The following is a 112193-nucleotide window of genomic DNA, read 5'->3' on the forward strand; positions in this document are numbered from 1 at the left end:
GCGAGGAGATCCGCGCCAGCCTGTTGGAGCTTCTTCTTGATAACGGCCAGCTGTGGGAGATGCTTCGGCGCAGCGGTGGGTCTGCCGGGGAAGATGTACGCACCGGCTGAGCGAACGCTCGAGAGGTTGGGTGCCACCATTGCACAACTCTGCGTCGCCCTTGGCGGAGTGGACCTCTTGCGTCCTGCTCTCGCGGTGGCGTCGAACCAGCAATGAGGACCCATCACCATGTATCACACCACAGCGTCGTTATTCGTGGGTCGTCCTGTCTCGTCGACCTCGTTGAGGGGGCAGTTTCCTGTAGAGACCCCTATAGGTTTTCACCCCCCGAACCATAACTGCCTTGCTACTGTGGCCATGCGATCACTTCAGCAGGAGTTGGAGGACCATGGTTGCCCCTCCTCCTCGACGACTTGGAGGGGACTACACGCTGTTGCGGAAGCACTCGAGCAGATGGCCGAGGGTGAGTCGCTGCCTCGGTTTCACCTCTCGAGCTTGGATCCAGGGACTGGCAAGACCCTCCTGGTCAAGCACTTCATCAAGACCCTGCTTAGTTCTTCCAATCATGAAGAGGTCGCCGTCCTAGTCTGTGTCTCTCGCCTGGAGGAGGTCGACAGGATGTGGGTTGCCCTCGAGGCGTGCCAGGACGAGGTCGCGATCTGGACTGGGGATGAGGAGGTCAACGCCAAGTCTAGCACTCCTGTCAGCGAAGCTCGGGTCTTGCTCACCACACAGCAGAAGTTGGAGGCGGTGTGCCAGGGCAACAGTTTCAAGGCGACCACTGCCTTCCACTACCTGGGACGACCACGCGAAGTTCGCATCTGGGATGAAAGCTTCCTGCCGGGCACTGAGGGCTTGCTTTCGTCAGATGATCTTGGGGGCCTGTTAGGATACTTCCGCCGCTCTGCGCCCGAGCTGTGTTCCGCGTTGGAGAACCTTCAGGACGAACTGAAGCTTGCAGCCCATGGGGACATTCTCGACGTGCCCAGCCTTGAGGAGATGGGCGGTCAGGTCGGGATCGCGGAAGTCCAGAGGGTCGGTAACGCCGAGACCACGTCCCTGGTCGACAAGAAACGGCTTGAGCGTCTTTGTCATGCTGTTGGCGACAGCCTTCCCGTCCACCGGAACAACCTCGGTGAGATCAAGCTGCTCGACTACCGAGACACGCTGCCCGACGACCTCGCCCCTATGATGATCCTCGACGCGTCGGGGCGCTGTCGGGAGACCTATGCCCTGATGGAAAGTGAGCGCCAAAGCCTAGTGCGGCTGCCGTCAGCCGTGAAGGACTACAGCAACCTCAAGATCAGCCTATGGGCCAAGGGAAGCAGCAAGGCATCGCATTGGCGGGACAAGGAGGAGGTCCTCATCCAAGGGATCGCCGAAGCGGTCATGACCCGACCTGACGAGGAGTGGCTGATCTTCCATCACAAGGAGCTGACGTACCTCAGGGATCGGCTCGAGGCATATCTTCCAGATGGCCTCTCCGACCAACTCAACTTCCTCACCTGGGGCCACCACCATGGGACGAACGCCTTCGCACATGTTCCGAACGTGATCCTCGCGAGCCTGCTGTTCCTGCCGCCTGAGGTCTACGAGACCCGTGCCCGGCTCTGCGCAGGAACATCCACCACCGAAACGGTCTGCGAGAAGACCTGCTTGTCTATGGAGAGCGGGGAGCTGCAGAACGACGTCTTGCAGGCCCTGTGCCGTGCTTCTGTGCGCGGAATGCAGGCAGAGGGGACATGCCCACCTTGTCGAGCCTGGATCATCGCAGCCAAAGCAACAGGCCTCGAGGATCGCCTCCCTGAGTTGTTCCCTGGGTGCCGGGTCGAGCCGTGGCGCCCTACAAAGGCGACCAAACTGTCGGGGTCCATCCGCAAGGCTTTGGACGTGATCGACCGGTGGACTCACGAGGGGGGCGGTGACGAGATCGTCTTCGCGGAGGTAGCAGAGGCGATCGGGATGTCTCTGAAGGACTTCAACAAACGCGTCGCCAAGGACCCACGTTTCAAGCGGGAGTTGGCCAAACGCGACTTCGACGAGGTCATGGTCTCCAGGCAAACCATCAAGGGGCGCCGCCAGGCCAAGGGCATCACCCAGGCATCACCGGCTTCCCCCTTCATCCCTGACCCCGAGGCGACGTTCATCGTCTGAGACCCTCTGGAGGTTTTGGGGGTCACATGTCCGAGCGCCTTTTCAATAGTGCGTCCGCTCGACTTCCCCCCATCGCTTTGACGGCCCCACCCCATGCGAAGGCATTAGGGGACACCATTGCATGAGCCAGCAGACCGCCACTGCGGCACAATCCGACAACTGGAAAGAAACCATCATGACCGCCAACGTCACACTGAACATCAACACCTTCTGCCCGCTGCCCATCTGGATCCCGACCGTCAAGGATGATCGCGATGGGGCTTGGTTCATACTCACCGATCAGCTTCGAAAGCTATTGGAGTTGCCGAAGGACTTTGATCACGAGGAGATGCTCGACCTCGATGAATGGTCCCGGCGCCCACTCGAACTTGGGCAGGGCGAGAACCGGGAGTTCCAGCTCATCTCAGAGAGCGGCCTCTACAAGCTCATTCTCTTGAGCGATGCGCGGCCTGTCCAGGCCTTCAAGTCCTGGGTCTTGCACACTGTCGCACCGAGCCTTGCTGAGGACGGCCTGTTCAAGATGGGCGAGGAGGCCTTCTTCCATGCACCCGAAGGCTATGACCTCACCCAGGATGACATCTGGGACGAGTTCGCCTCTGATAGCGGCAGCGCAAGTGACCTAGCCAGGCGCTACCTGCCCGAGCTGCGCAAATGGGGAACTGCCGAAGAAGGCATGGTCTGTTTGCTGGACCGGCAACCTACGCTACTGGAGCAAAACGTTGCCGACGCCTTCGCGCGGAAAGCCGAAAGGCAGCGCGTGCCAAGAGAGGCGGCCTGAACCGGCGACCGTAGACCAAACCGTAGACCATCCGGTGCCTGTTGACGCCGGGTGGTCGATCCTCTTAACCCTTGTCTTGCTGAAAGAAACACCCGAGAGGGTGCCTGTAACGGGAATAGAACCGGGGACAACAACAGCCCCCGGGCACCACTACTTTCCAAGTAAGTATCTGGTTTCTCTCGGCTTTGACATGAGCCGACGGCGCGCGCCCGTGCGCCGGCAGCAGGACGCTGCCGGCGGGGGCTGCGCTCTTTCTCTCGTTTCGGTGATGCATCGCCAGCGGGTCGCCATGCTTCCCGCTACGGCTGGCTGCCCTCGAAATGCGGGGGGGAGCCGGGGGTGACGTCGATGCGGTGGAACTGGCGGTAGCGGGTCGCGATGCGGTCGAGTTCGACAGCGCGGCGCTGGTCGTCCCAGTCCAAGAGGGCGGCCATCGTCTCGGCCAGTTCCGATACGGCGGCATGGGACAACGGGCGTTCGAGGAACAGGGTGCTGCGGCCGAACAGGAAGTCCTCGGCGTGGGCAACGAGCTCGGTGCGGATCACCGCCGAAATCTCCTGGCGCGACAGGTCGGGGAGGTGGACCATGAACGCCTCCTCGGGGCCAAGCTCGGCGGCGATGGCGCCGGCCCGGCAGCCATAGCGCCGCACAAGGACATGCGCCCGATCGCGGGACAGCGCGTGGGCCTTGGCGATGTCGCGGGCGAGGGTCTCGTGGCCCGCCGCCCGCCGGTCGAGCCCGGCGCCGCCGCCGATGGCGCGGTCTTCGGTCCGGGCGCGGCGGGTGCGGCCGAGACGGGACAGCACGGCGTCGGTCACTTCGGCCGAGAAGGCGCGGAAGGTCGTCCACTTGCCGCCGACCAGCGACAGGATCGGGAAAGCCCGCGCGCCCTGTGGCGGCAGTTCCGGCATCGAGTGGTCGCGGCTGACGGCGCCCGGATCGTCGGCGTCGCTCGCGGGCAGGGGGCGCACCCCGGAATAGCTGAAGAAGATGTCCTCGCGTCCGACGGGGACGCCGGGAAAGATGCGCCGGAAGGCGTCGAAGAGGTACTCGACCTCGGTATCGTCGCAGATCGCCGTGTCGGGGTCCTCGATCGGGATGTCCGTCGAGCCGAGCAGGACGTGCCCCATGAAATTCGAGACCAGGCAGATGCGACCGCCCTCGACCTCGAAATACAGCATCCGGCCCGTCAGCGTCCGCGCCAGCGCCGGCATGTCCAGCAGCAGGTGGCTGCCCTTCGTGCCTCCCATCATTCGCTGGTTGGTGCCGGCACCCTCGTTCACGCGGTCGATCCATGCCCCGGCCGCATTGACCATCACGTCGCAGCCGATGTGAAATACCTCGCCGCTCAGTCGGTCGACCAGCCGCGCGCGCCCGTCCTCGATGCCGTCGAACGCGATGTGGTTCAGGGCCAGGCTGCCGTCATTCTCGGCCATCCCGTCGAGCAGGAGTTCGACGGTCAGGCGCTCGGGCGAGGTGATCCAGGCGTCGTAGTACGAAGCGGCGACCCTGATGTCGGGGTCGAGGTCGGGAATCTCGCTCAGCACGTCACCGCGGCGGATCATCCGATGACGCGGCATCACCCGGTTCAGCGCCCCGTAGATGTCGTAGATCGTCAGCCCCAGCTTCACCAGCAGCGCCCCCCGCTGCGACACCCTCGCGGGTCGGCGGAACAGCTTGGCGATTGCGGCGCGCATACCGCCGAACCAGGTGTGGATCGGGATCACCATCTCGAGCGGGTGCACGTAGTGCGGCGCGTTGGCGAGCAGGCGGTTGCGCTCCTGCGCGGATTCGCGGACCAGCCGGAACTCGGCGGTCTCGAGGTATTTCAGCCCGCCGTGGATCATGCGCGAGGGCGCGCGGCTGGCGCCCGAGCAGAAGTCGTCCCGCTCGACCAGCAGGCAGTCGACGCCCTGGAGCGACAGGTCGCGGAACGTGCCCGCGCCGTTGATTCCGCCACCCACGATCAGGACGGGCATGTGGTCGGTCTCGCGCAGGCGGGCGAGGAGGGCATCTCTCTGGGTGGTCATTGGCTCACTCGATCAAGGGCAACTGCGCAACGGCGCGGGCGGTCCGGCGGTAGCGCTCGAATGCGGCGGCGACACGGTCCCGGTCGGCACCGGGCCGATAGGTTCGCAGCGCGGTCTGGGTGTGGGCGGCGGCGTCGGTCCAGTCGGCGTAGACGCCCGCCGCCAGGCCAGCGCAGATCGCCGTGCCGAGCGCGCCGGCCTCTTGCGTAGCGGGTACCTCGATCGTGCGGTCGAGGGCGTCGGCGAAAAGCTGGCAGAACCAGGGGTTGCGGCTGGTTCCGCCGGTGAGGCGCACGCGGTCGATCCGCCGCTCGGGGTCCAGCAGATCGACGTGATGGCGATGGTTGAACACGATCCCCTCGGCCACCGCCCGCATCATGTGACCGCGCCCGTGCCAGCCGCGCAGGCCCAGGAACGCCCCGCCCGGATCCTCGGGATGGGGCGAGCCGTAGTGATAGGGCAGGCAGACGATCTCTGACGGGTCGTCGGCGATCGCGTCAAGCTCGGCCTGAAGCGCACCGAACGGATCGTCGGTCTGCAACAGGTCGCGGGCGATCTGCTGCATCGCCCAGTCCAGCGTGGCGCTGGAGCCGGGGGAAATCGACATGGTGTTCCACTGGCCCGGAAACAGGCCGTTGCGCGCGAACCAGCCGGGCCCGATCCGCGCCTCCTCGGTCAGCGTCTCGTTGATCGAGAACGTGCCGGCGATGACCATCAGCGTGCCCGGCGCGATCACGCCCGAGCCCACGGCGCAGGCGGTGACGTCGTGCAGGCCTGCCGCAACGGGCAGGCCGCGGGGCAGACCGGTCTCTGCGGCCGTGTCCTCGGTCACGTGGCCGGCGACGCCGCCGGGCAGGTGGATGGGCGGCAATGCGTCGCGCAGCGGTTCCAGCCCGTAAAGCGCGAGTGCCGCGTCGCTGTATCCTTGGGTCGTGACATCGGTGAAGGATACGCTGGCTTCGGTGAAATCGGTGCCCACCTCGCCGGTCAGACAGAAGCGCAGCCAATCCTTGCACGAGAGCACGGCGCCGATGCGGGCGAAGCGGTCCGGCTCGGTGTCGCGGACATGGGCCAGAAGCGCGGCGGGAGAGGCCGCGAACGGCCTCTGGCCGGTCAGCGCCTCGGCCCGGTCGAACAGGCCCTCTGTGCTCCATCGGTCGATCGTGGGCTGCGCCCGGCTGTCCAGCGAAGTGGCCGCAAGCCCCAGCGGCGCATGGTCGTGGTCGAGCAGGTAGACGCCGTCGCCATGCCCCGCGACCGAGATGGCGAGAGGCTTCACACCTTCGGGCACGGCCTTTCCCGCCTGCGCGAGCGCGTCGCGGATGGCGTCGGCGGAGGCACGCCAGTGGCCGCTCATGTCGCGCTCGACATGACGGGGGCGTTCCTTGATCTGCGGGACGCGCCGGGCGGCCTCGGCGACCACGCCGCCGTCCAGGTCGAAGACCACGGCCTTTGTCATCGTCAGGCCGCTATCGAGACCGATCAGAACCTGCATCCTGCCTCCCTCAGCCGCCCCCCAGCGTGCGATGCATCGGGGCGAGCGACACCCCCTCGCATTCCAGGCGGTTGCGCAATGTTCGTGCCAGCGACACCGCGCCCGGAGTGTCGCCGTGGACGCAGAGCGTCGCGGGCTCGACGGGCAGGCGCTTGCCGCCGGTCGTAGGTATCGTGCCCTCCATCACCATGCAAAGCACTTGCTCCTCGGATTGCACCGGGTCGTGGATGACCGCGCCCTCGACCGAGCGGGGGGTGAGCTCGCCCGCGTCGGTATAGGTGCGGTCGGCAAAGACCTCGCAGGCGATGGTCAGCCCGGCCGCCTCGGCCGCGGCGTAGGTTTCCGAATAGGGCAGGGTCACGAAGATCAGGCCGGGGTCCACCGCCATGACCGCGCGCACGCAGGTCTCGGCAAGGTCCCGGTCCACAGCGGCCATGTTGCCGAGGGCGCCGTGCGTCTTAACGTGGGTCATCGGCGGGCCATAGACCTCGGCCATGCCGCGCATCGCCGTGATCTGGTAGATCAGCTGCGCCTCGAGATCCTCGGGCCGCTCGCCGGTGATGCGGCGGCGCCCGAAGCCGTAGAGGTCGGCGAAGGAGGGGTGCGCGCCCACGCCGACGCCCTTCTCGCGCGCGGTTCGCAGGGTGTCGCGCATGACCACCGGGTCGCCGGCGTGGAAGCCGCAGGCGATGTTGGCCGAGGTCACGATGTCCAGCATCGCGGCGTCGTCACCCATCCGGTAGGCGCCGAATCCCTCGCCCATGTCGCAATTCAGATCGAGTAGGCGGCTCATGGCTCGTGATCCTCCTGTTCAGCGTTCCGGCAAGCGCCGGCAATTCCGATGATTTCTTGCGCAATCGACGGCTGGGCAAGTGCCCGGGTGACGTTGGGTTCGGCGCGGGGATACTGGTGGTATACTGAAATCGCAAGCTTCCCCGGAGGCTGCAAAGAATCAAACGACAGGGATCAAGTCATGTACAAGACGACGTTCGCAATTGCCGGGCTCGCCGGCGCCACGATGTCCTTCGCCGCCCAGGCACAGACGACCTGGAACATGTCCGTCGTCTGGCCGGAAGGGAACTTTCACACCCAGAACGCGCTGCAATTCGCCGATGCCGTCGAAGAGGTGACAGGCGGCGACGTGGTCATCAACGTGCAGTCGGGCGGCGCGCTCGGGATCAAGGGCCCCGAGGGCATGGCCGCCGTCCGTGACGGGCTGGTGCCGATCGCCGATATCCTGATGAACCAGCAGGTTGGTGAGGCCCCCATCCTCGGCGTCGAAACGCTGCCCTATCTCGCGCCCACCATGTCGGACCTCGCGCTGTTGCACAAATTCTATCGCCCCAAGGTGGAAGAGGTGGCCGAGAGCATGAACCAGAAGCTTCTCTACATGGTGCCGTGGCCGGGGCAGGCGGTGTATTCCGAGAACGAGATCCAGAGCATCGACGACCTTTCGGGCCTGCAAATCCGCGTCGTCGACGCCAACGGTCACGACTATTTCGAGGCGCTCGGCGCCGCGCCGCTCCAGATGCCGTGGGGCGAGGTCGTGCCGTCGCTCGCCGCCGGGACGATCTCGGGCGTCACGACGTCCTCTTCTTCGGGCGTCGATGGCGCGTTCTGGGAGTTCCTGGACCACATGAGCACCTTCAACTGGCAGGCCTCGTCGAACATCGTCACCGTCAATCTCGACGCCTGGAACGGTCTCGACGCCGAGGACAGGGCGGCGATCGAAGAGACCGCCGCCGCGCTCGAGGGCGAGTTCTGGCTCAACTCGGCGCGAGAGGACGCCGAGAAGATCGCGACGCTGGAAGAGAACGGCATGACCGTCACCAGCCCGTCACCGGAGCTGCAGGACGAGCTTCTGGCCCGCGCAACGCCGCTCTGGGAGGCATTCATGGAGCGTGTGCCGGACTCGCGCGAGTACATCGACCAGTACCTTGAGGCCAAGGACTGAAGCCGCGTCCGTTCCGAAAGGCGGCCGTGGGGGGGCAAGCTCCCCACAGTCGCGACCATTCCCGCCCCGGAGGTTCCCTGACTTGACCGAATACCGTCTCGCCGGCGTGGTGCGCCCGATCGACGTGCTGACCCAGGCGGCCCTGTATCTCTCGGCGCTGTGTCTGTTCGCGCTCTTCGGCTTCATCCTGTCCGAGGTGATCGCCCGTAACATCTTCGGGCGGTCGATCTCGTTCAGCTGGGACTATGCCGCCTACATGATGGGCGCCGTGTTCTTCCTCGCCTCGGGTGCCGCGCTGAGAAACGGGGTGCATGTCCGCGTCACCGCGCTGCGCGAGGTGCTGGCGCCGGGGATGCGCCGCGCGCTCGACATCCTGGCCTGCCTCGTCGGGATCGCGACGGTGGCGATGATCCTGTGGGCGCTGGCCGAGATGGCCTGGCTCAGCTACGGTCGCGGATCGCGGGCGGCGACCGTGTCGAAGACGCCGCTCTGGCTGCCGCAGGCGGCGATGGCGGCGGGGGCGCTGGTGCTATGGCTGCAGATGATCGCGCAGACGCTCCGTGTGCTGGCCGGCGGCACCCTGCACGGCGACGCGGCGGAATAGCGCGATGGGCCAGATCGTCGCCGCCCTCGTGCTCTTCCTCGTCGTGCTGCTCGGCGCGGGCGTCTGGATCGGTCTGGGCCTGATCGGGGCCGGGATCGGGACGCTTTCAGTGTTCATGCCGCAGATGCCGGCAACCAAGCTTCTGGCGCAACAGCTGTGGAACAGCGCGACATCGCTGGAACTGCTGGCGCTGCCGCTCTTCATCCTGATGGCCGAGATCCTGTTCCGCACCCGGCTGGCGGAATCGCTGTTCAACGGGCTGGCGCCGTGGACCCGGCGCCTGCCGGGCCGGATGAGCCATATCACCGTGCTCGCCTCGACCCTGTTCGCCGCGGTGTCTGGATCGTCGGCGGCGACCACGGCCACGGTCGGGCGCATCACCGCCGGAGAGCTGCTCCAGCGGGGTTACGACCGGCAGATGGTCATCGGCTCGCTCGCGGGGGCGGGGACGCTGGGGTTCCTGATCCCGCCGTCGGTCATCATGATCATCTACGGCGTGCTGGCCGAGGAATCGATCCTCAAGCTGTTCATTGCAGGCGTCATTCCCGGCGGACTGCTGGCCGGGGCCTACATGGTCTATCTCGGCGCGCGGTCGGTGATGAACCCCGCGCTGGTCGGCGAGGCGCTGCCGCCGACGAGCTGGTCCGAGAAGGTGCACGCGGCGCTCGGCCTTCTGCCGGTGCTGTGCCTGATCTTCGCCGTCATCGGATCGATGTACGGCGGCATCGCCTCGCCGACCGAGGCGGCGGCCGTGGGCGTCGCGGGGGCGATCGCGATCGGCGCGCTGCAACGCTCGCTGACGCCGCGCGGACTGATCGAGGCGACGCTGCTGGCCGCGCAGACCTGCGCGATGATAGGGCTGATCATCATGGGCGCGATGTTCCTGTCCGTCGGCCTCGGCTATCTCGGCGTGCCCCGCTTCGTGGCCGGCCAGATCGAGGCGCTGAACCTGTCGCCCTTTGCCCTGATCGTCGTGCTGCTGATCTTCTACGTGCTGCTCGGCTGCCTTATGGAGGGGATGTCCTGCATCGTGATGACCCTGCCGATCACCTTGCCGCTGATCCTTGCCGCGGGCTACGACAAGGTGTGGTTCGGCGTGTTTCTCGTACTGGTGGTGGAAATGGCCCAGATCACGCCGCCCGTCGGCTTCAACCTGATCGTGATCCAGCGCCTGACGGGCGACCGGATGGGGGCCGTCGCGCGCGCCGCGCTGCCGTTCTTCGCGATCATGGTGGCGATGGCCCTTCTGCTTGCGGTCGTGCCGCAGATTGCGACATGGCTGCCCGAGACGATGTCCAACAGGAACTGAGATGACGACGCCGGCCTTCCTTCCCTGCGGTGAGCAGGCGCTGAGCGTCGAGCTGGGCGACAGCATCGACCCCGAGACGAACGCCACCGTCATCGCTCTTTCGCGGAACCTCGCCGACGCGCCGGTCGAAGGTGTGGTCGAGACCGTGCCGACCTATCGCTCGCTGCTCGTGCGCTACGATCCCGGAACGATCCGGGGCGACGCGCTGGAAAAGGTGCTGACCGAACGCGTGTCGTCCCTCAACCGGCAGCAGGGCGCGGCGCGGCTGTGGCGGATACCGGTCGCCTATGGCGGCGAGGCGGGCTGCGATCTCGACGATCTGGCCGCGCAGAAGGAGATCGACACCGAAGAGCTGATCCGGCTGCACTCCGAGGCGGCGTATCGCGTCTACATGATCGGCTTCGCGCCCGGCTTCGCCTATCTGGGCGGTCTGCCGGAAATCCTGCACACGCCGCGCCTTGCGCAGCCGCGCCAGAACATCGCGGCCGGCGCCATCGGCATCGGCGGCCAGCAGGCCAGCATCAACTCGGTCGCGGGACCGTCCGGCTGGCGCTTCATCGGCCAGACGCCGGTGCGTACATTCGATCCCGCGCGGGAGGTGCCGTTTCTGCTGGCCGCCGGCGACGAGGTGCGGTTCGAGCGTATCGCGGCGGACGAGGCCGAGAGGATGTCAGCCGAGGGCTACACCCCCGAGCCGGAGGCGGCGACATGAGCCTGACCGTCCTTCAGCCCGGCCCCATGGTCACCGTGCAGGATGCCGGACGCTTCGGCCTGCGCGACTCGGGCGTCTCGGCGGCGGGCCCGATGGACGCGCCCGCGCACCGGCTGGCCAACGCTCTGGTCGGCAATCCGACGGGCGCCGCGGCGCTGGAGTTCGCCGGGATGGGCGGACGGTTCCGGGTCGAGACGGGCTGCCGGGTCGCGCTCACCGGCGTCACCGCGCCGCTGGAGATCGACGGGCAAGCCTGCGCCGCCAACGCCGCCCACCGCGCCGATGCCGGGGCGGAGATCCGGATCGGGGCCGCCAGCGACGGTGTCTGGGGCTATCTCGCGCTGTCCGGCGGGATCGAGACCGCGCCGCTGATGGGCGCCCGTGCCACCCACCTGCGCGCCGGTCTCGGTCGCGCGCTCGAGGCCGGCGACAGCCTGCCGTTGGGCGCCACCGATCCCCAGGCGCCGTGCCTTGCCCTCGGCGGGCCGTTGCCCGACGAAAGCGGCCCGATCCGCGTGGTGCTCGGCCCGCAGGATGACCGCTTTTCCGATGAGATCCGCGCCCGCCTGTCCGACGCGGAGTTCACAGTCTCGTCCAAGCGCGACCGCATGGCGATGGTGCTGGACGATGTGACCCTTCCGGCCGAGCACGGTCACGACATCGTCTCGGACGGCACCGTGCCCGGCTCGATCCAGGTGCCGGCGTCGGGGCAGCCCATCGTGTTGATGGCCGAAAGCCAGACCACCGGCGGCTACGCCAAGATCGCCACCGTCATCGGGCCCGACCTGCCGCGCCTGGCGCAGATGGCGACGGGGACGCAGTTCCGCTTCGCCGTCCTTACCCGCGACGAGGCGGAAGAGGCACTGATTGCCGCCCGCAGCGCCGAGGCCGAGCGTCTTGCCGCACTGCGCCCGCAGGCCGCCACGCGGCTGACATCGGAATTCCTGCTCAGCTGCGACCTGGTGGGTGGCGTCTGGCCCGGCGACGAGGTCGTGCCATGATCCCCGGCAAACGGGCGCAGACGGCGCACCGCCAGATCATCAACATGATCCTCGCCGGCCATCTGCGGCCGGGCGACGCGCTGCAGGAGACCAAGCTGGCCGAACGCCTGGGCATGTCGCGCACGCCCGTCCGCGAGGCGGTGCGCCGGATCGAAAGCGAGGGGCTGGCCGAACAGAAGGGGCGGTTCCTCAAGGTGCGGCGGCCTACGCTGGACGAGATCGCCGAGGTGTTCGAACTGCGCCTCGCGCTGGAGCCGTGCGGTGCGGCGGCCGCCGCGACGACCTTGCCGCGCCAGCGCGTGATCGACATGGAGGCGCGGATCGACGGCCTGATCGCCCGCGGTCCCGTCACGGACGAGACCGGCTCGGCGCACGAGGATGTCGAGCATTGGGACGCCGACGACGCCTTCCACGGGACGCTGGCCCAGGCGAGCGGCAACCGCGCCATCGTGCAGGTCGTCCGGACGCTGCGGCGCCGGACCTGCATGTTCGACCACGCGCAGCTGCCCGAGCGTTTCGCCCTTGGCGTGCGCGAACACCTGGCCGTCATCGACGCCATCCACCGGGCCGATACCGACGGCGCCGCCGCGGCGATGCGCCGCCATATCGAGAATGCCCGCGACGCGATCCTCTCGCGCCTGCACGACACCGGGAGCGCACCATGAAGTGTCTGATCGTCCAGCACATCCACGAGGCGGCACTGGAACATCTGGCCGACAACGGGATCGAACCCGTGCTGGCCCCGCGGCCGGACATGGAGACGGTCGCACGGCTGATCCCGGACGTCGACGCGGTCATCACCCGCGATGCCGGCCTGACCGCGCCGGCCATCGCCGCCGCGTCGCGCCTGCGGGCGGTGGTGGTGCATGGCAGCGGTCACAACGCCGTCGACACGCAGGCGGCGACGGCGCACGGGGTGCTCGTGGCCAATACGCCGGGCCTGAACGCGACCTCGGTCGCCGAGCTGGCGCTGGGGCTGGCGATCTCGGCAGCGCGGGGCATAGCGGGCGGTGACCGGGCCGAGCGGGCGGGCGCCGCGGGGTTCCGCGAAAGCGCGACGTTCTCGGAGCTGACGGGCAAGACCGCCCTGATCGTCGGCTGGGGCGCCATCGGTTCGAAACTGGGGCGGATGCTGCGGGCGGCGCTGGGAATGACGGTGCTGATCCATTCGCCCCGCGCGCGCGACACCGGCGACTTCCCGCATGTCGATCTGGCCGACGGGCTGGCGCAGGCGGACGTCGTGTCGCTGCACACGCCTCTGCGGCCCGAGACGCACCACCTGATCGACGCCGCGGCGCTGACCCGCATGAAGCCCGGCGCGGTCCTGGTGAACACCGCGCGGGCCGGCCTGATGGACGAGGCCGCGCTGGCCGCCGCGCTGTCCGAGGGGCGGCTGGCGGGGGCGGCGCTCGACGTCTACACGACGGGCGCACCGCAGGGGCCGCTGGGCGACTGCGGCAACGTGATCTTCACCCCGCATCTCGGCGCGACGACCGAGGATGCCCTGCGTGCGGTCGGGATTGGCGCGGCGACCACCGTGATCGAGGCGTTGCGGGGCAACGTGCCCGCCACGGCGCTCAACGCCGAGGCGCTGCGACGGGCGCCCGCATGAGCGTCATCGCGACCACGATTGACAGGGTGCTGGAGCGGGTGAACGCGATAGGGACGTTAAAGGCCGGATTCAGTCGCCCGTCCTATTCGCCCGAGGAGGGTGCGGCGCACGAGGTCATCGCGGACGAGGCGCGGCATCTGGGCCTGACGCCCTGCCGCGACGCCGCAGGCAACCTGGCCGCTACGCTGCGCGGCGCCGACCCGGAGCGTACGCCGCTGGTGATCGGGTCGCATCTGGATACCGTCCACGCTGGCGGCGCCTATGACGGGACGGCCGGCGTCGCAGCCGGGGTGGCGCTGCTGGCCGCCCTGCGCGAGGGGGGCGGGATACCGCCCGCGGACATCATGCTGATGGTCACGCGGGCGGAGGAAAGCGTCTGGTTTCCTGTCTCGTATATCGGCTCGCGCGCGGCGCTGGGGCGGCTGACGCGGGCGGATCTCGACGTCGTGCGGGCCGATACCGGGCGCCCGCTGGCCGATCACATGCGCGACGCTGGGCTCGACCCGGAGGCGGCGGTGCAGGCGCCCGCACCCCGTCCGGCGCGGTTCCTCGAGATGCATATCGAGCAGGGGCCGGTCCTGCACAGCGCGGACGAGCCGTTCGCTCTGGTGACGGGCGTGCGCGGGGGCTTGCGCTATCGGACCGCGCGGATCGACGGCGTGTGGGCCCATTCCGGCGGCGCCCCGCGCGAGGGTCGGGCCGATGCCGTCGTCGCCTTCGCCGAACTGGTGCGCGGGATGAACGCGGCCTGGGACGCGGTGCTTGCCCAGGGTCACGATCTGGCCGTCACCTTCGGCCGCGTCGACGCGGCCGGGCCGCTGCACGCGATGGCCAAGGTCGCGGGCACGCTGGGCTTCTGTCTCGACATGCGGTCCGACGATCCGGCGGTGCTGGAGCGCGCCGACGCCATGCTGGCCGAGGTCGTCGCACGGATCGAGTGCGAGACGCCGGGCATCAAGGTCGATCTCGGTTCCCGGTCCCGCTCGACGCCGGTGCCGCTGCCTGCCGGGATGGCCGACGGGCTGGACCGTGCGGCGCGGCGGCTGGGCCATGCGCCCCGCCGGATGCTGTCGGGCGGCGGGCACGACGCTGCGGCCTTCGCCGCCGCCGGGTGGGACAGCGCGATGATGTTCATCCGCAACTGGAACGGCAGCCATTGCCCCGAAGAGGGGATGGATCAGGCCGACCTTGCCCGCGCGGTCGAGGTCGTTCACGCCGCGGTGACGGAGGGGGATCTGTGACCGAAGCGCGGGAACAGACGGCTTACCAGGATATCAAGGCCGCGATCCTTGATGGCCGGATCGAGGCGGACACGATCCTGAGCGAGCGTTCACTCGCGGTGGAGTTCGGCGTCTCGCGCACGCCCCTGCGGGGGGCGCTGTCCCGGCTCGAACGTGAATCGGTGATCGCCCGGCTCGAGAACGGGGCGCTGCTGGTGCGCTCGGTCTCGATCGAGCACCTGCTCGAGATCGTGCAGCTGCGCGCCATCCTCGAAGGCACGGCGGCCCGCCGGGCGGCGGAGCGCGGCTCTCATGCGGCGCTCGACGCCTCGGCCGAGGAGATGCGGCGGTTCGCGGACGGCGCGACGGTCGGGTTCGACACGTTCTGGGCCGCCGACGACAGGTTCCACGACGCGGTGGCCGAGGCGGCGGGCTATGCGCTGTTGCCCGGCATCCTGGCCGAACAGCGCGCGACGGCGCGGCGCTGCACGATCACGCGCGTGCACGACCGCTTCGACGAGCAGGCGCGCGAACATCTCGCGGTGGTCGAGGCCATTCTCGCGGGCGACGGCGATGCCGCCGAGGCGGCGATGGAACGGCATTTCGACAACGTGCGCCGACGCTTCCTCGACTGGCTGGGGCGGCAGTGAAGGCCGGCGGGGCCGTTCGGGGACAGGCCGGGGACCGGAGCGCAAGACGACGGGTCTTGCGCCCCCGCGGCGCGGTTCAGACGCGCAGGAAGTGGACGATCAGACCGAATGCGAACGCCCCGATGATCACCGACATGAGCTTGACCAGGTAGTACGGGCTGGGCTCCTTCGGGTTCAGGTCGTCCCACATTCGAGCGATCGTGTTGCGCATGTTCGGCATGTGATCGGGCCCTTTCTGCCTTCTGGCTAATGAATGACGTAATGGATTTGCAGGCAAAGACAAACGCGGGCCCTCCTGCGGGCTCAGCCCGCGAGAGCCGATGTCATGCCCGATTCCGGAAAGCAGGTTGCGGCGCGGCCCGTGTTTTCCTGCCAGCGGCCGATGGAGCGCCGGGTCTTGAATCCGGGCAGGCCGTCCGCCCCGCCGACGTCGTGGCCGCGCGCCTGAAGTCCGCGCTGCATCTTCGCGATGTCCGAGCGGTACATCGTGCCCACCGGGTCCCAAGAGGTCTCGAAGTCGCCCATGCCATAGGCGATGCGGTCGCCCACATGGCCCACGAAGAGCGCGTAGAGGTCGCTCATGTTGTAATCCTTCAGGACGTAGAAGTTTGGCGTCACGATGAAGGCCGGTCCGTTCCGGCCGGCGGGCATCATCAGGAAGCCCTCGCCGTTCAGTTCGTGCTCGGGGAAGGCCCGGCCCGACACCCGGTCGATTCCCATCGCCGCCCAATCCCGGATCGGTCGGCCCTGGTCCGGCCCTTCGAGCGTGCACGAGACCGAGCGCGGCACCGTCACCTCGAACCCCCAGTCGCGTCCCGGTCTCCAGCCGTGGCGGTTCAGGTAGGTGCCTATCGAGGCGATGGTGTCCGCCTCGGACCGCCAGATGTCGGCGCGTCCGTCGCCGTCGCCGTCGGCCGCGTAGTCGAGGAAGCTCGACGGCATGAATTGCGGCTGGCCGAGCGCACCGGCCCAGCTGCTCTTCATCGCGCGTTCCGGGGCGTGGCCGGCCTCGGCGATCTCAAGGGCGGCGACCAGTTCGTCGGTGAAGTAGTCGGCGCGGGTGCTCATGAAGCCCTTGGTGCCGAGGACCTCGAACGCGTCGTGCGGGATGTCGACCCGGCCATAGCCGCTTTCCCGGCCCCAGATCGCCAGGATGATATGCCCCGGCACCCCGGTCGACCGCTCGACCGCGGCGAGGGTCGAGGCGTGGCGGCCGGCCATCCGCCGCCCGACGGACGTCGCACCGGTGACGGAGCCACGGTTGAAGTATTTCGACGGCGCCCCGAACTCGGCCTGCCGCTGGGTCCGCGGCGTCTGCCGCGTCGTGCCCGGCGGCACGAGGTCCGGCAGCTCCCAGTTCAGCGACACGCCCGAGAACGCGGAGTCGAAAGTTCCGCGCGACACGCCCTCGGCGCGGGCGCGGGGCCAGATCGTCTGCTCCAGCCAGCCGCGGAACTGCTGCTCGACAGCGGCCCTGTCCTGGGCAAGGGCGGGCGCCGAGACGGCGAGCGCGGCGAGAAGGGCGAGGACGCGGAGGGGCACGGCGGGTCTCCTTGATGGGCGGTCGCTGCGGACATGACCAATTGTCAGACCCTGCCGTCATCGCGGGGGTGGCATCAACCGGTCTCTTGCAATGCGAAAGCGTGGTGTCAAAAGCGCGCATGACGTGTACGGAGCCTCAGCGTCCGCCGATCCGGACCCGAACAGCGGACACGGCCGCAGGGGCCGTCCCGAACTAAATTGGAGACCCCATGTGGACTGATTGGCTTCTGCCCGGATCGTCGAGCGCGATCCTGCTCGTGGTGCTCAGCACCTTCGGCATGTACCTGACGATCCTTCTGCTCGCGCGATGGTCGGGGGTGCGCAGCTTTGCCGAGATGTCGACCTTCGACATCGCCGTCACAATCGCCATCGGCTCGGTCTTTGCCACGACCATCGCCAGCAAGGAGCCCGCGCTGCTTCAGGGCATGGCCGCGGTCGCGACGATGTTCACGATCCAGCTGGCCGTGTCGCGTATGCGGCGCCACTTCGGCGGCTTCAAGGGTGCGACCGACAACACGCCGATCCTGCTGATGGGACCGGGCGGGGTGATGAAGCCCAAGAACATGCGGGTCGCCCGCGTGACCGAGGACGACCTGCGCACCCATCTGCGCCAGGCCAACGTGCTGGACCGGGCGGTGGTGAATGCCGTGGTCATGGAGGGCACGGGCAAGATCCACGTCCTCGCCGGACACGAACGCGGCAAGGCAGCCGAGAGCTGGATCCTGGACGGTGTGCGCGACTACGACGGCGAAAGTGCCTGAGCGACCGTCAGACCCAGTCCCACAGATCGACAGGGTCGGGCGACGAAGACCTCTCTGCCGCTTCCGGTGATCGTGACGCCGCCGCCGCCTCGAAGCTGGGGCGCCATCGTCGAGGGCGAGGCTGTTCCAGTTGTCCTGGCAGCCTCTCACGAGGTCGCGCCCTGGGCTGGGAATTGTGCCGGGCGCCGCGTTTCAGGCGGTCCGGATCAGTCCAGCGTGGCGCCGGCACTGCGCGCGGTGTTGCCAACATGGGCGCCCATCGCGCCCGCAGCGGCGGCGCCGTCCCGGCGCTGCAGAGCTGCCACGATGTCCCGGTGCTCCTGGATGGATTGGGCCATCCGGTCGACCGCCGTGTTGGGAATCGGCTGCCGCTGGCTTTCGGTCAGCAGCTCCTGCACCGACTCGTAGAGCCGCCGGAGCATCCGGTTGGGGCAGGCTTCGGCGATCAGCCGGTGAAAGCGCAGGTCGGCCTCGACATGGGTCAGCAGGTCGCCACTCTGCCAGGCGCTTTCGAACTCCGCGTTCGCGGCGGACATCGCGTCCAGCGCGGCGGGCGTGATCACCGCCGCGGCGAGACGGCAGAGCTCGGTCTCGATCAGCAGGCGCGATTGGAACACCTCGTCGATGCTGTAGGCGTCGTCGTAGCGCCAGACAGCGGCCGCCTGTTGCCGGCCGTCGGGATCGACGACGAAGGTTCCGCGGGCGGGTAGGGTACGCACGAGTCCGAGCGTCTCGAGCGTCAGCAGCGCCTCGCGCAGCGACGGGCGCGAGACGCGCAGCCGTTCGGACAGCACGCGCTGAGAGGGGATCTTCTCGCCCTTCTTCAACTCGCCCGAACGGATCATCTCCTGCAGCCGTCGCGCTGCGGTCTGCGCCACGGGCGCCTTTTCGTCGTGCTCGTTCATCCGGTCCCCGGTCTCGTTGCCGTGCGCGATGCTACCCGTGTCGCGCCGGGGGTGCCAACGTAAGCTGTTGCATCGTTTTCGCGCCCGTGTTCGGATACTGGTCAGACCGGTTTGGCCGGTCAATCCAGAAGAAAACAGATCAACAGGGAAAACACCATGATTGGAAAGCATCTGACTTCGGCGGCGCTCGGGCTCGTGCTGGCCGGCGTGACCGCGCTTTCGGCGACGGCGCAGGATTCGCTCACCGTGGGGGCGAACATCGGCAACGTCCCGTGGGAGTTCCAGAACGACGCGGGCGAGTATGTCGGTTTCGAGATCGATCTCGTCAGCGAGGTCGCCGGCCGTCTGGGGATCCCGCAGGTCGAGGTCGTGAACATCCCCTTCAACGGCCTGTTCTCGGCCGTGCAGTCGGGGCGAATCGATGTCGCCACCTCGTCGATCACCATCACCGACGAGCGGCTTGAGTCGGTGTCCTTCGCCCAGCCGTACTACGACAGCGACCAGTCGCTGACCGTGGCCACCGGCGGGCCGGCGTCGCTGGACGAGATGGACGGCAAGGTCGTGGGCGTCGATACCGGTTCGACCGGCGACATGTGGGCGACCGAGCAGGCCGATGCGTACGGCTTTGCCGAGATTCGCCGCTACGAGGGTCTGAACCCTGCGATGCTCGACCTCGCGGCGGGCCGGATCGACGGCTACATCTCGGACATCCCCGCGCTGCTCTACTACAGCAAGGACAAGCCGAACATCACCGTGGCCCAGCGGATCGAGACCGGCGAGCAGTATTCGATGATGTTCGCCAAGGACGCCGAGCTTGCCGTGCAGGTGAACGAGGTGCTGACCGCCATGAAGGAGGACGGCTCGCTCGCCGCGCTGCACGAGAAGTGGTTCGGCAGCGCGCCGGACGAGGGCACCTCGACGGCCACCGTCCTGCCGATGCCCACTCTGGACTGATCCGGAAGCGCGCGGGCCGGCCCGGGCCGGTCCGCGTCTCCGCCCATGAGGGCATCTGATGAATCTTGTCGAGACATTCTTCAATGTCGATGTGTTCCTGCGCACCTGGCCGCTGCTGATCGAGGGGCTGTGGGTGACGCTGCAACTCGGCGCGGCGAGCATCGTGGCCGGGCTGATCGTCGGGCTGTTCCTGTCGCTCTTCCGGCTCTACGGCGTGGCGCCCGTGCGCGTGATCGCGCGGCTCTACATCGACATCTTCCGGTCGATCCCGGTGCTCGTCCTGCTGATCGTGGTGTATTACGCGCTGCCCTTCGTGGGGGTGCGCATGTCGCCCTTCGCCTCGGCGATGACGGCGCTGACGATCGTCTCGGGGGCCTACACCGCCGAGATCTTCCGCGCCGGGATCGAGGCCATCCCGAAGGGCCAGTTCGAGGCCGCCGCGGCGCTGGGTCTGACCGGCCCGCAGCGGATGCGCGACGTGATCCTGCCGCAGGCGGTCAAGATCGTGATCCCGCCGCTGACCAACAACTCGATCAACGTGGTCAAGGACACCGCGCTCGCCTCGGTCGTGGCGATGCCCGACCTGCTGAAACAGGCGACGCAGGCGCAGGCTCTGGCGGCCAATCCGACGCCTCTGATCGTGGCGGCGGTGATCTATCTGGCCTTCCTGTGGCCCGCGGTCCTGTTCGTCACGCGGCTGGAGCGTCGCTTCGGCGCCAGGAGCAGCTGATGGCCGGCTTCGTGAGCATCCGCAACCTGCGCAAGTCCTACGGCACGTTCGAGGCGCTGAAGGGCATCGACCTGGAGATCGAGAAGGGCGAGGTCGTCTGCGTCGTCGGCCCCTCGGGGTCGGGCAAATCCACCCTGATCCGGTGCATCAACCGGCTGGAGAGCTTTTCGGACGACAGCACGATCCTCGTCGACGGCACCCCGGTCATGCCGGGGCGGGCGCTGGCCAAGGTCCGCGCCGAGGTCGGCATGGTGTTCCAGGGCTTCAACCTCTTTCCGCACCTGACCGTGCGCGAGAACGTCATGCTGGCCCCCCGCCGCGTGCGCGGCGCTAACCGGGCGACTGCGGGCGAACAGGCCGATCGCCTGCTGCAACGGGTCGGCATCTCCGAACAGGCGGACAAGTATCCCGACTACCTCTCGGGCGGCCAGCAGCAGCGCGTCGCCATCGCCCGCGCCCTGGCGATGGAGCCGCAGGTGATGCTGTTCGACGAACCGACCTCGGCCCTCGACCCCGAGATGGTGGGCGAGGTGCTGGACGTGATGCGCGACCTTGCCGGGACCGGCGTGACGATGGTGATCGTGACGCACGAGATGGGCTTTGCGAGCCAGGTCGCCGACCGCGTGATCTTCATGGACGGGGGCGAGATCGTCGAGGCCGGACCGCCGAACGAGCTTCTGGGCGCGCCGAAGCACCCCCGCACCCGCAATTTCCTCAGCGCCGTGCTGAACCACTGAAGGACCGATGATGACCGACACTCCGCAACCGCTCGACCTGGACTTCGTGCGCAGCCGCTTTCCCGGCCTGCGCGACGATTGGGTGTTCTTCGACAATGCCGGCGGCTCTCAGACGGTGCGTGACGCGGTCGACCGCATCACCGAGTTCCTGTTCGAGCGAAACGTGCAGATCGGCGGCAGCTACGCGGTGTCGCAATCCGCGGCCGAGGCGCTGACGAAGGGGCGGGAAGCGGCGCAGTGCCTCGTCAACGCCGCGCGGCCCGAGGAGATGGTGTTCGGCCCCTCGACCACGATCCTGCTGCAGCATCTCGCCGCCGCGATGCGCGGACAGCTGCAACCGGGCGACGAGATCATCGTCTCGCGCGCCGACCACGAAAGCAATATCGGCCCGTGGGAGCGGCTGCGCGAATTCGGTGTCGAGATCAAGTTCTGGCCGCTGAACGCCGATACCGCGCGCCTCAGCCTCGACGACCTGGCGCCGCTGATGACCGACCGCACGAAGCTGGTCTGTGTCACCCATGTCTCGAACATCCTGGGCCGCGTGAACCCGGTAGGCGAGATCGCCGAGTTCGTGCACCGCCACGGCGCGCGGATTTGCATCGACGCGGTCGCCTATGCGCCACACCGGCTGATCGACGTGCGGGCCTGGGACGTCGATTATTACGTCTTCAGCCTCTATAAGTGCTACGGTCCGCACACCGCGATCATGTACGGCAAATACGACCTGCTGCGCGAGCTGGACGGGCTGTATCACTATTTCTACGGCAAGGAGAAAGTCCCCGGAAAACTCGAGCCCGGCAATCCCAACTACGAGCTGGCCTACAGCACCGACGGCGTCGTGGATTACCTCGCCGAACTCGGCGCGCGACAGGGCGCCAGCGGATCGCGGCGCGAGCGGGTCGCGGTGGCCTTCGGGGCCATCGAGGCGCACGAGAACCGGCTGACCGAGCGCCTGCTGGCGTGGCTCAGGGCCCGCAACGACTGCCGTGTGATCGGTGAGGCGACGAATGACGACGGCGGCCGGGTGCCGACCATCTCGTTCAAGTTCGATGGCGTGGATTCCGGTGCCGTCGCCCGAGCGATGGACGCCTATGGCATCGCGATCCGGTTCGGGGATTTCCACTCGCGCCGGCTGGTCGAGGATTTGGGCGAGACGGGCGGCAACGGTGTGCTGAGGGTGTCGATGGTGCACTACAACACGGTCGAGCAGGTCGACCGCCTGACCGAAGCACTGTCCGAGATCGTCTCGCGCGTGGCTGCCTGAACCTAGCCGCGCCGTCCGATGTCCTCGGGCGCGACCGACACGGTCTTGATGACGGCGTGGCACGCCGTGCCGCGCGCAAGACCCATCCGTTCCGCCGAACGCTGGGTGATCCGGGCCAGCAGGGTGTCGGCGCCCGAACGCAGCCGTACCAGCACGCCCGGCCCCTCGCCGCGGCGAATGTCGGTGATCTCGCAGGGAAGGATGTTGAGCGCCGAGATCCCCTCGGGCCGGGTCAGCGACAGGGTGACGTCCTGCGCCTCGATCCGCACGCGGATTTCGGCGCCCACGGCGGCCGCGACGCGAGGTAGGAAGATCTGTGCCGACGAGGTCGACAATTCGGTCAGCCCGTCGGAATGGTGCGTGTCGATGCGCCCGGTGATCACGGCCCCCACGCCCCGGATCCCAGCGGACGCCGCAGAGAAGGGGTCGGACAGTACGTCTTCGGCGGCACCGGCGCGCAGGACGCGGCCCTCGTCCAGCACGATGACGGTGGTGGCAAGGCGCGCGACCTCGGACACCGAGTGGCTGACATAGAGGATCGGGATGCCCGCCTCGTCGCGGACCCGCTCCAGATAGGGCAGGATCTCGGCCCGGCGGGCCTCGTCCAGTGCGGCGAGGGGTTCGTCCATCAGCAGAAGACGGGGCCGCGAGAGGATCGCCCGCCCGATCGACACCCGCTGCCGTTCGCCACCCGACAGGGTAGCCGGACGCCGTGACAGCAATGGTGCCAGCCCCAGCAGGTCGACCACGTGGTCAAACTCGGGCCCGTCGCCGCCGTGCCGGGCGAACCAGCGCCCGTACAGCAGGTTCTGCCGGACGGACAGGTGCGGGAACAGCCGCGCCTCCTGGAACACGTAGCCGATCCGCCGGCGATGGGGCGCGCGCCAGAGCCGGGCGCCGGTGTCCACCAGCGCCTCGCCCCTCGCCACGACGCGGCCCGCGTCCGGCCGCAGCAGTCCGGCGACGGCGTTGACGACGCTGGTCTTGCCTGATCCCGACCGCCCGAACAGCGCCGTGACGCCGTCCGGCGCCGTGAACGCCACGTCGAGCGCAAAGCCCGGAAAGCGGTGCCGGACAGCGACCTCGAGGCTCATGTGCCGCTCAGCCTGCGGGCCATGCGCGCGGCCAGCACCTCGGAGGCCAGCAGCGCGGCCATCGCCACCGCCACCGACACCAGGACCAGCTTGATCGCGGTGCCTTCGCCACCCGGTACCTGCAGGAAGGCGTAGATCGCCGAGGGCAGGGTCTGCGTCTCGCCCGGGATGTTCGACACGAAGGTGATCGTCGCGCCGAACTCTCCCATCGCCTTGGCGAAGGCCAGGATCGCGCCGGTGAGGATGCCCGGCAGGATCATCGGCAGCGTGACCGTGGCGAACACCCACAGCCGCGAGGCGCCGAGCGTCGCGGCCGCCTGCTCGAGACCGGGGTCCACCGCCTCGATCGACAGGCGGATCGCGCGGACCATAAGCGGAAACGCCATCACCGCCGCTGCCAGCGCGGCCCCGGTCCAGCGGAAGGCGAAGACGATCCCGCAGCACTGGTCGAGGAAGCCGCCGACCGGCCCCTGCCGCCCGAAGGTGAGCAGCAGGAGATAGCCCGTCACCACCGGCGGCAGGATCAGGGGCAGGTGGACGAGCCCGTTCAGCACCTGTTTTCCCGGAAAGGACCAGCGGGCGAGGGCATGGGCGACGAAGACGCCCAGCGGCAGGCTGACGAGCGTGGCGGTCAGGGAGACGCGCAGCGACAGGACCACCGCGCTCCAGGCCTCTGGGGTCAGCCAGTCCACCGGCTCAGCCGCCGGTCACGTCGAAGCCCTGCCGCTCGAACGCCGACCGGGCCTCGGGGCCCTGCAGGAAGTCGACGAAGCGGTCCGCCAGGGCGTTCGTGCTGTCCGCGAGCGGGGCCGCAGGGTAGACGATCGGCGGATGGCTGTCCTCGGGGAAGGTCGCCAGCACGGAAACGCTATCGTCCGCCGCGGCATCGGTGCCGTAGACGATCCCCAGCGGCGCCTCCCCCGTCGAGACCAGCGCCAGCGCCGCGCGGACGTTGTCGGCCTGCGCGACCCGCGGTTCGAGCGTCCGCCACAGGCCCAGGCTCTGCAGCGCGGCCTTGCCGTAGATGCCCGCCGGCACCGCCTCGACCAGCGCCATCGCGAGCCGTCCGTCGCCCAGCCGCGCGGGCAGGGCGGCCGGGTCGGACAGGTCGACCGCGTCGTCCCCGTGGCCATGCCCGACCAGCACCAGCGTGTTGCGCAAGAGGTCCACGCGCCGCTCCGCCACGATCAGCCCGTCGGCTTCCAATCGGTCCATCCAGGCCGTGTTGGCCGAGATGAACACGTCCACCGGGGCGCCATGCTGGATCTGCCGGGCGAGCGTCGAGGAGCCGGCGAGCGCCACCTTCGCCGTGTGATCGGTCGTCTCGGCCCAGAGATCGGCCACGTCGTCCATCGCATCCTTCAGGCTGGCGGCCGCAAAGACCGTCACGCCGCCGGCGCGGGCCGGGGCGGACACGGCGAGAAGGGCCGCGACGGCGGCTGCGATGCAGACGCCGGCGACCCGACCGGTGCGGGAACGGGACATGGACTCCCCTTCGCAAGCGATAGGTTTCGCCGGAAATATCGTTCGGGGCGACGGGTGGCCGCAAGCGTTATTTTTCGCCGGACATATCCCCGAGCATCCCGCGCAGCGCGGCGATGTCCTCGGCGCCGGCCTTGGCCGCCCGCCGTTCCAGGCTGCGATACCGGTGCAGCACGTCGCGGCCCGTATCGCTGAGACGCGCGCCGCCGCCGCGTGTGCCGCCGCGGCTGCTGTCGACCAGCGGATGCCGGAACGCGTCGTTCATCTGCTCCACCAGCGTCCAGGCGCGCTTGTAGCTCATGCTCATGGCGCGTCCCGCGGCGGCGATCGAGCCCAGCTCGTCGATCAGTTCCAGGAGGTCGGCCTTGCCGGGGCCCAGCATCGCATCCGGCCCGAACACCACGCGCAGGCGCAGCCGCGTCTCGTCGCCGTCGTCGGCCATCGCGTTCCGGTCCTCCCGCCTCTCCAGCTATGACGCCCGTTATGGCCACGATACCATATCGGCGCGGCCTGCCGCCCGCCAGTGGCGTCAGTTGATCCCGGCGCGCAGGAGCGTCGCGACGGCGCCGTCGAAATGCTCGGACATGGCGGCTTCGGCGGCGTCGGCGTCATGCGCCGCGATGGCTCGGGCGATGCGGTCGTGCAGGTGGATGTTGTCGCGCCGATTATGGTAGCTGCCCCGCGCCCTCCAGCCGATGTGCCAGGTCTGCCGCGTGATGACCCGGAAGCTCTCGATCAGGATCGAGTAGAGCGCGTTGCCCGAGGCGCGGGCGATCACCTCGTGAAATCGGATGTCGAGCTCCATGATCTCTTCGTGGTTGCCGTCGAGCGCCACCTGCATCGCGGCGACGATGCGCTGCAATTCCGCCGCCTCGGCGTCGCTGCGGCGCAGGGCGGCGAGGTTGACGGTCCGGGTTTCCAGCGTCCGCCGCACGTCCAGCACCTGCTGGATCGACAATTGGCGGGTATGGACCGTGTGGTCGAGGATTAGGCTCAGCGCGTCGGCGTTGGACGAGGCCACGCGCGCCCGCCGGCCGTTGCCGACCTCGACGATCTGCAACGCGGCGAGCCCCCGCAGCGCCTCGCGCGCAATGGTGCGCGACACGCCAAGCTCCGCAGCCAGCGCGTTTTCCGCCGGAAGGCTGTCGCCCGGCATCAACTGACGCTCACCGATCAGCCGGCGGATGTCGGTCATGGTCCGCTCGACGAGACCACCGCGGCCGGGGGCGTCATCGGCCACCTGTATTATAGGTTTTGTCATTTGATGGTACCAATAGGCTTTTTTATTGAACATTAGAATAGCTTTCGTCCTAATGCCTGCCAAGCACGAACGGGGAATCGGCGGGGCCGCCGGCAGAAAGGGGCAATTTTGAAGATCACCGCGATCAGGACCTACCGCGTGGAAGAGTTCGCGAATGTCCTGTGGGTGCATGTCGAGACCGATGCCGGGATCACCGGACTGGGCGAGACCTTCTACGGCGCTGCCGCCGTCGAAGCGCATATCCACGACATCCTGGCAAGCCGCCTGGTGGGGCGGAACCCGCTGCATGTCGAGGCGCTCCACAAGGAGATGCTGACCCTGCCCAACGCGCAGAGCTCGACCGGCGTGGAATATCGCGCCGCTTCGGCAATCGACATCGCGCTGTGGGACGTGTTCGGCAAGGTCTGCGACCAGCCGGTGCATCAGATGCTCGGCGGGCTCTGCTTCGACCGGATGCGGGTCTACAACACCTGTGCCGGCACACGCTATGTCCGCACCAACGCGATCAAGCCGGTCGACACCTGGAACACCGACGACGCCAGCGGTCCCTACGAGGATCTCGACGGCTTCATGAACCGCGCCGGGGAACTGGCGCAGGACCTGCTGGACAACGGCATCACGGCCATGAAGATCTGGCCGTTCGATCCCCCGGCGATGGAGACGAAGGGTCTGCACATCTCGGCCGAGCAGATGAAGACCGCGATCCGCCCCTTCGAGCTGATCCGCGAGGCGGTGGGCGACCGGATGGAGATCATGGTCGAGTTCCACTCGCTCTGGAACCTGCCCGTCGCCAAGAAGATCGCCCGCGCGCTCGAGCCGTTCGATCCCACCTGGTACGAGGATCCGATCCGGATGAACTCGCCGCAGGCGCTGGCCGAGTATGCGCGCGACACGGACGTGTGGGTCTGCGCGTCCGAGACGCTGGGCTCGCGATGGGCCTACAAGGAGTATCTGGACCGTGACGCCGCGCATGTCGTCATGGCAGATCTCTGCTGGACCGGCGGGCTGACCGAGGGGCGCAAGATCGCCGCGATGGCCGAGACCTATCACCGGCCCTTCGCGCCGCACGACTGCATCGGGCCCGTGGGTTTTGCCGCGGCGATCCACATGAGCTTTTCCCAGCCCAACACTCTGATCCAGGAAAGCGTCCGCGCCTTCTACAAGGGATGGTACCGCGAACTCGTGACCGAGGTTCCGCGGATCGAGAACGGATACGTCTACCCGATGGAGGGTCCGGGCCTGGGCACCGAACTGGTGCCGGCGGTCTTCGAGCGGACCGATCTCAGCAGCCGCACAACGACTATCGAGGAGACAGCATGAGCCTTACCCTGTTCGACCTTTCCGGAAAGACCGCGCTGATCACCGGCTCGTCGCGCGGACTGGGTCGCGCCTTCGCCGAGGGGCTGGCCGGTGCCGGCGCGCGGGTGATCCTGCACGGCACGAACGAGGCCCGCCTGGATGCCGCCGCCACGGAGATGCGTGCCGCCGGTCACGACGTCCTGACGGTGGCCTTCGACGTTACCGACGAGGCCGCAATCCTGGCCGCGTTCGAGCGGTTCGATGCAGAGGGCGTGGAGATCGAGATCCTCGTCAACAACGCCGGGATGCAGTTCCGCAAGCCCATGCTCGAGCTCGAGACCTCCGACTGGCAGAAGGTCATCGACACCAACTTGACCGCCGCGTTCGTCATCGGGCGCGAGGCGGCGCGGCGCATGGCGCAGCGCGGCTCGGGCAAGGTCATTAATCTGGGGTCGTTGACGTCCGAGCTGGCTCGCGCCACGGTTGCACCGTACACGGTGGCGAAAGGCGGCATCAAGATGCTGACCAAGGCTATGGCGGCCGAATGGGGCGAAGCGGGAATCCAGGCCAATGCCATCGGCCCGGGCTACATGCTGACCGACATGAACGAGGCGCTGGTGAACAACCCCGACTTCGACGCCTGGGTGAAGGGTCGCACGCCGATGCGCCGCTGGGGCAAGCCGGAAGAGCTGGCGGGCACCGCGATCTACCTGGCCTCGGACGCGTCGAACTATGTCTCGGGCCAGATCATCTATGCCGACGGCGGCATGGTCTCGGTGCTGTGAGGATGCAGAGCGTCGTCATCCATGCGCCCAACGACCTGAGACTCGACGATCAGGCGGACGCGCCCGCCCCGCAGCCGGGCGAGGTCCGCGTCGCCATCTCGCGCGGTGGAATTTGCGGGTCGGACCTGCACTATTTCCATCACGGCGGGTTCGGGGCGACCCGCATCAAGGAGCCGATGATCCTCGGCCACGAGGTGTCGGGCATCGTCGATGCCGTGGGGCAGGGGGTCGACGGTTTCGCCGCCGGCGATCGCGTCACGGTGAACCCATCGATCCCGTGCGGCCGCTGCCAGTATTGCCTTCGGGACATGCGAAACCAGTGCGAGGACATGCGCTTTGCCGGCAGCGCGATGCGCTTTCCCCATCAGCAGGGGCTGTTCCGCCAGGGCGTCACGGTCGACGCCGCGCAACTCGTGCGGCTTTCGCCGACGACGGATCTGAGCCACGCCGCGATGGCCGAACCGCTGGCCGTGTGCCTGCACGCGGTGCGCCGGGCCGGGCCGCTTCTGGGCAAGCGTGTGCTGGTCTCGGGCTGCGGTCCGATCGGGTGCCTGACGGTGCTGGCGGCGAAGCATGTCGGCGCGACCGAGGTGATCGCGACCGATCTCGGCGCCGCGCCGCTCGACATCGCCGCGCGGATTGGCGCGGACCGCACCATCGACATCGCGTCGGCCCCTGACCAGGTCGAGGCGCTGACCGAGGGCAAGGGGACGGTCGATGTCGCGTTCGATTGCTCGGGCAGCGACGACGCGCTGCAGACGGCCATCCGCGCCGTGCGGCCGGCCGGCACGGTCGTCGCCGTGGGGCTGGGCCCCGACGCTGCGCTGCCGCTGAGTGCCATGGTCACGCGCGAGATCACGCTGACCGGCACGTTCCGCTTCGACTCCGAGTTCGGACTGGCCGCGCACTTGATCGACCGGGGCGCCGTGGACGTGTCGCCGCTGTTGACGCAGGTGATGCCGCTGCGCGAGGCGGCCTCTGCCTTCGCGCTCGCCTCGGACCGGAGACGGGCGATGAAAGTGCAACTCGATTTCGACGGGGGCTGACGGAGCGGCCCCCGCACCAGGAGCATCAACCACTAGGGAGGATCAAGATGCAACGTATCTTCAAGACCGCCACGGCGGCCGCCGCGCTGAGTGTCGTCGGCCTGTCCGGCGCGATGGCGCAGGACTACAGCTTCCGCTTCCAGTCCTCGGACCCGGCGGGCAACCCGAATTTCGAGTTCCAGAAGGGCTGGACCGAGACCGTGTCCGAGATGACCGACGGACGCGTCGAGGTCGAGCTTCTGCCCGTGGGCTCGATCGTCGACTACAGCGAGACGCCAGAGGCGATCCAGGCCGGGATCCTGGACGGCCACATCACTGACACCTCGTACTTCGCGGGCAAGGATCCGGCCTATGGCCTGATCGCGAACCCCGTCGGCGCGTGGTCCTCGCCCGAGCAGATGATCGACTTCGTCGAGAACGGCGGCGGCGCCGAACTGATGAACGAACTCAACAATTCCTATGGGCTGGAGTTCATCGGTGTTTCGACGCCCGGCCTCGAGGCGTTCGTGTCGAAGGTGCCGCTCGACGGCGTCGACGATCTTCAGGGGATCAAGGTGCGGACACCCGAGGGCATGATCGCCAACGTGTTCGACGCCGCCGGTGCCGCGCCGGTGAACCTGCCGGCCTCCGAGGTCTATACCTCGCTCGACAAGGGCGTGATCGACGCCGCCGACTACAGCGTGTTCTCGGTGAACCAGGAGGTCGGCCTGAACGAGATCGCACCGCACCCGGTCTATCCGGGCTTCCACTCTCTCCCGCTCGTCGAGGTGTCGATGAACAAGGAGAAGTGGGACGCGCTGCCCGACGACCTGAAGGCCGCCATGAAGGAGTCGGTCAAGGAGTTCCAGCAGACCCAGGTGAACACCCTGCAGGAGCGCAACGAGGAAGCCGCGGCCGAGGCTGCCGAGGCCGGTGACGTCACCATCCACGACTGGTCGGACGAAGAGCGCGCCAAGTTCCGCGAGATCGCGATGGGCGAGTGGGAGAACGTCGCCGAGCGGTCGGAGATGGCGCAGAAGGTGTTCGACACGCTGACCCAGTATCTCCGCGACGAAGGCCTGATGAACTGAGTGGACGTCGGAACCGGTCCGGGCGGCGGGACAGAGCCGCCCGGATCCCATACCGGGGAGGGGCAGATTGACATCCCAGAGTGACGAGAGCGCGCAACACGGCGCCGAAAGCGTGAGCAAGAGCCGCGCCCTGCCCGAGGCGGGGCGTCTCGGGAGGATCGTGGACAAGGGCGGATGGCTGTTCGCCGCGGGTATCGTCGTGGCCGCGATCATCCTGCTGATCGAGGTCTTCCTGCGCTACGTGTTCAACAGCCCGACGAGCTGGGCACATGAGACGACGACGTTCCTGTGCGGGATCGCCTTTCTCTATGGCGGCCTGTTTTGCGCGGCGCGCAACACCCATGTCCGCGTGGTCCTGATCTACGACGCTCTGCCCGCGCGTCTGCGGCGTATTTTCGACGTCGTGATCTCAGCCGCCTCGGCTGTGGCGGCGCTGTTCTTCGCCTATGCCGCCTGGCTCATGGTGCAGAAGGCGGTCTACGCGCCGTCGGGTGACATCCGGCTCGAGCGTAGCGGCAGCGCCTGGAACCCGCCCTATCCGGCCTTCACCAAGATCTTCCTGCTCGCGATGCTGATCTTGCTGACCGCCCAGTTCATCGTGCTGACGTTCAACCATTTCCGGCGCCTGCGCGCCAAGGCCGGCTGACATGATGGACATTCTCGATCCCGGCGTCATCGGCATCGGCCCGGCGACATTGATGATGTTCGGCATGATGGTCGTGCTGCTGCTGACCGGCATGCCGCTGGCCTTCGTGACGCTGCTGGTGGCGCTGGTGTTCGCCATTGGCGGCTTCGGCACGATGGCGGTGCCCCTTATCACCAGCCGCATCTATACCTTTGTCGACAACTTTGTCTTCGTCTCGGTGCCGATGTTTGTGCTGATGGCGGCGATCCTCGACCGGTCCGGCATCGCGCGGGACCTCTTCGACGCGATGAAGCTGGTCGGCGGCCGACTGCGCGGCGGCGTGGCGGTGCAGACGATCTTCGTGTCGATCATCCTGGCCGCGATGTCGGGTATCATCGGCGGCGAGATCGTGCTGCTCGGCCTTCTGGCGCTGCCGCAGATGCTGCGGCTCGGCTACGACCGGAGCCTTGCGATCGGCGTGGTCTGCGCCGGCGGTTCGCTGGGCACGATGGTGCCGCCGTCGATCGTGCTGATCATCTACGGCCTGACCGCGAACGTTTCGATCGGCGACCTGTTCACCGCGGCGTTCATCCCCGGCTTCATGCTGGCGTCGTTCTACGTGATCTACGTGCTCGCGCGCGCCTATCTCGACCCCAAGGCCGCGCCGCCGCCCGACAACGAGACGATCCCGAACCAGGAGAAGCTGCGCCTGCTCAAGGGCCTGATCCTGCCGATCATGGTGGTGATCTTCGTCCTCGGCTCGATCTACGGCGGGATCGCGTCGGTGACCGAGGCGTCGGCCATCGGCGTCGGCGGGGTGATGCTGTCGACCATTCTTCGGGGCGAGTTCACCTACACGCTCGTCCGGGACGCGGCGATGCAGACGCTGGCCACGGTCGGCATGATCGTCTGGATCGGCATCGGGGCCACGGCGCTGGTCGGGGTCTACAACCTGATGGGCGGCATCTCGTTCGTGTCGGGGCTGATGACGGGAATCTCGGACAATCCGCGGATCGTGGTGCTGGCGATGATGGGCATCCTCTTCGTCCTGGGCGCGTTCCTCGACTGGGTCGGGATCGCGCTGCTGACGATGCCGATCTTCGTGCCGATCATCCGCGACCTCGGTCTCGACCCGATCTGGTTCGGGGTGCTGTTCTGCATGAACATGCAGGTCAGTTTCCTGTCGCCGCCCTTCGGCCCGGCTGCGTTCTACCTCAAAACGGTGGCGCCGCCGGACATCTCGCTGGGGGACATCTTCAAGTCGCTCCTGCCGTTCATCTGCCTACAGGTGCTGGCGGTCGGGATCCTGCTGCTGTTCCCGGCCATCGCGGTCTACTGAGATCAAAGCGGGCGGCCACGGCGCCGCCCGCTTTCAACCGCCGGTGTCGTGGACGGCGGTGCCCCAATCGCCGCATTGCTCCCGCAGGGCGTTGGGCAGGCTGTCGGTGAAGATCGCGTCGATCTCGCGCAGCGAGGCGATCTTCACCGGCGCCGTCCGCGTGAACTTGGAGCGGTCGGTCACCAGGAACGTGCGCTTGGACTGGCGGATGATGGCGCGGCTGACGCGCACCTCCTGCAGGTCGAAGTCCAACAGGTCGCCGTCTTCGTCCACCGCCGAGGTGCCAATGATCGCACGGTCGACCTTAAACTGATCGATCACCTCGAGCGTCAGGTCCCCCACCAGCCCCCCGTCGCAATGACGCAGGATGCCGCCGGCCACGATGATCTGGCACGAGTGGTTCGCCGCCAGGATGGCGGCCACGTTGAGGTTGTTGGTGATCACCGTCAGGTTCTCGTGGCCCAGAAGCTCGACCGCGACCGCCTCGGTCGAGGTACCGATGTTCAGCAGCACAGACGAATTGTTGGGGATCTCCGCCGCGCAGAGCCGTGCGATGGCGGCCTTCTCGGCCTCGTTCGTGGCGCGGCGCTCGGCATAGCCGATGTTGCCGGCACCGGGCGGCATGATCGCCCCCCCGTGGACCCGGTCCAGCTTGCCCAGGTCGGCGAGTTCGGACAGGTCGCGCCGGATCGTCTGCGAGGTCACGCCGAAGCGCGCGGCAAGCTCCTCGACCGAGACGCGCCCCGTCTCGTTGGCGATTTCGAGAATCTGCGACTTTCGAAAACTCTGTGCCAAATCTTCGGGACTCGCTGTGATGTCGCACGGTGGGGTGCGATTGCCTGCGTCAAATGTGCGCAAATGCGCGTTTCTGTCAATCCGCATCGAAAACCCGTGCGAAAGCTACGACGAATGTTCGTGACAATGTTCGGTTTTGCCTTTCCAACGCGCGAAAATCGGTTAACCAAGCGTTAAGTGAAGAAAAAAGAAAACTTAGGTTTTGACTCGCACCCCTGTTTTCCTGTTCTCTTCGTAACCAATGGGAGGAGACAGCGATGGAACCGGCGCGCGCCGAGGTCTGTGACGTGTTCGTCATAGGCGCTTGCATCAGTGGATATGCGACTGCCTGCACCGACGGCATGAACCCGGCCGGGCAGGGCCCCTCGGGCGATGCGGTGAGCCTCGTCGCGCAGACGGTGGCACGTGCGACCCTTCGACCGGCGGATAGGGAATATGCGCGACGCGCAGACGATGTACTATGGCGCAGACGCGTGCGAGCGCCGCGGCCCGGCACGGAGGAGGTCGAGCCGACGGATGCATGGATGAAGCACGGGAGCGCCGCCCGCGAGAGGCGGCGGCCCGAGGGGAGGAGAGCGCAATGACGCTGGAACTCGACGGTGTCACCAAGGTCGTGGGCGGGCGGACGCATATCCATCCGACCGACCTCAGGCTCGAGGCGGGAACGATGAACGTTCTGCTGGGGCCGACCCTTGCCGGGAAGACATCCCTGATGCGCCTGATGGCCGGGCTCGACGTGCCGACCGAGGGCCGCGTGCTCTGGCGGGGCGAGGATGTCACCGGGATGCGCGTGCAGGACCGCAAGGTCGCGATGGTCTATCAGCAGTTCATCAATTACCCGTCGATGACCGTCTACGAGAACATCGCCTCGCCCCTGCGGCTGATGGGGCAATCCCGCGACGAGATCGACGCGGCCGTGCGCAAGACCGCCGACCTGATGAAGCTGACACCGATGCTGGATCGTCGGCCGCTGGAGTTGTCGGGCGGCCAGCAGCAGCGCTGCGCGCTCGGCCGGGCGCTGGTGAAAGATGCCGGGCTGGTGCTGCTGGACGAGCCGCTGGCGAACCTCGACTACAAGCTGCGCGAGGAACTGCGCGCCGAGATCCCGCGCATCTTCGAGGAAGCGGGCTCGATCTTCGTCTACGCCACGACCGAGCCCGAAGAGGCGCTCTTGCTGGGCGGCAACACGGCGACGCTTTGGGAGGGGCGGGTGACACAGTTCGGACCGACCCCGGCAGTCTATCGCAAGCCCGCCGACGCCACCACGGCGCGGGTGTTCTCGGACCCGCCGATGAACTTTCTCGATCTCACGAAGTCGGGTCGCACGCTGACCTTCGCCGATGGCCGGACCGAAGAGGCGACAGACCGGCTCGAGACGCTGGCCGACGGCACCTACATGGCGGGGTTCCGTCCGAACCACCTTTCACTCGAACCGCTCGCCGGAAACTCGCTGACCTTCCGCTGCACGCTCGAGGTGACCGAGATCACCGGCTCGGAGACCTTCGTGCACCTCGACCACGAGGGCACGCGCTGGGTCGGGCTGGCGCACGGCGTGCGGCATCTCGAGCTGGGGCGCGAGATGGACGTGCATCTCGATCCCGCGCACATCTACATTTTCGGCGAGGACGGCGATCTCGTCGCGCCGGCCGCCTACGCGGCGGCGGCCTGAGGAGGAGGCTCATGGCACAGATCACCCTGGCGAACCTTGCGCATTCCTATCTGCCCAACCCTTCGGGCGAGGCGGATTTCGCGCTGAAGGAAATGAACCACGTCTGGACCGATGGCGAGGCCTACGCGCTGCTGGGCTCGTCGGGCTGCGGCAAGACCACGCTCCTGAACATCATCTCGGGGCTTCTGCGCCCATCGCAGGGCCGCGTCTTCTTCGGCGACACGGACGTCACGGACATGACCACGGCGGACCGCAACATCGCGCAGGTGTTCCAGTTTCCCGTCGTCTACGACACGATGACCGTGCGCGAGAACCTGGCCTTCCCGCTGAAGAACCGCGGCGCACCCAAGGATTACGTTCAGCAGCGGGTCGCCGAGATCTGCCGCATGATCGACATGGAGGATCAGCTCGACCGCAAGGCGCGGGGGCTGACGGCGGATGCCAAGCAGAAGATCAGCCTCGGGCGCGGGATGGTGCGCGAGGACGTCAACGCGATCCTGTTCGACGAGCCGCTCACCGTCATCGACCCGCACATGAAGTGGGAGCTCAGGACCCAGCTCAAGGAACTGCATCAACGGTTCGGCCACACGATGATCTACGTCACCCACGACCAGACCGAGGCGCTGACCTTCGCGGACAAGGTCGTCGTGATGTCCGAGGGCCGCGTGGTGCAGATCGGCACGCCCGAAGAGCTGTTCGAGACGCCCGAGCACACCTTCGTCGGCTATTTCATCGGCTCGCCGGGCATGAACGTGCTGGACGCCACGGTCGAGGGCGGCAGTGCCCGCGTGGGGGCGCACGAGGTGCCGCTGGCCGGGCGGTATGACGGGCTCACAGGACATGTCCAGATCGGCATCCGTCCCGAGTTCGCGCATCTCTCCGAGTCCGAGGGGCTGCCCGTCACGATCAAGCGGGTCGAGGACGTCGGCCGCCACAAGATCGTTCGCGCCGACCACGAGGGGACCGAGATCAACATCATCGCGGCCGAGGGTGCCGAGATCGGCGCCGACCAGCGCCGCGTCGTCTTCGATCCCGACCGCGTCAACGTCTACGCGGACGCCTGGCGCGTCCCGCCGACCAGCATGGGGAGGGCCGCGTGATGGACAAGCGCGTCAATCAGAAAGCCTGGCTGCTAGTCCTGCCGGTGCTGGTGCTGGTGGCGTTCTCTGCGGTGATCCCGCTGATGACGGTCGTCAACTACTCGGTCCAGGACAGCTTCGGAAACAACCAGTTCTTCTGGGTCGGCCTCGAATGGTTCAAGGAGACGCTCGCCTCTGAACGGATCCGCGACGCGCTCGGCCGGCAGTTCATGTTCACGCTGATCATCCTGGCCATCGAGGTGCCGCTGGGCATCCTCGTGGCGCTCAACATGCCCAAGAAGGGCTTCTGGGCGTCGGTCTGCCTGGTCCTGATGGCGCTGCCGCTGCTGATCCCGTGGAACGTTGTGGGGACGATCTGGCAGATCTTCGGCCGGGTCGACATCGGCCTTCTTGGCTACACGCTCGACGCGCTCGGGTTCGACTACAACTACACGCAGGACGCGCTGGACGCCTGGATCACGATCATCGTCATGGACGTATGGCACTGGACCTCGCTCGTGGCGCTTCTGGCCTATGCGGGCCTGCAATCGATCCCCGAGGCGTATTACCAGGCGGCCAAGATCGACCAGGCGAGCCGCTGGAAGGTGTTCCGCTTCATCGAACTGCCGAAGATGTCCGGCGTGCTGACCATCGCGATCCTCCTGCGGTTCATGGACAGCTTCAAGATCTACACCGAGCCGTTCGTCGTCACCGGAGGCGGCCCCGGCAACTCGACCACGCTGTTGTCGATCGACCTGGTGAAGATGGCGCTGGGGCAGTTCGATCTCGGGCCCGCCGCGGCGTTCTCGATCATCTACTTCCTCATCATCCTGCTGGTCAGCTGGGTGTTCTTCACCGTGATGACCAACCTCGACAAGGAGGAGGGCCCGAAATGACCAACGTCGACGCCCGCGCCGACAGCGGCACCTCGACCGGCACGCGGACACGCACCGCGGCGCGGTCGGGCTTCCGGATCAACAGCAAGGCGGTGGTGATGACGCTCTACCTCGCCTTCCTGCTGATCCCGATCTACTGGCTCGTGAACATGAGCCTGAAGACCAACAACGAGATCCTGTCGACCTTCTCGCTCTGGCCGCGCAACCTGACGTTCCAGAACTACATGACGATCTTCACCGATCCGTCGTGGTACTGGGGCTACATCAACTCGATCATCTACGTGACGATGAACACGGTGATCTCGATCGTCGTGGCGCTGCCGGCGGCCTACGCCTTCAGTCGCTACACATTCCTCGGGGACAAGCACCTGTTCTTCTGGCTGCTGACGAACCGAATGGCGCCGCCGGCGGTCTTCGCGCTGCCGTTCTTCCAGCTGTATTCCTCGGTGGGACTGTTCGACACGCATATCGCCGTGGCGCTGGCGCACACGCTGTTCAACGTGCCGCTGGCGGTGTGGATTCTCGAAGGCTTCATGCGTGGCGTTCCGAAGGAGATCGACGAGACCGCCTATATCGACGGCTACTCGTTCGGGAGGTTCTTCGTGAAGATCTTCATGCCACTCGTGGCCTCGGGCATCGGCGTGACTGCTTTCTTCTGCTTCATGTTCTCGTGGGTGGAGCTGCTTCTGAGCCGCACGCTGACCAGCGTCGACGCCAAGCCGATCGCGGCGACGATGACGCGCACGGTCTCGGCCTCGGGGCTCGACTGGGGGGTGCTGGCCGCAGCGGGGGTGCTGACCATCATCCCCGGCGCGCTGGTCATCTATTTCGTCCGTAATTACATCGCCAAGGGCTTTGCCCTGGGCCGCGTGTAGGGAGATACGCTCATGGCTTGGATGGCATGGACCTGGCCCACCGCGGCCTTCTTCGCCTTCATCGCGGCGTGCCTGATCGTCTTCACGGTCCTGGGGTTGAGGCGCCCCGAGACGCCGCGCACCGGCGTCCTCGGGATCGAGACGACACGCGGCGACCGTCTGTTCATCACGCTTCTGGGCTCGGCCTATATCAATCTGGCCTGGCTCGGTCTCGTCAGTGCGCCGCAATGGGGCGCGCTGATCGTCTGCCTGATCTTTGCCGCAGCGGTGTTCCGCTGGGTCTGATCGGCAGACGTGCGACTGCGGCCGGCGCGGGGCGCCGGCTGCTTCTGAAGGGTTCAGAAAATAGGGAGGAACCATAATGACCCTCTGTTACAGATCGACGACGGCGCTCGGGCTTGCGCTGGCGGTACTCGCCAGCCCCGCGCTCGCGGGCATGGAAGAGGCCCGCGAATTCCTCGACAACGAGATCGGCGAGATGTCCTCGCTGACCCGCGAGGAAATGGAAGAGGAGATGCAGTGGTTCGTCGATGCCGCCCAGGAATTCCAGGGCATGGACATCAACGTCGTCTCCGAGACGATCGCCACGCACGAATACGAAAGCCAGGTTCTGGCTCCGGCGTTCAGCGCCATCACCGGCATCAATCTGACCCACGACCTGATCGGCGAGGGTGACGTGGTCGAGCGTCTGCAGACGCAGATGCAGTCGGGCGAGAACGTCTATGACGCCTATGTCAACGACTCGGACCTGATCGGCACCCACTGGCGCTATCAGCAGGCGCGCAATCTGACCGAGTGGATGGACGAGGAGGGCGCCGACGTCACTTCGCCGACGCTCGATCTGGACGATTTCATCGGGCTCGAGTTCACGACCGGCCCCGACGACATGCTCTACCAGCTGCCGGACCAGCAGTTCGCGAACCTGTACTGGTTCCGCTACGACTGGTTCAACGACCCCGAGATCCAGGCCGCCTTCGAAGAGGAGTACGGCTACGAGCTGGGCGTTCCGGTGAACTGGTCGGCCTACGAGGACATCGCCGAGTTCTTCACCGGCCGCGAGATCGACGGCCAGGAAGTCTATGGCAACATGGACTACGGCAAGAAGGACCCGAGCCTCGGCTGGCGCTTCACCGATGCCTGGATGTCGATGGCCGGCATGGGCGACAAGGGCGAGCCGAACGGCCTTCCGGTCGACGAATGGGGCGTCCGCGTCAACGAGAACAGCCAGCCCGTCGGCTCGTGCATGGCCCGCGGCGGCGCCACCAACAGCCCCGCGGCCGTCTACGCGATCGAGAAGTACAAGTACTGGCTCGAGAACTTCACCCCGCCGGCCGCCGCTGGCATGACCTTCTCCGAGGCCGGGCCCGTCCCGGCGCAGGGGAACATCGCCCAGCAGATGTTCATGTACACGACCTTCGTGCCCTCGCTTGTGCAGGACGGTCTGCCGATCATGAACGAGGACGGCACGCCGAAATGGCGTCTCGCCCCCAGCCCGCACGGGGCCTACTGGGAAGAGGGGATGAAGATCGGCTACCAGGACGTGGGGTCGTGGACGATCCTCGACTCGACCCCGGTGGACCGGGCGAAGGCGGCCTGGCTCTATGCCCAGTTCGTCACCTCCAAGACTGTGGACGTCAAGAAGAGCCATGAGGGTCTGACCTTCATCCGCGAATCCACGATCGAGCATGAGAGCTTCACCGACCGCGCGCCCAAGCTAGGCGGTCTGGTTGAGTTCTATCGTTCGCCGGCGCGCACCCAGTGGTCGCCCACCGGCACCAACATCCCGGACTATCCGCGCCTGGCGCAGCTGTGGTGGCAGAACATCGGCGACGCGTCCTCGGGCGCCAAGTCGGCCAAGGAGGCGCTCGACGCGCTCTGCGAACAGACCGAGGATGTGCTCGAGCGTATCCAGCGGGCGGGCATCCAGGGCGAACTCGGCCCGAACCTGAACGAAGAGCGTGACCCGCAGTACTGGCTGGACCAGGAAGGTGCGCCGAAGCCCGCGCTCGAGAACGAGGATCCGGAGCCGCAGACCGTCAAGTACGACGAGCTGATCGCCTCCTGGCAGTAAGCCGGACCTTCTCTGACAGCTGATTGCGGCGGCCCCTCGGGGCCGCCGTTTTTTTCGTTCCGGAGCAGGGGCCGCGCCTGACCCTGCGGCACTCCCATGCACGGCGCGCAACCCGCCCATGTGCGCAGACACCTTGCGGGACGGCCGCAGGGCCTTAGCTTGCATCCTTTCTGCGGTGCAGCGCCGTGCCGTCCTCCGTCCCGAACCGAATGCGAGCCTCATGACCGCCGATCCGCGCCAGGCCAAGCTGACCATCCTGTCCCTCGCTATCGGCGCCTTCGCGATCGGGGTGTCCGAGTTCGCGGCGATGGGGCTTCTGCCATATTTTGCCACCGGCCTAGACGTGACCGAGCCCGTGGCGGGCTACGCCATCAGCGGCTATGCGCTCGGCGTGGTGATCGGGGCGCCGGTGCTGGCGGTGCTGGGCGCGCGGCTGTCGCGCAAGACGTTCCTGACGATGCTGATCGGGGCCTTCGCGCTCGCCAACCTTCTGGGGGCGATGGCGCCGGACATCGCCACCTTTACCGGCGCGCGGGTGCTGGCCGGGCTGCCGCATGGCGCGTATCTGGGCATCGCGATGCTGGTGGCGGCGGACCTGCTGCCGAAAGGGCAGCGCGCGGCGGGCGTGGCGAAGGTGATGCTGGGCCTGACGATCGCGAACGTCGTCGGCGTTCCCACCGCCGGGGCGATCGGGCAGACCTTTGGCTGGCGCTGGTGTTTCGTCATCGTCGGCGCGCTGGCGCTGTTGTCGCTGACGATGATCTCGCGGTTCGCGCCCGCCGACGCGCCCGACCCCGACGCCAGCCCCCTTCGTGAGCTTGGAGCGCTGCGCAACCGCGCGGTCTGGCTGACGCTGATGGTCGGCGCGGTGGGCTTCGGGGGTATCTTCGCCGTCTATTCCTATCTCTCTGCGGCGATGATCGAGGCGGCCGCCGCGCCGGAATGGAGTATCCCGATGGCGCTGTCGGCCTTCGGCGTCGGCACCACGATCGGCAATGTCGTGGCAGGGCGGCTGGCCTCATGGTCGCGGCTCGGCGGGGCGTTTGTCCTGTTGTGCGGCATGGTGGTCGTGCCGGTGATCTACACGATGGTGCTGGGCAGCTGGCCGGCGATGATCGCGGTGGTGCTGCTGCTGGGCATGACGGCCGGGCTCGTCATTCCGTTACAGATGCGGCTGATGGACGTGGCCGGCGACGCGCAGTCGCTCGCAGCCGCGCTGAACCACGCCGCGTTCAACCTCGCCAACGCGCTCGGGCCCTATATGGCCGGGCTTGCCCTGGCGGCGGGGTATGGCTGGGCATCGACCGGCTGGGTCGGAGCCGGCCTCGCGGCGGCGGGCGTGGCCGCGCTCGGCGTCGCGTGGCTCGACACCCGCAGACCGGGCAAGTCCGTGCCGGCGGCGTCGGGCAGCTGTTGAGGGATCGGGGCGCGGGCGCCGCGGCACGGAGGCCCCGGCGCCCGGATCGGTCGGTCTAGCCGCGGTTGGCGAGAAGCGGCAGTGTCATTTCCTTGGCATAGGCCCGCGCGCTCTCGAGATAGGGCTCGTAGCTCTCGCGGACCCGCGCGACATCCTCGCTCTCGGCCGACAGCTCGTCGGCGACCTCCCACCAGGCCTCTTTCATCGCCGCGACGACATCGTCGGGGAATTGCAGGAACTCGACCCCGCCATCCCTGAGCTCGGCCATCGCCTGCGCGTTGAAGTAGTCGAACTGGGCGTGCGCCTCGAGCGCCGAGGCATAGGCCGCGGCCCGGCAGATCGCCTGCAGGTCGGCGGGCAGCTCGTCCCAGGCGTCCTGGTTGAACACGATCGCCAGGCCCGCGCCGGGTTCGTTGTAGGCGGGAACGTAGCAGAGGTCCGTGATCTTCTGCAGACCGAAGGCTTGGTCCAGCATCGGGCCCACCCACTCTGCGGCGTCGATGGCGCCCGATTGCAGTGACTGGAAGATCTCCGGCGGCGGCATCAGCACGGCGTTGACCCCGAGCTTGCGGTATATCTCGCCCCCCAGGCCGGCGACCCGCATGTTCAGGCCTTGAAGGTCATCCACGCTCTCGATGCGGTTCTTGAACCAGCCGCCCGACTGGGTGTTCGAGTTGCCGGAATAGAGCGGCTTCAGGCCGCGCTGCGCATAGATGTCGTCCCACAGCTCCTGGCCGCCGCCATGCTCCAGCCAGGCGACGTGCTCGAACGATGTCAGGCCGAACGGCACACCAGTGAACCAGTGCAGGGCCGGGTTCTTGCCCGCGGCATAGTAGGTCGGGCCGTGGCCCACGGGCGCGTTGCCCTGCTGCACGGCATCCTCGACGCCGAAGGGCGGGACCAGCTCGCCGCCGCCATAGATGGTAAAGCTCATCCGGCCGTCCGACATCGCCTCGACCTTTTCGGCGAAGTTCTGGACGTTGGTGCCCACGCCGGGGGCGTTCTTCGGGAACGCGGTCGGCAGGTTCCACTGGATATTGCCCTGCGCGACGGCCGGGGCGGCCAGCGGCACGGTCGCGGCGCCCAGGGCGCCGGTTGCGATGAAGTCTCTGCGTCTCAAGCGGTATCCCCTCCCTATCGGAACATCAGGTCTGGCAACCAGGTCGCCAGCTCCGGTACCGCAATCAGAAGCGCCATCGCGAGGATCTGCAACCCCACGAAGGGCGCCACGCCGACATAAATGTCCGTCGTGCTGATCGACCGGGGCGCCGCCGAGCGGAAGTAGAACAGGGCGAACCCGAAGGGCGGCGTCAGGAACGAGGTCTGCAGGTTCATCGCCAGCAGCACCCCGAACCAGACCGGAGAGATGTCGGTGCCCAGGATCGGCGGGCCGAGCAGCGGCACGACGATATAGATGATCTCGATCGCCTCGAGGATGAACCCGAGGAGGAACACGATGGCCAGGACCAGCGCCAGCGCCGAGGCCGTGCCGCCCGGCATCGCGGCGATCAGGTCGGCCACCCGCTCGTCGCCGCCGAAGCCGCGAAAGACGAGCGACAGCAGCGAAGCGGCGACGACGATGCCGAAGACCATGCCGGTGATCTTGACCGTCTCGTCTACGGCACCCGCCAGGATGCCGCCGCGAAACAGGGTCACGCCCCCCGCGAGCGTCCCGATCCCCACCAGAAGCGCCGCGATCACCGCGACGGGGCCCGCAACGTCGGCAAGTCGCAGCGCGATCAGGACCACCGCGCCGAGCGCCGCCGCGGCGACCAGCGCGCGGCCTGCGCGACCCGCCTTGCCCGACGCCGCGAGCAGCAGCGCGCCCACGGCGCCCAGGCCCGCGGCCTCGGTCGTCGTGGCGATGCCCGCCAGGATCGACCCCAGCACGGCGACGATCAGCGCGATGGGCGGCAGGAAGGTGAAGACAAGCAGCCGCGCCGTCACCGGGGCGCCCTCGACAGGGACCGGGCCGCGCGCCGGGCGCAGCATGATGGCGATGAACACCGCGTAGAGCGACACCAGCACCAGGCCGGGCAGAAGCGCCCCGGCGAACAGGTCGCCCACCGAGACGGGATCGGGCGCGAAGTTGCCGGCCGCCTGTTGCGCTTCGAGGTAGGTGCTGCCGATCTGGTCGCCGAGCAGCACCAGAAGGATCGAGGGCGGGATGATCTGCCCCAGCGTGCCGCTCGCGCAGATCACGCCGGCCGCCAGCCGCTTGTCGATCCCGGCCTCGGTCATCGCAGGCAGGGCGATCAGCACCAGCATCACCACCGTCGCGCCAATGATGCCGGTCGAGGCGGCGATCAGCGTGGAAAAGGCCAGAACCGCCAGGGCGATCCCGCGCGGCGAGCCGCGGACCAGACGCGACAGCACGTCGAGCATCCGCTGCGCCAGTCCCGAACGCTCCAGCAGAACCCCCATCAGCACGAACAGCGGCACCGCCATCAGGAGGGTGTTGGACATGATGCCCCAGACCCTTGCGGGGAAGAAGGTCAGGAACTGCAGGTCGAAGACCCCCATCGTGCTTGCGATCAGGGCCGAGACCAGGGGTACGCCTGCGATCGCCAGCATCGCCGGGATGCCGGACAGGATGCCGCCGAACAGCGCCAGCAGCATCGCGACGAGGGCCGCGTCCGCCCCGGTCACAGCGGCCTGCGGGCCAGCACGGCCGCGATTCCCTGCAGGATGGTCAGCGCCGCCGCGAGGGGCAGGGCGGTCTTCAGCAGGAACAACCCGCCAAGGCCGCCCGTCTCGACCGAGGCCTCGCGGATCGACCAGCTATAGGCGAGGTCGGGCCAATAGGCCCAGATCAACAGACCGAAGACCGGGATCAGGAACAGCACCAGCGCGACGATGTCCGAGCCGCGGCGATAGCGTTCGCCCAGCTTCTCCGAGATCACCTCGACCCGCACGTGACCCTGGTGGGCCAGGCAGACCGGGATGCTGAAGATCGCGAGCGCCGCGAAGGCATAGCTCGCCGCGTCCTGCAGCTCGATATAGCCGACGCCGAAGCCATAGCGAAGCACCACGATCAGCAGCACCGTCGCCGCGAGGGCGAGCGCGGCCACCGAGCAGAGGCCGCGCGCGGCGATGTCGAGCATGCGGCAAAAGCGGAGGTATCGGTCGATCATGTGGCCCATCCCGTTGCGCGGGCCTTCTGGCACAGCCGCGCGTCGACTGCCACCCGGCGCAACGGGAAAGGCGGTCGCGTCCCGGCTCAGTAGATCGCGACCTTCAGGTCCTGGCCCTCGGCGGCGATGCCGCGATACATGCCCTCGGAATTGAACGGCAGCGTGACCGAGCCGTCGCGGCCGACCGCGACCAGCCCCCCGGTGTCGCCGACCTCGCGCACGAGGTCCCCCATCACGACATGGCGCGCGGCGTCCTCGAGGCTCTCGCCGCGGTGGCGCATCCGCGCGTCGATCTCGTGGGCCGCCACCCAACGCAGGAAGATCTCGCCGTGCCCGGTGGCCGAGACGGCGCAGGTCGCGTCGTCCGCGAAGGTGCCGGCACCGATGACCGGGCTGTCGCCCACGCGGCCAGGCATCTTCGCGGTCATGCCGCCGGTGGATGTCGCCGCGGCCAGCCGACCCTCGCGGTCCCGCGCCACGGCCCCGACCGTGCCGTGGCGTCGGGCGGGATCATCGTCGCTGACGCCGCGCGCCTTCATGTCGAGCGTGGCCTGAAGCGCGTTCCAACGGTCCTGCGTGTAGAAATAGTCCGGGTGCTCGTAGTCGAGCCCCGCCGCGCGCCCGACCTCGAGCGCGCCGTCCCCGATCATCAGAACGTGGTCGGTGGTTTCCATCACCGTGCGCGCCAGCCGGATCGGGTTGCGTGGGCCGCAGATGCCCGCCACCGCGCCGGCCCGGCGGGTGGTGCCTTCCATCACCGCCGCGTCCATCTCGTGCGTGCCGGCGCTGGTGAAGACGGCGCCGCGCCCGGCGTTGAACAGCGGCTCGTCCTCGAGCGCGCAGACGGCTGCGGTCACGGCGTCGAGCGCGGTGCCGCCGCTGCGCAGGACGACCTCTCCGGTCTCGAGCACCCGCTCCAGCGCGGCGTGATAATCCCGTTCCAGTTCGGGCGTAATGCGCGCCTTCGGCAGCACTCCGGCGCCCCCGTGGATCGCAAGTGTATATCCCGTCGTCATTCGGCCGTGTCCTTTCATCCGAAATGCGCATCGGAAACGCGCAGCCGTGTACCGCCTGGTTACCATTTCCGGGCGAAGCTGTGTTCTGCCCGCCAAGTTCCGTAACTTCCTTGCGAAACGGCCTGTCAAGTCCGGACGCAAGGGTCTAACGTGGGGACCCGTAAGGGCATCGATTGGCAGATGGAGCGGTGCAAGATATGAACAAGACCCTGAAGTTCCCCGCGGTCGGTCCCCTCGTCGCCATCGGCGGCGCCGAGGACAAGACCTCGGAGGCGAATATCCTGCAGCGTGTGCTGTCATTGACCCCGGTCGAAGAGCCCGTTGTCGGTGTCATCACCACGGCGAGCAGCATTCCGGCCGAAGTGTACGAGGGCTATCGCGAGGCGTTCGGCCGTCTCGGCGCGGCCGAGGTGCTCGACATCCGGATCCGCGAGCGGGCCGAATCCCGCGATGCCGGGTTCCTCGACATGATCGAGCGCAGCGACATCATCTTCGTGTCGGGCGGCGACCAGATGCGCCTGACGAACATTCTCGGCGGGTCCGCCGCGCTCGAGGCGATCCGCAAGCGGCACGATTTCGGCGCGGTCATCGCCGGCACCAGCGCGGGCGCCGCGTCGATGTCGACGACCATGGTCTACGGAGGGGCGGCCGATGACTCCCTTCGCAAGGGCGCGGTGAAGATGAGCGCCGGGTTCGGACTCGTCGCCGGGGTCATCATCGACACGCACTTCCTGGAACGCGGCCGCTTCTCGCGCCTGATGGAGGTCGGGGCGACCAACCCCGAGTATCTCGGCGTCGGTCTGGGAGAGGACGCGGCGGTGCTGTTCGACGGTGGGACGATCCGCGCCTTCGGTCCCGGCCATGTCGTGCTCGTTGACAGTTCCAAGATTACCGGCTCCAATGTCTTCGATCTGAGCGACGGTGAGGCGGTTAGCGTCCACAACGTCATAATGCATGCGTTGGTCGACGGGTATGGTTACAGCCTGACGGACCGACGGGTCCTGACGCCGGATGAGCTCAGGGCCATCAGGCCGGAGCAATGGATTGCGTATTCTTGAACAAAGGGCCCTTCGCGGACCCAACTACTACAGCCGCTATCTCTCGATCTACATGCGGCTGGATATCGAGGAGCTAGAAGACAGACCGAGCGACCAAGTGCCCGAGATCGCCGAACGACTCGAGGCGCTGATGCCCACCATCCACGACCACCGCTGCTCTGTCGGAGAACCTGGCGGGTTCCTGCAGCGGGTGCGCAACGGCACCTATGCCGGGCACATGGTCGAACATGTGGCGATCGAGTTGCAGAACCAGGTCGGCTTCTCCGTCGGCTACGGCAAGACGGTCGATAGCTACGATCCCGGCATCTACAACGTCGTCTACCGCTATCGCGACGAGGCGACGGGCCTTGCCGCCGGCGTCGCTGCCGTGGACATCGTGAAAAAGCTCTATGACGGGGACGAGGTCGACCTGACGCCGATCATCGCCCACCTCAAGGAAGTCCGCGACGCCAACGCGCTCGGGCCCTCGACCGGGTCGATCGTGAACGCCGCGAAGGCGCGCGGCATCCCCGCCTACAACCTGACCGAGGGCACCAGCTATACCCAGCTGGGCCACGGCGTGAAGCAGCGCCGCTTCCAGGCGACGGTGACGGACGCCTCGGGGATCATCGGCCACTCGATCGCCGACGACAAGGAATGGACCAAGCAGATCCTCGACGACGCCGGCGTGCCAGTGCCCAAGGGGCAGGTCTGCTATTCGTGGGAAGAGATCGAACAGGCGGCGGACTGGATCGGCTGGCCGGTCGTGACCAAGCCGCTCTCGGGGAACCACGGGCGCGGGGTGACGACCGACATCGCGTCGGTCGAGGATCTGAGATCGGGCTACGAGGCCGCGCTCGCCCGTGCGCGTGACGGCTCGTCGGCGGTCATTGTCGAAAGCTACATCAAGGGCGAGGATCACCGCATGCTGGTGATCGGCGGCAAGCTGGTCGCCGCCGCGCGTCGCCGTCCGGCGCATGTCACCGGCGACGGTACCTCGACCATCCAGCAGCTGATCGACTGCGAGAACGCCGATCCGCGCCGCGGCGTGGGCCACGAGAACCTGCTGACCCAGATCCATGTCGACGAGCAGACGCTCCGCATGCTCGAACAGGCGGGCCTGTCGCTCGACACGGTGATGCCCGAGGGCGAGGTCGCGTTCCTCAAGTCGACCGCCAACATCTCGACCGGCGGCACGGCCACCGACCTGACCGACGAGGTCCACCCCGAGGTCAAGTTCCAGATGGAGCGGATCGGGCGGCTCGTCGGGCTTGACATCATCGGCATCGACCTTCTGGCCGAGACCCTGTCGAAACCGCTCGAGCAGCAATCGGCCGGCGTGGTCGAGGTCAATGCCGGCCCCGGCTTCCGCATGCACATGGCGCCGACGCATGGCAGCCCCCGCCCGGTGGGCGAGCACGTGCTCGAGATGCTGTTCCCCGACCACGCCGACAACGGACGGATTCCGATCACGGCGATCACCGGCACTAACGGCAAGACCACGACGACCCGCCTGACCGCGCATATCCTGCGGCAGGCCGGTCACTCGGTCGGGCTGGGCTGTACCGGCACCGTCGAGATCGACAACCACATCATCCTGCGCGGCGACTATTCCGGTCCCGCGGCGGCGCAGGCCGTGCTGCGCGAGCCCACGGTCGAGCATGCCGTGCTCGAAGTGGCGCGGGGCGGCATCATGCGCCGCGGCCTCGGCTTCGACGAGTGCGACGTGGGCGTCCTTCTGAACATCGCGTCCGACCACCTTGGCGAGCGGGACATTCACACGCTCGACGAACTGGCGCGGTGCAAGACCGTCGTGGTCGACGCGGTCAAGAAAGAGGGCGGCTACTGCGTCCTCAATGCCGACGACCCAATGGTGATGGAGCACGGCACCTACTGGGCGCGGGGCGAAATCATCTATTTCACGATGAATCCCGACAACCCGGACCTGGCCGAGCATCTTGGCAACCACGGCACCGTCATCACGGTCAAGAACGGCTGGATCGTCATGTTGCGGGGCCGGGTCGAGGTCGAGATCGTCGAGGTGAACGACGTTCCCATCTCGTTCGAGGGGCACGCCCCCTTCAACGTGCAGAACGCGATGGCCGCCGCGGGCTCGGCGCTGGCCCACGGGCTCGAGATCGACGATATTCGCGCCGGTCTGCTGACCTTCCACCCCACGCCGTCGCAAATGCCGGGCCGCACGAACTATTTCGAGGCGGACGGCGTGAAGTGCCTGATCGACTACGGCCACAACGTTCCCGCGCTCAAGGCTCTGGAACCGCTGGTCAGCGGTCTGGGCCTGCAGCGCAAGATCGGCGTCGCGACCGCGCCCGGCAACCGCCGGGACGAGGATCTCGTCGCGCTCGGGGCGCAGCTTGCGCGGATGTGCGACACCCTCTACGTCTACGAGACCGACTCTCGCGGGCGGACGCCGGGCGAGACGGCAAAGCTGATCCATGAGGGCGCCGAAAGCGCCGGGTCGGACTGCCGTGTCGAGACGGTGATGGAAGAGCACGCCGCCACCGCGCGCGCCATCGAAGAGGCCAAGCCGGGGGACTTCCTGCTGCTGCTCGTGGACGACATCGAGGGAACGACGGAGCGGCTCAAGGGGCGCAGTTTCCCGAGCACCGCCGAAATCGCAAAGACCTGAAATCATGTCGGACGACATGTCGGCCGCGGATCTTTCCGGGCGCTGGCGTGTTGTCAGCGAGGAGGGACACAAAAATGACAAAGAACGTATTCGTCGTCGGCCTGAACCCGATGAACGCAGAGCGGCTCAAGCGGCTGCGCGGCGTCGAGGACGTCACGTTTCACCAGCTGCTGACACCGGCGCAGGTCTACGAGACGCAGGAATTCGACATTCCCGCGATGCTGGCCGAGGCCGAGGCCACGCTGGACGCGTTCGACGGCTCGATCGACGCCATCGTCGGTTACATGGACTTTCCCGTGTCGACGATGCTTCCGCTGCTCTGCCAGAAATACGGCACGCCCAACGCGTCGCTCGAAAGCCTGCTGAAGTGCGAGCACAAGTACTGGAGCCGCAGCGTCATGCGCGAGTCGGTGCCGGATCACATCCCCAAGTTCACCGCCTTCGATCCGTTCGACGACACGGCGTTGTCCAAGATCGGCGAGGCCGAGCTGCGCTTTCCTTTCTTCATCAAGCCGATCAAGTCGTCTGGCTCGCGCCTGGGCTTCCGCATCGACAGTCCCGAGGACTTCGACTACGCGATCGAGAAGCTGCGCGCCGAGATCCGGCTGATCGGCGAGCCGTTCGACCACGTGCTGAGCCAGGCGGACCTGCCCGACGAGATCCGGGCGATCGAGGGCCATTACTGCATGGCCGAACAGGTCATCGGTGGGCGGCAGTGTACGGTCGAGGGCTATGTCCACAACGGCGAGGTCGTACCCTACGGCACCGTCGACTCGATCCGCTATCCGCAGGTCCTGAGCTTCTTCTACTATCTCTATCCCTCGACGCTGCCCGAGCGCATCCGAGACAAGATGAACGAGATCACCCGCACGATCATGAGCCACATCGGCTATGACAATGCGGGCTTCAACGTCGAGTATTACTGGGACGAGGTGCAGGACAAGATCTGGCTGCTCGAGATCAACACCCGGATCGCGCAGTCGCACTGCGACCTGTTCGAGATGGTCGACGGCGTCAGCCACCAGCAGGTGACCATCGACCTCGGCCTCGGGCGCAAGCCCGACATGCCGCAGGGCGAGGGGCCCTCGAAGGTCGCGGCCGAGTTCTTTTACCGCGTGTTCTTCAACGACGCGACCGTGTCGCGGGTGCCGTCCGAGGCCGAGATCCAGGTGGCGGCGGAACAGGTCGAGGGAACGCGCATCGCCTCGCATGTCACCAAGGGCATGCAATTGTCCGAGCTGCCCGAACAGGACGCCTACAGCTATGCCGTCGCGTCGATCTGGATGGGCGCGGGCAAGCACTCGAAGCTGCTCTGGAACTACGAGCAGGTGATGAAGCGCCTCAACTACGAGTTCTCCGACATCGTCGAGTGAGCCGGCGCCGGGCCGTCGGCCGGGTCTCCCGGCCGACGCTCAGACCGACCGCGGCGCGGGCCCGAACACCTTGATCGCGGCATAGGCGAGACCCCAGATCGCGATATACAGTTCGGTGATCTCGGTGGTCCATCTCACGGCGTCGAACGCCACCGATTCCTCGGCGAAGATGCCCTGGAACAGCTTCAGCAGCGCCGTCACGCCGATACAGGCAACCAGCGGGATCAGCGCCGGATGCGCCCGCAGATCCTGCCAGACCCTGTCTGGCACGATCCCGATGCGCGGAAGATACAGCGCGGCGGCGCCGAGGCAGAACACGAAGTAGAAGATCTCGGCCTTGCCCTGCGGACCTTCGATGTTGTGAAGGGTGAACTCTTCCTGCGCGTTCGCCTCCTGCATCCATGCGGGGATGTCGTACCCCAGGATCGGCTGGCCCCACTGCGTCTCTTCCAGCGCGGCGAGCAACGCGAGCAGGGCGAAGCCCAGAAACAGGATCGCCTGCAGCGGTCCACCGGAGCGGGCGCAGCGCCAGCACAGGACCATGCCCAGCCCGAACGCTCCGACGAAGGCGAAGGCGGTGCCCATCTCGACCGCCGTGTATTCCCGTGCGCTGCGGAAACCGTCCGCGACGAGCGGATAGGTCGCCTCGTTGAACGCCAGCACGCACCAGGCGATCAGGGCGACGACCGGAAGCCATTTCAGGCCAGACTCGACCTCTTTGGAAAGTTGCAGGGAGGAGGCGGTGTGCCGTTCGGAATATCGCAAATCAATGCTCCATCGGCGGCAAGTTCGCGCCGCGCTCACGTGTAACAGATTTGTAAAAATCTAAGGCGCCTCCGCAAACGGCAACCCGCCGGGGCCCCTTCAGCGCATTGTCGCCGACCCCTTCTTGCCATCTGCCGTTGCCTTGGGCGCCGGTGCGTCTCCTGTGCCGCCCTTGTGGTCAAGTTCCGGCGATCCGGCACCTTCGCGCTGGACTTTGGCAGGGGGCACGGCGATAGACGTATCTTCGAAAGACGAGCATCGGACGCCCCCATGAAGATCGATCATACCCTCCCGGCCGAAATCCGAGAGATTGTCCATACCGAGATCCCGATGCCCGACGGCACACGGCTGGCGGCGCGCATCTGGATGCCGGTCGATGCCGAGACGCGGCCCGTTCCGGCGATCCTCGAGTACATTCCGTACCGCAAGAACGACAAGACGCTGGAGCGCGACCATGCCCGCGCGCCGTGGCTGGCCGCCCGCGGCTATGCCTATGTCCGGGTCGACCTGCGCGGCACGGGTGAATCCGAAGGCGTGATGACCGACGAATACACCGAGCTCGAACTGCAGGACGGCTGCGACGCGATCGCGTGGATCGCGGACCAGGCGTGGTGCGACGGTGGCGTCGGCATCGTCGGCATCTCGTGGGGTGGCTTCAACGGCCTGCAGATCGCCGCGCTCAGGCCGCCGGCGCTGAAGGCTGTGGTCACGATCTGCTCGACCGACGACCGCTATGCCGACGACATTCACTACATGGGCGGCACGATGCTGAGCGATCAGCTGTCCTGGGCGTCAGTCATGTTCGGCATCAACACGCTGCCGCCGGATCCCGCCCATGTAGGCGACCGCTGGCGGAAGATGTGGCACGACCGGCTGGACGGCTCGGGCCTGTGGCTCAAGACGTGGCTCGAACACCAGACCCGCGACACGTACTGGAAACACGGCTCGATCTGCGAGGATTACGCCGATGTCGAAGTGCCGGTCTATGCGGTGAGCGGCTGGGCCGACGGGTATTGCCGCGCCGTGTTCCGGCTGGTGCAGAACCTGCGCGGCCCGGCGAAGGGCATCGTCGGTCCGTGGTCGCACAAATATCCCCATCTGGGCGAGCCGGGGCCGGCGATCGACTGGCTCAGCGAAGAGGCGCGCTGGTGGGACCAGTGGCTGAAGGGCGAGGACACCGGCATCATGGAAGAGCCCGCGCTGCGGCTGTTCCTGCAGGACCATGCCGAGCCGCGGTCGCACTATGTCGAACGTGCCGGTCGTTGGATCACCGAGCCTGCGTGGCCCTCGCCGAACATCTCGCCCGTGTCCTATGCGCTCGGCGCCGATGGCAGGCTGTCGGTCGACGGTGATCTGCCGGACCGCCCGCTGCAGATCTGCTCGCCGCTCTGGGTCGGTCTGCAGGGCGGCAAGTGGTGTTCCTATGCGCATCCGGGCGACCAGCCCGGTGATCAGCGCCGGGACGACGCCGGCAGCCTCGTGTTCGAGACCGAGCCGCTGGAGGCGCCGGTCGAGATGGTGGGCGACGCGCGGCTGACGCTGACCTTCGCTGTCGACCGTCCCGTCGCGCAGGTTGCCGTGCGCCTGGGCGACGTGGCGCCGGACGGCGCCGTGACGCGGATCAGCTATGGCCTGATGAACCTGACGCACCGCAACGGCCACGACGCCCCCGAAGAGCTGGTGCCGGGCGAGGTCTACACCGTCAAGGTGCCGCTGAAACACGTGGCCCAGCATTTCCGCCGCGGCCACCGCATCCGGCTTTCGGTCTCGACGGTCTATTTCCCGATCGCGTGGCCCTCGCCCGAGCTGGTGACGATGACGGTCCATCCCGGCCGGTCGAGCCTGTCGCTGCCCGTGCGTGCCGATGACGGGGCGACGGTGGCCGAGTTCGGCCCGCCGCGTATCGCGCCGCCGCTGGAGCTGACCCACGAGGTGCCGCCCGCCGCGGAATGGACGGTGATCGAGGACCGCGACACCGGCCGCGTCACCGTCGAGATCCTCGACCACGAGGGCGGGGCCGAGATCGACCGGCATGCCTTCTACCATCTCTCGGAAGGGCGCGAGACCTACAGCTATCTCCCCGGCGACCTGTCGTCGGTGCGGGGCAAGGTCACCTGGACGCACGAGATGCGGCGCGAGGACTGGACGGTCAAGACGATCACCGAGACGACGCTGTTCGGCACCGTGACCGATTTCCACGTCGAGGCGCGGCAACGCGCTTGGGAGGGCGAGGAACTGGTCAGCGACCTGTCGTGGAGCGAGACGCTGCCCCGGCAGCTGGTCTGACCGTCAACCCAGCTCGAGCGTGCAGACACCGTATTCCAGCGCGGTGTCGCCGCCCGGTGCGGGGCCCGTCCACATCCGCGCGGTCTCGAAAACCTGCGACAAACCCAATGCCTCGGCCGCCGCAAGGGCCGGGGCGTTGCAGTCGGGGACGTCCAGCATGATCTGCGCGCCTTCTGCCAGAACGACCAGGTCGTCCAGCAGGCGGCGGGCGACCGTTTCGTCGCGGGCGTGCAATGGCCCGATCTTCCAGCCGACACGACACCGCCGCATCGCCGCATAGCCCGCCAGATGGCCGCCGATATGGATCGCGCGGACGTGGCGGTCGGGGGCGTTCTTCAGCCAGCCGGTCAGAAACGGCGCCCGCGCGAAACCGGTGGCGGCGGTGTCGAGTGCCAGCGCGTCGGCAAGATCGGCCTCGGAGAACGGGCGGCTGACGAGCCGTCCCGCGGGGGCGGGGACGCTGCCCGCGAACCGCAGCGTGGCGTGGTGACGCTGGAACCCTGCGCGACCATAGCTCTCCTGCTGGGCGACCACACCGTCGAGCCCGACAGACGCGCCGTTCACGCGCGCCAGCCCGCTGGTCCAGACGGCGGTGCCGAGACCGCGCCCGCGCAGGTCCGCGCGGCACAGGAAAAGCCCGAGAAAGGCGTGCTCCGGCCCGACGCGGACGACCGACACCGCCGCGGCGGGAGCGCCGTCGTGTAGCGCCATCAGGAATCCCTCGGGGTCGGCGCCAATGAAATGCGCGGCATCCGACTGTCCGGGATTCCACCCCTCGTCGGCGGCCCAGTCGAGGACGTGCGAAAGGTCGTCGCGGGTCATCGGGCGGATCTCGGGGCTCATGCCTGGGTCTCCTTGTTGCGGGGCGCGGCATACCCTCCGGTCTTTACCGTGCGATGCCCCAGCCGTGCCAGACCCGAGGCCAGTTGCACCGCCGCCGCGACGCCGTCGATCACCGGCCGGTCGAGGTCGTGGGACAGCCGTTCGGCCATCTCAGCCATGCCGCCGCAACCCAGCACCAGCGCGGCGTCGGGCACGTCCCGGGCGGCCTGCCGCAGGGCGGCCGCCACCGGGTCGGTCTCGCCCGTCGCGTACGACAGGTCCAGCACCGCCACACCGGCGGCGCGCACCCCGGCGCAGCGCGTGGCAAGACCATTCAGCCGCAGGTTCGCCTCCAGCACCGGGACCGACACGGGCGCGGCGGTGACCACGATGAAGCGTTCGGCCAGCTGGCAGGCCAGCAGGCAGGCGGCCTCTCCGATCCCCACGACGGGCCGCGTCGCGGCGCAGCGGGCGGCGTGCAGGCCGGTGTCGTCGAAGCAGGCGATGATGTGGGCGTCCACGCCGTCCGCCTCGGCCTCGGCGATGCGCTGCAGCAGGCCGGGGACCGCCATCGCGCCGTCGTGGTGCCCCTCGATCGAGGCGGGCCCTCGGGGCGAGGTCGTGGCTACGATCTCGACATCCGGCGGCGCGGTCGCGTGGGCGGCGGCGGCGATGGTGCGGGTCATCGACGCGCTGGTGTTCGGGTTCACGACGTGAAGGCGCATCGGCGTCAGCGCTGGTTCCGGCTGCGGCGGATCACGAAGGCGACCGTCAGCAGGACGCCCACCGCCAGAAGGGACGCCGCCGTCGTCGTCGTGCCGAGGGCGTAGATCTCGGGCGTCGTCACCGTCGTGGTCAGGGCGGCAAGCTGCATGGGCAGCGTGTTGTCCGATCCCATAACCTGGCTCGAGCGTGCCAGTTCGTCCCAGGACAGCGTGAAGCCGAAGACGGCGACCCCGATCAGGAACGGCGCGATGATCGGCAGCGTGACATGCACGAAGGTCTGCCAGCGCGAGGCGCCCAGGTCGCGGGCCGCTTCCTCGTAGGAGGGGTCGAAGCGATTGAAGACCGCGAACATGATCAGCAGGCCGAAGGGCAGGGTCCAGGTCAGGTGCGCCCCGAGTCCCGAGGTGAAGGTGCCAAGCGCTGTGACGAAGTTGCGCTGGATCGACTCCATCCCCGTAGCCATGCCGAACGCCTTGACCGCCTCGTCGATCAGGCGGAACTCCAGCCCGATGCCCAGCGACACGACGATCGACGGCATGATCAGGCTGGCGATGGCGACGTAGAGCAACAGCATGGCACCCGGAAACCGCCGCCGGAAGGCGAGGCCGGCCATGACCGAGATGACCACTGTCAGCACCATAACCACCAGCGCCAACCGCAGCGAGCGGAAGAACGCGGTCGAGATGTCCACCGATCCGCCGTCGGACCACAAGGTCCGGAACCAGTGCAGCGACCAGCCCCGCATGGGGAAGACCAACCCCCCGTCCGGCCCCTGGAACGACAGCACCACGATGGCGAGCATCGGCCCGTAGAGGAACAGGATGAACAGCGTGAAGACCGCTGCGAGCACGTAGAAGGATCGGGGACGTCCACCGTCGGCCATGTCAGAGCTCCCGCCGGATATCGACCATCTTGAGAAGCGCCGAGATCGCGAAGGTCACGGCGATCAGCAGCAGCACCGCGTTGGCCGCCGCGATGGGGAATTGCAGGTACTGGATCTGGGTCTGGATCGTCTTGCCGACAGAGGCGATCTGCTGGCCGCCCATGATCCCGATCGTCAGGAAGTCGCCCATCACGATGGTTATGACGAAGATCGACCCGATGATGATGCCCGGCTTTGCGAGCGGAATGATCACGCTTGTCAGCGTCTGCACGCCCGTTGCGCCGGAATCCGCCGCGGCCTCGATCAGCGACCGGTCGATACGCATCATCGAGTTGAAGATCGGCACGACCATGAACAGCGCGTAGAGGTGGGTCAGCGCCAGCACGACGGCGAAGTCGGAATAGAGAAGCCATTCCAGCGGCGTATCCGTCACGCCGATGTCGATGAGGAAGCCGTTGACCAGCCCGTTCCGCCCCAGCAGCGGAATCCACGAGATCATGCGGATCACGATCGAGGTCCAGAACGGGATCGTGCACAGCAGGAAGAACGCCACCTGCACCGGCAGGGTGCGCACGTGGAAGGCCAGGAAATAGGCCACGGTGAACCCGATCAGCAGGGTCGTCAGCCAGACCAGGAAACAGAATTTCAGCGTCGAGAGATACGTCGCCAGCGTCACGCAGAGACCGGGAAGCTCTTCCAGGCAGCCGGAGAACACGTCGGTGTAGTTCTGGAAGACGAGGGCGGGCTCGATCGAGTATTGGGTGAACTCCCAGAAGCTGACGATGATCGTCACCGCCAGCGGCAGCAGGAAGAACACGAAAAAGACCAGCGCCATCGGTGCGGCCTGCCACAGCGCCTTCCCGGCGCCGGGTTCGGCCCCCGTGGCGCTCTTGGCGCGGGCGCGCCGGAAGAACCGGCGCGCCCCGTCTGCGGTGGCCTCGCTCATGCCGCGATGAACTCGTTCCACTTGCGGACCATGTACTGGTTCTCGTCCATGACGGCGTTCCAGCATGCGACAGCGCCCATCCGTTCCTCGTAGGAGCCGCCGTCGCGCACGGCGCCGGCCTCTTCCATGAGGTCGCCGGAGGGCGACATGATGTCCTGCTCGGCTTCCTTGCCCTCGTACCAATAGGCCCACTCGTAGGGCTCCATGAACTCTTTCGCGGTATCCAGCACGGCCGGATAGTAGCCTTGGCGGGACAGATGCGCGCCCGCCCAGCCCGAGAGGAACCAGTTGACGAACTCGTAGGCCGCGTCGAGCTTGCGGTCCGAGATCGTGCGGGGCAGGCCAAAGCCCGAGGCCCAGGCGCGATAGCCTTCCTGCAGCGGCTGGTACTTGCACGGCACGCCCTGGGTGCGGACGGCGGTGACGGCGGGCGACCACATCGACTGGATCACCACCTCGCCCGAGGCCATCAGGTTCACCGACTCGTTGAAGTTCGACCAGAAGGCGCGGAACTGGCCGGCATTCTTGGCCTCGATCAGCTTCTCGATGGTGAAGTCGATCTCTTCGCGGGTCATGTTGCCCTTGTCGCCGTAGGTGATGTCACCCCGCGCCTCGAGCGCCATCGCGGCGTCCATGATCCCGATCGACGGGATGTTCAGGATCGAGGCCTTGCCGGCGAAGTCGGGATCGAGCAGCGACGCCCACGACGAGATCTCCTTGTCGATCAGGTCGGGACGGATGCCCAGCGTGTCGGCGTTGTAGGTCGTGGGGATCAGCGTGATCCAGTCCGTCGGCTCGGTCGCGAAGGACTGCGAGTTCTGCCCTTCGAGATAGAACACCTCGGCGGGCGCGGTGCCCTGCAGGCCGACTTCCTTGCCGTTGACGGTGCCCTCGGTGATCACGCTGGCGATGTCGTCGGCGCGCTCGATGCGGCTGGCGTCCATGCCCATCAGGTTGCCCGACGGCACGAGGTTGGGCAGCGCGAAATACTCGCTGTCGACCAGGTCGAACGAGTTCGGCTGCGTGATGACGCGGCGGGCCACGTCGTCGGTCGTGACCGCGATGTACTCGATGTTGATCCCGAGTTCCTCGCCGGCCTTCTGCGCGATGCCGGGCGACTGGTTCACGGCCGTGGACAGGTAGCGCAGGGTCACCGGCTCTTGCGCGTGGACGAAGGGCGCCGGGAATGCCGCCGCCGCACCTGCGGCGGACGCTCCCTTGAGAAAGCCGCGACGGCTCGCACGGATCTTGGTCATGTGAAGTCCCCTCTCTGTTGGACTGGGCTTGGTCCCTGTGGGACCGGTTCTTGGACCGCGTTGCCGTTCAGGGCTCGGCGGTCAGTTCGTGCACCTCGTCGGCGGGCCAGGTCAGGCCGACCACGTCGCCGGGTGTCACGGGATCGCTGAAATAGGTGCGCTCGGAGACGATGGCCGACATCTCGTCGCCGCTGTCGGTGGCGAGGTTCACCATCACCTGCGGTCCGCGATACTCGACCTCCTGCACCGTGGCGCGGCGCGCGCCGTCGGCGCGGCTGATCTGCAGCGCGTCCGAGCGAAGGGTCACGGTCCGGCCGCCCTCGGACATGATGTTGTGGCCGCCCATGAAGCGGGCCACGAACTCTGTGCGCGGGCGGTTGAAGACCTCGCGGGCGGGGCCCGACTGCACGATCTTCGCATCGTTCATCACCACGACCAGGTCGGAGAGGGCCATCGCCTCTTCCTGGCTGTGGGTGACGTGGATGAAGCTGATGCCCAGCTCGCGCTGGATGCGCCGCAGCTCGCCCCGCATCCGCACCCGCAGGAACGGGTCCAGCGCCGAGAGCGGCTCGTCCAGGAGCAGCACCGAGGGCCGCGTCATCAGCGCCCGCGCCAGTGCCACGCGCTGTTGCTGGCCGCCGGAAAGCTGGTTCGGCTTGCGGTCGGCGAACTCGGTCATCGAGACGAGATCGAGCATCTCCATGGCGCGCTTGCGGCGCTCGGCCTTGCCGGTGCCCTGCATTTTCAGGGAAAAGGCCACGTTCTCGGCGATGTCGAGATGCGGGAACAGGGCGTAGTTCTGGAACATCATCGCCGTACCGCGCTTGGCCGGCGGGATGTCGTTGATGCGGCGGTGGCCGATCAGGATGTCGCCGTCCGAGATCGACTCGTGCCCCGCGATCATGCGCAGGGTCGAGGTCTTGCCGCAGCCCGAGGGGCCGAGCAGGCAGCAGTACTGGCCTGCCTCTATCTTGAGTGAAATCCGGTCGACCGCCACCACGTCGCCATAGGCCTTGGTGACTGCCGCGAGTTCTACGGTTTCCGGTTGTGCCATTCTTCGCCCCCAAGCGTCGCCGGAAGGGTGCGCCGAGGGGCGGGCCCGTGCAATTTGGCGGCGTCAATGACGCGGCGAAATTGGGCGAATGGTCAAATCATGTGCATATGGCCCGCCGTTTGCCGCCGATTTGCGCCGGATGTGAGCGATTTTCAGGCCGACTCGGGCCCGCGCGGGTGCAGGCGGGGGCGGGGGTTGGTGAGGGTCAGGTGGCCGTGGTGGAAGGCGAGGAGGGGGGGAGTGAGGCGGCGGACGGCGTCGACGGGGCTCGTGGCGTCGAGGATGACGAGGGTGGCGGGGGCGCCGGGTTCGATGGGGCGCGGGGGGCGGTTCATCAGCCGGGTGGCGCCGTCGGAAACCATGTCGAAACAGGTGGTTAGCCCATCCTCATCGCCGATGCGCGCGACGTGGGCATAGAGATGCGCCATCCGCAGGGCCGAGCCGTCGCCGAACGGCGTGAAGGGGTTCAGCACGTTGTTGGTGGCCAGCGAGCAGCATACACCATGCGTGCACCCCGTGTGCACAGGCGATACACCGCGCGGCATACACTTGTCCGCCTCGCCGCCCATCAGGAACAGGTCGGTCGAGGGCAGGGCGGTCAGCGCGATCCCCGCCGCCGCCAGCCGGTCGAACATCGGATGCAGCGCCTCGGGGCCGACCGCCGACAGCCGGTTCACATGGCCCAGCGTCACCCGGTCCTGCCAGCCCTGCGCCTCGGTCCGGGCGATCACCGCCTCGAGCGTCGAGAGGTCCGGGTCGAGGTCGAAGTCGAGATGCATGTCGAGGTCGACGTCGAACTCGGCCGCCATGGCGAAGAGGATGTCGAGCTGGGCCATCGGGTCGGAATCGGTGTAGGGGCAGGCGCCCAGCACGGTGGCACCTTGCGCCAGCGCCTGCCGCAGGAGCGCCTCGGTGCCCGGCAGGTTCGTCAGGCCGTCCTGGGGAAAGACGCAGATCTCGGTCTCGATCCCCCAGGCGCGGCTGGCCGCCGCCGCCTGCACGCCGCGCAGACCGGCGAGGCCGACCACCGGGTCGACCTCGACATGGGTGCGCAGCAGCGTGGTGCCCTGCGCGATCATCATGTCGAGCACCCGCTCGGCCCGCGCCTGCACGTCCTCGGCGGTGAAGTCGCGCTTGGCGGCGCGCACGCCCGAGATAGCCGCGGCGGGATCGGCGGCGGCGGGGGCGCGGTCGAGGATGCAGGCCTTGTCCAGATGGACGTGGGTCTCGACGAAGCCGGCAAAGGCGAAGCCGCCGCCCGCGTCGTGGATGGCGGTCCCGGCGTCGGCCTCTAGCCCCGGCGCGAGCGCGGCGATGCGGCCGTCGCGGATGCCGATGTCGACGCGGCCCGTCCGGGGGTCGGTTACTGCGTTTCGGATGATCGTGTCCATGGCCTCGTCCGGCTGCCTGCCCAGCGTGGGGAATGTGCTGGAAGCGGGCGCTGTTCCCCGGCCTCTGTCCTAACGGGACGGGCGGGCACCGGAAAGCGGTGGCGCGAAAGCGACCGGGCCGCGCACGGCGGCGCGGCCCGGTGTGCCGAGGATATGGGCGCGATGCCTCAGACGAAGGTGAAGTCGTCCATGCCGAAATACGACTCGCTGTCGATCACCAGCCTGTTCACGTTCTCGAAGCGCTGGGCGTCGAGCGGATCGGAGAACTCGATCACGTCCTGGGTCCCCTGGTTGTCGACCGTGAAGGTGATTTCGCCCACCGCCGCGCCGCTGCCGTCGACGAAGGCCTGCACGGTGATGTTGCAGGTGACGAGGGCGCTGTCGTAGCTGACGGCGTTGAAGGCGGCGCTGACGAAGGTGAAGGCGTCGGCGCTGTAGATCTCCATCGGCGATCCCGCGGGCGCATCGTAGCCGTCGTATTCGGGGCGGTCGACGCCGTCCTTTTCGCCGATGAAGGCCGAGTTCGGCTGCGACGCCGGCCCATAGCCGAGCTGGCTGTCGCCGGCCGGGTTGAAGATGCCCGCCTGCGACCATTCGAACCCGGCATAGACGTTGCTGCCGCCGTTGAGGTCGATGAGCGACGCCTCGGCCCCGTGGGCCAGGGCGAAGTCGTCGAAGTCGATCACCGTCAGGGTGCCCGACAGGTCCACCGACCCGGCGAGGTCGTCGAAGGTCAGCCGCAGGTCGCCCAGGCCGCAATCATCGCCGTCGATCCGAACGATGATGTCGCCCTGGTGGACGGTGACGTAGCTGTCGCCGCGCCCGGTGTCGGCGACCGTCTGGAGCAGGGTCGAGAAGTCGTCGGAACTGTCGATCTTGACGAACGGCCGGCCGAAATAGTCGCCGAACAGGTCGAAGCGCAGGACGTGCGAATCCGGGTCGAAGCCCTGGATCAGCTTTTCACCGCGGGCGAGGGGCGTGAACAGCAGCGCCTGCGTGGCCTCGCCCCGCGTGCCGTTGTTGGTCGGGTCGTCGTCGAAGTACGACCAAAGCCACCCCGTGCGCGGGGCCACGTCGAAATCGTATGTCGCGTCGCGCCAATCCACCAGCGTGGGATCGTCCACGCCCACCATCCTGTTCTGCGGCGACCCGTAGCTCGTGTATCCGACGGACATCTCAAGACCCTTCCCGTTTGCTTCCCCGCGGCGATCTTCGACGAAGCGCGGGGCCGTGCGGGAGGTGTCCTTTCGACGGTCGGGCTACTCATTTCGATGAAAGAACAGGCAGATGCGCCAATGTAGCGGGCCGACGGCGCGATGGTGACAGGGGCCGCCGCTCAGGCCGGTCGCCGGGTTTCCGCCCAGCGGTGCAGGATCGCGGCAGCCTCGTCGGCGTGGGATTGTTCCGCCGGCATGTCGCGGGTTTCGACCGGACGGCCACATTCGTGGCGGAGATACAGCGCGTCGATCGGGAAGCGCGCGCTTTCGGGGAGGCCGCCCAGCGCGTCGGCTGCGTGGCCCATGTCGGCGGCATAGTAGAGGTTCGCGATCCCGGCGATGTTCATCGTGGCCACGCACATCGCGCAAGGCTCGCAGCTGGTATAGAGGTCGCAGCCCCGCAGATCGACCGTGCCGAGGGCGCGGCAGGCGTTTCGGATCGCCTCGGTCTCGCCGTGGGAGGTGGGGTCGAGATCGGCGAGAGAGCGGTTCAGCCCCTCTCCGACGATGCGGCCGTCGCGGACGACGACGGCGCCGAACGGCTCGGTCCCGGGTTCGGTGAGGGCGCGTTCGGAGATCTCGATCGCGCGGCGCATGAAGCTGTCATCGTACATTGCCTGTCCTCTCGATGTCGCGTGGTGCAAGCCCTAGCGCCCGGCGGCCGTCCGTGCCAGCCCGCGCGGCGAGCGGTTTGCGCTTGGTCCGCGGTTGCGCCTAGGGTTCGCCGACCCCCCACGGTAAGGAGACCGCCCTTGTCCCATCACGCCCTGCGCTTCGACGAGATGACCCCGCGGGACCGCTACAAGGTGCTGATCGGCACCGTCGTCCCGCGTCCGATCGCCTGGGTCACGACCGTCTCGCCCGAGGGGCGGGTGAACGCGGCGCCGTATTCGTTCTTCAACGTGCTGTCGCACGATCCGGCGATCCTGGCGCTTGGTGTCGAGAACAAGCCCGACATGGTCTACAAGGACACCGCCGAGAACATCCGGCGCACCGACGTGTTCACCGTCAACATCGTGGACCGGGCGAACCTGGAGGCGATGGCGGTGACGGCGGCGAGCTTTCCGCCCGAGGTGGACGAGCTGTCGGTGGCCGGCCTGACCGCCGTGCCGGGTGACCGGGTGGCCAGCCCGCGCATCGCGGAATCGCCCGCCGCCTTCGAGTGCCGCCGCTATGTCGGCATCGAGATCGGCCTGTCGCGCGAGATCATCCTCGGCGAGGTGCTGATGGCCCATGTGCGCGAGGACGTGATCGACACCGACACCTATTACAGCGACGCCACCCGGCTGGACGCGATCGGGCGGATGGGCGGCAACGGCTATGCCGGGACGCAGGACTGTTTCGACCATGTGACGCCCAAGGCCGAGGACCTGGACTGGCCGGGCAAGTAGCGCGCGACGGGTTTGCCGGGGCAGCGTTTGCCCTTACCCTGTGGGCGCGGTCGCGAGGAGGACGATGAGGTGCAGGATTTCGGGGAAGCGATCTCGCTGGCACTTGGGCTGGTGCTGTCGGGCGACGCGGACCTTCTGGAGATCGTCGCGCTGTCGCTGCGGGTCAGCCTGACGGCGACGGTGGTGTCCTGCGCGATGGGGCTGCCGCTGGGGGCTTTGCTCGCCACCGCCCGGTTCCCGGGGCGCGGCGCGGTCATCGTGTTGACGAACGCGCTGATGGGGCTGCCGCCGGTGGTGGTGGGGCTGGTCGTCTACCTGCACCTTTCGCGGGCGGGGCCGCTGGGCTTCCTCGGCCTGCTCTATACCCCGGCGGCGATGATCGTGGCGCAGACGATCCTGATCACGCCGATCGTCACCGCCCTGTCGCGGCAGGTGCTCGAGGACCTTCATTCCGAATACGCCGAGCAGTTCCGCTCGCTCTGCCTGACGCGGCTGCAGACGGTGCAGGCGCTGTTGTGGGACGCGCGGTATTCGCTGCTGACGGTGGGGCTGGCCGGGTTCGGCCGGGCGGTGGCCGAGGTGGGCGCGGTGATCGTCGTGGGCGGCAACATCGACCACCTGACGCGGGTGATGACCACCGCCATCGCGCTGGAGACGTCGAAGGGCGACCTGCCGCTTGCGCTGGCGCTCGGGCTGATCCTGATGACGATCGCCCTGGGCGTGAACGCTGTGGTGCAGGGGCTGCGGATGACCGCGGTGCGGCAGGCCCATGCCTGAGGGACGCGGAGAGATGGCGGCGCCGGAATACCTGACGGTCAAGGAGCTGGCCGATCTGCTGCGCGTGAAGGAGCGCAAGGTCTATGACCTGGCCGCCTCGGGCGAGGTGCCGTGTTCGCGGGCGACCGGCAAGCTGCTGTTCCCCGCGGGCGAGATCCGGGCGTGGATCTCGGGCGCGAGCTCGGGCGGGACGGGCGCGGCGCGGCCGCCGATCTTCCTTGGCAGTCACGACCCGCTGCTGGAATGGGCGCTGCGGCAGTCGCAATGCGGGCTGGCGACGTTCCTGGACGGCAGCCTCGACGGCCTGCGCCGGTTCGTGGCGGGCGAGGGGGTGGCCGCCGGGTTGCACCTGCGCGACGGCGCGGCGGGTGGCTGGAACATCCCCGGCGTCGCCGCCGCGTGCGAGGGGCAGGCGGCGGTCCTGGTCTCGTGGGCGGTGCGGCGCCGGGGGCTGGTCGTCCGTCCCGAGGAGAGCGGCATCGACGGGCTGCCGGCGCTGGCGGGACGCCGCTTCGTGCCGCGTCAGCCCGAGTCGGGCAGCCAGACGCTGTTCGATGCGCTCTGGGCCGAGGCGGGGCAGACGCCCGACGCGATCGACCGCGCGCCGGTCGCGCGGAGCGAGGATGACGCCGTGCGCACCGTCGCCGAGGGCGAGGCCGACGCGGCCTTCGGGCTCGAGGCACTGGCGGCGCCCTATGGGCTGTCCTTCGTGCCGGTTGTGGACGAGCGGTTCGACCTGCTCGTCGACCGCAGGGCATGGTTCGAGCCGCCGATGCAGGCGCTGCTGGGGTTCCTTGCGACCGACACGTTCCGACGCCGGGCCGCGGCGATGCCGGGCTACGACGTGACCGAGCTGGGCGTGGTGCGCTGGAACGGCTGAGGGGCGGGACCGTTTGTCGCCGCCGCGCGGCGCGGCTTTGACCCGGCCCCGCGCTTGGGGCAAGAGGCGGCTATGACCACGATCACCGCCCGCCGCCTGCCCGAACCGGGCACCCTGATGCCCTATGCCGCCATCCTGCTGGCCGGGGCGGTGATGTGGACGGTGTCGACCTATTATCCCGCGCGGATGCCGGCGGTGGGGCCCTACGAGTTCTCGTGGGGCATCTGGCTGGCGGTGACGCTGACCGCGCTGTGGTTCGCCCGCGGGCTGTCGCGGGTGGATTCCGCGCGGCGGCCGGGGCCGTGGCGGCAGGCCGCGTTCTGGGCGGGGCTGCTGCTGATCTACGGGGTGACGCAGACGGGGTTCGAGTATCTCGCCCAGCGGATGTTCTTCACCAACCGGCTGCAGCACGTCGCGATGCACCATGTGGGCCCCGTCCTGCTGGCGCTGAGCTGTGCGGGGCCGGCGATCCTGGCGGGCGGGCCGGACTGGCTGCGGCGGGCCTGCGACAGCGGACCGGCGCGGGGGGTGATGCGGGTGACCCAGCAGCCTGCGGTCGCGGTGATCCTGTTCGTCGGGCTGTTCTGGTTCTGGCTGATCCCGCCGGTGCATTTCGTGGCGATGCTGGATCCGGTGCTCTATGCCCTGATGAACTGGACGATGGTGCTGGACGGCATCCTGTTCTGGGCGCTGGTGCTGGACACCCGGCCCAGCCCGCCGGCCCGCGTTCGGTTCGGCCTGCGCGCCGCCCTCGCCGTGGGGGTGATGTTCCCGCAGATCCTGCTGGGTGCGCTCATCACCTTCTCGCAGAGCGACATCTTTCCCTATTACGCCTTCTGCGGCCGCTATTTCCCCGGCATCAGCGCGGTCACCGATCAGCAGATCGGCGGCATCGTGATCTGGATTCCGCCCGCGATGATGAGCGTCGTGGGCCTTCTGGTGGTGGTCGGCAACATGCGCCGCGCGGGCGCCGAGCCCTGAGGCCCGTCGTTCAGGCGAGGAGCCGCGTGATGTCGTCGGCCGCGGCGTCGATGTCGGCCTCGGCCGTGTCGAAGCTGGTCAACATTACCCGCGCCTCGCCGTCAGGTCCGAAGACATAGACCGACTTGCCGTGAGAGACGCCGTATTCCATCGCGCCGGGCTCGTGTTCGGCGACCTTGTAGGTCACGCGCAGGCGGCGGGTCAGCGCGGCGAGCTGGTCAGGCGTGCCGCGCAGCCCGTCGGCGCGGTCGGTGAAGTTGGCGACGTAATCGCCCATCTGGTCGAGCGTGTCGCGCGCGGGATCGACGGTGACGAACAGGATCGACAGCCCCGCCGCGTCCTCGCCCAGCCGGTCTGCAAGGGCCGAGAGGTTGGCCAGCGTCATCGGGCAGATATCGGGGCAGAAGGTGAAGCCGAAGAACATCGCCACGACCTGCCCGCGATAGGACTCTTCGGTCACGGTGGTCCCTTCGGAGGCGCGGGTCAGGGTGAAGTCGAGGTCGGGCAGGGTGCCCTCGACGTTGCGGCCGTACCAGTCCTCGTCCCGGCATCCGCCCATGGCGAGCATCGCGGCACCGGCCGCGCCGAGGCGCAGCGCCCCGCGCCGGGTCATGCGATCAGTACGGCCCATAGAGAACCAGCAGCCCGACGCCGATAGCGCCGATCAGGAACACCACGCTGACTCCGACCAGCAGCAGCGCGACGAGCTTGTTCGCCTTCTCGCGCGCGACGCGCTGTTCGTCGGCGGTGGTGGGGGTGTCGGTGTCGTCTGTCATTGGCGGGTCCGTGCCTTGGGGCGGTTCGGGGTTCTATGCGGTGCGCTGTCGCAACCGGCGGGGTCAGCCGAGCCAGACGTCGAGGAACAGCATCAGGACCAACCCGACGGACAGGCCCAGCGTCGCCTTGTTCTGGTGGCCGCTGCGGTGCGTCTCGGGGATGATCTCGTGGCTGATGACATAGAGCATGGCACCCGCGGCGAAGGCCAGCCCCCACGGCAGGAGCGGTTGCGCGATGGTGACGACCCCGGCCCCCAGGAGCCCGCCCACCGGTTCGATCAGGCCGGTCATCGTGGCGATGCCCCAGGCGCGCGCCTTGCCATAGCCCTCGCCCAGGAGCGACACGGCGACGGCCAGCCCCTCGGGCGCGTTCTGCAGGCCGATCCCCAGCGCCAGGGGCATGCCGCCCGTCAGTCCGTCCGCGCCGAAGCCCACGCCGACGGCGAGGCCCTCGGGGAAGTTGTGGATCGTGATGGCGATGATGAAGAGCCAGACCCGGCGCAGCGCGGCGGCCTCGGGGCCTTCGCGGCCGGTGCGGAAATGCTCGTGCGGCAGCGCCTCGTTCATCATCGCGACCGCGCCCATCCCGATCAGGATGGCGATGCAGGCGATGGCAGCCGGGATCGCGCCGTCGCCGTACTGGCCCTCGGCCGCGTCGAGGGCGGGGATGATCAGCGAGAAGAACGAGGCGGCCAGCATCACGCCTGCGGCAAAGCCCAGCGACATATCGCGGAAGGCGCGGGTGGGCTGGCGGCCGAAGAGCACCGGCAGCGCGCCCACCGACGTCATCATGCCGGCGGCGAGACTGCCGAGAAAGCCCAGCAGCAGCGGCGACGAGACGGTGTCCATCAGCACGCCGACACGGTGTCGGGGCGGGCGGCGTCGGGTGCGGGCATCGTCACTTTCCTTTCGTCGACAGCGTCAGCCGCGACATCGCGGCGACGCGCCGGTCGAGGCGGGCCGCGGTCTCGGTCCTGGCAGCGGCGAGGCGTCGGGCCGCCGCGGCGCGATCGGTTGTTTCAGTCATTTCGGCCACGCGCTCGTCCGACAGCGGGTCGACGGGCCGGCCTGCGATGCGCACTTCGTAGTGCAGGTTGGGGCCGGTCGCCAGACCGGTCGCCCCCACGGCGCCGATCACGTCGCCCGCCCCAACCCTGCCGCCGTCGGACAGTTCCTGCGCGACCGTGCTGAGATGCGCATAGCGGCTCATCCGTCCGTCGCCGTGGTCGATCTCGACCACGCGGCCATAGCCGCCGCGCCGCCCGACGAAGGACACCCGCCCCGGCGCGGTGGCGTGGACGGGCGTGCCGCGCGCGGCGGCGTAATCGACGCCGGTGTGCATGATGACCCGGTTGCGGATCGGGTGGTCGCGCGGCCCGAAGGGTGAGCTGAGGCGCGCGTCCTCGACCGGCATGGCTGCCGTCTGCACCAGATTGCCGTTGCGGAACACCGTCACGCCGCCCGCGCCGTCGAGCAGCTCGATCACCGCGCCGTCGAGTGCTAGCGCGGCATAGCGCAAGCCGGGCTGTCCGATGCGCGTGCCGTCCGCGCTCACATCCTCGTGCCAGAGAACGTCCAGCGTCTCGCCGCCCTGCATGTCGCGGCGGAAATCGACGATGCCGCCCAGCGTGTCGGTGAAGTCGGCGGCGAAGCGGGTGGGGATGTCGGCGCCCTCGAGCGCGGCGAAGATCGTGCCGTCGACCGCCACCGTTCCCGCATGGGCGCGCGTCGTCGTCTCGGGGTCGATCAGGCGGGAGGCGGGGCTGTCGCCCAGCATCGTAACCACGCGGCGGCCATCGTCGATCGTCAGCGATACCGCCGCGGGAGTGCCGTCGCTCAGCGACTGCACGCTGACGCGGTGACCGGGGCGCAGGCCGCCTGCATCGGTCTTGTCCGCGATGGCGGCGACAACGGCGCGGCGGTCCTCGGGGGCGAGCCCGCTCTCGGCCAAGAGCGCGTCGAGCGTGTCGCCGCTGGCCACGACGCGGCTCCAGGCGGGGCCGGGTGCGGGCTGGGGCGGGGCGACGCGCCCGCTGGCCTGCGGCGTGGCGGGGCCGGCCGGCGCGGGGATGCGCGGCGCGGTGTGGACCCGGGCGGGGCGGGCGCCGGCGGTGGCGGCGATCCGGTGGCTTCCGGGTTCGGCCACCGCTTGCGACAGGTCGGGACCGGCGGGGCGCAGCAGGTCGGCGCCGCCGAGTGCCGCGACGAGGGCTCCGGCGCATCCGAGCGTTCCCGCGGCGATCCAGGTGACTTTCATGTCTCCTCCGGCTGCGTGATCGGGTCGGGGCCGCGGCGGCGGGCGCCGCGGCCGATGTCCTGTGAAGGGGCCGGCCGGGCGGATTACTCGGCGGGGCCGCGGGCCGTCGGGGCGAGGATCGGCACCTCGACCTCGATTTCGGCGCCGTCCTCGAACACCAGGGTCAGCGGGAAGGTCTGGCCTTCCTCCAGCGGCGCGGTCAGGCGCATCAGCATGGCGTGCAGGCCGCCGGGTTCGAGGCTCACGGTTTCTCCCGGCGGGATGGTGATGTCGCCCGCCGGCTCCATCGTGCTGACGCCATCGGCGTTGGTGCCGCTGCGGTGAAGCTCGGGCATGCCCGAGATCTTGGCCTTGAGCCCGGTGAGCGTGGCCGCGCTGTCGCCGGTATTGGTCAGCGCCATGTAGGCGACGCCCGGCCGGCTGGTGCCGATCGAGGCCCGCGACCACGGCGCGTCGACGACGATGCCGTCGGACCCGGCCCCGGCAGCCATCGGAAATGCCAGGAGGCCGGCGAGGACGGTGAAGCGGAACGATCTGATCATGTGGGTCATCCGTGTTGGGGTGCCGTCACCTGCCGGCTTGCGCCATTTGCCAGCCGTATCGCCATGTTGCGCAGCGATCCTGATGTCGCGCGAGGGGGTGTCGCAGGGTCCGGTCGTCATGGCGCCATGGCTACACGCCATCGCCGGTGGGGGTGCAAGCCCCGATTTCGTCGCGGCGGCGGCGTCACGCCGATGTGAGGCCCCGGACCGCGGGTTGCGGGACGTCGGTCGGATACCTACAATCGCTGTAGCTTCAAGGAGGACACATGCTGAGCATCGGCACGCTGGCCCGCGAGACCGGGACCAAGGTTCAGACCATCCGCTATTACGAACAGATCGGCCTGATGCCCGAGCCGGATCGCAGCGAGGGCGGGCAGCGCCGCTATGGCCGGGACGAGCTGGACAGGCTGGCCTTCATCCGTCACGCGCGGCAGCTGGGGTTCCACCTGGATGCGATCCGCGAGCTTCTGAACCTTGCCGATCATCCCGACCAGTCCTGCGCGGCGGCGGATTCCATCGCGCAACGCCAGCTGCGGCAGGTCGAGCAGCGGATCGCGCGGCTCGAAGCGCTGCGGACCGAGCTCAAGCGCATGGTGCACGATTGCGAGGGCGGCACGCTGGCGGATTGCCGGGTGATCGAGGTTCTGCGCGACCACTCGGAATGTCTGACGGACCACACGCATATCGGCGCCTGAGGCGGAAAATGCGGCGCGGCCCTTGAAGCTCTAGTCGCTGTAGGCCCTAGCTCTGTCGGGACCCGTTCCAGAGCAGGAGACCGGCCCCATGCCGCACGACCACGGACACGCCCATATCGACCCGGCCTCCGGCGACCGCCGGGTGTCGGTTGCGATCTGGGCAAACCTCGCGCTGACCGTCGCGCAGATCGCCGGCGGCATCGTGTCGGGCAGCCTCGCGCTGATCGCCGACGCGCTGCACAATTTCTCGGACATGGCGTCGCTGCTGATCGCCTTTGCCGCGCGCAAGATCGCCCGGCGCCCGGCGGATGCGCGGATGACCTACGGCTACGGCCGGATCGAGATCGTCGCCGCGCTGATCAACTACACGACCCTGGTGCTGATCGGCCTCTACCTGATCTACGAGGGCGGGATGCGGCTGATCGATCCGCCCGAGGTGGGCGGCTGGACGGTGATCGTCCTGGGGGCCGTGGCGCTGTTCGTCGATGGGCTGACGGCGGCGCTGACGTGGTCGATGCAGAAGGGCAGCGTGAACATCCGGGCGCTGTTCCTGCACAATCTCAGCGATGCGCTGGCCTCGATCGCGGTGGTCGGCGGCGGCACGCTGATCCTGCTATATGACTGGCGGCTGGTGGATCCGCTGGTGACGCTGCTGATCGCCGGCTACATCCTGTATCTCGCCCTGAGCGAGATCGGAACGCCGATCCGCACGCTGATGCTGGGCAGCCCGCCCGACATCGACAACGACGCCGTGATCGACGCGGTGAGCCGCGTGTCGGGCGTGCGCGAGCTGCACCACGTCCATTTCTGGCAGATGCAGGAGCATGCCGCCGCGCTCGACACCCATGTCGTGCTGGAACCCGAGGCGTGGCAGCGGCAGGAAGAGATCAAGCACGACATCAAGCACGTGCTCGAGACCGCCTTCGGCATCACCCATTCGACGCTGGAATTCGAATCCGCCGCGAACGCCCATACCGACGTGGGTCTCTATGGCGCGTGCACCGCGATGCCCCGTCATCACGCGCACGACTGAGGGGCGCCGGGTGGGGCGGTGGCTTCAGGCCGCCTGCTGCACCCGGCCCATGCGGCGGGCGAGCGCGCGCTCGACAAGGACCAGCGCGTCGTAGAGCAGCACCGCGAAGATGCCGACGATCAGCCCGCCCTGCAGCACGTAGGCCGTGTTGTCGGTCAAGAGGCCCGCGATGATGACTTCGCCCAGCGTCGCCGCCGCCACGGTCGAGCCGATCGTCGCGGTTCCGAGAGAGATCACCACCGACAGGCGGATGCCGGTCAGGATCACCGGCGCGGCGAGCGGCAGCTCGACCTGCCACAGCTGCTGCCAGCGGGTCAGGCCCATGCCGCGCGCGGCCTCCATCGTGCGGGGCGGCAGCGTGCCGAACCCGGTCATGGCGTTCTCGAACACCGGCAGGAGGCCGTACAGGAACAGCGCCACCAGCGTCGGCCCCGAGCCGAACCCGAAGACCGGCACGGTCAGCGCCAGCACAGCGACCGGCGGGAAGGTCTGGCCGATATTGGTGATCGTGCGCGACAATGGCCGGAACGCGGCACCCGCGGGCCGGGTGACGAGGATCGCGAGCGACACGGCCACCACGGTGGCCAGCCCGGAGGCCACGGCGACCAGCCCCAGGTGGCTGAGCGACAGCGACAGGAGCGATGTGCGCTGGTAGATCACAGGGCCGCCGTTCGGCGCGAAGGGGGCGAAGAGCGGCGTGAACAGCTCGGGCCGCAGGACGAGCGCCACCAGCAGGGCCACCAGCAGGCCGCGCAGGATCAGTCCCTTTCTCATGAGGCGCGCGCCGCCCGTGCGCGGATCGCCTCGAGCGTGACGCGGCCCACGACCGTGCCGTCGCGGGTGACCGGCAGCGCCTCGCGGTCGGTCCAGAGGCTGGCCGAGAGCGCGTCGCGCAGGCTGGCGCCCGAGTCGATGGCGGTGCCGTCTGCCGGGCCGTCCTCGACGATCTCCGAGACGGGGACGAGCGAGAGGAAGCGCATCGGCCGCTCGGTATCGCCGATCAGGTCGGCGACGAAGTCGGTTGCGGGGTCGGCCACGATCTCGGCCGGGGGGGCATATTGCAGAAGCCGGCCGTCATCCATCACCGCGACCTTGTCGCCGAGCCGGATCGCCTCTTCCATGTCGTGCGTCACCAGCATGATGGTCGAGCCGAGCTTGCGCTGGATCTGGCGCAGGTCGTCCTGGGCGCGGGCCCGGATGATCGGGTCGAGCGCGCCGAAGGGTTCGTCCATCAGCATCAGGTCGGGGCGCGAGGCCAGCGCGCGGGCGACGCCGACGCGCTGCTGCTGTCCGCCCGACAACTCGTGCGGGAAGCGGTCGCGGAACGACGCGGGCTCCATGTCGAACAGCGTCAGCAGCTCGTCCACGCGCGCCCGGATGTCGGACCGGGACCAGCCCAGCAATCTGGGCACCGCACCGATATTGCGCGCGACCGAGTGGTGCGGGAAAAGGCCGTGGCCCTGGATGGCATAGCCGATCCGGCGCCGCAGCAGGTGGGGCGCCATCTCGCCCGCCGGCTCGCCGTTGATACGTACGCTGCCCGAAGTCGGCTCGACGAGCCGGTTGATCATCCGCAGGAGCGTGGTCTTGCCCGACCCGGAGGTGCCCACGACCGCCGTGATCGTGGCGGTGTCGACCGTCAGCGACACGGCGTCCACCGCGGTGGTGTCGCCGTAGACCTTGGTGAGGGCGTCGATTTCGATCATGGGGCGGCTCCCTTCGGCGCGCGGCGGGTCAGGTCGACGCAGATGTCCATCAGCACGCCCGCGACGATCGCCATCAGGACGGTCGGCAGCGCGCCGAGCAGGATCAGGTCGGTCGCCGTCTGGTTCAGGCCCTGGAACACGAAGGTTCCGAACCCGCCGCCGCCGATCAGCCCGGCGATGACGGCAAGGCCAATGTTCTGCACCAGCACGATGCGGATCGCGGCGAGGATCACGGGCAGTGCGAGCGGCAGCTCGACCCGCATCAGTCGCTGACGCGTGGTCATGCCCATGCCCGTCGCCGCCTCGAGCGTCGCGGGCGGCAGGGTGCCGAGCCCGGCAACGGTGTTCGAGACCACGGGCAGCAGTGAATAGAGGAAAAGGGCGAGAAAGGCCGGCGCGAAACCGATCCCGGCGATGCCGATGGCGCGCGCGCCGGGGACCGAGGCGCCGACCCATGACAGGATCGGGATCATCAGGCCGAACATCGCGAGCGAGGGGATCGTCTGCAGCAGGCTCAGCACCGGCAGGACGGCGCCCCGCGCCTTTGCGCGCCGGTGGCACAGGATACCCAGCGGAAAGCCGACAAGCGCGGCCGCGGCGAGCGAGCCGATGGCCAGCGCCACGTGACGCTGCGCGGCCGTCCAGAAGCTCGCCGCGCGGCCGGCATATTCCTGCATCACCGACAGGTCCATCAGCGCGCCGGAGCCCAGCAGCGCGCCGAACGCCCCGAGCAGTCCGACGAGGATGGCGAAGCGCGCCCCCGGACCGGGGCGCATCGCCGACAGCGCGTCGGCCATGAGCAACAGAAGCGCCAGCAGCAGAAGCCAGAACCCGATCGCCGGCGAGACGCGGGCGAGCTCGCCGGCGTCGGCCAAAAGGGCGCGGGCTCCGATCGTCAGCGTCAGGACGATTCCGCCGACACCGACCAGGCTGCCGGCGAAGCGGAGCCACTGGCGGCTCCGGACCAGCCCCATCGCCAGCCCCGCCACCACGGCCGCCAGGGTGACCGAGACCGCCCATGGGGGCGCCATCGCCCACAGGGCCACGTCCTCGCCCAGGACGATGCGGTTCTCGCGGATGACGCCGAACGGCAGCACAACGGCAACGAGCCCGATGACGGCAAAAAGCGCACCGCTCGGGCTGAGGGAGTGCCACGCCTTGGCGGCGGCGTGCCCGGCGGTGGTCCGCCGGGCGTCGGGGGCCGCGATCAGTTCAGGACCCCGCTCTGGGTCAGGTAGTCCCGCGCGACGGCTTCGGCCGGCTCACCGCCGACCTGGATGCGGCCGTTCAGCCTTTGCAGGGTTTCCATGTCCAGCCCTTCGAAGATCGGGTTCAGAACGTCCGGGATCTCGGGATATTCGTCGAGCGTCTCGGCCCGCACGATGGGCGTCGGCTCGTAGACCGGCTGCACGCCCTGGTCGTCCGCCATCACGACGAGACCGGTCGCCCCGACACCGCCATCGGTGCCATAGACCATCGCCGCGTTGACGCCGGACGTGCCGCGCGCGGCAGCCTGGATCGTCGCGGCGGTGTCGCCGCCCGAGAGGATGACGGTCTGGTCCTCGGACAGCTCGAAGCCGTAGGTCTCCTGCATGGCCGGAAGGACGGCGGGGGAGGACACGAACTCGGTCGAGGCGGCAAGCGTCACGTCGCCGCCATTCGAGATCCAGTCGCCGAAGTCGGTCATCGTCGAGAGGTCGTTCTCTTCGGCCACATCCGAGGTCACGGCGATGGCCCAAGTGTTGTTGGCGGGCGCCGGCTGGAGCCATTGGATGTCGTTCGCCTCGGCGTCCAGTTCCTTCGCCCGCTCATAGGCGGCGTCGGGATCCTTCCAGGTGTCGCTGTCGGCCTCGTTGAAGAAGAACGCGGCATTGCCGGTGTACTCGGGGTAGATGTCGATCTGGCCGGCGAGGATCGCCTCGCGCACCACCTGGGTGCCACCAAGCTGAAGCCGCCGATTGACCGGCATCCCCGCATCCTCCAGCGCCAGCGCGATCATGTTGCCCAGAAGGCCGCCTTCGGTATCGATCTTGGACGACACGACGATGTCGGCGTTGGCCGCGTTGGCGAGGGCCGCCGCAGCCAGTCCGAACGCGGCAGCAGCAGATTTCAAAGTCATCGACGTACACTCCCTGATGTTGCGACAAGCGAAGTAGAGTGAGTTTGCCACGTGGCCAACCCTGTGTCCTGCTTCACCTTCCGCCGGCGCGATACGGGCCGGGGCAGTATGCCATCTGGAAAGGATGAAGCCGAGGACAGGGGATGGCCGCGGGTAGATGGCGGTTCATTTACTTGAGGGATGTTTCTGGCGTTTCCGAATTGAGTCATCCTATCAAAATATCGCGCAGTTTTTTTCGACGTGTCGACGTAGTTTCGAGCACGCAATTTCGGTCTTTTTTCGCTTTTCAGTTCTGTGGAGTTCTCGGGGATGCTGCGAGCTGACTTTATCATGGGGATTTCGGTCCGAAGTATCGCGGTCAAGCGATCACTGCACGGGTGCAGGGCTCCCTGTCTAAAGATTGACTACGCTTAAAGTGGTAGCCTTTTAGGCGTAGAAAGCGAGGCATTGCGGCGGGTTCCTGACTGATTACCTAGGGTAAATTGACCGTGAGTTGTAAGTTTCGGCGGCTGCGATTCGAGATGCCGCGCGTCTGAAATTTATGGGGTTATACCATGTCTTGTGTATTGCAGCGCATTGGTATCTATATGCTGAAAAATCACCCTGGAGCGTCCGGGCCGGACCTGTCCAAAAGATTACGTTTACTTTAAGTTAATCCGTCTTATTCTGATCGGACTTAGTTCGTTTTTTATACTAGCTCCGGTGTCGCCGTTTGCGATGCCATCATTTTTTGGGAGGCCGGCTCCTGCCCGCCGGAAACATTTATGGAACAAACCATCGTGGCGAGGAAGACACTAACAGAAATGGAAATGCCGGCACAGGAGGTGCCGGTCATCGCATTCGTCGGGAACTCAGTATCCTTCTCAGATGGCCTTATCCGCCTGATCGGGTCGGATTTTCCCGACTTCCAGGTGAAACGTTACGCGACCCTCATTCAGCTCGCGGACGAGGCGGAGGCGGTGCTGAACGCGACGACGACCGTCGTGCTCGAGGAAGCGTACGTCCGGCATCTCTCGGACGACCTGGAGTCGATCCAACAGTTCTTCCCGCGCGCGAACCTCGCACTGGTCTATCGTGACCAGACGGCCGTGGTCGAGCTCGTGCGCAAGCTCAGCCGGCAGTCCAGGCTGGGGCAATTGTGTCTGCTGCCGATGCGGATGCAGTACGACAACTGGCGGTCGGTGATCTGCCTGCTGATCAACGGCGAGGGCTACATCCATCGCGACGTGATCAACGCGGCGCTCAGCCCGGCGCCGGACGTGCCGGCGGCGGTTGATGCGCCGCTGACGGGCGCTGTGCGCGAGGATCCGAACAACGGCTTGACCGGGCGCGAACTCCAGGTGCTCGACCTCGTCTCGAGGGGACAGCAGAACAAGGTCGTCGCTGCGGAACTCGGCCTGTCCGAGCATACCGTGAAGCTGCACATGCACCACATCATCAACAAGCTGGGCGTGCAGAACCGGACCGAGGCGACTGTCTGGTACCTGTCTCTACGGGCCGGGGCGGGCCGCGTTTCGAGCTGAACGCAGGTCTTGTCTGGCGACCGGCCGCGGCGTCCCTCGGGCGCCGCGGTTCTCGTCTGCACGGTCACATCGCGCGGGGCACCGACCGGGAGTTCTTCATCGCCTTCTCACGGTAGAGCGCGGCATCCGCCAGGCGGAACACGTCGGCATAGGCCGGGCCCGGCGCGGCGAAGCAATGCGCCCCGATGCTGGCGGCCCCGCGGCAGCGCGGCTCCATCGCGTGGGTCGCGGTCATGAACGAGGTCTGGATGCGGCGGACGGTCCGTGCGACCCAGGCCTCGTCCTCGGGGATGTCGCAGAGCAGCACCGCGAACTCGTCCCCGCCGATGCGGCCGACCGGATCGCCTGCGCGGCAGATGCCGCGCAGCGTGCGGGCCATCAGGCGGATGTAGCGGTCGCCGAAGGCGTGGCCGAACGTGTCGTTCACCACCTTGAAGTCGTCGACGTCGATCAGCAGCAGCGCCACGTGGCGCGGCCGCTCGACCCTTTCGACGAGGCGATGTGCGGTCCTGTGAAAGCTGGTGCCGTTCAGCAGCCCGGTCATGTGGTCCAGCCGGGTCCGCCGGAGCAGGGTGGCGTTGTCGGAATGCAGCATCGACACCTGGTGCTGCAGCCGGCGGGTCTCGATCTCGGCGGAGAGGACCCGTTTGACCAGCGGCATCATCGCCTCGACCGGGACGCGACGGTCGGGTGTCAGGCGCAGGTCCGTCCGCTCGCGGAACACGATTTCAGCCGACCAGCCCGTGTGTTCGAGGGCGAGGCGCAGGCCGACGCGTCCGTCATCCTCTTCGAACCACCCTTCCGGCAAGGCGGGCGCGTCCCGCAGGACGCGCAGGGCCGCCGGAACGCCGGCGCAGCCCTCGATCGCGTCGCAGAGCTCCTTCAGGATGGGCTGGAGTGAGCTGCGGGGCCCGTCGTCCGGAGCATTGGGCGACGCCATGGGATCACCGTGCCTCGACCAGCGCCCGCTGGGAATCCGGGCCGGGCGACGAGCGGTGCACCGCCATGAACTGCTGTCGGGCCTGTGGCTTGCGCCCCGAATGCAGCAGGGCGTAGCCGCGCAGCATCGCCATGCCGCGGTCCAGCCCGCCGGTCTCGCGGCTGAGCCGGTCGACGTACGCCACGGTCTCGTTGTAGCGGCGATTGTCGAAGGATTGCAGCGCAAGCTGGCTGAGGATCGACTTGTCGGTCGTCTGTCGCTGTTGGGCGGAAAGGCTCGCGCGCCGGGACAGGTCGGCGGCCTCGCGCACCATGTCGGCCTCGAGATAGGCGAGGATCGCGCCATAGTTCGAATCCCGGGCCAACTGCGCATCGCCGGTATTGGCGGCGGCGGTCTGAAAGGCGCGGATCGCTTCGAGCGGTCGGCCCATGTTCATCGCGCACCAGCCCCGCTGGCTGAGCATCCGGGCCGACTGGTTGCCGTTGGTCAGCCTGAGACAGGTTGCCCAGTCCTCGCGGTCGGCCGCAGCGGCGGCGCTCGACAGGCTGCCGCCGCCCGCGGGCGCCTGACGGCCCGTCGAGGGCGCAGGCGCCGGGTTGACCGGCACGGGCGCATCGCGAGCGGTGCGGCTGACGCGGGCAGGGGCGACGCGGTTGCCGCGGTACTCGGGGCGGAGTGACGTCACCGGCGCGGGGCCGCCGGAGCGCGAGGCGGTGGAGGATGTCGAGGACGCCGAGTCCATTGCCGTGCCGTTCACCATGTCCTGCCGGCCGATCAGCGGCGCGAGTTCGCTTTCGAGGTCGGCGAGACGCGAGCGCATCGATGGGTTCCGCTCGCGCGCGGTTTCGAACAGCGCGGCGACCTGTGACTCGGTGCCGACCTGCGACGCCTTCTGCAGCGTGGCGATGACGTAGTCGGACGTGGTGCAGGTCGACAGGATGCCGGAATAGGTCGAGATGGCGCTGTCGACCCGTTCGTTGCGCGCCTGCAGCTCCGCAAGCTGCCATGCGTTATTCACCCGCTGGCAGGTCAGAAGATCGGGAAACTCGCCGATCGTGGCGAGCGCGGCGGTCAGGTCGTCCTCTGCGATGGCGGTGTCGAAGTTCGTCTGGCCCTGCCGTTCGTTCAGCACGTTCAGCAGTTCGTCCGGCGGCGACCACGAGGGCTGTTCCTGCCGGGTGCGCGCGATCAGTTCGCGGGCGCCTTCGTATTCGCTGCGGGCGATCAGCTCCCAGATCTGGCTGGTGTCGACCTGGTCCGAGCGTTGGGTGAGGTCCTCGAGCAGAGCGTCGATCTCGACGTCGGGGAACTCTTCCTGCAGGCGCTCCTTTTCGGCGCGGACCGCCTGCTCGTCCCCGATCGACAGGAAATAGCGCAGCGCGGCGAGGTCGGACTCGGACACGCTCTGCGCGGAAAGCGGACTCCCCGCGACGAGCGAGACGAGCGCGGCCAGGGCGATGCGGCGGGGCGAAAGGGTCAGAGGGAATAGCATGAGAACTGGGCCTCTCGTTGAGCCACCAGGGCCAGCAGGTGCAGCGTGGCCGGATAGTAGGGCTGGTTCGCGGTGAAGGCCGGCATGGCGCCGGGAGAGACGTCGCCGCGGCTGCACGCGGCCAGAACGGCGATGGCGCGGTAGCCCGTGTCGGGGCTTGTCTCCATGATCTCGCCGCTGGTCCGGTCGATGATCGTCGGGGTCTGCGGCGTCTCGGCGTTCACGAAGGGCTGCCACGCCTCGGCGGCATACAGCACTGCCGGATGGCCGGCGAGCCCGGACCAGACAAGGTAGAGCGGCAGACGCAGCGCCTCGTAGCCGAAGTCGAAGGATTTCTCGGGCGGCTCGGCAAAGCCCGAGGATGTCACCGCCACCCAGTCGGGCGGCAGCGATTCTCGCGTCAGCCGCGCCAGCATCGCGACGCTGTCGGCCGACACCGTCTCGAGCGCCGAGACACCGGTTGCGCGGGCGATCTGCGTCATCGCCCGCGGACAGGTATAGGCCGGGTTCACGATGAAGCCGTCCTCGTACTCGAAGCCCTCGACGCCCGGCAGTAGCAGCGTGCAGTCGGGATCGTCGGGGCAGGGACGGATGCACAGGCGCTCGATGTCATTGGCGATGGCTGTGGCCAGCTCGGTATAGCGCGCCTCGCCAAAGCGTTCGGCCGCCCGGACCAGCGCCCAGGCGTGAAAGATGTCACCGTCGGTCGCGTTGTTGGAATCGGTGACACGCCCGCCCTCGGCCGGCTGCCAGCGCCATGAGAGCAGCGCGTCGTCCGGGCGCACCGCGAGGTTCGACAGCGACCAGTCGAGCAGCTGTTCGAAGCCCTCGCGGTCGCCGAAGGCCTCGGCCAGCAACAGCCCGTAGCCCTGGCTCTCCGAGTGGCTGGCGTCCTCCTGGAAGGCGTCGACCACGCGGCCCTCGGCGGTCATGTGCACGTCCTTCCACGCCTGCCAGAGCGGCGTCATCGGGTCCGAGGACTGCGCCGCCAGCCGGCTGCCGGCCGCGATGAGGGGAAGCCCGGCGATGAGGCCGAGAACGCTCCGTCGTGTGGTCATTGCCGGCCTCTCGAATGGATCAGGAACGCATAGGCCGCGGCCGCCGATAGCAGCGTGGTCAGAAGCAGAACGGCCACGAAGGCCGACGGGCGCGCGGCGGCGTAGTTGCCGGCGATGGCCCGCGCGTTGGTAAAGGTCACCGTGTCCGCCAGTTCGGGGAGGCGGCTGGTGTCGGCCCAGCTTTCCCAGCGGCCGTCCCAGGTCAGAAGCGCCATGTGCCCCTGAAGCGGCACGCCCGTGGTGGCGACGCGGCCGACGGCGTCGGCGACGTCCTGGAAACGCGCCTCTTCGGTCACGGCGAGGTACAGGGTGTCTGGCGTCTCTTCGTCCAGCTGGTAGAGCAACGCCTGGCCCCGACGCTGGCCCATCCACTCGGCCAGTTCCGCCGCCGGATCGGGGAACAGGAGCGACGAGAAAAAGTCCCGGACCCGCGCGACACGCTCTCCGGCCCAGTCGACGATCCCGGACTCGAACATCTGCGCACGCTGCAACTCCACCGGCCTGCGGGCACGCGCCTGCGGCTCCGCATCCCGGTTCGAGGTCTGCACCCGGCCGAGCGTGCCGTTGACCACCTCGCGGCCGGACCAGAGCGATCCGAACGACGCCTGGTCGATCTCATTGGCGTCGGTCACGATCAGCGACACCGAGCCGCCGGCAGTCTGCGGCGTCTCGCGCCGGGGCAGGGCCGCCGCGATGTCCAGTATGTTGCCGGCGCGTTCGGCCCTCGTCGCCCGCGTCAGCGCCTCTGTCAGGCCCTCGGGGCCCAACCGGCCCAGAGCACTGGCGACACCGGGGGCATACATTTCGGGCGAGTTCGGCACCCGCAGCATCGAGCTGTCGTCGATGGAGACGCGGGTGAAGCGCACGTCCGGGCAGGGGGCGTCGGCGGGGTCGCCGGGCACGATCACCTCGAACGACAGGTCGTTCCGCCCCGCCTGCAGCAGTTCGGCCCCGAAGCGGACGGGAAGGACATCGCTGCTCTGGTGGACCTCGTCGTGTAGCGGGATCATCCGCACCGGTTCGCCGTTGACGATGACGCGCAGGCGCGACCCCTCGGGCAGGCCTGGCGCGTTGTCGAACCGCAGCGACAACTCGGCCCGTTCGTTGGTTGCGACGAGCCACGCGTCGGGCAGGGTGAATGTCACGTCGCCGGACCAGAGGTGATCCTCGACCGCGTAGGTCTCGAAGCCCAGGTCCGACAGCGCGACCTTGCGTCCGGTCTCCATCGCCGGCGGGGTCTCGGCCACGGGATGCGTGCCGAGCGTCTGTCCCATGTCCGGCAGGCCTGTGGGATCGACGCGCAGCACCATCGCGGGCGACGCGCCGGTGCCGCCGATCGTCGCCGTCGCGGTGTCGCCGCGTGTCAGGGCAAGGACTGGACGCGGCGCCTCGGGGTCGGCCGGGATGTCGAGGTCGAAGCTCAGCCCGCCGCCGGCGAGGATTCCGCCAAGGGACCGCGCGGCGGTCACCGCCTCGTCCCGCAGCGAGGGATCGTCGAACCGCATGCCGATGGGCTCACCCGCGCCGCGCGCGGCGGCCACGGCCGTCAGGAACTCGGTCGGGCCTGTCACCAGCGTCTCGGGACGATAGGGCGCCCCGCTGAGCGACAGGTCGATGTCGGTCCAGAGGTCGTAGGACGCTTGCGCCCCGCAATACAAGCGGTGGCGGTGGACGGCCTCGATCCGCACGCGGTTGGCGCCGGGTTGCAGAACGCCGCCGGGAAGCGGCAGCGCCATGCCGTCGACGCCTGAGATGTTTTCGGGCGTGACCATGCCCAACTCGTCATCACCAACAAGCACCCGCAGCCGGGAGTCGCGGGGCAGCACATACGCGCTGGACACCGTCGACAGGATCAGCCGGTCGGGCATTCCACTGGCCGGAGCGAACAGGATGAACTCGGCCGAGTCGCGTTCGCCACTGAGGCGCACGCGACCGTTCTGCGCCATGCCGATCCGCACCGGCCAGAGCGACGAGATCCGCTCGGCCTCGCCAAGGGCCGGCGCTTCGGCGGTGACGTCGTCGTCCGCGGTCTGAGAGCCGGTCACTCCGTCGGGGCCGGGGATGGCGATGCGGGCGTCGTCGTCCGACGGCGCCCCGGAGGGCAGCTGGATCGTCGCGTCGGGCTGTTCCTGCGGGTCGGACTCGGGGTTCGGCAGCGACTGCGCGCCGGCCGACGCGGCCAGCACGAGCGACGCGATGGCGGCAAGGTGGAAGGGAGGCCGTGTCCGGGTCATCTCAGGCTCCCGAGGTGGATTGCGAGCGGCGCATGTCGGTATCGCCGGAGAGGACGAAGAACGGCGTGTTGTCCGCGTCGATGAAGGCCTGCGACTCGATCGGGGCATGGCCGACCCAGCCGGCGCTTTCGGCCGCCTCGACCCGCTTGGGCCGCATCGCGCCGGGGCGCAGAACCAGCGACACGGTGCTTCCGATGCCGGCGAAGGCGAGCACGAACATCCGCAGAGCACCACGGATCAGCCCGACATGGCTGGAGCGGCTGGCCCGGATCGCGGCCCAGCGTTCGCTGTCGCCGTTCAGCATCGCGGCGATCGTCCTGAGGCCGGCGCCGGTCTGGTCCTCGGCGAACTTCATGCCGAGGACGAGGCGCCCGCCCTCGGTGCGGACATTGGCGATCTCCCCGTTGATCGGTGCGGCGGCATCGAACCCGAAGGATTTCGACGGCATGAAGCGCAGGCGCTCGCTCGGCTTGTAGCTGCGATGCGCCTTCTGGTCGGGGCGGGGCAGCAGCACCAGGCGCGCGCCGCCATACGAGATGTCGGTGATCGTGGCCGGCAGGTTCTGGCCCTCGGTCGCCGAGTCCCCGGCAATGGCCGGGATGGTGACGGCGCAGCGCGGAGAGGCGCGGCGCTGCCGGGCCTCGACCACGGCACGCAGGGCTGCGCCCGTCAGCAGCGCGTTGGCGATCACCCAGAAGCCGACGATCTGCAGGATCTCGCGGTCGCCGGGCAGGGCGTACCACCGCCAGGCCAGCACGGCGACGCCGGACAGCATCAGCGCGAACAGCAGGATCAGCGGTCGGGCCACGTCGGACAGGACGGACTCGGTGACCGTCTCGGTCTTGCTGGTGACCTTGAAGCTGGCGCTCTTCGGCCGGGCGAGGGCGCCGATGACGGCCCGCACAAGGTAGGGCGTCTGGGCGATCTCGTAGATCTCCGACAGGAACGGCCGTCGCGTGGTGCCGTAGAGCGTGTTCTGCACGACGTAGCTGATGATCAGGTAGCTCGACATGTAGGCGAGCGCCTCGGACGCCGTCGTCACGAACAGCTCGATCCCGAAGAACAGGTAGGTCAGCGGGGCCAGCAGCAGGACCAACCGGAACAGCGGAAACAGCCAGTAGGTCATCGAGTTGAAGTAGCAGAGCTGCTGGAACGGCCGCATCCCGCGCTGCGCGAAGGGAAACTTGCTGGTCAGAAGCTGCATCATCCCCGTCGCCCACCGGCCCCGCTGCTGCAGGAACGAGGCGAAGGTCTCGGGCTGGAGACCCGCCACCATCGCGTGGTTGAGATACATGCTCTCCCAGCCGCGGGAATGGATCGTCAGCGCGGTCTCGGCATCCTCGGTGATGGTGTTGCCCGAGATGCCGCCGACCTCGTCCAGCGCGGTGCGGCGCAGGACGGCCGCCGAGCCGCAGAAGAATGCGCCGCCCCAGCGGTCGAGCCCCTCGTGCAGCTGGCCGTAGAACATCTCGTTCTCGGGCGGTGTATCCTCGCCCAGATGAAGGTTCCGTGCGACCGGATCGTCGTTGAGGAAGAAGTGCGGCGTCTGGACGAGGAAGAGTTTCTCGTTTTCCGCGAAATACCCGACGGTGCGCGCCAGGAAATCGCGCGTCGGGGCATGGTCGGCGTCGAAGATCACGACCAGTTCACCGTCGAGCCGCGACAGCGCCTCGTTGAGGTTGCCGGCCTTGGCGCTGCGGTTCTCGGGCCGGGTCATGTAGATGCAGCCCAGCTCGTCGCAGAGCTCCTGCAGCTCGCGCCGGCGCTTGCGCGCCGCGGCGGCCTTGACCGGGTCGGGGTTGCCGCAGCGGGCGTCGGTGCCGCCGTCGTCGCAGAGCACCACCTTCACCAGTTCCGGCGGGTAGGCCATGTTTCGGGCGGCCGCCAGCGTCACCGCCAGCAGGTCGCGCGGCTCGTCCAGGGTGGGGATCAGAACGTCGACGCGGGGCAGGGCGCCGACGCTGACCGGCGCCGGACGCTTGTGCCGCACCGGGTCCGCCATGATGAAGTTGCCGAGAAAGAAGATGCCGATGGCGAAGGTCTCGACCATGAACAGCAGGAGCGCCGCGACGAACGAAACCGGGTCGTCGAGACCGGGCAGGGTGTGGAGCACCCGCCAGAACCAGTAGCGCAGCACCACAACCGACGCGATGCCGAGCATCGCCATCCGGGCGGCCAGATTATGGGCGTAATGTCTGAGAACGAGGACGGACACGACCGTGACGACGCCGAGCAGCGCCTGGACGGTGATTGTCGTCGGAATGCTGGCCATCACGAGAACGCAGGCCACGGAGATAAACCAAAGGGAGATCCGAAGGGTCGCTCCGGATCGAGAGACTAAAGACTTGGACATTCGTTACCCTTCATGGGTGCTGTGGTGCGTTGATCAAATGGATCGGTCGGAAATCATTGGCGCCAAAGCCTCTTCGAGAGAGCCGGTGACGCAGTTGCGAAGAACCTTGGAGGTGGTCGAAAAGCCGGACGACACTTCGAGGCCAACGAAATCGACTTCGCGCAGGGCGAAGGCGCAGGTCGTCCGCTCGTTGGGCCGCTGCACGGCATAGTAGAACCGGCCGGACGCATCCTGCCGGACCCGGAAATCCCGCTCGGTGACAAATTCGAACGGGGTGGGCAACGACTGCAGGCTCCCGAGAATGCGGGAGACCGGGGTGCCGAAGCCCCAGTTCGTGACGTTCATGTACGTCAGCGTGTTATCGCCCGGAACGATCGTGTCGTTCGGCAGAAGGCGATGGATCCGGCGCTGCCCGTCGACGATACGAACGGTCATCGGATCGCCGGCGTTCTCTTCTTCGGCTAGGGTTCGCGTCAGCCGCATCGGATCGTTCGCCGCCATCATCGCCGGCGACGCCATCTCGGACACGATCTCGGCACAGCCGGACACCATCAACGGCGCCAGGAGCGCGAGCAGCATCCGCGACGGACGCTGAAACCATGTACGAGAGCGGTGACGCATCTCACAAAATCCCTCTTCGTCTGTCGCCACCGGGGCGTCAGAGAAACAACTCTACCTGAGAGCGAGCCGGTCATGACGCCGCCGGTTCTCCGGTCTCTCGCGCCTGAACTCTTGTTACTCGCGGAACATCGCCGACCGTGCGTGGTCGGCGAGACTCGAGATTTCACGCCTGCGAAAGCATGATTGACCCAAAAGGACCACTAGATGAAACGGAAAATTAATACTTCGGGTCACATCTCATGGATTGGACCTGTGATGTGGTTCAAACGTGCAACAAATGTTTCCGCATCCGAGGCAATCCTAAGGATATAGACTGATAGGCGCTATCCCTTCGACAGCACCATTGCGGCCCAAGTTGCAACCTTTGGGTGTATGGCACGGTCAGGTTTTGCTTCCGGTAGTTTGAGTGGCTGCTGGGGTTGTGTCGGTGCGCCTTGGTGAAACCGTCAGATGTGGTTCTGCCGAATCGACGCTACGGCACCCTAGGGGGATGCCTCCCCGAGTGGCGTACGCCTCTTTTCCGGGCAGTCCTCGCGGAATGTCTAGGCCTGTGTCTCGGCGCGCGGCAGCTCGTCCTTGGCAAGCGGGTGGAAGCAGGCATAGCTGTGCCGCCCTCCGGTGTACTCCGGAAAGGACTGCCGGCACTCATCGGTGGCCTTCCAGCAGCGCGGGTTGAACGGGCAGCCCGGCGGGACGGCCATCGGCGACGGCAGTTCCCCTTCCAGCTTGATGCGGTTGCGCTTGCGCCGCGGATCCGCGACCGGCGTCGCCGAGAACAGCGCGCGGGTATAGGGATGCCGCGGGTGGGCGTAGACATCCTTGAGCGGCCCCGTCTCGACCGGGCGGCCCAGATACATCACCATCAGTTCGTCGGCGAAATGCGAGACCACCGACAGGTCGTGGCTGATGAAGAGATAGGCCAGGTCGAGACGCTCCTGCAGGTCGACCAGCAGGTTCAGGATCTGGCTCTGGATCGACAGGTCGAGCGCCGAGACCGGCTCGTCGAGCACGAGGATCTTGGGGTCGAGCATCAGGGCGCGCGCCACGGCGACGCGCTGCCGCTGGCCGCCGGAGAACATGTGCGGGTAGCGGTCGAAGTGCTCGTTCCGCAGCCCCACCATCAGCAGCATCTCTCGCGCGCGCTTCTCGCGGTCGGCCTTGCCGATCTCGGGACGGTTCAGCAGCAGCGGCTCCATCAGCGTCTGGCCGATGGTCTGCCGTGGGTTCAGTGAGCCGTAGGGGTCCTGGAACACGATCTGCACCATGGCGCGCAGGTCGCGGTCGCCCTTGGCGCCGTTTGGTCCGATCTCCTTGCCGCCGATGGTCAGGCGGCCCGAGGTGGCCGGTTCGATCATGGTGACGACACGGGCGAGGGTGGACTTGCCGCAGCCGGACTCGCCCACGACGGCCAGCGTGCTGCCGGGCCGGAGCGAGAAGCTGGCCCCGTCCAGTGCCCGGACCGTCGCGTCGGGACGCATCAGGCCGCCCTTGACCGAGTAGTGGCGCGTCAGGTTTTCGGCGGTCAGGATCGTGTCGCTCATGCCGACGCCTCCTTGCCCTGCGGCTCACCGTGAAGCAGGGGATAATGACACAGCGCATACCCAAGCTCGGCCGAGGCCTTCTGCGGTTGCACCGCGCGGCACCGCGCGTCGGCGAACTGGCAGCGCGGTGAGAACAGGCATCCCTGCGGACGGTCGAACTGTCCCGGCACGACGCCGGGGATCGTCGGCAGAAACCGGTCCTGCGACCGCTCGGGCAGGGCCGACAGCAGCGCGGCGGTATAGGGGTGGTGCGGGTCGTCGAACAGCGCTTCGACCTGCTGTTCCTCGACCTTCTGACCGGCATACTGGACGGCGACGCGTTTCACCGTTTCGGCCACGACGCCCATGTCGTGCGTGATGAGGATCAGCGCCATCCCGGTGCGATCCTGCAGATCTGTCAGCAGCTCGAGGATCTGCGCCTGGATCGTCACGTCGAGCGCGGTCGTCGGCTCGTCAGCGATCAGCAGCTTGGGCTCGCAGGCCAACGCCATCGCGATCATCGCCCGCTGGCTCATGCCGCCCGACATCTGGTGCGGAAAGGCCGAGAGGCGCTTTTCGGGGGCGGGGATGCCCACCTGCTCCATCAATTCGATCGCGCGTGTCTGGCGGGCCTTGCGGTCGAGGCTCGTGTGCAGGCGCAGGGTCTCGCGGATCTGGTAGCCGACGGTAAAGCAGGGATTCAGGCTCGACATCGGCTCCTGGAAGATCATCGAAAGGTCGCGGCCGATGATCTTGCGCCGTGCGCGGCCCGACAGGGTGCGCAGGTCGTGGCCGTTGAACTCCATCCGGTCGGCGGTGATCGTGGCGGTCCAGGGCAGAAGGCCCATCACCGCCAGCATCGACACCGACTTGCCCGAGCCGGACTCGCCCACGATGGCCATCAGGTCGCCCCGGTCGACCGAGATGTCGATGCCGTCCACCGCGCGGAACGCGCCACTGACGGTTTCGAACTCGACGCTGAGATTGCGGATTTCGAGAAGCGCCATGATTCAGCTCCTCTTCAGCTTGGGATCGAGCGCGTCGCGCAGACCGTCGCCCATCAGGTTGATCGCCAGCACGGTGACGAGGATGCAGAGGCCGGGCAGGGTGACCACCCACCAGGCACGCAGGATGAACTCGCGCGCCTCGGCCAGCATGGTACCCCATTCCGGCGTCGGCGGCTGCGCGCCCATGCCGAGAAAGCCGAGCGCGGCCGCGTCCAGCACCGCGGTCGAGAAGGACAGAGCGGCCTGCACGATGATCGGCGACAGGCAATTGGGCAGAACCGTCTTGAACATGATGCGCAGCTGGCCCGACCCGGCGACACGCGCCGCCGTGACATAGTCCTTCGCCCGCTCGGACAGCACCGCGGCGCGGGTGAGGCGGACGAAGTGGGGCTGCAGCACGACCGCGATGGCGATCATCGCGTTGATCAGCGAGGGGCCGAGGATCGCCACCAGGACCAGCGCCATCAGCAGGCTCGGGAACGACAGTACGATGTCCATCACCCGCATGATCAGCGTGTCCGCCCAGCGGGGCGCAAAGCCGGCGATCACGCCGATCACCACGCCGAAGAACGTGGCGATGGCGACGACCACGACGCCGATGAAGAACGAGAACCGCGCCCCGTAGAGCAGCCGCGAGACCATGTCGCGCCCCAGCGGATCGGTGCCCAGCGGGAACTGCCAGCTGCCGCCGTCCTGCCAGACGGGCGGTTGCAGCAGATGGTCGCGGAACTGCTGCGCGGGGCCGTAGGGCGCCAGCAGCGGCGCGATGATGGCGATCAGCAGGAATGTGGAAAAGACGACCAGCCCGATGACCGCGCCCCGGTTCTCCTTGAACGAATGCCAGAACTCACGCACCGGCCCCGGCGGCGGGGCGGGCTGCAGGCCGTGTTCCGTCTCAGCGGTATACTCTGCCATCGGATCAGCCTTTCCGGATCTTCGGGTTGATGAGGCCGTACAGGACATCGACCGTCAGGTTCACGATCATCACGATCGTGGCGATCATCAGCAGGCCGCCCTGGACGACCTGGTAGTCGCGCCGGAAGATCGAATCGACCATCCACTTGCCGATGCCCGGCCAGGAGAAGATCGTCTCGGTCAGGATGGCGCCGGCCAGGAGCGTGCCGACCGACAGGCCGATGACGGTGATGACCGGGATCATCGCGTTGCGCAGAGCGTGGACGCCGTTGATCTTGAGCGGCGGCAGGCCCTTGGCGCGGGCGGTGCGCATGTAGTCCTCGCCCAGAACCTCGAGCATGGCCGAGCGGGTCTGCCGCGCGATGATGGCCAGCGGGATCGTCGCCAGCACGATGCTGGGCAGGATCAGGTGGCTCACCGCGGACAGGAACGCCCCGTCCTGGTCGGCCAGCAGGCTGTCGATCAGCATGAAGCCGGTCGGCGTGTCGAAGAAGTACATCAGGCTGATCCGGCCCGACACGGGCGTCCAGCCCAGTCCCGACGAGAACACGATGATCAGCAGCAGCGCCCACCAGAAGATCGGCATCGAGTAACCAACGAGCGCCGTCGTCATCAGCGTTCGGTCGAAGAACTTTCCGCGGTAGACGGCCGCGATCACGCCCGCGGGGATGCCAAGCAGGATGGCGATCACGATGGCGCAGAGCGACAGCTCGAGCGTGGCGGGGAACAGCGCGAAGAACTCGTCGATCACCGGGCGCTTGGTCACGAAGGACGTGCCCAGATCGCCCTGGAAGATGCCGGCGAGGTAGTCGATGTACTGTTTCCACAGCGGCTGGTCGAAGCCCAACTGCGCCGAGAGTTGTTCGTAGCGCTCCTGCGAGACGCCCCGCTCACCCGCGAGCAGCAGGATCGGGTCGCCCGGCAGGAGCCGAATGAATGCGAAGGAAACCAGCGTGACGCCGAAGAACGTCGGCACGAAGGTCAGGAGTCTGCGGACCAGGAACGAAAGCATCGGTAGCCCCTAGCGTATGTCCCGAAAAACGAAAACGGCCGAGCGCGTGGCCCGGCCGTTCGCGACGTGGCGTCACATCACTGTGCGAGCTCGACGCCGTAGAAGATGTGCCCGCCGAACGGGTCGATCTTGTAGTTCTGAACTTCCTGGCGGATCGGTTCGAACACGATCGAGTGCGCGATGGTGGCCCACGGCGCCTGCTCCTTGAAGACGACCTGCGCCTCTTCGTAGAGCCGCGTGCGCTCGTCGCGGTCGGTGGTGGTCTTGGCCTCCTGGATCAGCTCCTCGAAGGGCTCGTGGCACCACTGCGCCCGGTTCGAGCCGCCGACGGCGTCACAGCCCAGCAGCACGGCCAGGAAGTTGTCCGGGTCGCCGTTGTCGCCGGTCCAGCCCAGCAGAACCGCACCTTCCCGATCCTCGGCCTTGGACCGCTCGAGATACTCGCCCCACTCGTACGAGACGATCTCGGCCTCGACGCCGACCTGCGCGAAGTCCTCCTGGATCAGCTCGGCCATGCGGCGTGCATTGGGGTTGTAGGGGCGCTGCACGGGCATCGCCCACACTTCCATCGACAGGTCCGTCACGCCGGCGTCTTCCAGCATCTGCTGCGCCTGCTCGGGATCATACGGATCGTCCTCGACGGAGTCGTTGTACGACCAGATCGTCGGCGGCAGCGGGTTCTTTGCCGCGGTGCCGGCGCCCTGGAAGACGACGTCGATGATCGCTTCCTTGTTGATCGCCATGTTCAGGGCCTTGCGGACCTGCGGATCGTCGAACGGCTCGACCTGCGTGTTGTAGGCGAGGTAGCCGACGTTCAGGCCTTCCTGGCTCATCAGGTTGATCGCCTCTTCCGACTCCATCGCGTCGAGGTCGGCGGGGTTCGGGTAGGGCATGATGTGGCACTCGCCGGCCAGCACCTTCTGGTAGCGCACCGACGCGTCCGGCGTGATCGCGAAGACGAGGTTGTCGATCGGCGCGGCGCCGCGGAAGTACTCCTCGTGCGCCTGGTAGCGGATCACCGCGTCCTTCTGGTAGCCGACCCATTCGAACGGACCGGTGCCGACGGGCTGCTGGTTCAGCATCTCGGGCGTGCCGGCCTCTTCCAGCTGATCGGCGTATTCCTTCGACATGATCGAGGCGAAATCCATCGCCATGTTCGCGATGAAGGGCGCCTCGGGCCGGGTCAGATTGAAGCGGACCGTCATGTCGTCGACCTTCTCGATCGACTCGATCAGGTCGGGCATCGACATGGCGTTGAAGTATTCCCAGGTGCCGCCCGACGCGTCGTGGAAGGGGTGCTCGGAATCGAGCTGGCGCTGGAAGGTGAAGATCACGTCATCCGCGTTCAGCGGGCGGGTCGGCTCGAAGTACTCGGTCGACTGGAACTGGACGTCGGGGCGCAGTTGGAACGTGTACTGCGTGCCGTCCTCCGAAACCTCCCACTCCTCGGCGACGCCGGGGACGGTGTTGGTGGTGCCGCGCTCGAATTCGACGAGGCGGTTGTAGACGTTCTTCGACGAGGCGTCGAAGGTCGTGCCCGACGTATAGAGAGCCGGATCGAAGCCCTCGGGCGAACCTTCAGAGCAATAGACGAGCGTCTGTGCCGAGACGGCCGTGCCCAGAGCCGCGGCCGCGGCAGAATACATGACGAGCTTGGGGAATCTTCGCATTCCTTGACCTCCTGTTGGTATCGGTCTTTTTCGGTCGGTGCGCCGCCGCCCGCGCGGGGCAGGGCGCCGAGTGCCGAAGAGCCTGCATCGCGCGAGGGGCTCATGCAATAGATCACCCTGCGTCGCCCGGCAGCTGGCGCGTCGGCCGAGGCCGTGGTCAGCCGGGGGGCGGGGGCCAAAAAGGTCCGGACCGCATGCTTCTGGCGTTTTTTCCTACTAGACGTTAATGTCCATGCTGAGGGATGCCTCAAGGCGCCCGGCGAGACGAAAGGACGACGACGTGACCGAGAGAAAAGGCGGCCTCGCCGCCGCCAAGCAGCGCCCCGCGCCCCGCAGGGCCCGCAAGCGCGACGCGGACGCCTCTCGCGCCGCCATTCTTCAGGCCGCGCTCGAGGAATTCTCGGTGTACGGCCACTCGGGCGCCCGCGTCGACCGTATCGCCGAGAATGCCGGAATCTCCAAGCCGCTGATCTATGATTACTTCGGCAACAAGGACGCCGTCTACGCCGCGGCCCTGCGCGAGGCGTATGTCCAGATCCGCGACGGCGAGGAGGAACTGCATCTCGAGTCGTTCTCGCCGTCCGAGGCGATCCGCCGACTGGTGCATTTCACCATGCAGCACTTCTGGGAAAAGCCCTGGTTCATCTCGATGCTCAACACCGAGAATTTGCGCCGTGGCGAAACCGTGCAGGACTTGCACGACGCGGCGGATATCCAGTCCGTGCTGGTGACGAAGCTGACCGAAATCCTTCGGCAGGGCGCCGAGGCGGGTGAGTTCCGCGACGACGTGAACCCCGTCGAGTTCTACATCTACATCGCGTCGCTCTGCTACTTCCCGGTGTCCAACCGCTTCACGCTCGAGGCGGTGTTCAAGGTGCAGGTGACCGAGGACTGGCTGCGTGACCGGGCGGAAACCGCGGCCGATATGCTGCTGGCCTATCTCCGCAAGTCGCCCACGGCCTGACGCCACGCTTCATCTCGCATCTGTAGCGTCACGCCGCGCAACCTCGGCGTGCAATCGTGCCTATTCGCGGTGCCTTACTGACTTGACAGTAGCCTTTTCGAAAAGATACTACCAAGTAGTAACTCAGTGCGGGCGATGCCCGCCGCGCCGGGAGGAGGGACGAATGAAAGAGAAGCGCATCGGTATCATCATGCACGGCGTGACGGGCCGAATGGGGATGAACCAGCACCTGATCCGATCGGTGCTGGCCATCCGCGATCAGGGCGGCGTGACGCTGTCCGACGGGTCGCGGCTGGTGCCGGACATCAAGATCGTCGGCCGCAACGCCGACAAGGTCGCCGAACTGGCCAAGCGCCACGGGATCGAGCGGCACGGCACCGACATCGACGCGGCGCTGGCCGATCCGGAGGACACGATCTTCTTCGATGCCGCGTCGACGAAGCTGCGCCCCGAGCTGCTCCGCAAGGCGATCGACGCGGGCAAGCACGTCTACAGTGAAAAGCCGGTGAGCGAGGGGCTGGAGGAAGCCATCTCGATCGCGCGGCACGCCAAGGAAAAGGGCGTCAAGAACGGCATCGTCCACGACAAGCTGGACCTGCCGGGCATCGCCAAGCTGCGCCGCCTGCGCGACAGCGGCTTCTTCGGCCGCATCCTCAGTGTGAAGGGCGAGTTCGGCTACTGGGTGTTCGAGGGCGACTGGATGCCTGCCCAGCGTCCGTCCTGGAACTACCGTGCCGACGATGGCGGAGGCATCATCTCCGACATGCTGTGCCACTGGCGCTACGTGCTCGACAACGTGGTCGCGCCGGTCCAGTCGGTCAGCTGCCTCGGCGCGACGCACATCCCCAAGCGCTGGGACGAGCGGGGCGAGGAATACACCGCTGACGCCGATGACGCGGCCTACGCCACCTTCCAACTCGAAGGCGGCATCGTCGCGCATATCAACTCGAGCTGGTGCACCCGCGTGCGCCGCGACGATCTCGTGACGTTCCAGATCGATGGCACCCACGGCTCGGCCGTGGCCGGCCTGCACGATTGCTGGACGCAGCACCGCGTGAACACGCCCAAGCCCGTCTGGAACCCCGACGAGCCGCAGCCGCTCGACTTCCTGCAGGACTGGGAAGAGGTGCCGGACAACCAGGTGTTCGACAACGGCTTCAAGGTGCAGTGGGAACAGTTCCTGCGGCACGTCGCCGAGGACGCGCCGTTCCACTACACGCTGGTCGAGGGCGCCAAGGGCGTGCAGCTGGCCGAGGCGGGCTACCAGAGCTCGCGTGAGCGCCGCTGGGTGGACCTTCCCGACCTGGAGATTTGACGATGGCACATCTCGACCTTCCCGACGGCCTGCTCGACCTGAAGGCGGGCCCGCCGCCGGAGCCGGCGGGCAACTGGAACCGCATCGCCTATGCCGCGGCGCATGTCGTGGCCGACCCGATGGCCGACGTCGACCCCGGCGAGGGCGGCGCGGTCGACTGGGACCGTACGCTGGCCTATCGCGAGCATCTCTGGTCGCTCGGCTTCGGCGTGGCCGAGGCGATGGACACCGCGCAGAGGGGCATGGGCCTGGACTGGAGCCAGGCGCTCGAGTTGATCCAGCGCTCGACCGCCGCCGCGCAGGCGGGCGGGCATCGCATCGCCTCGGGCGCGGGCACGGATCAGCTCGCCCCCGGCCCGGACGTGACGATCGACGACGTGATCGCCGCCTACGAGGAACAGTGCGAGCAGGTGGAAAAGACCGGCTCCCGTGTGATCCTGATGGCCTCGCGCGCGTTGGCCGCCGCGGCAAGCGGCCCAGAGGATTATGCCAAGGTCTATTCCCGCGTGCTGGACGGCCTGCAGCAGCCGGCGATCCTGCATTGGCTGGGCGAGATGTTCGATCCGGCGCTCCTGGGCTACTGGGGCTCGCAGGATCACATGACGGCGATGGAGACCTGCCTTGGCGTCCTGAACGACAACGCCGCCAAGATCGACGGCATCAAGATCTCGCTGCTGTCGGCCGAGAAGGAGATCGCGATGCGCCGCCGCCTGCCTGACGGCGTGCGCATGTATACCGGCGATGACTTCAACTACGCAGACCTGATCGCGGGCGACGAGCAGGGCTATTCCGACGCCTTGCTGGGGATCTTCGATCCTATCGCTACGGCTGCCGGACGGGCGTTCAACCGCCTGGGCGAGGGCGACGAGCGCGCGTTCCACGAGATCCTCGAACCGACGGTGCCGCTGTCGCGCCACGTGTTCAAGGCGCCGACCCGGTTCTACAAGACCGGGGTGGTGTTCCTGGCCTATCTCACCGGACACCAGGACCACTTCACCATGATCGCCGGGCAGGAGGGCGCGCGCTCGACGCAGCATCTCTGCCGTATCCTGCGGCTTGCAAACGACGCCGGCCTGTTTGCCGATCCCGAAATGGCGGCGGCGCGCGCGCGGCCCGTTCTGGCGGCGCGCGGGGTCACGGCATGAGCGGGCTCGACGCGCACCAGCTGTCGCTCAACACGGCAACGGTCCGGCCGCAATGGACGCTGGCGCAATGCATCGACGGCGCCGCGCGGCACGGGTTCGGCGGCATCTCGCCCTGGCGCGACAAGCTGCACGAGATGGGCACCGACCCCGCCGCAAAGGCCATCCGCGACGCGGGGCTGCGGGTCTCGGGCCTGTGCCGCGGGGGCATGTTCACCGCCGACGGCCCCCTGAGCACGGAGGTGATGGACGACAACCGACGGGCGGTGGACGAAGCCGCGACGATCGGTGCCGACTGCCTCGTGATGGTGGTGGGCGGGCTTCAGCCTGCCTCCCGCGATCTTCCGGCGGCGTGGGAGACAGTCGAAGAGGGGCTGGCCCGCACCCTGGACCATGCGCGCGGGGCAGGGGTGAAGGTGGCGATCGAGCCGCTGCACCCGATGTATGCCGCCGACCGGGCCTGCGTGAACACGATGGGCCACGCGCTCGACATCTGCGACCGGCTGGGCGAGGGCATCGGCGTGGCGGTCGACGTCTATCACGTCTGGTGGGACCCGAACCTGTCGCGTCAGATCGAGCGGGCCGGGCGCGACAGGCTCATGGCCTTTCACCTGTGCGACTGGCTCGTCCCGACGCGCGACCTGCTGACCGACCGCGGCATGATGGGCGATGGCGTCATTGATCTGCCGGGCCTGCGCCGCCAGGTCGAGGCGCACGGGTTCGACGGCCTCAACGAGGTCGAGATCTTCTCCGCCGAGAACTGGTGGAAACGCGATGCCGACGAGGTGCTGGCCACCGTCGTCGAGCGGGGGCGGACGGCCTGCTGAACTCCTCCCGGGCCGAAAGCACTCTGCGGGCCGCCCTTCTACGGGGCGGCCCGCTTGCGTTTCGGGCTACTCGGCGGCCTCGTGCAGGCCGGGCAGCAGCGACGCCACCGAGACCTCGGCCCCTTCGTCGGACGACTTGAGCGCGGCGAGCCCGGTCAGGACGCTCATCGCACCCGCCCGGCTTCCGGCGCGCTGGTGCAGCGGGTCGTTGCCCCGCCGGAAGATCATGTCGCGCATCAGGTTGTCGCCGCCGTAATGGCCGCCGGGCGCATGGGGCACCTCGATCGTCTCGATCTCGTTGGGATAGCTGCGGATCAGCTTGATCTCGTCCGCGGCCTCGGTTTCCCATGGCTGCTTTTCGAACTGGCGCAGTTCGATGCGGCCATCGGTGCCGTTGAAGGCGATGTGGTGCCCCTCGACCGGCATGTAGGTGTTGAGCGAGTAGGAGACGAGCACGCGGTTGGCGTAGCGGATCGAGGCGACCATCGTGTCGGGAATGTCGATCTCTTCGCGGTAGACGCAGGCGTCGCGGTAGTAGCCGTCGTCCTCGGCCGGGGCGCCGTAGAGCGGCCAGAGGAACGGGTCTGCCTCCATGTCGAAGAAGTACCGGCACTCCGACGCGTGCGGGCAGCCGTGGCAGCGCTCGGCACGGAAGGGGCCGTTGATGCCGTAGTTGCGCAGCTCGCCAAAGGCCAGCACCGACTCGGGGTCCGAGCCGAGATACCAGTTCAGCAGGTCGAAATGGTGCGTCGCCTTGTGCACGAAGAGCGAGCCGGAATGTTCGCGGAAGGCGTGCCAGCGGCGGAAGTAGTCGGCGCCGTGATCGTTGTCGAGATACCAGTGGAAGTCGACGGACGTGACCGTGCCGATCTCTCCATCGTCGAGCATCTGCTTCATCTTCGCGGCCGTCGGCGCGTAGCGATAGTTGAACGACACGTCGACCTTGCGGCCCGTGCGCTTCTCGGCGTCGCGGATGCGGGCAATCTTGTCGGGTGCCGTTGTCATCGGCTTTTCGCTGATGACGTCCGCGCCGGCTTCGAGCGCCTTCACGATGATGTCGTCATGGGTGTCGTCGCGGGTGCAGACGATCACCAGGTCGGGGCGGTGTTCCGACAGGCAATCGTCCAGGTCCGTGTGGATCGGGGCGGACGACCCGATCATCTTGCGCGCCGCTTCCGCCCGCGGGCGGTTGAGGTCGCAGATCGCGACAAGCTCGACGGTATCGCCCCAGCCCTCCAGCAGTTCCCGGCCCCACATCGTGGTGCCTCGGTTGCCCACTCCCACCAGGACGTAACGTGTCTTAGCAGCCATGAAATCGCGCCTCCCTCTGCGCTCTCGCGATCGCCGGACGGAGATCGCTTCTTGTCTGACATGTTGTGGCCGTCGGATTTCTCAGCGCTGATTCGCGTTCGAATCCGGAATTTTTCGACCACAAAGTAATCATACGACTTTCAACCATAGGGTAACTAACCCCTGTGACGGCGATCCTCGCAAAAAATTACCTACTGGTCGATAAAGTTGTTGCCACGTCGGTAGGGTTTTTGGAAGGATGCCGCCATCCGGAGCCGCCGTGGAGGGCGGCGCATCGGTCATTCAGGGAGGATCGGCGGCCGAATTCACGGCTTCGGTCCGCGCAGTTTGGGAGGAAGATATGGATTTCAAGCTCGACAGGCGGGGTCTCCTGCTGGGGGGCAGCGCTCTTGCCGCCGCAACCGCGGCGGGCCTGCGTCCGGCATTCGCGCAGGACGGACGGATTCGTCTCCTGTGGTGGGGCTCGCAGCCGCGTGCCGACCGCACCTTCGAGGTGATCTCGCTGTTCGAGGGATCGCATGACGGCGCGACCGTCGATGGCGAGACGGTCGGCTGGTCGGATTACTGGACCCGTCTTGCCACCCAGGTCGCCGGCCGCAATGCGCCCGACGTGATCCAGATGGATTACCGCTACATCTTCGAATACGCCCGCCGCGGCGCGCTGGCCGAGCTTGAAGAGTTCCGCGACAGCACGATGCCGCTCGAGGGCTTCAACGACCGCACGCTCGAGGGCGGGTCGGCCGACGGCCATCTCTACGGGGTCAGCCTCGGCGCGAACTCGGCCGCGGACATCTGCAACATGGATGCGTTCGAGGCCGCAGGCATCGAACTGCCCGCGACCTTCACCTACGACGACCTGCGCGAGTTCGGCCCCGACCTCGCCGGCGCCGCTGACATTCCCTACGCTACGGCCGACGAATCCGGCTACGAGACGGCGTTCGAGAACTGGCTGCGCCAGCGCGGCAAGGCGCTCTACACCGATGAGGGCCAGCTTGGCTTCTCGCAGGAGGACGCGCAGGATTGGTACGAGCTGTGGGCCGGGCTGCGTGAAGACGGCATCTGCGTGCCGCCGGACATCCAGGCGCTCGACCAGCGCCAGGTCGAGACGAACATGCTGACGCTCGGCCACGCGGCGATGGCGGTGGCCCACACCAACCAGCTGGTCGCCTACCAGTCGCTGAACCCCGCCACACTCGAGATGCGGCCCCTGCCGCTGATCTCGCCGGACGCGACCGGCGGTCACTATCGCAAGCCGTCGATGTTCTTCTCTGTCGCCAAGGGCTCGGAGAACAAGGAACTGGCGACGACGTTCATCAACTACTTCGTCACCAACCCCGAGGCGGCAAAGGTGCTGGACGTCGAGCGCGGCGTGCCGGAGTCGCCGGAGATGCGCGAAGTCATCGAACCGATGCTGGACGAGGCAGGGCAGGCGGCCATCGCCTTCATCGAGGATCTGGGCGAGCTGGCCGGGCCGCTCCCGCCGCCGCCGCCGAAGGGCACCGGCGAGATCCAGACGCTGATGATCCGTCTCGGGCAGGAGGTCGGCTTCGGTCAGCGCTCCATCTCCGAGGGGGCCGAACAGCTCGTCTCCGAGGCCAGTTCGATCCTCGAACGCGCCTGATCCAGCGACCTCCGGGTGGCCGGGCAGCGCCCGGCTGCCCGGCCAGCCCGAGAGTACGCTCATGTCACAGCCATCGGACATCATGGAACGTCCCGGCCCGGTCCCGGTCGTGCGCCCGACGTTGCGCGCCCGCCTGACCCGCCGGCTGGGGCCGACCGGCGCGGCCTACGTGTTTCTGTTCCCGTGGCTCGCGGGGTTCCTGGTCCTGACCGCCGGCCCCGCGCTCTATTCGCTCTACCTGTCCTTCACCTCGTACGACCTGATCTCGTCGCCAAGCTGGATCGGCCTCGACAACTACATGCGCATCGCCACCGACGACCCGAAGTTCGAGGCGTCGGTGAAGGTGACGTTGACCTTCGTGCTGCTGTCGGTGCCGCTCAAGCTGGCCTTCGCGCTCGCCGTTGCGCTGCTGCTGAACCGGGGTCTGAGGGGCCTGACGGTGTACCGGGCGATCTTCTATCTTCCGTCGCTGCTGGGCACGTCGGTCGCGATCGCGGTACTGTGGCGCCAGCTGTTCGCGGGCGACGGCCTGATCAACAACCTGCTGGCCAAGTTCGGCATCCAGGGACCCAGCTGGATTTCCGACCCGGACACGGCGCTCTACACGCTGGTGATCCTCGCGATCTGGCAGTTCGGCTCGCCGATGATCATCTTCCTCGCCGGCCTGCGCCAGATCCCCACGGACATGTACGAGGCCGCATCGATCGACGGCGCCTCGAAGAGCCGGCAGTTCTGGCGGATCACGCTGCCGCTGCTGACGCCGGTGGTGTTCTTCAACGCGGTGGTCCAGACGATCGAGGCGTTCAAGGCCTTTACCTCGGCCTTCATCATCTCGGGCGGGACCGGCGGTCCGATCAACTCGACGCTGTTCTACACGCTGTATCTCTATCAGGAGGCCTTCGGGTATTTCCGGATGGGCTATGCGTCGGCACTGGCCTGGATCCTGCTGGTGATCATCGCCTTCTTCACCGCCTTCTCCTTCCTGACGGCACGTTACTGGGTGCACTACGATGACTGACGCCACCGCTGACACCCCGACCGTCACGGCCGAGGACGAGGAAACTCGGCGGCCGCTCTGGCGGTCGATCCTCACACACGCTGTGCTGATCGCCGCATCGTTCGCGATGCTCTACCCGATCCTCTGGATGATCTCGGCCTCGTTCCGACCCGAGGAAGAGATCTTCACCTCGACCTCGCTGATCCCCAGCCAGATCACGCTCGAGGCCTACCCGCAGGGCTGGTTCGGCCTCAGGGTCAGCTTCGGGCAGTTCTTCATGAACTCGTTGGTGATCTCCATCCTGTCGGTCGTGGGCAACGTGTTCGCCTGCTCGCTCGCGGCCTTCGCCTTTGCTCGGCTCAGGTTTCCGGGGCGCAACTTCTTCTTCGCGCTGATGCTCGGCACGCTGATGCTGCCGTATCACGTGACGCTGATCCCGCAGTACGTTCTGTTCCTCAACCTCGACTGGGTGAACACGATCCTGCCGCTCGTCGTGCCCAAGTTCATGGCCGTCGACGCGTTCTTCATCTTCCTGATGGTGCAGTTCTTCCGCGGCATCCCGCGCGAGCTGGACGAGGCCGCCAGGATGGACGGCTGCTCGCCCTTCCGGATCTACTGGCGGGTCATCATGCCCCTGTCGGTGCCGGTGCTCGCCACGGCCGCGATCTTCACCTTCCTTTGGACCTGGGACGATTTCTTCGGCCCCCTCATCTATCTGAACGACATGCAGCAATACACAGTACAGCTCGGCCTGCGCAGCTTCATTGACAGCTCGGGCACCTCGAACTGGTCCGGCCTCTTCGCGATGTCGCTCCTCAGCCTCGTGCCCGTCTTCCTCTTCTTCCTCTTCTTCCAGCGGCTGCTGATCGACGGCATCGCGACGACGGGGCTGAAATGACGGGATTTGCAGCAATCGGCCTAGACCACGGCCACATCAACGGGCTCGTCCGCGAGTGTCGCGACGCGGGCGGCGTGCTGGCGGGATACGCCACGCATTCCGACACTCTCGCCGAAGGGTTCGAGGCGCAGCACGCGCCCGCCACCCGCCGCAGCGAGGACGAGCTTCTGGCGGACCCGGACGTTGCCCTGATCGTGTCGGCGGCGATCCCGTCGGAACGTGCAGACCTCGCTGTGCGGGCGATGCGGGCGGGCAAGGACGTGATCCTGGACAAGCCCGGCGTCATCGACCTAGACGCGCTCGAGACCCTTCGTGCGGTCCAGGCCGAGACGGGGCGCCGCGTGCGCGTCCACTACTCGGAACTGGAAAGCAACGCCGCCGCGCGCACGGCGCGACGGCTGGTCCGCGAGGGCGCGATCGGCACGGTGCTCCACTACAACGGCACCGGCCCGCACCGGCTCGACCAGGGCAAGCCGCGCCCCGACTGGTTCTGGGACAAGGACCGCAACGGCGGCATCCTGAACGACATCGCCTCGCACCAGATCGCGCAGTTCCTCGTCTATTCCGGCGCCGACCGGGCCAACATCCGCTGCGCCCGCGTCGCCAGCCGGGGGCAGCACGATGGCTTTGAGGACATGGGCGACATTGTGATGGAGGCGGGACAGGCCCACGGCTATGGCCGCGTCGACTGGTTCACGCCACCCGGCATGCCTGTCTGGGGCGACGGACGCATCGTCCTGACCGGCACCAAGGGCATGATCGAGATGCGCAAGTATGTCGATCCCGCCGGCGAGGGGCCGGGCGCCCACCTGATCCTCACCGATGACGAGGGGCCACGCCGCATCGACTGTCCCGATGCACCCGACTTCTGCGCCAACGCGCTGTCGGACGCGGTCGAGGGGACCGAGACGGCGATGGCGCAGGCCACCGCGTTTCACCTGATGGAACTCGCCGTCACGGCGCAGCGCATGGCCGAGGAGGCACAATGACCGTCTATTCCGTTGCCGTGGTCGGCCTCGGCGTGGGGCAGGGCCACATCGCCGAAGCCTATGCGCCGCTGACCGACCTGTTCGACCTGAGACTGGTCTGCGATCTCGACGAGGCGCGGCTCGCACAGGTCTACGAAAGCCACGGTGTCGAGGGCACCACGAATTTCGACGACGTGCTGGCCCGCCCGGACATCGACATCGTCGACATCTGCACGCCCTCGGCGATGCACCTGCCGCTGGCCAAGGCAGCGCTGGCGGCGGGCAAGCACGTGGTCTGCGAGAAGCCGCTCGTCGGCTCCCTCGCCGAGCTGGCAGACCTGCGCGAGGCCGAGCGGAACGCGCCGGGTGTCCTGATGCCGATCTACCAGTACCGCTGGGGCTCGGGCGCGCAGGCCGCTCGGAAGATCATCGATGCCGGTCTCGCGGGCCGCCCGCTGGTCGGCACGGCCGAGACGCACTGGCTGCGCACGCCTGAATACTATGCCAGCCCCTGGCGCGGAACCTGGGCGGGCGAACTGGGCGGCACGATGACCACTCACGCCACGCATATCCACGACATGCTGACCTGGTTGATGGGCCCGCCCGAGGCGGTGTTCGGCCGCTCGGCCACCCGCGTCCACGACATCGAAGTCGAGGATTGCGCCTCGGCCTCGTTGCGGCTCGCCTCGGGCGCGCTGGCGTCGCTGACCGCCACGGTGGGCAGCCGGGACGAGTATTCGCGGCTCTACATGGCGTTCGAGAATGTCAGCTTCGAAAGCACCCGCGCGCCCTATGCCGTGGGGCGCGGACCGTGGACGATCACCGCCCGCGATCCCGAGTTGCAGGCCCAGGTCGATGCCATCGCGGCCGAGACCGCCAATGTGCGTGAGCGTTTCGCGGGGCAGCTCTCGGCCTTTCACGAGAGCCTCAGCACCGGCGCCCCGCCGCCGGTCACGATCGACGACGCCGATGCGGCGCTTTCGCTGCTGACTGCGTTCTACCGCTCGTCCCAGACGGGGCGCGAGGTGCAGCTGCCGTTCGCGGCGAACGACCCGGCCCGCGCGGGCTGGACCCCGGCGACCCTGACAGAAGAGGTGTGACGAGATGGCGACCGAAATCGTCTTCGACAAACTGGTGAAGAAGTATGGCGCCGTCGAAGTCATCCACGGGATCGACTTGCAGATCGATCCGGGCGAGTTCGTGGTGTTCGTCGGCCCCTCGGGTTGCGGCAAGTCCACCCTGCTGCGGATGGTCGCGGGGCTCGAGCAGATCTCGGGCGGCGACCTGATCATCGACGAAGAGCGGGTGAACGACATCGCCGCCGCCGACCGGGGCATCGCGATGGTGTTCCAGTCCTACGCGCTCTATCCGCACATGTCGGTGTTCAAGAACCTCGCCTTCGGTCTCGAGACGGCGGGCGAGAGCAAGGCCCAGATCAAGGAGAAGGTGCATCACGCTGCCGAGGTTCTCCAGATCACGCCGCTGCTGGAGCGCAAGCCAAAGGCGCTGTCCGGCGGCCAGCGGCAGCGCGTCGCCATCGGACGGGCCATCGTGCGCGAGCCGCGGATCTTCCTCTTCGACGAACCGCTGTCGAACCTCGATGCCGAACTGCGGGTGCAGATGAGGGTCGAGATCGCCGAACTGCACCGCCAGCTCGGCAACACGATGATCTACGTCACCCACGACCAGGTCGAGGCGATGACGATGGCCGACAAGATCGTGGTGCTGCGCGACGGCTACATCCAGCAGGTCGGCAAGCCGCTCGACCTCTACAACCACCCCGCCAACCGCTTCGTCGCCGGCTTCATCGGCAGCCCGCGGATGAACTTCCTCGACGGCACCATCGCCGCGACCGGCGACTCGGTCGAGATCGAGATCGACGGCAAGCGGATCAAGCTGCCGGGACGCACCGTTCAACGCGGCTCCGTCGGCGATCCGGTGACGCTGGGCGTCCGGCCCGAGCATCTGCGCATCACCGGCGGCGAGGGGATGGGCACGCTCGGCACGGTGCGGCGGACGCTGGTCGAAAGCCTGGGCGGTCAGACGCTGATCTATGCCCGGACCGAGGGCAGCCGGAACGTCGTGCTGGCGCTCGACGGGCAGGTCGATGTCGGAGAGAACGTGCCGACCTATTTCGACCCCGCGCTGGCGCATCTCTTCGACCCCGAGGGCAACAAGCTGTAACCGTATTACCCGGCCGCCCGGCGCGCGCGCCGGCGGCCGGCCCACCATGGCACGCCCGCGCCGGGCAGTCCGGCGACCATCGCGACCAGCCCGAACGCCACGCTCGCGGCCACGCCCGCTTCGGCATCCGCGCCGGCAAGCGGCCAGAGCAGCGCCGCCGCCCCCTCGCGAAGCCCCCAGCCGCCGACCGAGACGGGAAGGAGCATCGCGGCCAGGATCAGCGGGACCACCGTCACCGATGCCAGGGCCGGCAATGTGGTCCCCGTGGCCCGTGCGCAGGCCACGAAGGCGCCGAGGTTGCAGACCGCGATCAGCAGGCTGAGCGTCATCTGTCGCCAACGGACGTCTCGCCCGAACAGGGCCTGCGCCGCGGGGCCGGTCAGCCGCGCCGCCGGGCCGCGCCCTTTCAGCGCGAGCACGGTTCCGGCGCCCAACAGGGCAAAGCCCACGGACAGCACAACGGCCAGCCAGCCGATCCAGCCCGGCCAGCTCTCGCGCCACCCGGCGACGGGCAGGAGGACGAGCCCGAACATGAGGATCGCGAAGAACGCGATCTGGCCGACCATCCGTTCCAGCACCACCGCCTGTCCGGCCCGCGCCAGCCCGGCCTGCTGCCGAGTCCGCACCGCGCGGCCCGCATCGCCCAGCACCCCGCCGGGAAGCGTCGTGTTCACGAACTGCGACAGGAAATACTCGGCCACCGCCTCGGCCCGCCCGAGCCGCTGGCCAAGCTGCGCCGCGACCAGCCGCCAGCGCAGGGCCGACAGCCCGATCTGCGCGACGATCAGCCCGAGCGCCCCGATCAGCCAGCTCGGCGCGGCCCGGGACAGCGTGTCGAGGATGCGCGTACCATCCAGCCCGTGCCAGAGCAGCGCCAGCAGGCCGAGGGGCACCGCGACGCGCAGCAGCGCGAGACCGGAGCGCAGGACAGGCGGGTTTCGGCTCATCGCTTTCGATATCGCCCGCTCGGCGCGTGTGACAAGCGGCATCGTGTCTCGACCTCGGCGGTGGACCGGCGCCCGTGCGTGCCTATCCTTAGGGATTGAAAGCATGGAAGGTCTGATCTTGGACGGAAGCACGCCCACTGCGGCCGCCGCCGACGCGCGGGCTGGCGCTACTCTTCGGCTGCGCGGGCTGACGAAGCAGTTCGGCGACGGCAATGTCGTCGAGGCGCTGGATCTCGACGTGGCCGCGCGGGAATTCGTCGTGCTCGTGGGCCCGTCGGGCTGCGGCAAGTCCACGACGCTGCGCATGGTCGCCGGGCTGGAACAGCCGACCGCGGGCGACATCGAGGTCGACGGCATCCGGGTGAACGGGATGGGCGCGGCCGAGCGCGACGTGGCGATGGTGTTCCAGGACTACGCGCTCTATCCGCACATGACGGTGGCGCAGAACATCGGGTTCGGCCTGCGGCGCCGTGGAACGGGGCGCGCCGAGACCAGGCGCGCGGTCGCCGAGGCGGCGCAAATGCTGGAACTGACCGATCTTCTGGACCGAAGGCCTGGCGCCTTGTCGGGCGGACAGCGGCAGCGTGTGGCGATGGGCCGGGCCATCGTCCGGCGGCCGCGTCTCTTCCTTTTCGACGAGCCGCTGTCGAACCTCGACGCGCGGCTTCGGGTCTTTATGCGGACCGAGGTGAAGCGGCTTCACGCGATGATGCCGACCACCACGCTCTACGTGACGCACGACCAGACCGAGGCGATGACGATGGCTGACCGGGTGGTGGTGATGAATGGGGGCCGCGCCGAACAGATCGGCCCGCCGATGGAAATCTACGACAATCCGGCCAGCCGTTTCGTCGCAGGCTTCATGGGCGCGCCCGAGATGAACTTTGCTACGGCAGAGCTGAGCGCCGATGCGGTAACGCTGCCGGGGGTCACGCTGCCCCGGCCGCCGGTGACGGGGCAGGGCGAGGTGACGCTCGGTCTCCGGGCCGAAGCACTCACCGCCGAGGCCGCGCCCGCGCCCGACCGCATGCCCGCGACGCTGGTTCTGGCAGAGCCGCTGGGCGCCGACGTGCACGGGCTGTGGCGGACCGACGCGATGGGCGAGATCTGGGTGCGTCACGATGCCGATGCGCGGCTGCGCCCCGGCGACACGTCGCATCTGGCCGTCGATCCCGCGCGCATGCATCTTTTCGATCCCGCGTCGGGTCGCACCCTGCGCCGCAGGGATACGCCGACCGCGACAGACGTCTAGTCACGCCGCAAGCCCGACAAGGAGGAGATCCCCGCAATGTTCCTGACCCGTGCCGCCACCCTGACCACCGTGACCGCGCTCGCCGTCCCGGTGAGCGCGCAGGATCTCATCACGCGCAGCCGCGTCGGCCCCGAGGATGCGGAGAGCTCGATGAGCTTCCGCCTGACGGCCTACGATCTCTATTCCTCGGATCCCGAGATGAAGGCCGCCTTCGAAGAGCTGTTCACCGACTTCATCACCGCGCGGCCCGGCTGGAAGATCGAGACCCAGATCGCCACAGACAACATCAACCAGGAGCAGGCCCGCCTGCTGGAGCAGGCGCGCGCCGGACGGGGGCCGGACTGCGCGATGATCGACAGCTCGCAGCTGGCGACCTTCAAGAACGCGGGCGTCCTCACCCCGATGAACGCGCATTTCTCGGACGCGCAGGTGGCGGACCTCTTTCCTTACGTCCGCGATGCCGTGACCGACGCGGACGGCGATCTTCTGGCGTGGTGGTGGTTCACCGATCTGCGCGTGCTCTACCGCGACGCCAGCGTGATCCCCGACGCGCCCCAGACATGGGAGGCGGCGCAGCAGGCCGGCCTCGCCTCCGTCGAGGAGGGGTACGAGGGCCTGCTGTTCAGCGCTGGCCGGTGGGAAGGGACGACCTTCGACTGGCTGGGCAATTACTGGGCGCAAGGCGGTCGGCTGGTCGACGACGCGGGGCGCCCTGTCTTCGGCGAGGGCGAGAACCGCGAGAAGTTCCTGAATGCCGTGCGCTATTACAAGGGCCTCGTGGAGAGCGGCGCTGCGCCTGGACGGGTGACGACGATTTCGGGTTATGACGCGATGAACGCCGCCGCCGCGGCAGGGTCGGCGGCGCTCTTCGTCGGCGGCAACTGGCAGTACGACCAGCTGCGCAAGACGCTTCCCGAAGACACCTTCGCCAACTGGGAGGTGTCGGAACTGCCCGGCCCGACGGCGGACCAGAGGGCGACCGGCACCGGCGGCTGGACCATCGGCGCGTTGAGTGACGATCCGGACAAGGTGCGGATGTGCGCCGAGATGATCCAGGAGATCTATTCGGGCGAGGGCAACGCGGTGCAGGGGCTGCTGCCCACCTCGGCGGCGCAGTACGAAGAGTACGACGCCTTCGAAGGGCCGCAATTCGACCTCTTTGCCGAGGCGCTCGAGAACGGTCAGGCCCGGCCGGGCGCCCCGGTCTATCCCGAGATCTCGAACCAGATCCAGATCCTCATGGGCGACGTGCTGTCCGGCGCGGCCGAGCCCGAGGCGGCGCTGGATCAGGCGTTCGAGGCCTCTCTCGCCGCCTACGACCGGCTCTGACGCTTGGCCGACCGCCCGTATCTCTGGCTCCTTCCGGTCGCGCTGCTGCTGGGCGCGTTCTACGTCGTCCCCGTGGCCGACGTGGTGCGCCTGTCGTTCAGCGACGCCACGCTCCTGCGACCGGCGGATAGCTTCGGCCTGCAAAGCTGGTCGGTCACGCTGGGGGCCGACGGGCTGGGCGGCATCCTGTGGAACACGGCCGAGTTCACGCTGCTCAGCGTGCTGGGCCTGCAACTGGCCGGGCTCGGCGTCGCGCTCTTGCTCGCGCGGGGCGACCGGAGGGGCCTTAGGGGGATGACGGTGCTGCGGACCGTCGTGCTTGCCGCGTGGGTCATTCCCGGCATTGCCAACGGGCTGATCTGGCAGATGCTGTTCTCCGAGGCGCCGTTCGGGGCCGTCAACTCGACGCTGGCGCTAATGGGCCTGCCGCGGGTGGCGTGGCTGTCCGATCCCGGCAACGCGATGCTCTCGGCCGTCATCGCGAACATCTGGCAGGGCACGGCGTTTTCCATGATCGTGTTCTACGCCGCCCGCAGCGCGATCGGTCCGAGGTTGTACGAGGCCGCCGAGGTCGACGGGGCCGGGGCGGGCGCGCAGTTCCTCTACATCACCCTGCCGCAGATGAAGGGAGCGATCCTCGTCAATTCCGTGATCGTGACGATCCAGACGCTGAACACCTTCGACAGTATCCTCGCACTGACCGGCGGCGGGCCCGGGCGGGCGACCGAGGTGTTGTCGCTGCACATCTTCAACCTCGTATTCACCAATTTCGATCTGGCCGGCGGCAGCGTGCTGGCCCTTGTCCTCGTCGCGATCAGCACGGTGCTGACGCTGATCTACATCGCCGTCCTGGCGGCGCGCAGATGAGCCCGCGCGCCGCCGACATCGCGACCTATGTCGCCGCCATCCTGTTGGCCGCGCTGTTCCTGGCGCCGCTCACTTGGCTTGTCTCCTTGGCGCTGCGGATGCCGCAGGAGGTCTATCTCGGCGCGGCAAGGTTCGTGCCCGAGTCGCCGACGCTCGACAATTTCGTGCAGATCCTCACCGACCGCGCCTTCGGCAGCTACCTTTGGAATGCGGTCAAGCTGTGTGCGCTCGGCGCCTTCGGGGCCGTGGTCGTGGCCACGCCCGCCGCCTACGCGTTCTCGCGGATGCGGTTTCGGGGGCGGCTGCCGCTCATGCTGGCGATCCTGCTGGTGCAGATGATCTCGCCGCTCGTGGTGCTGATCCCGCTCTATCGCTACATGGACCGGATCGGCCTGCTCGACACGCATCTGAGCGTGATCGGCGTCTATATGGCCCTCGGCGTGCCGCTGGCGGTGTGGCTCCTGAAGGCCGCGTTCGACACGATCCCGCCCTCGCTCGAAGAGGCGGCGGCGATCGACGGCTGCTCGCGGCCCGAGATCCTGCTGCGCATCACGCTGCCGCTGGCCGCGCCGGGTCTGGCCTCGGCCTTCATCCTCAACATGATCATGGGGTGGTCGCAGTTCCTGGTGCCATTCATCCTGCTGACCGGCGACGGCAAGCTGCCGATCTCGGTCGCGATCTTCAACTTCGCCGGCTCGACCAGCGCCTCGACGACGCAGCTTCTGGCGGCGGCCTGCCTTGTCGCCGTGGTCCCGGCGCTGGCCTGTTTCGTGGCGCTTCAGAGGATGATCGTCCGCGCGATCACCGCCGGCGCGGTCAAGGGCTGAGCCCCGAGGACAGCGCGCCGACGAAGCGGTCGCGGAACGCGGCCATCGGCCAGACCCGCACGTCGTCCCTGGGCACCAGCCCCTCCTGCCAGTCCCACGCGTCGAACAGGGCCACGACATCCGGCGGACCGATCAGGTGGACCGGCACGTCGTAGCTGTCGCTCTGGGCGACGAAGCCGGCGGGCTGGTGGTCGCCGAGCACGACGATCAGGGGGCGCGGGTCGGCGCGGGTGTCGGCATAGGACAGGATGGATTGCAGGGCATAGTCGATGGCCTTGCGATACTGGTCGCGCACGCGGTCGTGGTCCTGCCAGACGATCTCTGGCGGGTCGCCGGCATTGGCCCAGCGGGCAAAGACACTGCCGTCGCCCACATTCTCCCATGGTACCAGCTCGGGCACCGGCGTCCACGGCGCATGGGACGAGATCAGCGCGATTTCCGCAAGGAGCGGCGCGGCGGGGGCGGTGGGCCCTGAGCGCAGGCGCCGGTCCATGGCGGCGAGGGTGAACTGGTCGGGCATCGTCACCCAGTTGAACGGTGGCCCGCGATAGCCCAGCGACTCGGCCACCAGCACGGTGTCGAAGCCCATGTGCTCGACTTCGGGCCAGTCCAGCGTGATCGCAGGCATCACCGCCGCCGTATGACGCCCGCCCGCGCGCGCAAGGTGCGGCAGCCCGCGCCGGTCGCTGGCCAAAAGCGCGCGATAGCGTGTCTGGTCCGAGATCGTCAGCCCCGAGGCCAGCGTCGCGTGGGCCAGCCAGCTCTGGCCACCGCGCACGGGCGAGCGCAGGTAACCCGACCGCATCGCGAGCCCCGCGTCGCGCAACCGCGACTCGTAGCGTTCCAGCGTGCCGACATGGGTGCCGGAGTAGAGAGGGTTGTCGAAGCTCGCCCGGCCATAGCTCTCGACGAAGGTCAGCAGGATGTCGTGGCCGTCGAGCCGGTCGAACAGCGGCCCCGTCCCGGCCAGCGGGTCGGTCCGCGCGGCCTCGCGAAAGGCGGCGAGCTGCCGCGCCGTCTTGCGCGCCTCGGTCACGCGCTCGATCCCCAGCCGGGTGGTGAAGGCCGCGCCGGGCGGGTTCATCGGCGGATCGATCGTGCCGCGCACCATGCCGATCTGCACCACCATCACCGCGACCGAGGCGGCGATGACCGCGCCGCAGCTCGCCAGCCACATGCGCCGTCCGCGCCGCGGCAGCGTCAGCGCGGTCCAGCGCCCGGTTGCCCACCAGAGCGCCAGCACAAGGATCAGAACGGTCAGGATCAGCGCCCCGGCCGCCAGAAGCGCCAGCGGCAGGCCCAGCGTGCCGCGCCCCAGCTGCCAGGCCGAGACGACGAGCGGCAGGTCCACCATCACGTCGAAGCTGCGCCCGAACGCCACGTAGGTCGCGGCGTCCGCAGCCTTCAGCACGGCGCTGGCCGTCAGCATGAGGACCAACGCGGCCCGGATCGTTGCGGCGACGGCCCCTCCGGGCAGCGCCACGAGAGCGGCGAGGATCAGCGGCAGTTCCTGCGGCACCAGCGTCAGCGCGCCCCAGGTCATCGCGCCGGGATGGTTCGGCTGCGCCAGCACGACATAGAGGATCGCCGCGGCGGCGAGCAGTCCGGCGGCCCGCCTCATCGCCGCGCGGCGAGCCAGCGGATGTCGATGGCGAACGACCAGGTCAGCAGCACGGCCACCGCAGCGGCCAGGGCGGTCGACACCGGCGGCGTGACGACGGGCGCCATAAGGGCGACCAGCGTGCCGATCTGTACCACGCAGACCGCCTTGCGGCTCGCCCGCTCGGGCAGGGGGGCGGCGAGCCAAGGGGCGACCGCGCCCGCGGCCACGAACGCATAGCGGCCGAGCCCCAGCAGCAGCACCAGCGCCCCGGCCTTGCCACTTTCCCATGCCAGCACGGCCAGGACCAGCGCCAGCAGCGAGTCGACCTCGACATCGAAGCGGGCCCCATACCGCGACACCAGCCCCGCGCGGCGGGCGAGAAGCCCGTCGATCCCGTCGAGCGACAGGACCAGCGCCGCGAGGGCGACCCAGGTCCACGCCAGCGCGTCGTTCGTGACAAGCACACCCGGCGCCACCATCGGCATCGCAAGCGCGGCGGTCAGCGCCCCGCGCAGATGGGTGACGACATTGCACAGGCCCAGCCGCGGGTGCGGAAAGCTCCATTCGGCCGTCCGGGCCATCAGCACGAACGCCGCGGCGCTGAGGGCGACATGCAGGCTCAATGCAAGCGGCATGCCGGGCGCGAGCACCGGAAAGGCCGCGGCCAGCGCCTGCGCCAGCGCGACAAGCAGGGCGGCATGCAGCACGGCCACTGCCGCGAAACGTGCAAGCGGCGGCGCGGCGGCCTGTCCGCTGTCGGGGATATGGCTGCCGAGTTCCGTCATTGTGGTGTTACGTAGCGGGTACGAGGGCGGATCAAGCGGCGACGCCGTCGTTTGTATCGTCCGCTGCCCGCGCTATGCTGCCGCGCATGACGGTCGCCGAATCCGCCCCGCAGTCGCATGGTTACCGCACCCCCGCACGGGTGCTGCACTGGCTGACCGCCGTACTCGTGCTGGCGACCCTTCCGGTGGGGCAGGTCATGGTCATCGACGGTCTCCCGCGCGCGCTTCAGAACACGCTGTTCATCTTTCACAAGAATGTCGGCGTCGTCATCCTGTTGCTGGTGCTGGCGCGTCTGGCCTATCGCGCCGCACGGCGGGCGCCGCCGCTGCCGGACACGTTGCCCCGCTGGCAGGCGATTGCCGCGAAGGCGACGCACTGGCTGCTCTACGGGCTTCTGATCGTCATGGCGGTCAGCGGCTATATCCGGGTCGAGGCCGGCGATTTCCCCATCGAATTGCTCGATGCCCTGGGCATTCCGCCGCTGGTGCCGGTGAACAAGGCGCTCGCAGAAAGCGCGCAGAGTGTCCACTATTTCGTCCGCCTGGCGGTGTTCGCGTTGGTCGCGTTGCACGTCCTCGCGGCGCTCCACCACGGGCTCTGGCGCCGCGACGGTGTCTTTCGCCGGATGTGGCCGCCCGTCGTTCGATCAGGCCGCTAGGCTGACCTCGGCCCGCAGCGGGCGGTGATCCGACGCGGCGCGGATGCCCGGCCCGTCGAGCGCGCGAACGCCCCGGACCGCGCCCGGCCGGTCCGACAGGATTCGGTCGAGGGGAAAAAGCGGCCGTCGCACCGGAAAGCTTCGCGCCACCCCGCCATGCAGGCGCCTCCCGACGACGCGCGGCGACAGGGCCAGCCCGCCCCACGGCCGCCACTCGTTCAGATCGCCCACTACGAGGGTCGGCATCGGCGTGCGCCGGGCGAGGTGCTGGCCGATGATCCGCATCTGCACCAGGCGCAGCGGCTGAGACAGTGACAGGTGCGTGGCCACCAGCCGCACTGGGCCCCCGGCACTGCGCAGGTCCATCACCACGGCGCCGCGCGGGCAGAGACCCGGCAGGTCCAACAACCGCGCCTCGCCCCGC

105 protein-coding genes and 1 pseudogene (1 of these 106 running past the window's edge) are annotated in these 112193 nt (G+C 67.9%); 55 read left to right on the forward strand and 51 right to left on the reverse strand.

What is annotated here, in order from left to right:
• Positions 1 to 453 precede the first annotated feature (453 nt).
• Both BMZ25_RS16340 and BMZ25_RS16345 read left to right on the forward strand, forming a co-directional pair.
• Positions 454 to 2154, forward strand: a complete 1701-nt coding sequence (locus BMZ25_RS16340) for a hypothetical protein (RefSeq protein ID WP_092689417.1) — start codon at positions 454 to 456, stop codon at positions 2152 to 2154.
• Positions 2155 to 2275: 121 nt separating this feature from the next.
• Positions 2276 to 2932 (forward strand): BRO-N domain-containing protein, encoded by a 657-nt coding sequence (locus BMZ25_RS16345; RefSeq protein ID WP_092689410.1) that lies wholly within the window; start codon positions 2276 to 2278, stop codon positions 2930 to 2932.
• A gap of 299 nt (positions 2933 to 3231) precedes the next feature.
• Here BMZ25_RS16345 and BMZ25_RS16350 read toward each other — a convergent pair whose 3' ends face one another.
• From BMZ25_RS16350 to BMZ25_RS16360, 3 genes are read right to left on the reverse strand one after another with little or no spacing between them, the layout of a single operon-like run.
• A complete protein-coding gene (locus BMZ25_RS16350) occupies positions 3232 to 4962 on the reverse strand; it encodes a glycerol-3-phosphate dehydrogenase/oxidase (RefSeq protein WP_092695562.1) in 1731 nt (576 codons plus the stop codon).
• A 4-nt stretch (positions 4963 to 4966) separates the two neighbouring features.
• Positions 4967 to 6457: an FGGY-family carbohydrate kinase gene (locus BMZ25_RS16355; RefSeq protein WP_092695564.1), complete on the reverse strand. Its 1491-nt coding sequence runs from the start codon at positions 6455 to 6457 to the stop codon at positions 4967 to 4969.
• Positions 6458 to 6467: 10 nt separating this feature from the next.
• The gene (locus BMZ25_RS16360) at positions 6468 to 7250 is read right to left on the reverse strand and encodes a LamB/YcsF family protein (RefSeq protein ID WP_092695566.1); all 783 of its coding nucleotides are present in this window, start codon (positions 7248 to 7250) and stop codon (positions 6468 to 6470) included.
• Between the two features lie 180 nt (positions 7251 to 7430).
• Between BMZ25_RS16360 and BMZ25_RS16365 the strand changes: the two genes are divergently transcribed.
• The 9 genes from BMZ25_RS16365 (at position 7431) to BMZ25_RS16405 (ending at position 15519) form a co-directional block, all read left to right on the forward strand.
• Positions 7431 to 8411, forward strand: coding sequence for a TRAP transporter substrate-binding protein (locus BMZ25_RS16365; RefSeq protein ID WP_092695568.1), 981 nt, complete (start codon positions 7431 to 7433; stop codon positions 8409 to 8411).
• Positions 8412 to 8493: 82 nt separating this feature from the next.
• Positions 8494 to 9015, forward strand: coding sequence for a TRAP transporter small permease subunit (locus tag BMZ25_RS16370; protein WP_235859908.1), 522 nt, complete (start codon positions 8494 to 8496; stop codon positions 9013 to 9015).
• A gap of 4 nt (positions 9016 to 9019) precedes the next feature.
• Positions 9020 to 10324, forward strand: coding sequence for a TRAP transporter large permease (locus BMZ25_RS16375; protein WP_092695571.1), 1305 nt, complete (start codon positions 9020 to 9022; stop codon positions 10322 to 10324).
• Position 10325: 1 nt separating this feature from the next.
• Entirely contained in the window at positions 10326 to 11036 is a 711-nt protein-coding gene (gene pxpB, locus BMZ25_RS16380) for a 5-oxoprolinase subunit PxpB (protein ID WP_092695573.1), read from the forward strand.
• The gene (locus tag BMZ25_RS16385; RefSeq protein ID WP_092695575.1) at positions 11033 to 12037 is read left to right on the forward strand and encodes a 5-oxoprolinase subunit C family protein; all 1005 of its coding nucleotides are present in this window, start codon (positions 11033 to 11035) and stop codon (positions 12035 to 12037) included. The genes pxpB and BMZ25_RS16385 overlap by 4 nt, the downstream gene beginning before the upstream one ends.
• A complete protein-coding gene (locus BMZ25_RS16390) occupies positions 12034 to 12702 on the forward strand; it encodes a GntR family transcriptional regulator (protein ID WP_092695577.1) in 669 nt (222 codons plus the stop codon). The genes BMZ25_RS16385 and BMZ25_RS16390 overlap by 4 nt, the downstream gene beginning before the upstream one ends.
• Positions 12699 to 13649, forward strand: coding sequence for an NAD(P)-dependent oxidoreductase (locus tag BMZ25_RS16395; RefSeq protein WP_092695579.1), 951 nt, complete (start codon positions 12699 to 12701; stop codon positions 13647 to 13649). The genes BMZ25_RS16390 and BMZ25_RS16395 overlap by 4 nt, the downstream gene beginning before the upstream one ends.
• Positions 13646 to 14890 carry a hydantoinase/carbamoylase family amidase gene (locus tag BMZ25_RS16400; RefSeq protein ID WP_092695581.1) on the forward strand — a complete coding sequence of 415 codons (1245 nt, stop codon included), beginning with the start codon at positions 13646 to 13648 and terminating at the stop codon, positions 14888 to 14890. The genes BMZ25_RS16395 and BMZ25_RS16400 overlap by 4 nt, the downstream gene beginning before the upstream one ends.
• On the forward strand, positions 14887 to 15519 hold the full coding sequence (locus BMZ25_RS16405) for a GntR family transcriptional regulator (RefSeq protein WP_092695582.1): 633 nt from the start codon (positions 14887 to 14889) through the stop codon (positions 15517 to 15519). The genes BMZ25_RS16400 and BMZ25_RS16405 overlap by 4 nt, the downstream gene beginning before the upstream one ends.
• 76 nt (positions 15520 to 15595) lie before the next feature.
• Here the strand turns inward: BMZ25_RS16405 and BMZ25_RS20940 are convergent, their stop codons facing one another.
• Together BMZ25_RS20940 and BMZ25_RS16410 are read right to left on the reverse strand one after the other, a co-directional pair.
• Positions 15596 to 15739: a hypothetical protein gene (locus BMZ25_RS20940; protein WP_177190495.1), complete on the reverse strand. Its 144-nt coding sequence runs from the start codon at positions 15737 to 15739 to the stop codon at positions 15596 to 15598.
• Between the two features lie 83 nt (positions 15740 to 15822).
• Positions 15823 to 17061 (reverse strand): lytic murein transglycosylase, encoded by a 1239-nt coding sequence (locus BMZ25_RS16410; RefSeq protein WP_092695584.1) that lies wholly within the window; start codon positions 17059 to 17061, stop codon positions 15823 to 15825.
• A 209-nt stretch (positions 17062 to 17270) separates the two neighbouring features.
• On the opposite strand from BMZ25_RS16410, the gene BMZ25_RS16415 reads away from it, so the two are divergent.
• Positions 17271 to 17822 carry a DUF421 domain-containing protein gene (locus BMZ25_RS16415; RefSeq protein ID WP_092695586.1) on the forward strand — a complete coding sequence of 184 codons (552 nt, stop codon included), beginning with the start codon at positions 17271 to 17273 and terminating at the stop codon, positions 17820 to 17822.
• A 206-nt stretch (positions 17823 to 18028) separates the two neighbouring features.
• Here BMZ25_RS16415 and BMZ25_RS16420 read toward each other — a convergent pair whose 3' ends face one another.
• Positions 18029 to 18727, reverse strand: a complete 699-nt coding sequence (locus BMZ25_RS16420; RefSeq protein WP_092695588.1) for a FadR/GntR family transcriptional regulator — start codon at positions 18725 to 18727, stop codon at positions 18029 to 18031.
• A gap of 156 nt (positions 18728 to 18883) precedes the next feature.
• Between BMZ25_RS16420 and BMZ25_RS16425 the strand changes: the two genes are divergently transcribed.
• From BMZ25_RS16425 to BMZ25_RS16440, 4 genes are read left to right on the forward strand one after another with little or no spacing between them, the layout of a single operon-like run.
• Complete coding sequence (locus BMZ25_RS16425; RefSeq protein ID WP_092695590.1) at positions 18884 to 19681, forward strand: transporter substrate-binding domain-containing protein; 798 nt, start codon at positions 18884 to 18886, stop codon at positions 19679 to 19681.
• Between the two features lie 58 nt (positions 19682 to 19739).
• Positions 19740 to 20411: an amino acid ABC transporter permease gene (locus BMZ25_RS16430; protein WP_092695592.1), complete on the forward strand. Its 672-nt coding sequence runs from the start codon at positions 19740 to 19742 to the stop codon at positions 20409 to 20411.
• A complete protein-coding gene (locus tag BMZ25_RS16435) occupies positions 20411 to 21148 on the forward strand; it encodes an amino acid ABC transporter ATP-binding protein (protein ID WP_092695594.1) in 738 nt (245 codons plus the stop codon). The genes BMZ25_RS16430 and BMZ25_RS16435 overlap by 1 nt, the downstream gene beginning before the upstream one ends.
• Before the next feature lie 10 nt (positions 21149 to 21158).
• Positions 21159 to 22412, forward strand: coding sequence for a cysteine desulfurase-like protein (locus BMZ25_RS16440; RefSeq protein ID WP_218142555.1), 1254 nt, complete (start codon positions 21159 to 21161; stop codon positions 22410 to 22412).
• Positions 22413 to 22414: 2 nt separating this feature from the next.
• Here BMZ25_RS16440 and modC read toward each other — a convergent pair whose 3' ends face one another.
• The 5 genes from modC to BMZ25_RS16465 all read right to left on the reverse strand — a co-directional run bounded on the left by modC (position 22415) and on the right by BMZ25_RS16465 (position 26183).
• Complete coding sequence (gene modC / locus BMZ25_RS16445) at positions 22415 to 23506, reverse strand: molybdenum ABC transporter ATP-binding protein (RefSeq protein ID WP_092695599.1); 1092 nt, start codon at positions 23504 to 23506, stop codon at positions 22415 to 22417.
• Positions 23503 to 24198: a molybdate ABC transporter permease subunit gene (gene modB / locus BMZ25_RS16450; RefSeq protein WP_092695601.1), complete on the reverse strand. Its 696-nt coding sequence runs from the start codon at positions 24196 to 24198 to the stop codon at positions 23503 to 23505. Before modB ends, modC begins: the two co-directional genes overlap by 4 nt.
• 4 nt (positions 24199 to 24202) lie before the next feature.
• Positions 24203 to 24991, reverse strand: a complete 789-nt coding sequence (modA, locus tag BMZ25_RS16455) for a molybdate ABC transporter substrate-binding protein (RefSeq protein WP_092695603.1) — start codon at positions 24989 to 24991, stop codon at positions 24203 to 24205.
• A gap of 67 nt (positions 24992 to 25058) precedes the next feature.
• Positions 25059 to 25430 (reverse strand): winged helix-turn-helix domain-containing protein, encoded by a 372-nt coding sequence (locus BMZ25_RS16460; protein ID WP_092695605.1) that lies wholly within the window; start codon positions 25428 to 25430, stop codon positions 25059 to 25061.
• Positions 25431 to 25517: 87 nt separating this feature from the next.
• Complete coding sequence (locus tag BMZ25_RS16465; RefSeq protein WP_092695755.1) at positions 25518 to 26183, reverse strand: FadR/GntR family transcriptional regulator; 666 nt, start codon at positions 26181 to 26183, stop codon at positions 25518 to 25520.
• Between the two features lie 174 nt (positions 26184 to 26357).
• Between BMZ25_RS16465 and BMZ25_RS16470 the strand changes: the two genes are divergently transcribed.
• The 6 genes from BMZ25_RS16470 to BMZ25_RS16495 all read left to right on the forward strand — a co-directional run bounded on the left by BMZ25_RS16470 (position 26358) and on the right by BMZ25_RS16495 (position 32413).
• Positions 26358 to 27569: a mandelate racemase/muconate lactonizing enzyme family protein gene (locus BMZ25_RS16470; protein ID WP_092695607.1), complete on the forward strand. Its 1212-nt coding sequence runs from the start codon at positions 26358 to 26360 to the stop codon at positions 27567 to 27569.
• The gene (locus tag BMZ25_RS16475; RefSeq protein ID WP_092695609.1) at positions 27566 to 28333 is read left to right on the forward strand and encodes an SDR family oxidoreductase; all 768 of its coding nucleotides are present in this window, start codon (positions 27566 to 27568) and stop codon (positions 28331 to 28333) included. The genes BMZ25_RS16470 and BMZ25_RS16475 overlap by 4 nt, the downstream gene beginning before the upstream one ends.
• Positions 28334 to 28335: 2 nt before the next feature.
• The gene (locus tag BMZ25_RS16480) at positions 28336 to 29379 is read left to right on the forward strand and encodes an L-idonate 5-dehydrogenase (protein ID WP_092695611.1); all 1044 of its coding nucleotides are present in this window, start codon (positions 28336 to 28338) and stop codon (positions 29377 to 29379) included.
• 47 nt (positions 29380 to 29426) lie between these two features.
• The gene (locus BMZ25_RS16485) at positions 29427 to 30449 is read left to right on the forward strand and encodes a TRAP transporter substrate-binding protein (protein ID WP_092695613.1); all 1023 of its coding nucleotides are present in this window, start codon (positions 29427 to 29429) and stop codon (positions 30447 to 30449) included.
• A 67-nt stretch (positions 30450 to 30516) separates the two neighbouring features.
• Positions 30517 to 31095 carry a TRAP transporter small permease subunit gene (locus BMZ25_RS16490; RefSeq protein WP_092695615.1) on the forward strand — a complete coding sequence of 193 codons (579 nt, stop codon included), beginning with the start codon at positions 30517 to 30519 and terminating at the stop codon, positions 31093 to 31095.
• A 4-nt stretch (positions 31096 to 31099) separates the two neighbouring features.
• Complete coding sequence (locus BMZ25_RS16495) at positions 31100 to 32413, forward strand: TRAP transporter large permease (protein WP_218142559.1); 1314 nt, start codon at positions 31100 to 31102, stop codon at positions 32411 to 32413.
• Positions 32414 to 32446: 33 nt separating this feature from the next.
• Here BMZ25_RS16495 and BMZ25_RS16500 read toward each other — a convergent pair whose 3' ends face one another.
• Positions 32447 to 33208: a DeoR/GlpR family DNA-binding transcription regulator gene (locus tag BMZ25_RS16500; RefSeq protein WP_092695619.1), complete on the reverse strand. Its 762-nt coding sequence runs from the start codon at positions 33206 to 33208 to the stop codon at positions 32447 to 32449.
• A gap of 580 nt (positions 33209 to 33788) precedes the next feature.
• On the opposite strand from BMZ25_RS16500, the gene BMZ25_RS16510 reads away from it, so the two are divergent.
• The 7 genes from BMZ25_RS16510 to BMZ25_RS16540 all read left to right on the forward strand — a co-directional run bounded on the left by BMZ25_RS16510 (position 33789) and on the right by BMZ25_RS16540 (position 41215).
• Complete coding sequence (locus tag BMZ25_RS16510) at positions 33789 to 34877, forward strand: ABC transporter ATP-binding protein (protein ID WP_092695623.1); 1089 nt, start codon at positions 33789 to 33791, stop codon at positions 34875 to 34877.
• Positions 34878 to 34888: 11 nt separating this feature from the next.
• Positions 34889 to 35977, forward strand: coding sequence for an ABC transporter ATP-binding protein (locus BMZ25_RS16515; RefSeq protein ID WP_092695625.1), 1089 nt, complete (start codon positions 34889 to 34891; stop codon positions 35975 to 35977).
• Positions 35977 to 36852, forward strand: a complete 876-nt coding sequence (locus BMZ25_RS16520) for a carbohydrate ABC transporter permease (protein ID WP_092695627.1) — start codon at positions 35977 to 35979, stop codon at positions 36850 to 36852. The genes BMZ25_RS16515 and BMZ25_RS16520 overlap by 1 nt, the downstream gene beginning before the upstream one ends.
• A 98-nt stretch (positions 36853 to 36950) precedes the next feature.
• On the forward strand, positions 36951 to 37727 hold the full coding sequence (locus tag BMZ25_RS16525) for a carbohydrate ABC transporter permease (RefSeq protein WP_235859916.1): 777 nt from the start codon (positions 36951 to 36953) through the stop codon (positions 37725 to 37727).
• Positions 37728 to 37739: 12 nt separating this feature from the next.
• Positions 37740 to 38012, forward strand: a complete 273-nt coding sequence (locus BMZ25_RS16530; RefSeq protein ID WP_092695629.1) for a DUF2160 domain-containing protein — start codon at positions 37740 to 37742, stop codon at positions 38010 to 38012.
• A gap of 76 nt (positions 38013 to 38088) precedes the next feature.
• The gene (locus BMZ25_RS16535) at positions 38089 to 39798 is read left to right on the forward strand and encodes an ABC transporter substrate-binding protein (RefSeq protein WP_092695631.1); all 1710 of its coding nucleotides are present in this window, start codon (positions 38089 to 38091) and stop codon (positions 39796 to 39798) included.
• 220 nt (positions 39799 to 40018) lie between these two features.
• Positions 40019 to 41215 (forward strand): MFS transporter, encoded by a 1197-nt coding sequence (locus tag BMZ25_RS16540; RefSeq protein ID WP_092695633.1) that lies wholly within the window; start codon positions 40019 to 40021, stop codon positions 41213 to 41215.
• 55 nt (positions 41216 to 41270) lie between these two features.
• On the opposite strand, the gene BMZ25_RS16545 is transcribed toward BMZ25_RS16540, so the two are convergent.
• From BMZ25_RS16545 to BMZ25_RS16560, 4 genes are all read right to left on the reverse strand, one after another.
• Entirely contained in the window at positions 41271 to 42335 is a 1065-nt protein-coding gene (locus tag BMZ25_RS16545; protein ID WP_092695635.1) for a TRAP transporter substrate-binding protein, read from the reverse strand.
• Between the two features lie 14 nt (positions 42336 to 42349).
• Entirely contained in the window at positions 42350 to 43864 is a 1515-nt protein-coding gene (locus tag BMZ25_RS16550; RefSeq protein ID WP_092695637.1) for a TRAP transporter large permease, read from the reverse strand.
• Positions 43861 to 44349 (reverse strand): TRAP transporter small permease subunit, encoded by a 489-nt coding sequence (locus BMZ25_RS16555; protein WP_092695639.1) that lies wholly within the window; start codon positions 44347 to 44349, stop codon positions 43861 to 43863. Before BMZ25_RS16555 ends, BMZ25_RS16550 begins: the two co-directional genes overlap by 4 nt.
• Positions 44350 to 44435: 86 nt before the next feature.
• On the reverse strand, positions 44436 to 45365 hold the full coding sequence (locus BMZ25_RS16560; RefSeq protein WP_092695641.1) for an isoaspartyl peptidase/L-asparaginase family protein: 930 nt from the start codon (positions 45363 to 45365) through the stop codon (positions 44436 to 44438).
• Positions 45366 to 45562: 197 nt separating this feature from the next.
• Here BMZ25_RS16560 and BMZ25_RS16565 point away from each other — a divergent pair, with 197 nt between their 5' ends.
• From BMZ25_RS16565 to BMZ25_RS16575, 3 genes are all read left to right on the forward strand, one after another.
• The gene (locus BMZ25_RS16565; RefSeq protein WP_092695643.1) at positions 45563 to 46423 is read left to right on the forward strand and encodes a cyanophycinase; all 861 of its coding nucleotides are present in this window, start codon (positions 45563 to 45565) and stop codon (positions 46421 to 46423) included.
• Positions 46410 to 49052, forward strand: a complete 2643-nt coding sequence (gene cphA / locus BMZ25_RS16570; RefSeq protein WP_177190497.1) for a cyanophycin synthetase — start codon at positions 46410 to 46412, stop codon at positions 49050 to 49052. The genes BMZ25_RS16565 and cphA overlap by 14 nt, the downstream gene beginning before the upstream one ends.
• A 74-nt stretch (positions 49053 to 49126) precedes the next feature.
• Positions 49127 to 50425, forward strand: coding sequence for an ATP-grasp domain-containing protein (locus BMZ25_RS16575; protein ID WP_092695647.1), 1299 nt, complete (start codon positions 49127 to 49129; stop codon positions 50423 to 50425).
• Between the two features lie 39 nt (positions 50426 to 50464).
• On the opposite strand, the gene BMZ25_RS16580 is transcribed toward BMZ25_RS16575, so the two are convergent.
• On the reverse strand, positions 50465 to 51190 hold the full coding sequence (locus BMZ25_RS16580; RefSeq protein WP_092695649.1) for a putative NADH:ubiquinone reductase complex subunit: 726 nt from the start codon (positions 51188 to 51190) through the stop codon (positions 50465 to 50467).
• 270 nt (positions 51191 to 51460) lie between these two features.
• On the opposite strand from BMZ25_RS16580, the gene BMZ25_RS16585 reads away from it, so the two are divergent.
• On the forward strand, positions 51461 to 53476 hold the full coding sequence (locus tag BMZ25_RS16585; protein WP_092695651.1) for a CocE/NonD family hydrolase: 2016 nt from the start codon (positions 51461 to 51463) through the stop codon (positions 53474 to 53476).
• A 3-nt stretch (positions 53477 to 53479) separates the two neighbouring features.
• Here BMZ25_RS16585 and BMZ25_RS16590 read toward each other — a convergent pair whose 3' ends face one another.
• From BMZ25_RS16590 to BMZ25_RS16630, 9 genes are all read right to left on the reverse strand, one after another.
• Entirely contained in the window at positions 53480 to 54319 is an 840-nt protein-coding gene (locus BMZ25_RS16590) for a GNAT family N-acetyltransferase (protein WP_092695653.1), read from the reverse strand.
• On the reverse strand, positions 54316 to 55023 hold the full coding sequence (locus BMZ25_RS16595; RefSeq protein WP_092695655.1) for an aspartate/glutamate racemase family protein: 708 nt from the start codon (positions 55021 to 55023) through the stop codon (positions 54316 to 54318). The genes BMZ25_RS16590 and BMZ25_RS16595 overlap by 4 nt, the downstream gene beginning before the upstream one ends.
• A 5-nt stretch (positions 55024 to 55028) precedes the next feature.
• A complete protein-coding gene (locus BMZ25_RS16600) occupies positions 55029 to 55907 on the reverse strand; it encodes an ABC transporter permease (protein ID WP_092695657.1) in 879 nt (292 codons plus the stop codon).
• Position 55908: 1 nt separating this feature from the next.
• The gene (locus BMZ25_RS16605; protein ID WP_218142560.1) at positions 55909 to 56742 is read right to left on the reverse strand and encodes an ABC transporter permease; all 834 of its coding nucleotides are present in this window, start codon (positions 56740 to 56742) and stop codon (positions 55909 to 55911) included.
• Between the two features lie 107 nt (positions 56743 to 56849).
• Positions 56850 to 58109, reverse strand: coding sequence for an ABC transporter substrate-binding protein (locus BMZ25_RS16610; protein WP_092695661.1), 1260 nt, complete (start codon positions 58107 to 58109; stop codon positions 56850 to 56852).
• A 67-nt stretch (positions 58110 to 58176) separates the two neighbouring features.
• Positions 58177 to 59163 (reverse strand): ABC transporter ATP-binding protein, encoded by a 987-nt coding sequence (locus BMZ25_RS16615; protein ID WP_092695663.1) that lies wholly within the window; start codon positions 59161 to 59163, stop codon positions 58177 to 58179.
• A 152-nt stretch (positions 59164 to 59315) separates the two neighbouring features.
• Positions 59316 to 60554 (reverse strand): amidohydrolase family protein, encoded by a 1239-nt coding sequence (locus BMZ25_RS16620; protein WP_092695665.1) that lies wholly within the window; start codon positions 60552 to 60554, stop codon positions 59316 to 59318.
• Between the two features lie 167 nt (positions 60555 to 60721).
• Positions 60722 to 61729 (reverse strand): hypothetical protein, encoded by a 1008-nt coding sequence (locus BMZ25_RS16625; protein ID WP_092695667.1) that lies wholly within the window; start codon positions 61727 to 61729, stop codon positions 60722 to 60724.
• A 161-nt stretch (positions 61730 to 61890) separates the two neighbouring features.
• On the reverse strand, positions 61891 to 62385 hold the full coding sequence (locus BMZ25_RS16630; protein WP_092695669.1) for a nucleoside deaminase: 495 nt from the start codon (positions 62383 to 62385) through the stop codon (positions 61891 to 61893).
• 138 nt (positions 62386 to 62523) lie between these two features.
• Here BMZ25_RS16630 and BMZ25_RS16635 point away from each other — a divergent pair, with 138 nt between their 5' ends.
• The 4 genes from BMZ25_RS16635 (at position 62524) to BMZ25_RS16650 (ending at position 65800) form a co-directional block, all read left to right on the forward strand.
• Positions 62524 to 63162 carry a flavin reductase family protein gene (locus tag BMZ25_RS16635; RefSeq protein WP_235859909.1) on the forward strand — a complete coding sequence of 213 codons (639 nt, stop codon included), beginning with the start codon at positions 62524 to 62526 and terminating at the stop codon, positions 63160 to 63162.
• 69 nt (positions 63163 to 63231) lie between these two features.
• Positions 63232 to 63939, forward strand: a complete 708-nt coding sequence (locus BMZ25_RS16640) for an ABC transporter permease (protein ID WP_092695671.1) — start codon at positions 63232 to 63234, stop codon at positions 63937 to 63939.
• Positions 63932 to 64819 carry a helix-turn-helix transcriptional regulator gene (locus BMZ25_RS16645; protein WP_235859910.1) on the forward strand — a complete coding sequence of 296 codons (888 nt, stop codon included), beginning with the start codon at positions 63932 to 63934 and terminating at the stop codon, positions 64817 to 64819. Before BMZ25_RS16640 ends, BMZ25_RS16645 begins: the two co-directional genes overlap by 8 nt.
• Before the next feature lie 72 nt (positions 64820 to 64891).
• Positions 64892 to 65800, forward strand: coding sequence for a cytochrome c oxidase assembly protein (locus tag BMZ25_RS16650; protein ID WP_092695674.1), 909 nt, complete (start codon positions 64892 to 64894; stop codon positions 65798 to 65800).
• A 10-nt stretch (positions 65801 to 65810) separates the two neighbouring features.
• Here the strand turns inward: BMZ25_RS16650 and BMZ25_RS16655 are convergent, their stop codons facing one another.
• The 5 genes from BMZ25_RS16655 to BMZ25_RS16670 all read right to left on the reverse strand — a co-directional run bounded on the left by BMZ25_RS16655 (position 65811) and on the right by BMZ25_RS16670 (position 69375).
• Positions 65811 to 66413, reverse strand: a complete 603-nt coding sequence (locus BMZ25_RS16655; RefSeq protein ID WP_177190498.1) for an SCO family protein — start codon at positions 66411 to 66413, stop codon at positions 65811 to 65813.
• Between the two features lie 4 nt (positions 66414 to 66417).
• The gene (locus BMZ25_RS20945; protein ID WP_177190499.1) at positions 66418 to 66576 is read right to left on the reverse strand and encodes a hypothetical protein; all 159 of its coding nucleotides are present in this window, start codon (positions 66574 to 66576) and stop codon (positions 66418 to 66420) included.
• Positions 66577 to 66639: 63 nt separating this feature from the next.
• The gene (locus BMZ25_RS16660; protein WP_092695678.1) at positions 66640 to 67425 is read right to left on the reverse strand and encodes a ZIP family metal transporter; all 786 of its coding nucleotides are present in this window, start codon (positions 67423 to 67425) and stop codon (positions 66640 to 66642) included.
• A 49-nt stretch (positions 67426 to 67474) separates the two neighbouring features.
• Positions 67475 to 68833: a M23 family metallopeptidase gene (locus BMZ25_RS21190; protein ID WP_092695680.1), complete on the reverse strand. Its 1359-nt coding sequence runs from the start codon at positions 68831 to 68833 to the stop codon at positions 67475 to 67477.
• A gap of 83 nt (positions 68834 to 68916) precedes the next feature.
• Positions 68917 to 69375, reverse strand: a complete 459-nt coding sequence (locus BMZ25_RS16670; protein ID WP_235859911.1) for a copper chaperone PCu(A)C — start codon at positions 69373 to 69375, stop codon at positions 68917 to 68919.
• A 266-nt stretch (positions 69376 to 69641) separates the two neighbouring features.
• Here BMZ25_RS16670 and BMZ25_RS16675 point away from each other — a divergent pair, with 266 nt between their 5' ends.
• Together BMZ25_RS16675 and BMZ25_RS16680 are read left to right on the forward strand one after the other, a co-directional pair.
• On the forward strand, positions 69642 to 70070 hold the full coding sequence (locus BMZ25_RS16675; protein ID WP_092695683.1) for a MerR family transcriptional regulator: 429 nt from the start codon (positions 69642 to 69644) through the stop codon (positions 70068 to 70070).
• An 88-nt stretch (positions 70071 to 70158) separates the two neighbouring features.
• Positions 70159 to 71103 carry a cation diffusion facilitator family transporter gene (locus BMZ25_RS16680; protein WP_092695685.1) on the forward strand — a complete coding sequence of 315 codons (945 nt, stop codon included), beginning with the start codon at positions 70159 to 70161 and terminating at the stop codon, positions 71101 to 71103.
• A 24-nt stretch (positions 71104 to 71127) separates the two neighbouring features.
• Here the strand turns inward: BMZ25_RS16680 and BMZ25_RS16685 are convergent, their stop codons facing one another.
• The 4 genes and pseudogenes from BMZ25_RS16685 to osmF all read right to left on the reverse strand — a co-directional run bounded on the left by BMZ25_RS16685 (position 71128) and on the right by osmF (position 74928).
• On the reverse strand, positions 71128 to 71877 hold the full coding sequence (locus tag BMZ25_RS16685) for an ABC transporter permease (protein WP_092695687.1): 750 nt from the start codon (positions 71875 to 71877) through the stop codon (positions 71128 to 71130).
• Positions 71874 to 72728: pseudogene (locus tag BMZ25_RS16690) on the reverse strand (ABC transporter ATP-binding protein); the annotation flags it as partial. The gene BMZ25_RS16685 and the pseudogene BMZ25_RS16690, both read right to left, overlap by 4 nt.
• Positions 72729 to 72805: 77 nt before the next feature.
• On the reverse strand, positions 72806 to 73906 hold the full coding sequence (locus tag BMZ25_RS16695; RefSeq protein ID WP_235859912.1) for an ABC transporter permease: 1101 nt from the start codon (positions 73904 to 73906) through the stop codon (positions 72806 to 72808).
• 110 nt (positions 73907 to 74016) lie between these two features.
• On the reverse strand, positions 74017 to 74928 hold the full coding sequence (osmF, locus tag BMZ25_RS16700) for a glycine betaine ABC transporter substrate-binding protein OsmF (protein ID WP_092695693.1): 912 nt from the start codon (positions 74926 to 74928) through the stop codon (positions 74017 to 74019).
• A gap of 809 nt (positions 74929 to 75737) precedes the next feature.
• On the opposite strand from osmF, the gene BMZ25_RS21195 reads away from it, so the two are divergent.
• On the forward strand, positions 75738 to 76451 hold the full coding sequence (locus BMZ25_RS21195) for a helix-turn-helix transcriptional regulator (RefSeq protein ID WP_235859913.1): 714 nt from the start codon (positions 75738 to 75740) through the stop codon (positions 76449 to 76451).
• Positions 76452 to 76515: 64 nt separating this feature from the next.
• On the opposite strand, the gene BMZ25_RS16710 is transcribed toward BMZ25_RS21195, so the two are convergent.
• From BMZ25_RS16710 to BMZ25_RS16755, 11 genes are all read right to left on the reverse strand, one after another.
• Entirely contained in the window at positions 76516 to 77391 is an 876-nt protein-coding gene (locus BMZ25_RS16710) for a GGDEF domain-containing protein (protein WP_177190500.1), read from the reverse strand.
• A 4-nt stretch (positions 77392 to 77395) separates the two neighbouring features.
• Positions 77396 to 78883: a hypothetical protein gene (locus tag BMZ25_RS20950; protein ID WP_177190501.1), complete on the reverse strand. Its 1488-nt coding sequence runs from the start codon at positions 78881 to 78883 to the stop codon at positions 77396 to 77398.
• Entirely contained in the window at positions 78868 to 79941 is a 1074-nt protein-coding gene (locus BMZ25_RS16715; RefSeq protein ID WP_092695697.1) for a family 8 glycosyl hydrolase, read from the reverse strand. Before BMZ25_RS16715 ends, BMZ25_RS20950 begins: the two co-directional genes overlap by 16 nt.
• Entirely contained in the window at positions 79938 to 82175 is a 2238-nt protein-coding gene (locus BMZ25_RS16720) for a cellulose biosynthesis cyclic di-GMP-binding regulatory protein BcsB (RefSeq protein WP_177190502.1), read from the reverse strand. Before BMZ25_RS16720 ends, BMZ25_RS16715 begins: the two co-directional genes overlap by 4 nt.
• Position 82176: 1 nt before the next feature.
• Positions 82177 to 84528: a UDP-forming cellulose synthase catalytic subunit gene (gene bcsA / locus BMZ25_RS16725; RefSeq protein WP_092695701.1), complete on the reverse strand. Its 2352-nt coding sequence runs from the start codon at positions 84526 to 84528 to the stop codon at positions 82177 to 82179.
• Positions 84529 to 84561: 33 nt separating this feature from the next.
• Positions 84562 to 85149 carry a hypothetical protein gene (locus tag BMZ25_RS16730; RefSeq protein ID WP_092695703.1) on the reverse strand — a complete coding sequence of 196 codons (588 nt, stop codon included), beginning with the start codon at positions 85147 to 85149 and terminating at the stop codon, positions 84562 to 84564.
• A gap of 542 nt (positions 85150 to 85691) precedes the next feature.
• A complete protein-coding gene (locus BMZ25_RS16735) occupies positions 85692 to 86690 on the reverse strand; it encodes an ABC transporter ATP-binding protein (RefSeq protein WP_092695705.1) in 999 nt (332 codons plus the stop codon).
• Entirely contained in the window at positions 86687 to 87676 is a 990-nt protein-coding gene (locus tag BMZ25_RS16740) for an ABC transporter ATP-binding protein (RefSeq protein WP_092695707.1), read from the reverse strand. The genes BMZ25_RS16735 and BMZ25_RS16740 overlap by 4 nt, the downstream gene beginning before the upstream one ends.
• A 3-nt stretch (positions 87677 to 87679) precedes the next feature.
• Positions 87680 to 88591, reverse strand: coding sequence for an ABC transporter permease subunit (locus BMZ25_RS16745; RefSeq protein ID WP_092695709.1), 912 nt, complete (start codon positions 88589 to 88591; stop codon positions 87680 to 87682).
• Positions 88592 to 88595: 4 nt separating this feature from the next.
• Positions 88596 to 89603: an ABC transporter permease subunit gene (locus tag BMZ25_RS16750; protein WP_092695711.1), complete on the reverse strand. Its 1008-nt coding sequence runs from the start codon at positions 89601 to 89603 to the stop codon at positions 88596 to 88598.
• A 77-nt stretch (positions 89604 to 89680) separates the two neighbouring features.
• A complete protein-coding gene (locus tag BMZ25_RS16755) occupies positions 89681 to 91273 on the reverse strand; it encodes an ABC transporter substrate-binding protein (RefSeq protein WP_092695713.1) in 1593 nt (530 codons plus the stop codon).
• Between the two features lie 280 nt (positions 91274 to 91553).
• Here BMZ25_RS16755 and BMZ25_RS16760 point away from each other — a divergent pair, with 280 nt between their 5' ends.
• The 4 genes from BMZ25_RS16760 (at position 91554) to BMZ25_RS16775 (ending at position 95521) form a co-directional block, all read left to right on the forward strand.
• Positions 91554 to 92237 (forward strand): TetR/AcrR family transcriptional regulator, encoded by a 684-nt coding sequence (locus BMZ25_RS16760; RefSeq protein ID WP_218142557.1) that lies wholly within the window; start codon positions 91554 to 91556, stop codon positions 92235 to 92237.
• Between the two features lie 163 nt (positions 92238 to 92400).
• A complete protein-coding gene (locus tag BMZ25_RS16765; RefSeq protein ID WP_092695715.1) occupies positions 92401 to 93552 on the forward strand; it encodes a Gfo/Idh/MocA family protein in 1152 nt (383 codons plus the stop codon).
• 2 nt (positions 93553 to 93554) lie between these two features.
• Entirely contained in the window at positions 93555 to 94697 is a 1143-nt protein-coding gene (locus BMZ25_RS16770) for a dihydrodipicolinate synthase family protein (protein ID WP_092695717.1), read from the forward strand.
• Complete coding sequence (locus tag BMZ25_RS16775; RefSeq protein ID WP_092695719.1) at positions 94694 to 95521, forward strand: sugar phosphate isomerase/epimerase family protein; 828 nt, start codon at positions 94694 to 94696, stop codon at positions 95519 to 95521. The genes BMZ25_RS16770 and BMZ25_RS16775 overlap by 4 nt, the downstream gene beginning before the upstream one ends.
• A 66-nt stretch (positions 95522 to 95587) precedes the next feature.
• Here the strand turns inward: BMZ25_RS16775 and BMZ25_RS16780 are convergent, their stop codons facing one another.
• A complete protein-coding gene (locus BMZ25_RS16780) occupies positions 95588 to 96832 on the reverse strand; it encodes a Gfo/Idh/MocA family protein (protein WP_092695721.1) in 1245 nt (414 codons plus the stop codon).
• A gap of 340 nt (positions 96833 to 97172) precedes the next feature.
• On the opposite strand from BMZ25_RS16780, the gene BMZ25_RS16785 reads away from it, so the two are divergent.
• From BMZ25_RS16785 to BMZ25_RS16810, 6 genes are all read left to right on the forward strand, one after another.
• Positions 97173 to 98453, forward strand: a complete 1281-nt coding sequence (locus BMZ25_RS16785; protein ID WP_092695723.1) for an ABC transporter substrate-binding protein — start codon at positions 97173 to 97175, stop codon at positions 98451 to 98453.
• 61 nt (positions 98454 to 98514) lie between these two features.
• Complete coding sequence (locus BMZ25_RS16790; RefSeq protein ID WP_177190504.1) at positions 98515 to 99471, forward strand: carbohydrate ABC transporter permease; 957 nt, start codon at positions 98515 to 98517, stop codon at positions 99469 to 99471.
• On the forward strand, positions 99464 to 100348 hold the full coding sequence (locus BMZ25_RS16795; protein WP_092695727.1) for a carbohydrate ABC transporter permease: 885 nt from the start codon (positions 99464 to 99466) through the stop codon (positions 100346 to 100348). Before BMZ25_RS16790 ends, BMZ25_RS16795 begins: the two co-directional genes overlap by 8 nt.
• Entirely contained in the window at positions 100345 to 101337 is a 993-nt protein-coding gene (locus tag BMZ25_RS16800; protein ID WP_092695729.1) for a Gfo/Idh/MocA family protein, read from the forward strand. The genes BMZ25_RS16795 and BMZ25_RS16800 overlap by 4 nt, the downstream gene beginning before the upstream one ends.
• Positions 101334 to 102416, forward strand: a complete 1083-nt coding sequence (locus BMZ25_RS16805; protein WP_092695731.1) for a Gfo/Idh/MocA family protein — start codon at positions 101334 to 101336, stop codon at positions 102414 to 102416. Before BMZ25_RS16800 ends, BMZ25_RS16805 begins: the two co-directional genes overlap by 4 nt.
• Positions 102417 to 102420: 4 nt before the next feature.
• Positions 102421 to 103500, forward strand: coding sequence for an ABC transporter ATP-binding protein (locus BMZ25_RS16810; protein WP_092695733.1), 1080 nt, complete (start codon positions 102421 to 102423; stop codon positions 103498 to 103500).
• A 5-nt stretch (positions 103501 to 103505) separates the two neighbouring features.
• Here the strand turns inward: BMZ25_RS16810 and BMZ25_RS16815 are convergent, their stop codons facing one another.
• A complete protein-coding gene (locus BMZ25_RS16815; protein WP_092695765.1) occupies positions 103506 to 104447 on the reverse strand; it encodes a lysylphosphatidylglycerol synthase transmembrane domain-containing protein in 942 nt (313 codons plus the stop codon).
• A 103-nt stretch (positions 104448 to 104550) separates the two neighbouring features.
• On the opposite strand from BMZ25_RS16815, the gene BMZ25_RS16820 reads away from it, so the two are divergent.
• From BMZ25_RS16820 to BMZ25_RS16835, 4 genes are read left to right on the forward strand one after another with little or no spacing between them, the layout of a single operon-like run.
• Positions 104551 to 105699, forward strand: a complete 1149-nt coding sequence (locus BMZ25_RS16820) for an ABC transporter ATP-binding protein (RefSeq protein WP_092695735.1) — start codon at positions 104551 to 104553, stop codon at positions 105697 to 105699.
• A gap of 36 nt (positions 105700 to 105735) precedes the next feature.
• Positions 105736 to 107028: an extracellular solute-binding protein gene (locus tag BMZ25_RS16825; RefSeq protein WP_092695737.1), complete on the forward strand. Its 1293-nt coding sequence runs from the start codon at positions 105736 to 105738 to the stop codon at positions 107026 to 107028.
• Positions 107029 to 107031: 3 nt separating this feature from the next.
• A complete protein-coding gene (locus BMZ25_RS16830; protein WP_092695739.1) occupies positions 107032 to 107895 on the forward strand; it encodes a carbohydrate ABC transporter permease in 864 nt (287 codons plus the stop codon).
• Positions 107892 to 108722: a carbohydrate ABC transporter permease gene (locus BMZ25_RS16835; RefSeq protein WP_092695741.1), complete on the forward strand. Its 831-nt coding sequence runs from the start codon at positions 107892 to 107894 to the stop codon at positions 108720 to 108722. The genes BMZ25_RS16830 and BMZ25_RS16835 overlap by 4 nt, the downstream gene beginning before the upstream one ends.
• Here the strand turns inward: BMZ25_RS16835 and BMZ25_RS16840 are convergent.
• Together BMZ25_RS16840 and BMZ25_RS16845 are read right to left on the reverse strand one after the other, a co-directional pair.
• On the reverse strand, positions 108712 to 110343 hold the full coding sequence (locus tag BMZ25_RS16840; RefSeq protein ID WP_092695743.1) for an alkaline phosphatase family protein: 1632 nt from the start codon (positions 110341 to 110343) through the stop codon (positions 108712 to 108714). The two genes, BMZ25_RS16835 and BMZ25_RS16840, sit on opposite strands and share 11 nt — an antisense overlap.
• Positions 110340 to 111110 carry a CDP-alcohol phosphatidyltransferase family protein gene (locus BMZ25_RS16845; RefSeq protein ID WP_092695745.1) on the reverse strand — a complete coding sequence of 257 codons (771 nt, stop codon included), beginning with the start codon at positions 111108 to 111110 and terminating at the stop codon, positions 110340 to 110342. The genes BMZ25_RS16840 and BMZ25_RS16845 overlap by 4 nt, the downstream gene beginning before the upstream one ends.
• 86 nt (positions 111111 to 111196) lie before the next feature.
• On the opposite strand from BMZ25_RS16845, the gene BMZ25_RS16850 reads away from it, so the two are divergent.
• On the forward strand, positions 111197 to 111769 hold the full coding sequence (locus BMZ25_RS16850) for a cytochrome b (RefSeq protein WP_092695767.1): 573 nt from the start codon (positions 111197 to 111199) through the stop codon (positions 111767 to 111769).
• Here BMZ25_RS16850 and BMZ25_RS16855 read toward each other — a convergent pair.
• A protein-coding gene (locus tag BMZ25_RS16855; protein ID WP_177190505.1) for an endonuclease/exonuclease/phosphatase family protein crosses the window boundary here: on the reverse strand, positions 111758 to 112193 show its 3' portion. The gene runs 302 nt beyond the window's last position; 436 of the gene's 738 nt are visible here — the last part of the coding sequence; its start codon lies beyond the right edge, outside the window; the stop codon is at positions 111758 to 111760. The two genes, BMZ25_RS16850 and BMZ25_RS16855, sit on opposite strands and share 12 nt — an antisense overlap.

Source organism: Tranquillimonas rosea (genome assembly GCF_900111315.1).
Taxonomy (GTDB): domain Bacteria; phylum Pseudomonadota; class Alphaproteobacteria; order Rhodobacterales; family Rhodobacteraceae; genus Tranquillimonas; species Tranquillimonas rosea.

Excerpts from the sequence above, each read along its gene's own strand:
- BMZ25_RS16340 (WP_092689417.1), top strand. The coding sequence starts at position 454 with ATGGCCGAGGGTGAGTCGCTGCCTCGGTTTCACCTCTCGAGCTTGGAT.
- BMZ25_RS16345 (WP_092689410.1), top strand. The coding sequence starts at position 2,276 with ATGAGCCAGCAGACCGCCACTGCGGCACAATCCGACAACTGGAAAGAA.
- BMZ25_RS16350 (WP_092695562.1), bottom strand. The coding sequence starts at position 4,962 with ATGACCACCCAGAGAGATGCCCTCCTCGCCCGCCTGCGCGAGACCGAC.
- BMZ25_RS16355 (WP_092695564.1), bottom strand. The coding sequence starts at position 6,457 with ATGCAGGTTCTGATCGGTCTCGATAGCGGCCTGACGATGACAAAGGCC.
- BMZ25_RS16360 (WP_092695566.1), bottom strand. The coding sequence starts at position 7,250 with ATGAGCCGCCTACTCGATCTGAATTGCGACATGGGCGAGGGATTCGGC.
- BMZ25_RS16365 (WP_092695568.1), top strand. The coding sequence starts at position 7,431 with ATGTACAAGACGACGTTCGCAATTGCCGGGCTCGCCGGCGCCACGATG.
- BMZ25_RS16375 (WP_092695571.1), top strand. The coding sequence starts at position 9,020 with ATGGGCCAGATCGTCGCCGCCCTCGTGCTCTTCCTCGTCGTGCTGCTC.
- pxpB (WP_092695573.1), top strand. The coding sequence starts at position 10,326 with ATGACGACGCCGGCCTTCCTTCCCTGCGGTGAGCAGGCGCTGAGCGTC.
- BMZ25_RS16385 (WP_092695575.1), top strand. The coding sequence starts at position 11,033 with ATGAGCCTGACCGTCCTTCAGCCCGGCCCCATGGTCACCGTGCAGGAT.
- BMZ25_RS16390 (WP_092695577.1), top strand. The coding sequence starts at position 12,034 with ATGATCCCCGGCAAACGGGCGCAGACGGCGCACCGCCAGATCATCAAC.
- BMZ25_RS16395 (WP_092695579.1), top strand. The coding sequence starts at position 12,699 with ATGAAGTGTCTGATCGTCCAGCACATCCACGAGGCGGCACTGGAACAT.
- BMZ25_RS16400 (WP_092695581.1), top strand. The coding sequence starts at position 13,646 with ATGAGCGTCATCGCGACCACGATTGACAGGGTGCTGGAGCGGGTGAAC.
- BMZ25_RS20940 (WP_177190495.1), bottom strand. The coding sequence starts at position 15,739 with ATGCCGAACATGCGCAACACGATCGCTCGAATGTGGGACGACCTGAAC.
- BMZ25_RS16415 (WP_092695586.1), top strand. The coding sequence starts at position 17,271 with ATGTGGACTGATTGGCTTCTGCCCGGATCGTCGAGCGCGATCCTGCTC.
- BMZ25_RS16420 (WP_092695588.1), bottom strand. The coding sequence starts at position 18,727 with ATGAACGAGCACGACGAAAAGGCGCCCGTGGCGCAGACCGCAGCGCGA.
- BMZ25_RS16425 (WP_092695590.1), top strand. The coding sequence starts at position 18,884 with ATGATTGGAAAGCATCTGACTTCGGCGGCGCTCGGGCTCGTGCTGGCC.
- BMZ25_RS16430 (WP_092695592.1), top strand. The coding sequence starts at position 19,740 with ATGAATCTTGTCGAGACATTCTTCAATGTCGATGTGTTCCTGCGCACC.
- BMZ25_RS16435 (WP_092695594.1), top strand. The coding sequence starts at position 20,411 with ATGGCCGGCTTCGTGAGCATCCGCAACCTGCGCAAGTCCTACGGCACG.
- BMZ25_RS16440 (WP_218142555.1), top strand. The coding sequence starts at position 21,159 with ATGACCGACACTCCGCAACCGCTCGACCTGGACTTCGTGCGCAGCCGC.
- modC (WP_092695599.1), bottom strand. The coding sequence starts at position 23,506 with ATGAGCCTCGAGGTCGCTGTCCGGCACCGCTTTCCGGGCTTTGCGCTC.
- modA (WP_092695603.1), bottom strand. The coding sequence starts at position 24,991 with ATGTCCCGTTCCCGCACCGGTCGGGTCGCCGGCGTCTGCATCGCAGCC.
- BMZ25_RS16460 (WP_092695605.1), bottom strand. The coding sequence starts at position 25,430 with ATGGCCGACGACGGCGACGAGACGCGGCTGCGCCTGCGCGTGGTGTTC.
- BMZ25_RS16465 (WP_092695755.1), bottom strand. The coding sequence starts at position 26,183 with ATGACCGACATCCGCCGGCTGATCGGTGAGCGTCAGTTGATGCCGGGC.
- BMZ25_RS16475 (WP_092695609.1), top strand. The coding sequence starts at position 27,566 with ATGAGCCTTACCCTGTTCGACCTTTCCGGAAAGACCGCGCTGATCACC.
- BMZ25_RS16480 (WP_092695611.1), top strand. The coding sequence starts at position 28,336 with ATGCAGAGCGTCGTCATCCATGCGCCCAACGACCTGAGACTCGACGAT.
- BMZ25_RS16485 (WP_092695613.1), top strand. The coding sequence starts at position 29,427 with ATGCAACGTATCTTCAAGACCGCCACGGCGGCCGCCGCGCTGAGTGTC.
- BMZ25_RS16495 (WP_218142559.1), top strand. The coding sequence starts at position 31,100 with ATGGACATTCTCGATCCCGGCGTCATCGGCATCGGCCCGGCGACATTG.
- BMZ25_RS16510 (WP_092695623.1), top strand. The coding sequence starts at position 33,789 with ATGACGCTGGAACTCGACGGTGTCACCAAGGTCGTGGGCGGGCGGACG.
- BMZ25_RS16515 (WP_092695625.1), top strand. The coding sequence starts at position 34,889 with ATGGCACAGATCACCCTGGCGAACCTTGCGCATTCCTATCTGCCCAAC.
- BMZ25_RS16520 (WP_092695627.1), top strand. The coding sequence starts at position 35,977 with ATGGACAAGCGCGTCAATCAGAAAGCCTGGCTGCTAGTCCTGCCGGTG.
- BMZ25_RS16525 (WP_235859916.1), top strand. The coding sequence starts at position 36,951 with ATGACGCTCTACCTCGCCTTCCTGCTGATCCCGATCTACTGGCTCGTG.
- BMZ25_RS16530 (WP_092695629.1), top strand. The coding sequence starts at position 37,740 with ATGGCTTGGATGGCATGGACCTGGCCCACCGCGGCCTTCTTCGCCTTC.
- BMZ25_RS16535 (WP_092695631.1), top strand. The coding sequence starts at position 38,089 with ATGACCCTCTGTTACAGATCGACGACGGCGCTCGGGCTTGCGCTGGCG.
- BMZ25_RS16540 (WP_092695633.1), top strand. The coding sequence starts at position 40,019 with ATGACCGCCGATCCGCGCCAGGCCAAGCTGACCATCCTGTCCCTCGCT.
- BMZ25_RS16555 (WP_092695639.1), bottom strand. The coding sequence starts at position 44,349 with ATGATCGACCGATACCTCCGCTTTTGCCGCATGCTCGACATCGCCGCG.
- BMZ25_RS16560 (WP_092695641.1), bottom strand. The coding sequence starts at position 45,365 with ATGACGACGGGATATACACTTGCGATCCACGGGGGCGCCGGAGTGCTG.
- BMZ25_RS16565 (WP_092695643.1), top strand. The coding sequence starts at position 45,563 with ATGAACAAGACCCTGAAGTTCCCCGCGGTCGGTCCCCTCGTCGCCATC.
- BMZ25_RS16575 (WP_092695647.1), top strand. The coding sequence starts at position 49,127 with ATGACAAAGAACGTATTCGTCGTCGGCCTGAACCCGATGAACGCAGAG.
- BMZ25_RS16585 (WP_092695651.1), top strand. The coding sequence starts at position 51,461 with ATGAAGATCGATCATACCCTCCCGGCCGAAATCCGAGAGATTGTCCAT.
- BMZ25_RS16590 (WP_092695653.1), bottom strand. The coding sequence starts at position 54,319 with ATGAGCCCCGAGATCCGCCCGATGACCCGCGACGACCTTTCGCACGTC.
- BMZ25_RS16595 (WP_092695655.1), bottom strand. The coding sequence starts at position 55,023 with ATGCGCCTTCACGTCGTGAACCCGAACACCAGCGCGTCGATGACCCGC.
- BMZ25_RS16600 (WP_092695657.1), bottom strand. The coding sequence starts at position 55,907 with ATGGCCGACGGTGGACGTCCCCGATCCTTCTACGTGCTCGCAGCGGTC.
- BMZ25_RS16605 (WP_218142560.1), bottom strand. The coding sequence starts at position 56,742 with ATGGCGCTGGTCTTTTTCGTGTTCTTCCTGCTGCCGCTGGCGGTGACG.
- BMZ25_RS16610 (WP_092695661.1), bottom strand. The coding sequence starts at position 58,109 with ATGACCAAGATCCGTGCGAGCCGTCGCGGCTTTCTCAAGGGAGCGTCC.
- BMZ25_RS16615 (WP_092695663.1), bottom strand. The coding sequence starts at position 59,163 with ATGGCACAACCGGAAACCGTAGAACTCGCGGCAGTCACCAAGGCCTAT.
- BMZ25_RS16620 (WP_092695665.1), bottom strand. The coding sequence starts at position 60,554 with ATGGACACGATCATCCGAAACGCAGTAACCGACCCCCGGACGGGCCGC.
- BMZ25_RS16625 (WP_092695667.1), bottom strand. The coding sequence starts at position 61,729 with ATGTCCGTCGGATACACGAGCTACGGGTCGCCGCAGAACAGGATGGTG.
- BMZ25_RS16630 (WP_092695669.1), bottom strand. The coding sequence starts at position 62,385 with ATGTACGATGACAGCTTCATGCGCCGCGCGATCGAGATCTCCGAACGC.
- BMZ25_RS16645 (WP_235859910.1), top strand. The coding sequence starts at position 63,932 with ATGCCTGAGGGACGCGGAGAGATGGCGGCGCCGGAATACCTGACGGTC.
- BMZ25_RS16650 (WP_092695674.1), top strand. The coding sequence starts at position 64,892 with ATGACCACGATCACCGCCCGCCGCCTGCCCGAACCGGGCACCCTGATG.
- BMZ25_RS16655 (WP_177190498.1), bottom strand. The coding sequence starts at position 66,413 with ATGACCCGGCGCGGGGCGCTGCGCCTCGGCGCGGCCGGTGCCGCGATG.
- BMZ25_RS20945 (WP_177190499.1), bottom strand. The coding sequence starts at position 66,576 with ATGACAGACGACACCGACACCCCCACCACCGCCGACGAACAGCGCGTC.
- BMZ25_RS16660 (WP_092695678.1), bottom strand. The coding sequence starts at position 67,425 with ATGGACACCGTCTCGTCGCCGCTGCTGCTGGGCTTTCTCGGCAGTCTC.
- BMZ25_RS21190 (WP_092695680.1), bottom strand. The coding sequence starts at position 68,833 with ATGAAAGTCACCTGGATCGCCGCGGGAACGCTCGGATGCGCCGGAGCC.
- BMZ25_RS16670 (WP_235859911.1), bottom strand. The coding sequence starts at position 69,375 with ATGATCAGATCGTTCCGCTTCACCGTCCTCGCCGGCCTCCTGGCATTT.
- BMZ25_RS16675 (WP_092695683.1), top strand. The coding sequence starts at position 69,642 with ATGCTGAGCATCGGCACGCTGGCCCGCGAGACCGGGACCAAGGTTCAG.
- BMZ25_RS16680 (WP_092695685.1), top strand. The coding sequence starts at position 70,159 with ATGCCGCACGACCACGGACACGCCCATATCGACCCGGCCTCCGGCGAC.
- BMZ25_RS16685 (WP_092695687.1), bottom strand. The coding sequence starts at position 71,877 with ATGAGAAAGGGACTGATCCTGCGCGGCCTGCTGGTGGCCCTGCTGGTG.
- osmF (WP_092695693.1), bottom strand. The coding sequence starts at position 74,928 with ATGACTTTGAAATCTGCTGCTGCCGCGTTCGGACTGGCTGCGGCGGCC.
- BMZ25_RS21195 (WP_235859913.1), top strand. The coding sequence starts at position 75,738 with ATGCCGGCACAGGAGGTGCCGGTCATCGCATTCGTCGGGAACTCAGTA.
- BMZ25_RS16710 (WP_177190500.1), bottom strand. The coding sequence starts at position 77,391 with ATGGCGTCGCCCAATGCTCCGGACGACGGGCCCCGCAGCTCACTCCAG.
- BMZ25_RS20950 (WP_177190501.1), bottom strand. The coding sequence starts at position 78,883 with ATGCTATTCCCTCTGACCCTTTCGCCCCGCCGCATCGCCCTGGCCGCG.
- BMZ25_RS16715 (WP_092695697.1), bottom strand. The coding sequence starts at position 79,941 with ATGACCACACGACGGAGCGTTCTCGGCCTCATCGCCGGGCTTCCCCTC.
- BMZ25_RS16720 (WP_177190502.1), bottom strand. The coding sequence starts at position 82,175 with ATGACCCGGACACGGCCTCCCTTCCACCTTGCCGCCATCGCGTCGCTC.
- bcsA (WP_092695701.1), bottom strand. The coding sequence starts at position 84,528 with ATGTCCAAGTCTTTAGTCTCTCGATCCGGAGCGACCCTTCGGATCTCC.
- BMZ25_RS16730 (WP_092695703.1), bottom strand. The coding sequence starts at position 85,149 with ATGCGTCACCGCTCTCGTACATGGTTTCAGCGTCCGTCGCGGATGCTG.
- BMZ25_RS16735 (WP_092695705.1), bottom strand. The coding sequence starts at position 86,690 with ATGAGCGACACGATCCTGACCGCCGAAAACCTGACGCGCCACTACTCG.
- BMZ25_RS16740 (WP_092695707.1), bottom strand. The coding sequence starts at position 87,676 with ATGGCGCTTCTCGAAATCCGCAATCTCAGCGTCGAGTTCGAAACCGTC.
- BMZ25_RS16745 (WP_092695709.1), bottom strand. The coding sequence starts at position 88,591 with ATGGCAGAGTATACCGCTGAGACGGAACACGGCCTGCAGCCCGCCCCG.
- BMZ25_RS16750 (WP_092695711.1), bottom strand. The coding sequence starts at position 89,603 with ATGCTTTCGTTCCTGGTCCGCAGACTCCTGACCTTCGTGCCGACGTTC.
- BMZ25_RS16755 (WP_092695713.1), bottom strand. The coding sequence starts at position 91,273 with ATGCGAAGATTCCCCAAGCTCGTCATGTATTCTGCCGCGGCCGCGGCT.
- BMZ25_RS16765 (WP_092695715.1), top strand. The coding sequence starts at position 92,401 with ATGAAAGAGAAGCGCATCGGTATCATCATGCACGGCGTGACGGGCCGA.
- BMZ25_RS16770 (WP_092695717.1), top strand. The coding sequence starts at position 93,555 with ATGGCACATCTCGACCTTCCCGACGGCCTGCTCGACCTGAAGGCGGGC.
- BMZ25_RS16775 (WP_092695719.1), top strand. The coding sequence starts at position 94,694 with ATGAGCGGGCTCGACGCGCACCAGCTGTCGCTCAACACGGCAACGGTC.
- BMZ25_RS16780 (WP_092695721.1), bottom strand. The coding sequence starts at position 96,832 with ATGGCTGCTAAGACACGTTACGTCCTGGTGGGAGTGGGCAACCGAGGC.
- BMZ25_RS16785 (WP_092695723.1), top strand. The coding sequence starts at position 97,173 with ATGGATTTCAAGCTCGACAGGCGGGGTCTCCTGCTGGGGGGCAGCGCT.
- BMZ25_RS16790 (WP_177190504.1), top strand. The coding sequence starts at position 98,515 with ATGTCACAGCCATCGGACATCATGGAACGTCCCGGCCCGGTCCCGGTC.
- BMZ25_RS16795 (WP_092695727.1), top strand. The coding sequence starts at position 99,464 with ATGACTGACGCCACCGCTGACACCCCGACCGTCACGGCCGAGGACGAG.
- BMZ25_RS16800 (WP_092695729.1), top strand. The coding sequence starts at position 100,345 with ATGACGGGATTTGCAGCAATCGGCCTAGACCACGGCCACATCAACGGG.
- BMZ25_RS16805 (WP_092695731.1), top strand. The coding sequence starts at position 101,334 with ATGACCGTCTATTCCGTTGCCGTGGTCGGCCTCGGCGTGGGGCAGGGC.
- BMZ25_RS16810 (WP_092695733.1), top strand. The coding sequence starts at position 102,421 with ATGGCGACCGAAATCGTCTTCGACAAACTGGTGAAGAAGTATGGCGCC.
- BMZ25_RS16815 (WP_092695765.1), bottom strand. The coding sequence starts at position 104,447 with ATGAGCCGAAACCCGCCTGTCCTGCGCTCCGGTCTCGCGCTGCTGCGC.
- BMZ25_RS16820 (WP_092695735.1), top strand. The coding sequence starts at position 104,551 with ATGGAAGGTCTGATCTTGGACGGAAGCACGCCCACTGCGGCCGCCGCC.
- BMZ25_RS16825 (WP_092695737.1), top strand. The coding sequence starts at position 105,736 with ATGTTCCTGACCCGTGCCGCCACCCTGACCACCGTGACCGCGCTCGCC.
- BMZ25_RS16835 (WP_092695741.1), top strand. The coding sequence starts at position 107,892 with ATGAGCCCGCGCGCCGCCGACATCGCGACCTATGTCGCCGCCATCCTG.
- BMZ25_RS16840 (WP_092695743.1), bottom strand. The coding sequence starts at position 110,343 with ATGAGGCGGGCCGCCGGACTGCTCGCCGCCGCGGCGATCCTCTATGTC.
- BMZ25_RS16845 (WP_092695745.1), bottom strand. The coding sequence starts at position 111,110 with ATGACGGAACTCGGCAGCCATATCCCCGACAGCGGACAGGCCGCCGCG.
- BMZ25_RS16850 (WP_092695767.1), top strand. The coding sequence starts at position 111,197 with ATGACGGTCGCCGAATCCGCCCCGCAGTCGCATGGTTACCGCACCCCC.